Source organism: Mycobacterium kyogaense (assembly GCF_003254575.1).
GTDB classification, from domain to species: domain Bacteria; phylum Actinomycetota; class Actinomycetes; order Mycobacteriales; family Mycobacteriaceae; genus Mycobacterium; species Mycobacterium kyogaense.
Genome location: NZ_QJUA01000007.1, coordinates 1 through 113,574 on the forward strand (window position 1 = coordinate 1; position 113,574 = coordinate 113,574).

Sequence of the window (113,574 nt, forward strand, 5' to 3'; positions counted from 1 at the left end):
GCCCAGCCCAACCCGCTGGCCCGGTCGAAATCGACGGTCGCCTCCCAGTCGCGCGGCACCGCGAGCACGCCGCACCAGCCGTGCGCGATGCCGATGTCGGACACCTGCGGCAGCACCGTGCGCAACGCGGCGGTCAATGCGGTGATGGTGCGCGCCGGCACCCGGCCGTCCCGATCGGTGCGGGAGCCGAAGCGGTATGGGACGCTGCGCCCCCCGATCGCGATGCGGTCGTCGACGGTGCGTTGCGCGTAGAAGAAGCCGTGCGCGGTGTCACCGAGCGTTTCCCTGCCCTGCCAACCGATGGCGTCCCACACGTGCGCGGGAATCTGGTCGGTCGCGATCATCGAGCTGTTCATCGGCAACCAGCGGCGCTTCAGTCCGGGCAGACCCGCGGTGAAGCCCTCGGTGGCGCGCAACACGATCGGGGCGGTGACGGTGCCGCGCGGGGTGACCGCGCGCCCGGCCGCGATCTCGACCACCGGCGAGCGCTCGTAGATGTCGACGCCGAGCGCGGCGACGGTATCGGCCAATCCGCGCACCAGCTGCGCCGGCTGAATCCGGGCGCAGTGCGGGTTGTGGTAGGCCGCCACCACATCGCTGAGCCGAATCCGTTGCCGCGCTTCGTCTCTGGAGAGCTCTTCGATACCGTCGACCTGCCAGCGTCGCTCTGCGGCCGCGGCGGCCGCCAGCCGCGCTGCCTGCGCCCGGTTACGCGCGATCTCCAGCGTCCCACCCTTGACGATGCCCGCATCGATGCCCTCTTTCGCGGCGATGTCGATGACCTCGTCGACGGCCTCGTTGAGAGCTCGCTGCCAGGCGACCACACCGTCGCGGCCGTACTGCCGCGCCATCCGCTCACGATCGCCGGGCACGAGACCCGACAGCCAGCCGCCGTTGCGCCCGGATGCCCCGAATCCCGCGAACCGGGCCTCCAGCACCACGATGCGCAGGCTCGGATCGGCCTTCTTCAGGTAGTACGCCGTCCACAAGCCCGTGTAGCCGGCGCCGACGATGCAGACGTCGGCGTCGCGACTACCCGGCAGAAACGTCCGTGGAGTGGGCAGCCCGTCGTACCAGTGCGAGATGTAACCGTTGAGCACCGAGAGATTTTCGCAGGATCTACCGCTTCGCGGAGCGCAGGCTGACCCAGAACTTCGCGGCCTCCCGAATCGACTCCTCGACGGGTCGGGGCTGCCACCCCAGCTCACACCTGGCCTTGCTGCAGTCGACGGGGGCTTCGGCGCGCATCAGTCGCACGGAATCGAGCGAGAGGCGCTCATCGGTTCCGGTGAGCCGTGCCTTCAGGCTGCCCACCGCCGCCATCGCGTAGGTCAGCGGTAGCGGGATCGTCCGGCTCGGCGCCGGGACCCCGACCGCCTCGGCGGCGATCCGCACCACCTCGGCGTTGGAGATCATCTTCTCCGAGATCAGATAGCGCTCGCCGATCCGGCCCTTCTCGGCGGCCAGCAGCAGGGCGGCCGCGGCGTCGTCGATGCCCACGGCCTCCAACTCGATGCTGCCCAGCACGAACGGCAGCTTGCCGAACGCGGCGCCGGCGATGATCGCGCCGTGCGGGGTGCGCCCCCAGTCCGCCGCGCCGTAGGTGGTGGACACGCACATCGCCACCGCAGGCAGTCCGCGGGTGCGCGCGTACTCCAGCACGAGCCGCTCGGCCTGTACGCGCGATTGCACATACGGGGTCAGGGAGCGCTCGTCGGTGATCACGTCGTCCTCGGTCGCCGTGTGACCGCGCCGTCGGGCGACGGCTGCGTACGTGCTGGTGAAGACGAACTTCTTCAGACCGGCGGCGATCGCCGGTTCGACCGCGACATCGAGCACGTGACGGGTGCCCTCGACGTTGGTGCGGAACAGCGGGGCCGGATCGCGCAGCCAGCCGCGGGTGTCGACGACGCAGTAGTAGACGACGTCGCATCCGGCCATGGCCTCGCGCAACACCTCGCCGTCGAAGATGTCGCCGACGAAGCGGGTCACCTTGAGGTCGTCGATACCTCTCGTGTTGGCCCCCTCCCGCACCATCACACGCACGTCCTCGCCCGCCTCGACCAGCTGCCGGGTCACATGGCTGCCCAGGTAACCGTTGGCCCCGATCACCAACGCACTCATCGGGTCACCTTCGCCATCCACTCGGCGGCCTCGTCGGGCAGGGTGCCGAGTTCCTGGGCCTTGCGGCACCACTTCACGGTCGCCTTGACGAAGCGCAGCGGGTTGTAGATGTCTTCCTGTCGGCGCCACATGCCGTCACCGGCGTAGGTGACTATCGAGATGTTCGTCGCGCTGATGATCGTGCCGTCGCCGGGATCGCGCATCGGGTTGTCGAGCTCGCAGATCACCCGTCCGGTGTCCTCGTCGAACACCTTCCACAGCGCCGGAAACGACGTCATGTAGCTGCCGGGGAACGTCTCCATCGTGTTCCAGATCCAGGGCCGTACCTCCTCGCGGCCGCGCATCGTGCCTGCCGCGTGCTCGATGTAGAGCACGTCATCGGTGTACTGGGCGACCCAGGGATCCCAGTCGCGCGTGCTCGCCGCACGGTCGACCGTCTGCTCGAACACCGCGAACGCTTCGACCAACTCGTCGCGACTGAAAGTGCTACCCGTCACACCCAGAACTAGAACACGTTCTACCTGGTCTTGTCGACCGGTCGTATCGTCCTTGACGTGAAGACGTTGCTCGCGACGACCGCCGGGGTCATCGTCGCGCTCGCAACCGCTCCACCCGCCCTCGCGCAGGACTTCGCCGGGCTGATCGACATCGGCAACGGTCGCAGCCTCTACCTGAACTGCCAGGGCAGCGCCGTTGCGGGCTCGCCCACCGTCTTCGTCATTCCCGGCATGGGCAGCTACGCCCAGGCATGGAACGCGTCGATCGCGCCGAACGACCCGATTCGCTTTCAGCCCTACGACCTCGTCGACGAGGCCGTGATCGACTACCCCACCGACCTCGCGACGCAGCCGATCGTCGCGCGCACGACGCGCATCTGCTCCTACGACAGACCCGACACCCGGCCCGACGGCCCGGATCGGTCGACCCCTGTCGCGCAGCCGCACACCGTCGCACAGGACGTCGACGACGTCGTCGCACTCATCACCGCAGCACAGCTTCCGACCCCGATGGTGTTCGTCGCCCACTCCTACGGCGGCCTGGTGCTCGACCTGCTGGCACGGCAGCATCCCGAACTCGTCAGCGGGCTGCTGTTCTCCGAGCCGACGTTTGAATTCCTGATGAGCGTCGGTCGGCCCGACCAGAACGACGCGTTCGACGCCGACGGGCGCACCAAGCCGCCGGGAGAGGAAGCGATCCTGCCCTACGACGCGTTCGCGACGATCGCGGCGGCACCTCCGCTGCCACGCGTTCCCGCGATCGTGCTGAGCGCCGACAAGTTCGCGGCGCCGAAGAACCTCAAGCCGGACAACTACACCCAAGCCCAGGTCCATCAGGCGAACGACATGTTGGCGGCCGCGCTCGGCACTGCCAACGTCGTCGTGCCGGGTACCGGACACAACCAGATGCTGTACCAGCCGCAGGCCGTTGCTGACGAGATCGTGACGCTGGTCGACGAGGTCCGCAACGGGAACTAACCGAGGGATCCTCGATGTTGTAGAAGTGCCAACCCGAGGAGGTTCCGTGACACAGACCTACAACAGGAATCCCGACGCGATCGGCGCGCTGTCGCCCGAGCAGTACCACGTCACCCAGCAGAACGGCACCGAACGTCCCTTCACCGGCGAGTACTGGGACAACCACGAACCCGGTCTCTACGTCGACGTGGTGTCCGGTGAGCCGTTGTTCGCGTCGGTCGACAAGTTCGAGAGTGGCTCGGGATGGCCGAGCTTCACCCGGCCGGTCGACGCCGAGAACGTCATCCGCAAGCGCGACTTCTCCCATCTCATGATGCGCACCGAGGTCCGCTCCGCCCACGGTGACAGCCACCTCGGACACGTCTTCACCGACGGACCGCGCGAGGCGGGCGGCCTGCGGTACTGCATCAACTCCGCGGCGTTGCGCTTCGTCCACCTCGACGACCTCGAGGCTCAGGGCTATGGGCAGTACCGTGAACTGTTCACCGAATCCACCGTCACCGAATCCGACGAGGAGCGCGCATGAGTGACTACAAGCGGGCCGTGCTGGCCGGCGGCTGCTTCTGGGGCATGCAGGATCTGATTCGCCGCCAGCCGGGCGTGGTGTCCACCCGCGTCGGTTACACCGGCGGGCAGAACGACCACCCCACCTATCGCAACCACCCGGGGCACGCCGAGGCCGTCGAGATCGTCTACGACCCGGCCGAGACCGACTACCGGGCGCTGCTCGAGTTCTTCTTCCAGATCCACGATCCGACGACGAAGAACCGGCAGGGCAACGACGTCGGCTCCAGCTACCGCTCGGAGATCTTCTACGTCGACGACGAACAGCGCGAGGTCGCGCTCGACACGATCGCCGACGTCGACGCCTCCGGGCTGTGGCCGGGCAAGGTCGTCACCGAAGTCAGCCCCGCACCGGACTTCTGGGAGGCCGAGCCAGAGCATCAGGGCTACCTTCTGCACTACCCCAACGGCTACACGTGCCACTTCCCGCGGCCGGGCTGGAAGCTGCCGAAGCGCACCCAGGTGTAGCTAGCGGCCTTGGTCTAATTCGCCTGGCGGCGGTGGTCTAATTCGCCTGGCGGCGGTGCACCACGATGCGCCCGCCCAGTTTCGGGGTGTGCGCGACCCCGCGGAAGTGCTGCTTCTCCGCAGGCTCCGTCGTCGGTTCGATGGTGAAGTGGCGCAACACCGTTCGTAGCACGATATCCATTTCCACGTTGGCGAAGGTGGCCCCGACACAGCGTCGGGTGCCACCGCCGAACGGGATGTGGGCGAATGTGGACGGCCGCTGACCGACGAAGCGTTCCGGATCGAACCGCAGAGGCTCCGGGAAATCCTCGTCCCGGCGGTGCATCTGGGCGATCGCCACGAGGATCGAATAGCCGTGCGGAATCACCCAGTCCCCGAGCTCGAACGACGGCGCATAGACGTGCCGTCCGGCGAAGTCGATGATCGTGCGGGTGCGCTGCACTTCCAGGATCGCCGCCTGACGGTAGGTGTTGTCGTCGCTGTCGACTTCGGCGGCGAGCCTGTCCAGGACCTCGGGGTGACGGCTGAACCTCTCGAAGGCCCACCCGAGCGTTGCCGCCGTGGTCTCGTGTCCGGCGGCCAGCAGCGTGAGCAGTTCGTCACCGACATCCTCACGCGACATCGACGAACCGTCGTCGTAGGTACTGCGCAACAACAGCGACAGCACGTCATCGCGGGAGTCGAGGTCCGGATCGGCCGCCACGGCATCGATCAGCCGCCCGATGATCTCGTCGTACGTCTTGCGGTAGGCAGCCAGCCTGCCCCACGGCGTGAACCGGCCGTAGGTGTGGGAGGGCATCGGCAGCACCGCCAGCCGCGAGCCGAGCGTGACCCAGGGCGGAATGCTGCGTCGCAACTCGTCCAGGTGCGCGCCGTCGGCGCCGAAGACGGCCCGCAGGATGACGTTGAGGGTGATCCGCATCATCGGCTCGAGCGTCTCGAACGGCGAACCCTCCGGCCACGTCTGGATCTCGCGCAGGGTCTCCTCTTCGAAGATCCGTTCGTAGTTCTTGATGCTCTTGCCGTGCAGCGGCGGGGTCAGCAGCTTGCGCCGCAGACGGTGATCGGTGCCGTCGAGAGCGAACACCGAACCAGGACCGAGCACGCGGGACAGGTTGGGCGAGATGTTGCCCACGTCATCGGGATTGGCCATGAACACCTGCTTGGCGAGCACCGGATCGGCCACGATCACGGATTCACCGAACACCGGGAGGCTCAGCGTGAACACCTCACCGCACCGGCGGGTGGCCTGACGGATCGTCCATTTGCGGGCGAATGAGAATCCGAGTCCCTGCAGCGCGTGCGGGATACCGGGGCCCGGCGGTAGACGATCAGTCTTGGTACTGCTGTGTACCACAGTCATGTCCGGTACGGTACCGCTTGGTACCAGCGGACCGCAAGAGGTGGAGATGACCGAGAGCGCAGTCCCGACATCGGACCGGTTGCTCGACGGACTGACCGAGTCGATCGGGGAACGGGGCTACCGCGACACCACCGTCGCCGACATCGTCCGGCACGCACGCACCTCGAAACGCACCTTCTACGAGCATTTCGCGGGCAAAGAGCAGTGCCTGATCGAACTGCTGCGACGCAACAACGCCGACCTCATCGCCGGTATCCGCGACGCTGTTGCGCCAGATGATGATTGGCAGTCACAGATCAGGCAGGCCGTGGGCGCGTACGTGACCCATATCGGTGCGCGCCCCGCGATCACGCTGTGCTGGATCCGGGAAGCACCCGCGCTGGGCGCCGTCGCGCAGCCACTGCACCGGCAGGTGATGGACGATCTCACCGAGTTGTTGACGACGCTGACGGCCAGCCCCGGGTTCGACCGTGCAGGCATGCGTCCGCTGGCGCCCACCACTGCGCTGATCCTCCTGGGCGGATTGCGTGAACTGACCGCCTACGTCGTCGAGGATGGCCGCGACGTCGCCGAGATCACCGAGCCGGCAACAGCGGCGGCGGCCGCGCTCGTCGGCGGCTGACGCCTTCCCAGGAAAGTCACCACCCGTTCACCCGCTCAGAACCGCAGCGCCACAACGTGTTCCGGACTCCCATGTGCGCAACCCGTACCCTTCCGTCCGTCCTGACACCCCTTGATGAAGGCGACGGTATGCACTCGTCCATTGGCAAACCTCTCGTGGCGCTCGTCTCGGCCGCCTGCCTGGCGGCCCCGGCCATGACTACGCCCACGACCATGACCACCTCCGATTCCGTGCATGCCACGGCGACGATCCCCGTCGAACTGTCCGCAGCGGTGACCACGTTCGACCCGGTTCCGCCATCGCTGCGGACGTTGAACACCCCTGTCGCGCCAACCTCTGACGCCAAGCTGGTCGAGGCCGTCGACACCATGGCAGAGCTGTCGGGTGTCGACAGGGCCACGCTGCTGCTCCAACTGCTGACCGCGCCTTACCACAACGTCCTCGGCGTCTCGAAGGCCGTCGGCAGTGCCGTCAACGCGGTCCTCCAGGTGGCATCGCTGCCCTTCAGCGTCTTCACCTACGTACTGACCAATCGCACCAGCGAAATCCCCGATTACATCGCCAGCGTGCAGAAGAACCTCAACGGCGCCCTTCCTGGAATCTCCACCGCGATCAAGACCGAAATCCAGTACGACCTCGACCTGATCTCCCAGGTGTTCGGCCCACAGCCGAATGTCACGTCGTCGGCGACGTCTGTCAAGAGCGTTGCGGCGCAGGCAGATCCGGTGGACCAGGGCACCCTGCTGCTACAGCTGTTGACCATTCCGTACCACAACTTCCTCGGTGTCTCGAAGACCGTCGGTAGCGCCGCCAACGCCGTGGTGCAGCTGGCCTCTCTGCCCTTCTCGGTCTTCACCTACGTGCTGACCAACCGGACCACGGAGATCCCGGCGTACGTCGAGACTGTCCGCGCGAATCTGAAGGGTGCGCTCCCCGGTATCTCCACCGCCATCAAGAGCGAGTTGGCCTACAACAAGAGCGTCATCGACCAGATCTTTGGCGGCTCCACCGCGTCGCTCGCCCTGCAGAGTCGGCACGCCCCGAACCTGCTCGCCGGCGACGATTCGGCGGCAACCGTTCTCGACAGCCCGCACCCGTTCCTGTCACAGCTCAGCGCTGCGCACAGCGTCGCCGACCAGCCGGCCGAGTCCGACACCGCGGAGGCTCCCGAGACCGTCGGCGGCAAGCACCGTGCCCCCGAGGTCGAGTCGTCGGAGCCGACGGTTCACGAGGCAGCCTCGACGCCGGACACCACCTCGGACACGAAGTCAGACACCAAGACCGACTCGGAAGCCGGCTCCAAGGCTGAGTCCAAGTCCGACAACAAATCTGAGTCGACGTCTGACGTCAAGTCTGACGCCAAATCTGACGCCAAATCTGACACTGAGGCCGGCACCAAGCCTGACTCGAAGGCTGCTCCGTCGATCGGAGGAAAGCACCGCAAGCCCGAAGCCGACGCCGCCTGACCTCACACGCGATCGGCCCCCACCGTCTCCGGTGGGGGCCGATCTTCGTTGTGGGAGGTGCGTCGCGAAAGTGCTCACACTGCGGCTGCGAACGTCAATTCACTGCACTGGGAGCACTTTCGCAGGACGGTCAGGGCGGTGGAGGCGGTGCTGCCGGATCCGGCAGGAACTGCACGAGCCCCGGCGGGATGTTTGTGCCGGGAGGCGGAGCGGTGCCCGGAAGCGGCTCGCCGAGCTGCTGCTGCGGCAACTGGTTGAGCAGAGCCCCGTGCAGGCGCCCGTCTGCGGCCAGGTCGTAGAAGCGGCCCAGCCAGGTGCGCCCGTTGACGTCGGCGTTCTCATCCCCGGGTGCGACGTCGAACTGCTGACCCTGACCCGGCGCCGACGGCACCACGTTCTGCGGCAGACCGTAGGCGTTGTTGAAGGCACGCAGATTGGGCACGACACCCGGGCCTGCACCCGGCGCCGACGGCACCGCGTTCTGCCCCAGGGCCGTCGTACGGTCGATGCCGGGAATTGCTGGCGCACCCAGCATTCCGGGGACAGCGGGTTGTCCCGTCTGAGCGAGCATGTTCCAGCCCTCCGGACCGAGGGGCGCGCCGATCACCGGAATGGTGGGTCCCGGCGGCGCGGGCGCCGGTGCGGGCGGCAGTGGCTCCGGCGGCGCCGGCGGCTGGGCATGGGCCACAGCCGCGAAGACGACAGCGGCACCGGCGGCGAGGAACGCCGCCGGTGCCTGCCGGATCACACCTGTCATACGGACTTCGTGACGCCGTAGTACGCCACGATGTCGTCGGTGTCGGTCGTCGAGCTGGTCAGCGTCGCGTAGGAGCGCAGGAACGACTGTCCCGCGCAGCCATCCACCTTGATGTGGACGTCCTTGAGCGTCACGCGTGCCGGAGCAGCCTTGAACGACTTCTTGTCCACGGACACCTGGTTCACCGTGCCGGGCTTCAGGTGGATCTCGAGCGTGCCCGAGATCGGGAAGTTCACACCCGTCGGTACGAGGCCACCGGTCAGCGTCGAACCCGAGGTGCCGATACCCACCGAGCCGATCAGACGGACCTGCCCGAGCTCGATGCCGCAACCGATCTGGTAACCGGCCTCCAACACACCGCCGTTGAGCTTCGTCTTGCCGTTGCCCGTCACCGTGCCGACGAACGTTCCGCCGACGAGGTACTCGCGCGACGAGACGGCCGTCGTCAGCGGAGCGATGGGCAGCTGCGTCTCACCGGTGGCGGCGACGCTGACCTGCCACCCATCCGGAGACATGACTGTTCCGGGCGGGGCGGAGGCCACGATGCCGTTGTCCGGCGGCGGTCCGGCGTCCGGCGGCGGCGCACCGTCGATCGGCGGCGGCAGTGGGGCCGGCGGGGCCGGCTGGGCGAATGCGGTGGGTACCGCGAAGGCCGGGAGGGCGAGGCCGGCAACGGCCAGCGCGAGGAGCTTCTTCTTCATGAATACGATTGCCTCTCAGAGTCTTTCGGTCAGCAAAGTCTGTGATGACGAACGAGGGTCCGGGTGGTCCTACACCGCCTTCGTCACGCCGAGGTAGGTGACGACGTCGTCGGTGTTGTCAGTCGAGCTGGTCAGCGTCGCATAGGACCGGATGAAGGACTGACCCGCGCACTGATCGGTCTTGACCCGCACACCGGTCAGCGTGATACGGGTCGAGGTGCCCTTGAAAGACTTCTTGTCGAGTGCCACCGTCGTGACCGTGCCGGGCTTGAGGTAGACCTTGCCCTGCAGGCTGAGCGAGGCGCCGAACGCCGGGTTGCCGGTGAACGGGATGCCGATGCTGGGCGTGATGCTCGCGCCGGGGTTGATCTCCGTCTCGTCGGAGATGATGCCGCAGCCGATCTGCTCACCGGCCTCCATCGACCCGCCGGCCAGAGTGGTCTTGCCCTTGCCGGTGATCTTGCCCGTGAAGGTGCCGCTCACGAGGTACTCACGCGACGAGATGGCCGTGGTCAGCGGCGCTACCGGCAACTGAGTTTCGTTGCTTCCCGAGACTTCCAGATGCCAGCCGTCCGGCGTGTCCAGGATTCCGGCCGGGCCGGACGGGACCGCGCCGTCGGGCGGCGGCGGGACAGGCGCCGCATCCGCGACGGGCTGTACACCTGGATTGGGGGGTGCCGGCTCCGCCGCGACGATCGGTGCGGCCAGGACCGGCGCCGCCAGGCAGACAGCGGCGAGCGAGACATAGCGGTTGAACATGGGTCTGACGACGCCTCTCGTGGAATGTGGACGGGTTGTATCGCCTTTGACCCGCAGAGCGTCCATGGGTCGGGTGTCCGCCGGGTGAACACACGGTGTCCCGTTCAGGCCCGTTTCCTATCGAGTGCCGGCCTTTGCTGTGAGTCGACTGTGAGGTTCACTGTGAGGTGGCCGCGAACCCATGAATAGACCACTCTCGGCCATTCCCACGTCGCCATTCGTTCACTTTCGACGCATTGAGTACGCATTCGTGAGCTCGAAATGCGTTGCGATGAACGATTTTCGCGCACCACCATCACGCTTCAGAATCGATCGGAGAACGAACGTGCCAACTGGGTTCTGCGTCACGCGAGCGTTTCTTGCAGGATGTGTCACAATCAGCGTGAGTTTTTTGCTGGCGCCTACCTCAGCCGCGCAACCGGCTGACACCGTCGCCGATCCGGCGGTTCCTCCGGTTCAGGTTGCCACGCCGGGAAACGACAACGCTGATCCCGCGGCGGTCGCGGCATGTGGGCAGTTCGCCGAGGTGCTGGACTCGACGGCCACCTACTACGGCGATTTCGCAGACTCCCTCGAGGCCTTCGCCGCCGTCGACTACTCCGACCCCGCTGTCGAGAGCAGCAATGTGGTGGGCCGCACTGCGTTACGGCAGGGCGCCGGAGTTGCGATGAGCGCTGCCAACACGCCCGGCCTGGCGCCGGCTGTGGCCGAGCCGATGCGGCAGTGGTCGGTGGACGCCACCAAGCTGCTGATCAAGATGGGTCTGCGCGGCGGGCGGGACACGTTGAACAGCACCGCTGACGAGATGAACAATGACGCCATCGCCGCGCAGCAAGCATGCGCCGCCGCAGGCACTCACGCATGACCCTCGCCCGACCACGGCGCGTTGCAGCGTTGTGCGCCGGGTCCGTCTCGCTGGCGCTCGTCGCGGCAGGCTGCGGCAGGTCACCCGCACCGCAGCCCACCGCCCAGGACCTCGTTCCGGACTCCGCACTGAGCGCAATCCTGCTCAACAGCAACGACATCGATGCAATCATGAACGGCGCGCCGCTGATCGCCGACCCTGTGAACTCCGCGATGGACGACAACCGGAACATGTTGCCGAACCTGAATTGCCTGGGCATCTGGCATCCCGGCGAGACGGCAATCTACGGTAGCCCGGACACGCCGGGGTCCTGGAGTGCGGTGCGACGGCAGCTCCTGCGCGCTCCCGGAAACGACCAGTGGCGCTCGTCGGTCGTCCAGTCGGTGACCTCGTACCCGACACCCGAGAGCGCACGCGACTTCTTCGCCCAGTCGGCGGATCGATGGGCCAAGTGCACCAACCACACGGTCAACATCACGCTCAATGATCAACGTCTACCCCGTTGGCGCAGTGGTGATCTCGACACCGAGTCGGACCGCCTACGCATACCCGTCAGCCGCGCGACCGAGACGGCCACGTCGTCCTGCGAGCGCGTCCTCTCGGCGCGCGCCAACGTGGTCATCGACGTCCTGGCCTGTGCGCCGCAGTCCTCCGACGTGCGGCAGGCGAGCGTGATCGCCGATCGCATCGCGTCGCACGTTCCGACATCCGGCTAGTGCTGCCGCCGTCAGACAGCGCGAACGACGCCCAGGCCGACTACTACCTGGCGATGTTGACCGCCCGCTGGCAGGCTCTCGAGACCGAGATCGTGGAGCGGTGCAACGAACTGCGCAAGCTCACCCCCGCGGCGCGAAAAGCCGAGCGGGGCCGCAATATTCGTCGGACCATCAAGCGCAAACAGGCAGAAGCGGCGTCGGTGCGAGACATGTGCGCAGCACTGGTGGCGAGGACGCACGAACGCTAGCCCAGCAGCAGACGCGCCGCCGTCTCCAACCTGCGGGCGATTTCGTCGTACGAGGCGTATCCCATACCCGCTCGCACCAGTGCTCCGGAGTACAACAGCTCGAGGGTGTCCACCACGCCGGGATCGGCGTCAGCGCCGACCGCTTCGGCGAGCCGATCCCGGATGACACGGCCGATGCGAAGGCGCAGCACCTCGACATCCGGATCGCGCCCGAGCAGCGCAGTGGTGACCGCCCCCGCGAATTCCGGCTCGTCGGCGACCGGCTGCGAGATGTGCCCGAGCACCTCGATCACCCTCACCGCCGGGTCGTCGGATTGATACGCCACGCAGGGAGATTCGGCGAGGCGGCGCCAGAACACCTCGGCCACCAGATGCTCTTTGGACGAGAAGTAGGTATATGCAGTCGCGGCACCGACGCCCGCCTCGGCGGCCACCCGCCGCACGGTCAGGCCGGCGAAACCTTCCCGGCCCAGCACCTTCACCGCGGCCTGGCCGAGACGCTCCACGGTCTCGGCCTGCTTGGCCGTCAGACGCCGACGAGTCGACTCGCGGGCCGGATCGGACACATGTCCGGACGCTACTACAACGGGCAGATGCCAGCAACGGTAAGTTGGGGGTCATGACCATGCCGCCGGCTGCCACAACGCTGTTCGACCTCGCGGAACGGGTCACCGGCTTCATGCCCGTCGACGAGGGCCGAACGCTTTATGACACCGCTCTGCGCTATCTGGGTGACGGCGTCGCCGTCGAGATCGGCACGTACTGCGGCAAGTCCACCGTGATGCTCGGCGCTGCCGCACAGCAGACCGGAGGCCTTCTGTTCACGGTCGACCATCACCACGGCTCCGAGGAACACCAGGCCGGGTGGGAGTACCACGATTCGTCGCTGGTGGATCCCGTCACCGGATTGTTCGACACCTTGCCCACGCTGCGTCACACGCTCGACGCGGCGAATCTCGACGAGCACGTCGTCGCGGTGGTCGGCCGCTCCCCCGTCGTGGCGCGTGGGTGGCGAACACCATTGCGGCTGTTGTTCATCGACGGCGGACACACCGAGGAAGCGGCCCAGCGCGACTTCGACGGCTGGGCACGATGGGTGGAGGTCGGTGGCGCTCTGGTGATCCACGATGTGTTCCCGAATCCGGCCGACGGTGGCCAGGCGCCGTTCCACATCTATCGAAAAGCACTGGAGTGTGGCGATTTCCGCGAGGAGCTCGCAACGGGGTCGATGCGGGTGCTGGAAAGAGTCAGCGGCGAGGTCGGCACACTGGGCGCCCGTTAGCGCTCGCTGGCCGCGCACTCGCAGTCGTACTCGCCCTCCAGGCCGCGGGGCAGGTCGGTCCCGCGGAAGATGCCACAGCCGGGGGTCGTCGACGACAAGGCGTCGGCGGCCAGGATGACGGCGGCGCCCGTCCACGTCGTGCGCTCCACGGGCCAGCGCTTTCCGTCGGCGTACACCAGGCCGGTCCAGTAGGACCCGTCCTCTTCACGCAGGTGGTGCATCGCCGAGAACTGTTCGAACGCCCGGCTCCGGTCCCCTATCGCATCCAGAGCCAACACCAGCTCACACGTCTCGGCGCCGGTCACCCAGGGCTGGTCGTCGACACATCGGATGCCGAGACCGGGGACGACGAAGTCCTGCCAGCGCGCGCGGATGCGAGCGCTCGCCCGAGGTCCGCGCACCGCGCCTCCCAGCACGGGGTAATACCACTCCATCGACCAGCGGTCCTTGACGGTGAAACCCTCGGGATGCTCGGCGATGGCGTGACCCAGACGCCCCACCGCGACTTCCCACTCCGGCTGCGGCTCCCCGAGATAGTCGGCCAACGCCAGCGCACACCGGATGCTGTGGTGAATACTCGAACACCCCGTGAGCAGAGCCTCGTCTGCAACGCCGGAAGGTCCCGCGGCCCAGCAGATCTCACCGGTGCTCTTCTGGAGGCTCAAGACGAAGTCGATGGCCTTGGCCACCACCGGCCACATCTGTTCGGCGAATACCCGGTCACCGGTGACGAGCACGTGATGCCAGACGCCGGTGGCGATGTAGGCGCAGAAGTTGCTGTCGCTGTTGGCATCTTCGACGACGCCGTCGCGCAGCTGGATCGGCCACGTACCGTCGGCGCGCTGCGTCGTCCGCGACCATTCGAACGCCGCGCGCGCGCTGTCCAGTAACCCCGCCACGGTCAGCGCCATCGCGTTCTCGATGTGATCCCACGGATCGGTGTGCCCACCCACCGACCAGGGGATCGCACCCGAGGACTCCTGCGTCGCGGCAATGGATTCCGCGGTCTGCAGGCATTGCTCGGCAGTGAAAACGCCTGGTACGTGTGGGATGTCGGCCATCAGATGGGCTTGGTGAAATAGAGGGCGACGCTCTTGCCGATGACCGGATTGAGCACCGCCTCCGCGGTTCGGGTCAGCCACGGCCGACTCATCATGTCCCACACCAGCATCTTGTGATAGGCGCTCACCGCAGGATGATTGTCACGCTCTGTGCCCACAGCGCACTTGAGCCACCAGTAGGGCGAGTGCAGCGCGTGAGCGTGGTGCGTGTGCTTCAACGTCAGACCGTGGGCGAGCACCTTGTCCCGCAGTTCATCGGCCCGATAGATGCGGATGTGACCGCCCTCGTTGGCATGGTAGGAGTCCGACAGCGCCCAGCAGACCCGTTCGGGCAGCCATCGGGGAACCGTGATCGCCAGGGCCCCACCGGGTTTGAGCACGCGGACGAGTTCAGCGATGGCGCGGTCGTCCTCGGGGACGTGTTCGAGGATCTCCGAGGCGATCACGCAGTCGAAGGTGGCATCCGGGTACGGCAGATCGAGCGCATCACCCTTGACGGCCTCACCTCTGGCCGACGCCGGGGCCTCGCCCTGCTCCTTCATCGCCTGCAGGATCTCGTCGACGTCGTTGAGGTCGGCGGCGTTCTGGTCGAATCCGATGACGTCGGCGCCCCGGCGGAAGGCCTCGAACGTGTGTCGGCCGGCACCACAGCCGACGTCGATCACCTTGGTTCCCGCACCCACACCGAGGCGGTCGAAGTCAACGGTCAGCATGCAGCGACCCTCTCACGAGCTTGTTCGTATACCGCAACCGTCTGTGCGGCAACCGATTCCCAACTGAAGACCTCGAGGGCACGACGCCGGCCATTGGCGCCGAGCCGACGCAGTTCGAGCGGCGAATCGAGCAGCTCACCGAGCACGGACGTCAACTCGTCGACATCGGCCGGGGTCACCAGCCGTGCGCATTCGCCATCGGGGCCGACCACCTCGGGCAGTGCGCCCGCCCGGCTGGCGACGATCGGGGTGCCGCTGGCCATCGCCTCGACAGCCGGCAGCGAGAAGCCCTCGTACAGCGAGGGGATGCACGCCACCTCGGCCGAAGCGAGCAGGTCGGCGAGTTCGGTGTCGGACAGCCCGCTCGAGCTGTGCACGATGTCGGAGATACCGAGTTCGGCGATCAGCTTCTCGGTGGGCCCGTTGGGTTCGAGTTTCGCGACCAGCTGCAGCTCGAGATCCCGCTCCACGCGCAGCCTCGCGATCGCATGCAGAAGGTGGCTGACGCCCTTGAGGGGCACGTCGGCGCTGGCGATCGCGATGATCCGGTTACGCACTCGGTGTTCGGCCGGACCGAACAGCTCGGTGTCGACACCGAGGGGCACGACGTGCAACTGGCGTGGGTCGACCGCGAAGTCCTCGGCGATGTCCGTCGCCGACGTCGACGACACGGTCACGAGTTCGGGGATGCGGCGGGCGACGGCCTTCTGCATCTCGGCGAAGGCATACCAGCGCCGAACCAGCGGCTTACGCCACCACGGCGCGGCGGCCACCTCGACGACACGGTCGCGCGTGATGGGGTGGTGGACGGTCGCGACGACCGGCAGGCCCGCGGCGGCGATGTCCAGCAGTCCCGTCCCCAGACATTGGTTGTCGTGCACGACGTCGAAATCGTCGAGCCGGTCGGCGAGCAGCCGCGCCGCCCGCTTGCTGAACGTCTTCGGCTCAGGGAAGCCCGCCGTCCAGGTGGTCAGCAGTTCCTCGAGGTCGATGCTGGTCTTGATCTCACTCGGCCGTGGCACGCGGAAGGGATCCGGCTCGCGATACAGATCGAGGCTGGGCACCTTCGTGAGGCGCACCCGCGGATCCAGCCCCTCGGGATACGGCTGGCCGGAGAACAGCTCGACGTCGTGACCGAGCTCGACCAGTCCGCGGCTGAGGTGGCGCACATAGACGCCCTGCCCGCCACAATGTGTCTTGCTCCGGTAGGACAGCAAGGCGATACGCATCGTCAGCTCACCTATCCTGCGGGACGCATATGAACGAGAGTCCAGCGCGAGAAGCCGCTCCGAGCTGGTCGAATCATGTGGCGCAAGAAATCCGAACCCCTCCTGGACATGTGTCCAGACTATAGTTTGACGTGCTAGCTGATGCAACGCGTCTGCTAGCTCTGACTACCACAATCGGCGCCGCCCGTCCTGCGCGCCCTGTCGATCACGACGACGGGAAGCCGCCCGTGGCCACCGGACCCCACCGCTGCGGCGTGACCCGGATCAGGCACTTCCCCTGGTCCACCATCGCCTGCCGATACTCGTCCCAGTCGGGATGTTCGCCGGCCACCGCGCGGAAGTAGTCCACCAGGGCCTCGACCGCCTCAGGCAGTTCGATCACCTCAGCCGGTCCATCCACCTGCACGTAGGGGCCGTTGAACTCGTCGCTGAGGACGAGGACGCTGGCGCGGGGATCCCGCCGGATGTTCGCCGCTTTGGCCCGCTGCGGGTAACTGGCCACCACGATGCGCCCGCGCTCGTCGAGGCCGCCCGTCACCGGGGAGGTCTGCAGGGACCCGTCGGCGCGGAACGTGGTGAGCACCATCTGGTGGCGTGGGCGGATGAAGTCGTGCAGTTCGTCGGCGGCGACAGCCTCGGCGGTCGCATACTTTCGGGCCATCACCCGAGCGTATTCGACATGTCGGTGGCCTCGCCTAGCGTGTCGAACATGAGTTCGAATGATGTGTTCGCCGCCCTCGACGCCCTCGATACCGCCTACCGCGCTCTGGACGATCTGCCGTTGCACGAGCTCCGCCCCACCGATCTGCGCGCGCTGGTGGTGCGGTTGGAAGAGATGGAGAAACATGTCGTCGCCTTCCAACGCCGGCTCATCCGCCGGCTGGTGAGCGCGCCGCCTCCGGCCGAGTTCGCCGGCGCCTCGTGGGCGCAGGTGCTGGCCCGCCGCCTGCGCATCTCCGTCGGCGAGGCGCAGCGCCGCATCGTGGAGGCGGGCGGGCCGCCACAGGCGATGTCGGCGTGACGGGCGGATCGGTAGCCGGTGGATTTCGGCGCGGCCGTGGGTACCCGCCCAGCCGAGGCGCTGGGAAAAGGCGGTGGTGCGCATGTCCGGGTTGACCGAGAAGTCGAGGACCGAGCTGAGGTCTGAGCCGACGCACGAGGGGGTGCGGCCATGAGTTTCGACATCACCCCGACCGCGGCCCAACACGACTTGGCGCGCCGCACCCACGAATTCGCCGAAGAGGTGGTTCGGCCTGTCGCCGCCGAGTACGACCAGCGCCAGGAGTTCCCCTGGCCCGTTCTCGAAGAAGCCGCGCAAAGGGGTTTCTACAGCCCGCTGTTCTACCGGGATCTGATCGGCGACCCGACCGGCCTGTCCCTGCCGATGTTCATGGAGGAGCTGTTCTGGGGATGCGCCGGCATCGGTCTGGCCGTGGTGATGCCCGCGCTGGCCCTGTCGGCGATCGGACAGGCCGCCTCCCCCGAGCAGATGCTCCAGTGGGCGCCGGAATGCTTCGGCACACCCGGCGATCTCAAGCTCGCAGCGCTGGCCATCTCCGAACCCGAGGGTGGCAGCGATGTGCGCAATCTGCGGACCACGGCCCGGCGCGACGGGGACAGCCCGGATGCCGACTGGATCATCGACGGCCACAAGATGTGGATCGGCAACGGGGGCATCGCCAATGTGCACGTCGTCAACGCAGTAGTCGACCAGGAGTTGGGCCACAAGGGCCAGGCGCTGTTCATCGTCCCGGGTGGTACCCCGGGCCTGGAGATGGTCCGAAAGCTCGACAAGCTCGGCTGCCGGGCCTCTCACACCGCCGAACTGAAGCTCAACAGCGTGCGCGTACCGGCCGAGAACCTGCTGGGTGGTCAGGAGAAGCTGGAGCACAAGCTGGCGCGGGCGCGCGAAGCGGTCGAAGGCGCCAAGCATTCGGGCTCCGCCACGTTGGGCACCTTCGAGCAGACCCGGCCGATGGTCGCCGCGCAGGCGCTCGGAATCACAAGGGCCGCACTGGAATACGTGACCGAGTACGCCAATCGGCGAGAAGCGTTCGGCGCGCCCATCATCGACAACCAGGGCATCGCGTTCCCGCTGGCCGACCTGGCCACCGGGCTGGATGCCGCCCGGCTGCTGACGTGGCGAGCATCGTGGATGGCCGCCACCGGCGTGCCCTTCGAGCGCGGCGAAGGCTCCATGTCGAAGCTGGCAGCCAGTGAGCTGGCGGTGCGCACCACCGAGCGGGCGATCCAGACGATGGGCGGCTGGGGCTACATCAAGGACCACCCGGTGGAGAAGTGGTACCGAGACGCCAAGCTGTACACGATCTTCGAGGGCACCAGCGAGATCCAGCGCATCGTCATCTCGAACGCGCTCGGCGCAGGGGACGGCAGGCCGCCACTGCATGTCGACCTGGAGCCCAGCGGCGGCCCGCTGAATCGCATGTTCGGCCGGGGTACGCCGGCGCGCACGCAAGCCGGAAACACCGCGTTGGCGATGAAGGACCGGGTGCCGGGGCCGGTGATGAATGCTGCAATGAAGGTGCTGCGGCCCCCGAAGAAGTGACGCGACGCCAGGCGTAGGCGCCTGCGCTAGCGATTGCTAGCAACCGCTAGCGGAGGCTGCGGGCGGGTCGCCGGACACGGGGTATCACCTGGCGGCCTGCAGCTGTCGAGCCTTCACACGCTGAGCCGATGACGGGGACGCGACGGTGACCGCAGCTCACATAAGCCGCGATAGAGCCCTGTATCAGCCCCTAGTCGACTACTGTGCACGGTCTCCGCGACGCCCCGGACACAGAAACGTGTCGGTCCGCAAAAAAACCCGATACCCCTGGTTTCACCTGAGATGCTTCTGGCAACATTACCGCCCAGTAGGAACCTTATCGGCACGGTGAACAGGAATGACGATGACGCATTCTCGACCCGACATCGCGGTGCTCGCCCAGGGCAGCGAGGGTGGCGGCGCGGAACTCAGCCAGGTTTTCGGCCTGTCTGCAGTGGCACTCGCAGTCACCGCAGTGCTGCTGTGGATCGGATACCTGCACCGCCAACACAAGATCTCCTGGCTGAACGATTTCGCCGAATGGCTGGGCCGCAAGTTCCACCGGCCGGCGTGGGTGGCGCTTCCGATCGCCATCTTCGTCAGCGCGATCATCTGCGCGCTGTTCGGCTTCATCTGGGATGTCAGCCTGCACATCGGTAAAGGCCGCGACCCCGGTCCGCTGGCCAACCCGGCGCACTACTTCATCATCATCGGCCTGTTCTTCGTCTTCATCGCGGGATGCACCGCGATCGTCCTGCCGTTCGACAAGCCGGGCCCGGCCGCGGTGCGGATCACCGACAAGTGGTACGCGCCCGTCGGCGGAATCGTGATGGCCGGCTGCGGTATGTACGCGCTGATCGGCTTCCCGCTCGACGACGTGTGGCACCGCATCTTCGGTCAGGACGTCACGTTGTGGGGTCCCACGCACCTGATGATGATCGGCGGCGCCGGCTTCTCCACGATCGCCGCGGCCTACCTCGAAGTCGAAGGCAAGCGAGCCGTGGGCGCCGATGCCCCGCGCGACGGCATCGGCTTGAAATTCATCCAGTATCTGGCCTTCGCCGGCGTCCTGATCGGCCTGTCGGTGTACCAGATCGAGTTCGACTTCGGCGTGCCGCAGTTCCGGCAGGTCTTCCAGCCGATGCTGATCGCCGCTGCGGCGTCGGTCGCCCTTGTCGCCGCTCGCATCTTCCTGGGTCGCGGCGCGGCGATCATCGCCGCCGTCGTGGCCATCGGCCTGCGCGGGATCATCGCGTTCATGGTCGCGCCCCTGCTGGACGCGCCGGTCAACTGGTTCCCGCTCTACCTGGGGCCGGCCCTGGTCGTCGAGTTGGTGGCGCTGACCCCGCTGCTCAAGAAACCCGTGCTGTTCGGAATGGTCAGCGGCCTCGGTATCGCGACGGTCGGGCTGTGGCTGGAGTCGCTGTGGATCGACACGATCTACCCGTACCCCTGGCCGAGCAGCATCTGGCCCGAGGCGCTGGCGATGGCCGTCCCCGTCGCGATCTTGGCGGGCGGCTGCGGCGGAATGATCGGCATGGTCCTCACCGGTCGCAAGCTGCCCGGCCGGGCGATCTCCGTGGGGCTGGTCGTGCTGACAGTGCTTGCGATCGGCGGCGCGACGGCCAACGGCCTGCGCTACTCGGTGCCGCAGAACGAGACGGCGACCTTCGCGCTCACCGAGACCCAGGGCCCCGGACCCGGCCGGTTCGTCACCGCCGACGTCCGCTTCACCCCGCCGGATGCGATCAGCGACGACCCCAACTGGGTGTCGGTCCTCGCCTGGCAGGGCGGACTGTCCAACGAACGCGGGCAGTTCATCGACCACCTGGACAAGGTCGGCCCCGGCCACTACGTCTCGACCAAGCCCATGCCGGTCTCGGGACAGTGGAAGACGCTGCTGCGTGTCCACGACGGCACGACACTGACCGCGGTACCGATCTATCTGGCGGGTGATCCCGGCATCGGCGCCAAGGAGGTGCCGGCCGAGGCACAGTTCACCCGCCCGTTCGTCTCGGAGATCACCATCCTGCAGCGGGAGCGCAGCCCGGACATCCCGGCGTCGCTGTGGATCATCGGCTGCCTCATCGTGCTGGTCTGCACGCTGGCGATGATCGCGGGCATCAGCTGGGGCGGTGGCCGCATCAACAACAACGAGCCGACCGGCAGCGAGAACGAACTGCAGCCGTCTGCACAGGCATGACGTCTGCGACAGAGGTGGTGATCCTCGCGGATCACTCGATCTGGTTGGCGCTGCCCGCATTCGCTCCGGCGTTCGTGGTGGCGGGCGTGGTGTTCTACATCGCCAGGAAGAACCGCAGGAACTCCGACGAGACAGGGGAACCGTGACCAGACTTCTCGCGCTGACCGCCGCGGCGGCTCTGCTGATCGCCGGCTGCGGGGGCAACAAGAGCGAAGACGCCGGCACCGGGAGTTCCACTCCTGGCGCGGCCGCACCCACGCAGTTGACCGACGCCCAGACGGCGCCGGACCGATTGGTGCTGAAGGTGACCATCAAGGGCGGCACCGTCACTCCGACCAACGAGCAACTCCAGGCAAAGGTCAAGCAGCCGATCGTGATTCAAGTCGACAGTGATGCCGCCGACGAGTTGCACGTGCATTCCACCCCCGAGCATTCGTTCCCGATCGCCGTCGGTCCCGGCCAGTCGTTCCAGTTCTCCGTCGACATGCCCGGCCGCGTCGACGTGGAACTGCACGAGCTGAACAAGACCATCGCGACCATCGCCGTGCAGTGAACGCCACCGTGCTCGCCCACGGGTTGGGCGGCTCGACCGATCTGCCGATCCCGTTCACCTATGCGCTGATCGGTGCGGCCTGGGCGTTGACGTTCACCTTCGCCGTTGTCGCATTGGCATGGCGGAAGCCGAAATTCGATACGGCGCGGCAGGGCCGGGCGCTGCCCGCGGCGGTGACGCGGGTCGTCGACGCGACGGCGACCCGCTGGGTCCTCACGGCGCTGACGCTGGTGCTCACCGCGTGGGTGGCGATGGCAGCCCTCTTCGGACCACAGAACTCGGACAATGCGCTGCCCGGCGTCTTCTACGTGCTGCTGTGGGTCGGGCTCGTCGCGCTGTCACTGTTGTTCGGCCCCGTGTGGCGGGTGATCTCGCCGGTGCGGGCCGTACACCGTCTCATCGGCCGACCATCGCTGCGGCGCAACTATCCCGAGCGGTTGGGGTACTGGCCGGCTGCGGCGGGGCTGTTCGCGTTCGTCTGGCTCGAGCTGGCCAGCCCCGACCCCGGCTCGCTGCAGGCGATCCGCACCTGGCTTCTCATCTACCTGGCCATCACCCTCGTCGGCACACTGTGGTGCGGCACCCGGTGGTGTGCCCGCGCCGATCCGTTCGAGGTCTACAGCGTCGTCGCGTCCCGGCTGTCCCCGATGCGCCGCAACGCCGACGGCCGTATCGCGATCGGCAATCCGTTCGACCACCTGGGGACACTGCCGGTGCGTCCCGGGATCGTCGCCGTGCTGTCGGTGCTGCTCGGCTCGACCGCATTCGACAGCTTCTCGGCCACCCCGGCGTTCCGCAATTTCAGCGACCGGGTCACCGACTCCGCGGTGACGGCGAGCCTGCTGCGCACCGCGGGTCTCCTGCTGTTCGCCGGCGTGGTCGCGGTGTCCTTCACGCTGGCGGCCCGATGCACGGGGGGCGTGGACGCGCAGCTGCGGCGCGAGCTGCCCGGCAAGATGGCTCATTCGCTGATCCCGATCGTCATCGGCTACGTGTTCGCCCACTACCTCACCTACCTGGTCGAACGCGGACAGGAGGCGATCATCGGGCTGGCAGACCCTCTCGGACACGGCTGGAACGTGCTGGGCCTGGCCGACAACGAGGTCAGCTACGTGCTCTCCATGCATCCCGCAGTGGGCGCCACGTTGAAGGTCGGCTTCGTCGTGGCCGGCCACATCGCCGGAGTGATCGCCGCCCATGACCGCTCCTTGGCGTTGCTGCCCCGGGCGCACCAGGTGACCGGCCAGCTGGCGATGATGCTGGTGATGGTCGGGTACACCTTCATGGGTTTGTATTTGCTGTTCGGTGGCTGACCCGGTGCCGCGTCGACGGCACCGGCGCTAATCTTCTCGATGTGCCCGACGAGGAAATCCAGCACGTCGGCTGGTTCACGTTCCACTTCGACGACGAGCGCTGGGCATGGTCAGACGCGGTGCAGATGATGCACGGCTATGAGCCCGGCACGGTGACTCCGACCACTGAACTCGTGCTCTCCCACAAGCACCCCGACGATCGCCCGGCGGTCGCCGCCACGCTGCACGAGATGCGCCGCGCCCATCGCCCGTTCTCCACCCGGCACCGCATCATCGACACAGGCGGGGACGTCCACGACGTCGTCGTGGTGGGCGACCGGATGACCGACGAACAGGGGCACGTGATCGGGACGCACGGCTTCTACATCGACGTCACCCCCGCCAGGACGATGACCCAGGAGATGGTCACCGCCGCTTTGAGCGAGATCGCCGAGAACCGCGCGGTGATCGAACAGGTGAAGGGCATGCTGATGCTCATCTACCGGGTGGACGGCGACGCCGCGTTCGAACTGTTGCGCTGGCGCTCTCAAGAGTCGAACGTCAAACTGCGGGCGCTCGCCGAACAGCTGCTCGCCGACTACCGGCAGATCGACTATCAGGACACGCTGCCCACCCGCGAGACGTTCGACCACCTGCTCCTGACCGCCCACCAGCGGGTGGGAGGCATCGCGGATACCGTGAAGCCATGACAGCCCGGACAGCGAGGAAAGCGCTCATCATCGTCGACGTGCAGAACGACTTCTGCGAGGGCGGATCGCTGGCCGTCGAGGGCGGGGCCGCCGTCGCGCGTGCCACTACTGAGCTGCTGTCCGGTGAGCACGGCTACGACCACGTGGTGGCGACCAAGGACTTCCACATCGATCCGGGCGAGCACTTCTCCGACCATCCGGACTTCGTCACGTCCTGGCCGCGGCACTGCGTCGTCGGCACCGACGGCGCGGAATTCCATCCCGACCTCGACGTCACACCGGTGGAGGCGGTGTTCCACAAGGGCCGGTACTCGGCCGCGTACAGCGGCTTCGAGGGCGTCGACGACGACGGCACCTCGCTGGCCGACTGGCTGCGCCAACGCGACGTCGACACCGTCGACGTCGTCGGTATCGCCACCGACTACTGCGTCAAGGCGACCGCCGCCGACGCGGCCGCACACGGGCTCGCGACCCGTGTCCTGCTCGATCTGACCGCCGGCGTCGCGCCGGTGACGACCCAGGATGCCGTCAGCGCACTACGCGCGGCCGGCGTCACCGTCAATTGACGTCCTTGTGACATAACGGACGGTTGCAGTGCCCTCGTTGTGGGCATCCGCTACCGCTACCAGCCGATCGCACACCAGGAGAACTCCTTGACTCAGACCGCCGCCTCGCCGGACACCTCGTTTCCGCTCGAGGTGTGGCCCGGCAAGGCCTACCCCCTCGGCGCCACCTACGACGGCTACGGCACCAACTTCGCACTGTTCAGCGAGGCCGCCGAGAAGGTCGAGCTGTGCCTGTTCGACGCGAACGGCGAGCAGACCGCCTGCATCACCCTTCCCGAGGTCGACGGCTTCGTCTGGCACGGGTTCATCCCGAGCATCGAGCCGGGTCAGCGGTACGGCTACCGGGTGCACGGCCCCTACGATCCGGCCAACGGCATGCGCTGCAACCCGAACAAGCTGCTTCTGGACCCGTACGCGAAGGCCATCGACGGCACCTTCGAGTGGGACCAGTCGCTGTTCTCCTACAACTTCGGCGACCCGGACAGCCGCAACGACGACGACTCGGCCGCCAACATGCCCAAGTGCGTGGTCATCAACCCGTACTTCGACTGGGGGGTGGACCGCCCACCCAACCACGAGTACGCCGACTCGGTCATCTACGAGGCGCACGTCAAGGGCCTCACCATGACCCACCCGGATGTCCCCGAGCAGATCCGCGGCACCTACGCCGCGGTCGCGCACCCGGCGATCATCGAGCACCTGAAGTCGCTGAGCATCACGGCGATCGAGCTGATGCCGGTGCATCACTTCGCCAACGACTCGACGCTGGTGGACAAGGGGCTGTCGAACTACTGGGGCTACAACACCATCGGCTTCTTCGCGCCGGACTTCAAGTACAGCTCCAACCCGAACCCTGGCGGACAGGTCCAGGAGTTCAAGGCGATGGTGCGGGCGCTGCACGAGGCGAACATCGAGGTCATCCTCGACGTGGTCTACAACCACACCGCCGAGGGCAACCACATGGGTCCGACATTGTCGATGCGCGGCATCGACAACGCCGCGTATTACCACCTCGTCGACGACGACAAGCGGTTCTACATGGACTACACGGGCACCGGCAACAGCCTCAACGTCAGCCATCCGCACACGCTGCAGCTGCTGATGGACTCGCTGCGGTACTGGGTGACCGAGATGCACGTCGACGGGTTCCGCTTCGACCTGGCCTCGACGCTGGCCCGCGAGTTCTACGAGGTCGACCGGCTGGCCACGTTCTTCGAACTCGTGCAGCAGGATCCGACGGTCAGCCAGGTGAAGCTGATCGCCGAGCCGTGGGACGTGGGTCCCGGTGGCTACCAGGTGGGCAACTTCCCGCCGCAGTGGACGGAATGGAACGGCAAGTACCGCGACACCGTGCGGGACTTCTGGCGCGGTGAGGGCGCCAGCATCGACGAGTTCGCCTACCGGTTGACCGGCTCGTCGGACCTCTACGAGCACACCGCCCGCCGGCCTGTCGCGTCGATCAACTTCGTCATCGCCCATGACGGGTTCACATTGCGCGACCTCGTGTCGTACAACGAGAAGCACAACGAGGCCAATGGCGAGGACAACAACGACGGCGAGAGTCACAACCGGTCGTGGAACTGCGGCGTCGAGGGGCCGACCGACGATCCGGAGATCAACGCGCTGCGCGCCCAGCAGGAACGCAACTTCATGACCACGCTGCTGCTGTCGCAGGGTGTCCCGATGATGTGCCACGGTGACGAACTCGGACGTACCCAGGGCGGCAACAACAACGGTTACTGCCAGGACAACGAGATCACCTGGATCAATTGGGCAGAAGTCGACGAGGGCCTGCTGGACTTCACCCGGGCGGTGTCGGAGTTGCGGGCCAACCATCCCGTGTTCCGGCGGCGGCGGTTCTTCTCCGGTAAGCCCGTCGGTCGCCGCGGTGCCGAGGGCCTGCCCGACATCGCGTGGTTCGGCCCGGACGGCACGGAGATGAGCGGCGAGGACTGGGAGTCCGGTTTCGCGAAGTCGATGACGGTGTTCCTGAACGGCCAGGGCATCCCCGACATGGACGCCCGCGGTCAGCGGGTGGTCGACGACTCGTTCCTGCTGTGCTTCAACGCCCACTACGAGCCGATCGACTTCACGTTGCCGCCCAAGGAATTCGGGGCTGCGTGGGTGACGGAGATCAACACCGGCGAGCTCACCCCTGACGGTCAGCAGGACGAGCCACAGCCCGCCGGGGCGACGCTGACGGTGCCGGCGCGGGCGACGATCGTGCTGCGCGCCACGACCGAGTGACGGGATGTGTGAAACGCTGACACGAAAGACGTTGCGCGGCAGCACGCTTACCCGCCGGGTTCAGCGTGTTTACCGCTCCGATGTGTTAGCTTGAGAGCGCTGTTGCAGCCGTGGCCGCTCGTTGGCGGACGTCTTGACGTTTCGCCACCGGTCGGGCGGGCCGGAGTAGGAGCCGTAGAGCGGCGGTGACCTACCGGGTGGCCACGGTTGCCAGCTTTCTCTGTGCGTCAGCTGTGCAAGATGCGCTCGATCGACCGCATCGGGATCGGCAGCCACGACGGACGGAACCTCGCTTCATAGGCCGCTTCGTACACCGCCTTGTCCAGTTCGTAGGCGGCCAGGATCTGCTTCGCCGCAGCCGGATCCGCTCCGCCCCCGGCGGCATATCCGGCACAGAACGCGGCACTGTTGCCGTCCACCCACTCCCGCGCCTGTTCGGCCAGCTCGTCGCCGCCGTCGCTTCGCTCGACCACCAGCTGGTAGGCCGCGTATTCGAACGAGCGCAACACGCCGGCCACATCGCGCAGCGGCGAATCCGGCCGCCGCCGCTCGTCCAACGGTTGTCCCGGCTCACCTTCGAAGTCGATCAGCACCCAGCCGTCTTCGGTCTTGAGCACCTGCCCCAGATGCAGATCACCGTGGACACGCTGCACGATCATCGCCTCGTCGGCCAGCGCGCGGTAGCGGGCTTCGATCAGCGGCACGTGATCGGTCAGCGCGGGCGCCGCCTCGACTGCGGTGCGCAACCGCGCGAGGACCGTATCGACGGGGAACGGCTCAGTCGACGTGCCGAGCGCGTCGGCCAGGGCCGCGTGCACCGAGGCCACCGCCTCCCCGAGACGGCGGGATTGGGTGGTGAAGTCGGAGAAGTCCTCACGAGTACTGGCCGTCGCCATGTCCCAGCCTTCGCAGCTGTCGGCTGCGAACGCGGTCACCATGCCGAGCGCGGACGGCTCGGTGTCACCCGACGTGTCCCCCGCCACCCCGCCGGTCTCGAAGGAACCGAACAGCGTCGCCACATGGTGGTTCTGCGCGCGCGCCAGCACCCTGTTCAACTCGATGTCGGGGTTGACGCCTGCTGTCACGCGCCGGAACACCTTGAGGATGGCCTCGCTGCCGAAGATCACGCTCGTGTTGCTCTGCTCGGCACCCGAGACCCGGGGCGCCGCGCCGAGAGGCAGCGTGGCGCCGGGCTCTTTGACGAACGTCAGCGGGCCCACCGTGGCGGATTCGTCGATCAGCGACAGAAGTCGGGCCGCCGCGGCGGGATCGAACATCGCGTCGTAGGCGAAGCGACCCTGATCCGATCCGATCGCGGCGATGTCGCCGAAATCGGGTACCGGGGTGTCGCTCCAGCGGATCAGCACCTGGTAACGCTCGGTGGAGCCGTCGGCGTACCCGATGTCCAGCAGAACGTGGTCGAGGTCGGCGTCCAGCGCGGTGACGGCGATCGGTAAGGCGCGGGTCAATTGGCGAGTGCGCCCGGCGTACCAGCGCTGGCGCACTATCCAGTCAGCGAAGGGCAGTCTCATCACGGTGTCCCTGTACCCGTTACGGCGTCGCCGACCACGCTCAGGCGAGGAATCGCTCCGCACCGGCGGTGCGCACGTACCGCAAACTGTTGGCCTGCCGGTAGCCGACGATCCCGCCCCCGAAGGTCAGCAGGATGAGGCCGGCGAGACCGGGGAGTGCGACGGCCGCGAGCTGGGCGACGGTGGGGCTGACCATGGAGCGCGGCATCGCCTCGGCTCGCGGCCCCGCACCGGTGGACAGGGGCTGCGCGGTGATGCCCGGTGTCGGGGCGATCGAGCCCCGGATCGTCGGGGCGCTGGCTCCGGCGACTCCTGGCGCGGTCACGCCCGGCTCGGCGCCGACGGCGTCGGGTGCCCTGACCCCCCGGGGTGCGGCATCGGCGGCCGTGAGGGCGCGCGGAACGGTCACCACGAGTGGTGCTCGCAGACCGGCGGGATCGTGGCCGGCACCTCCTCCGCCGCCACCTCCGGCGCCGGCGGTACCGGTGGACGCGTCCACGACCGGCGCCTCCTCCTGGGTACGGAACGCCGGACCCGGCGGGGGTGCCGGCGGCACGATCGACAGGGCCGAGAGGAACTGCGTCAAGGTCGGCACGGGGATCTCGACCGTGGTGTAGAAGTTGCGGGGCAGCGGCAGTTGGCCCGACGGGATCTCGCCGGGGGCGGGCAGCCGCAGCATCGGGATGGTCAGCGACCGACCGGAGTCGACCTTGCCGGATTCCCGGGGTGCCAGCGGGGAGTCCGGCTCGGAGGGTTGGCGAGAGCCGCCGCTGCGCGACGGTTCTTCCGGGTCGGTGTCGACGGTGACCGACGAGTCGTCGGGAGTGTCGACCGAGGCAGATCCGCCGGACGTGCTTCCTGACGTGTCCGTCGACGTGTCCTTGGGTGCCTCGGAACCGCTGTCGGAGCCGCCGGAGTCCGTCTGCGAGGAACCGTCACTGTCCGAGGGTTGCGCGAGGGCGGGAGCTCCGAGGTTCACACCGCCCAGGAACAGCACCAGGGACAGCGCACCAGCAGCCGCGATGACACGCGATGCGGGCCGCCCCATGATGTCCCCTCATTCAACCGACGCAGTACCGAAAGACCGTCGTTGACTCCCGGGCAATTCTCGCATATCAGCACAACCCCGAGGCCGGATCGGAGTTTGCTGAGCGCAGCCGGAAATCTACGCGCGCGTCAGCGGGTTGCTGTGCCGGTTATGGTGCCGTAGTGACGTCCGGAAGCCGACCCCGCGACCACGGCGATCCCGGCGATGCGCCGACCATTCCGCCGCCGCTGCGCGAACCCGTCAACCCTGCCCGGCCCTCAGCCGCCGAAGAGGCGCGCACGATCGCGGCGTCGACGAACTCCGCGACGCTGGCGACGCTGACGGCCGACGGCGATCCGTGGGCGTCGTTCGTGACCTACGGGCTGCTCGGCGGAGCGCCGGTGCTGTGTGTGTCGAACCTCGCCGAGCACGGCCGCAACCTGGCGGCCGACCCGCGGGCGAGCCTGGCCATCGTCGCGCCGGCCACCGAGTCCGATCCGCTGGCCAACGCGCGCATCACGGTCGCGGGTCACGTGGAACGTCCGACAGGTGACGAGCACACGGCAGCGCGCGAGGCGCACCTGGCGGCGGTGGACGCGGCCAAGTACTACATCGACTACACCGACTTCACGCTGTGGGTGTTGCGGGTGGCCCGCGTGCGGTGGGTCGGCGGCTACGGCCGCATGGAGTCCACGAGCGGAGCAGACTACGGCGCCGCGCAACCGGACCCGGTCAGCCGCCACGCTGCGGGCGCCATCGCCCATCTGAACGCCGACCACGCCGACGCGCTGGCCGCGATGGCGCGCGAATTTGGTGGCTACCCGGACACCACGACCGCCTCGTGCACCGGCGTGGACCGCTACGGCCTGGATCTGCGGGTGCTGACCGAACGCGGAATGGCCTACACCAGAATCGGTTTCGCCTCGCCGCTGGATTCCGCCGACGAATTGCGTTCGGCCACCGTCGAGTTGACGCGTCGGGCCCGCGGGCAGTGATTCTCCGGCGGGCACTACGATCGCGCTATGTCCGAGCAGATGCAGCGTCCCGAGACCTGGCAGGCCGCGTTCGAGCTGATCCGCACGCGCGGACACGAGCGTCGCGAGGAGCCGTTCCGGTTGGCCAGCGGCCAGCTCAGCCATGACTACATCGACGGCAAGTTCGCCGTCGACACCGGGGAACGGCTGTCGGTGGTGAGCCGCGCGGTGGCCGATCTCGCCGCTGCCCACGGCATCGAGTTCGACGCCGTCGGCGGTCTGACAATGGGCGCCGATCCACTCGCGCACGGCGTGGCGATGGTGACGGGCAAGGCCTGGTTCTCGGTGCGCAAGGAGCAGAAGCAGCGCGGCCGTGAGCAGTGGATCGAGGGCACCCGGTTGCAGGCCGGGGACCGGGTGCTGCTGGTCGATGACGTGATCAGCACCGGCGGCTCGACCGAGCTGGCGCTCGAGCGCATCGAGCCCCTGGGCGTGGTCGTGACGGGCGTGATCCCGATGGTCGATCGCGGGGACATCGCCGCCGCACGGTTCGCCAAGCGCGGCATACCGTTTCAGGCGCTGGTGAGCTACCGCGACCTGGGCATCGACCCCGTCAAGGACGTGTGATTTCGGCGTGGTTGTCGTCGCTGACCGACGATAAGCACGCCGAAATCACGCAGGGGTGACCAGCACGGCGTCGCTGTCCACCGCGACGGCCACGCGCTCGCCGGGCTGCAGGTCGCGGGCCGCCGAGCTGGCCATCTGAGCCATCAGCACCGCACCGTCGGCCGCGCTCAGGTGCACCCGCGAGATCGCCCCCAGGAACGACACCGACGTCACGGTCGCGGTGCCCGACGGGTCGGCGGTCACGTTCACCGACTCGGGCCGCACCATCGCCACTCCCTGCCCGTCGACAGAGCCCTGGGCAGCGGGCAGCGACAGGCCGAGCAGCGACGCGCGGCCGCCGGACACCGTCGCGGGCACCTTGTTGTTGAGCCCGACGAAGTCGGCGACGAACGGCGTAGCCGGGTGGGCATAGAGCTCGGCGGGTTCGGCGAGCTGTTCGAGCCGGCCCTTGTTCATCACTCCGACCCGGTCCGCGACGGCCAGCGCCTCCTCCTGGTCGTGGGTGACGAACAGCGTCGTGGTGCCGACGTCGAGCTGCACGCGCCGGATCTCGTCACGAAGCTGGGTGCGCACCTTGGCGTCGAGCGCCGAGAGCGGCTCGTCGAGCAGCAGCACCCGGGGCTGGATCGCCAGCGCGCGGGCCAGCGCGACGCGCTGCTGCTGCCCACCTGACAACTCCTTGGCGTAGCGGCCGCCCAGCGCCCCCAGGCCCACCAGATCGAGCATGTCGGCCGCGCGGGACAGCCTCTCGCCCTTGGCTTTTCCGCGCATCTTCAGACCGAACGCGACGTTGTCGAGCACGGTCAGGTGGGGGAACAGGCTGTACGCCTGGAACACCATGCCCATGTCCCGCTTGTTGGCGGGCACCGTGCTGACGTCGACGCCGCCGACGGTCACGGTTCCCGACGTCGCCTCGTCGAGACCGGCGAGGATGCGCAGTGCGGTGGTCTTGCCGCAGCCCGACGGGCCGAGCAGCGCCACCATCTCGCCGGGTTCGATGTGCAGGGTCAGCCCGTCGAGCGCCCTGGTCTCACCGTAGAGACGGGTCAGCTCGGTGAGTTCGACGGCAACTCCGGTCACGTGGTCACTCCTGTCTGGTGGCGGCGGCCACGGGTGACCAGCGAGAGGATCAGCAGCAGCGCGAAGCCGAACAGCAGCGTGGCCAGTGATGCGGCCACCGAGGTCGGGCCGTTGCTCTTGCCGATGGTCACGATCTGCACCTGCAACGTCTCGTATCCCGACAGCGACGCGATGGTGAACTCGCCGAGCACCACGGCGATCGAGATGAAGGCCGCCGACAGGATGCCCGACCAGATGTTGGGCACCACGACCCGCAGGATCGTCGTCGCCCAGCCGGCCCCCAGCGACCGCGCCGCCTCGGAGAGGGTCTGCAGGTCGATGCTCGACAGTGCAGCGTCCAGCGCGCGGTAGGAGAACGGCAGCACCACCACGACGTAGACGAACGTCAGCGTCAGCGCCGACTCCCCGAGGAAGTACGTCACCCACAGGTACACGTTGCGCAGCCCGACGACGATCACCAGGGCCGGGATCGTCAGCGGCAACAGGCACAGGAATTCGATCAGCCCTTTGGCCCAGGGCGCGCGCAACCGGACCCAGATCATGGTGGGCACCAACAGGATCAGCATCGCCAGCACGGTCAGTACCGCCAGCGACAGGGAGACGATGATCGCGCGGTACAGCGCCTCGTCGGCGATCAGATTCGCCCACGCCTGCCCGGTGCGCCCGCCGGAGATCAGGTCGCGTGTCGAGAAGTCGGCCATCGCGTAGAGCGGGAAGCAGAAGAACAGACCGAACGCCACCCACAGCAGCCCGCGCACCGCCCGCGTCATGACAGCCACCGCGCGCTGCGCCGCACCAGCAGGTTGTAGGCGACCATCACCACGGCCACCACGACGATCATCTCCAGCGCCAGCGCGTAGGCGAAACCGGCCTGCCCCAGCACCACCTCGCTGACCAGAGACGCCCGGATCAGCAGCGGCAGGATGGGGCTGCCCTGACTGACCAGCGCGGCGGCCGTGGCATATGCGGCAAAGGCGTTGGCGAACAGCAGAAGCATCGAACCGAGGAACGCAGGGGTCAACAACGGCACCGCCACTTCCCGCCAGTAGTCCCACGTGGACGCCCCGAGACTGACCGCCGCCTCGCGCCACTGCTCACGCAAGCCTTCCAGCGCGGGCACGAACACGATCACCATCAGCGGGATCTGGAAGTACGTGTAGACCAGGATCAGCCCGCCCAGGCCGTACAGCCACCCCGAGCCGGCGAGATTCCAGCCGGTCGCCTGCTGCACCCACAGCGTCAGCACGCCGTTCAGGCCGACGGTGGCCAGGAAGGCGAAAGCCAATGCGACGCCGCCGAATTGGGCCAGCACGCTGCACAGCGACAGCACGGCCCGGCGCACCATCGACGTCGGCGGGCTGCTGACGATCAGCCACGCCATCACCGCACCGAGCAGCGCTCCGAGCAGCGCCGTGGCGGCGCTGAGCACCACGCTGTTCAGCAGCGCCGACAGCGCCGTCCCGGTGAACAGCGCCGCGATGCGGCTGAAGGAGAACACCCCGTCGAGGTACACCGAGCTCACCACGACGGTGACCGTCGGGATGATCAGGAAGACCAGGACGACGGCCAGGAACGGCAGCAGCGGCAGGCCGTCACGGACACGGCGCATGTCAGCCAACCGCGGCAGCCCAGTTCTCCGACAGGTATTTCGAGGCGGTCTCGGTCTGCTGCGGGGTCGGCACCGTGACCGGCCCGTCGACCACCGGGAGCGCCTTGGCGACCTCGGCGTCCAGCGTCTTGTTCGCGATCATGTTGTCGGCGCGCACCGGGCGAACGCCGCCCTGGGCGTAGAGGTTCTGCCCCTCGTCGCTGTAGAGGAACTCCTGCCACAGCCGTGCCGCGGCCGGGTGCGGCGCCTCCTTGTTGATCGCCTGGTAGTAGTACCCGGCGACCGCGGCGTTCGGCGGTACGAACACCGTCCAGGACGGAAGCTTCTTCGTCTCAGACGAATTCGTGTAGTTCCAGTCGATGACGACCGGCGTCTGCCCGGATTCGATGGTCGCCGGCGTCGGGTCCACCGGCAGGAAGTTGCCCGCCTGCTTGAGCTTGCGGAAGAACTCGACGCCCGGGGCGATGTCGTCGGCGGACCCGCCCTGCGAGAGCGCGACCATCAGCACGCCGGAGAACGCCGCACCGGCCTGGGTGGGATCTCCGTTGAGCGCGACCTTGCCCTGGTACTCGGGCTTGAGCAGATCGTTGACGTTCGTCACCGGGGGCACCTTGGCGGAGTCGAAGCCGATCGACATGTAGCCGCCGTAGTCGTTCACCCATGCCCCGTTGGGATCTTTGAAGGCGGCCGGGATGTCGTCGAAGGTCGCCACCTTGTACGGCGCGAACATCGCGGTGTTGGCCAGCGCGACGGACTGGCCCAGGTCGAACACGTCCGGCGCGCTGCTGCGGCCCTTCTGCTGGTTGGCGGCGTTGATCTCGTCCTGGCTCGACGCATCGGGTTGCGCGGAGTTCACCTTGATGCCGTACTTGTCGGAGAAGGCCTTGATGATCGCTCCGTAGTTGGCCCAATCCGGCGGCAGTGCAATCACATTGAGCTCGCCCTCGTCCTTGGCTGCCTTGACCAGACCGTCCATGTCGCCGAAGTCGGCCGCCGAGGTGGCCTCTGACGCCTTGCCGCCGGACTGCGTCTGGGAGCCGGAGTCGTTCTTCTCCGGTGGGGCGCACGCCGCGGCGCCGACGACCAGCAGGGCCGATGCGGCACAGATGAGGAACCGGGACAGGCGTCCAGTGGTGTTGGCAGAGGGCATGGTTGAGACCTTCCGGTGAGCAGGAGGCGGCGCAGTGGCGCGGCGATTACCTGGCCGTGTCATCGCGGTGAACCATAACCTGGCGGCGCTGCTCGCGCCTAGGGTTGAGCAGGTGAGCATGTCCGGACCGGTTACCGAGTTCGCCGGCGCTCCGGTGGCGGTGCTCGCGACCGTGCGTCCCGACGGTTCCCCCCATGTCGTGCCCGTGGTGTTCGCGATGGCCGCCGATCGCGATGATGTGGTGTTCACGGCCGTCGACGCGAAGCCCAAGTCGACCCGGCGGCTGCGCCGGCTGGACAACATCGCGCACCGGCCCGAGGTGAGCCTGCTGGTCGAGCACTACGACGACGACTGGTCGCGGCTGTGGTGGGTGCGGGCGGACGGCACGGCGACGATCCATCACGAGGGCGACGCGCTGGCGGAGGGCTATGCGCAGTTACGGGCCAAGTACCCGCAGTATGACCGCGTCGCGCTGGACGGCCCCGTGATCAGCATCGCGATCCACCGCTGGGCATCCTGGGGTGGGGGCTAGCCGGTAGAGGCTGCGGTGGTTGTCCGCCGTGGGGTTGGAGGTCAGCCGGGCAGACGCGGGGCGAGCCCGACGGAAGAGTCGAGGGCATCATCCACGCGTGCCGAGGAGCCCCGATGACCGATCAACGCCAGCTCACCGAACGATTCGAGCGCGAGGCAGTGCCGGTGCTGCGTCAGTTGCGCGGGCATGCGGTGCGGCTGACCCGCAACCCGCTGAACGCCGAGGATCTGCTGCAGGAGACGGCGGTCAAGGCGTTCGCGTCGTTCGGCGGGTTCACCGAGGGCACCAATCTGGCCGGCTGGCTCTATCGCATCATGGTCAACACCCACATCAGCGAACACCGCAAGGGGCAGCGGCGACCGGCCCTGGAGTTCACCGACCAGTTCTCCGAACGCCAGCTGCTGAACCATCATCAGCGCACCGGTGTCGCTCAGTCTCCCGAAGAACAGGTGCTGGCGCTCATCGGCGACCCGGCGATCGCGGCGGCGATGCGCTCCCTGCCCGAGCACTACCGCACCGCGGTGTACCACAGCGACATCGAAGGCCTCGCGGTCCGCGAGATCGCCGCCCGGCTCGAGGTGCCGATCGGCACCGTGATGTCCCGCATCCACCGCGGCCGGACCCGGCTGCGACTGGCGCTACGGGACCGGGCCGCCTCGATCGGCTATTCGGTGCCTGACGCGGCCTGACGCTCCGCCGGCTCGGTGTCGGCCGGCGCCGTCAGCCGCTCCTCGTAGGCGCCTTCGTCGCGGCCCAGCGCGATGGTGCCGGCAGCCATCGCCAGGGTCGAGATCGCCAGCGCCACCGCATCGAGGCGGCTCACGTCCAGGTGTTCACCGAGCACGACCGCGCCGAGGATGACCGCGATCACCGGCTCGAGGGTCAGCATCGTCGGCACGGACGTCTGCAGGGAGCCGGCATGAAACGCCGACTGCTGCAGCAGCACCGCGATCACGCCGAGCACGACCAGCAGATAGGGCACCGGCGTGGCGAAGACGGCGGCGGCGCCCTCGTGGGTGAGCACGTGCATGAACAACTTCGTCAGCACCGCGACCACTCCGAACAGCACGCCGACCGCGACCGCCAGCAGCACCGCACGGCGCCAATCGGTGCTGCGCAACGCGACGACGACGCACGCCAGCACAGCCACCGTGCACACGACCGCGACGATCGCCGACATCCCCAGCGAGGCCTCGTAGTCACCGGGGCTCGGTTTGGCCAGCACCACGAACACCGCCAGCGCGGCGGTGAGCAGCAGCGCCCAGGCCCATTCCCCGCGAGTGACCCTGCGATGGGCCAGCCGGGCCGACAGGGGCAGCGCGAACAGCAGCGCCGACACCAGGATGGGTTGCACCAGGAGCAGAGATCCATTGGCCAGCGCCAGCGCCTGGAACACGAACCCGGCCACCGCCGCGGCGGTTCCGGCCCACCACAGCGGCCTGCGGATCAGCGTCAGCACCATGACGGCGCTGACGCCGTGTTCGGCGGGCACGTCCAGGGTGGCCCGCTGCCGCACCACGATGCCGATGGCCAGGAACACCGCCGCCAACAACGACAGCAGCACGGTCACGCCATGGCCGATCACCCGACAAGGACAGCACACCTGCCGTGCCGCTGCCCACCCGGCACGACGGGCGCCGATGATCGATCTTGTTTCAGCAGCGCGGAACTGGGCACTCCCTGCGCCATGAATCTGCGGAGATTGCTCATGCTCGCCGGCGCGGTGGTGTTGCTCGTCGGAGTGATCGCACTGTTGGTGCCGGTATCGGTGCCGGGACCCCAGGGTGACATCGGGTGTGGCAACGCGATCGCGTCGGATCTGTCCCAGGCGCGCGACGTCGACGGCAACAATCTGGCCAACCTGCCGGTGCTGAACGAGATCATCCCGCACAAGGACTTCGTCGCCGAGTGCCAGTCCGCGCTGTCGTCGCGGCGCTCCTGGTCGATCCCCGTGGCCGTCGTCGGCGTTCTGGTGATCGCCGGTTCGTTCTTCGTCGGTGGTCGCACCGGCCGGGTGCGGGCCTGACCTTTTTGACCGCCGTCTCTAGCTGGCGCGCTCGTCCTTGACCACCCGCAGCCGGGGCCGCTCCTGCGGTTCCGGCTGCGCCGACGTCTCGGGTGCGATCTTGTCGGTGACCGTGGCCGCCACGGAGTCGATGCGGTTGACGGCACGGTCGCACAGCCCCCGCACCCGGTCTCCTGCGCCTTCCACCGCGGAGTCGACGTCGTCGGCCGCGCTGAGCAGGTAGGCCCGCATGTTCAGCCGCCACCGTTCCCCGGCGCGGCGTAGCCGGTGGCGGAGCCGATCGTCGACCTCGACGGTCACATACGGCAGCACTCGAAGCTTCATCTCCCGTGCCTCCCCTGTGTGGATGCCTGTGCCCAGGGTAGCGGGAATCAGCGCGCTGCTCTGGCCGCCGTGACGGCTCCCGCGGCATCCCGGCTCGCCTGCTTTCCGGCTGCATAGGCGTCTTCGGCTGCGCGCCGCGCCTCTTCGGCGGTGCGCAGCGCCTCTTCGGCGGTGGCGAGCCGGCGGCGTGCGTCCTCGACCCGTAACCGGGCCACGGACAGGTCGGACTGCAGCTCCGGAAGAGCCGCGTCGGCGTCGGCCTGCCGGGCGAGAGCGTCTCGCAGGGCCGGGGACGGACCTCGTCGGGCCCGCTTCTCGGCGGGTGGGGCCGGTGCGGCCGGCGCGCTGCCCGGGGAACGCTTCGCCGACACCGCGGTCGCGACCCCGAAGTCGCCGAAGCCGGACCACTGTTCGGCCTTGGTCAGCCGGCCCAGGCGGGCGAGCACCTCGGGATCGGCGACGGCCGCCTGCAGGGTCGAGACGACGTCGTCGCGCAGCGCGGCTGACGGATCGGTGATCCCCGCCGCAACGAACCCGGCGCGGCTCAGTTCCTCCACCAGTCGGCGCTGCTCGGTGGTCAGGGCGCGGATCGCGTCGCCGTCCATCGCCGCGTGCGCCTCCCGTAGCCGCGTACGCAGGTCCGCGAGTTGGGTTCGCGCGGTGCCTTTGAGCGCCAGCAGATTCACCACCCACGCCGCGACGGTCGGCCTGCGGCTGGCGCCGATCTGCTTCGCGGCGTCGCCGGCACCGGCTTTCTTGGCCGCCGCGGCCAGCTCCGTGCGCCGCGCGGTGAAGTCCTGCGGGCGCGCGGCGTACAACGCATCGAGTGCGTCGGACACCGCGTCGGTCGCCGGATCGCCCACCCCATCAGCCACACTGTCCACTATCACCGAGAACACTGGTCGTCATCCACTCCGCCCGGCCATCGTGGTCGGCGCACTCGGCGTGGTGTTCGGCGACATCGGCACCAGCCCGATCTACACGCTGGCCACCGTCTTCGACCCCCACGATCCGCACCCGGTGCCGGTGTCGCGCGACCACGTCTACGGCGTGGTGTCGCTGATCTTCTGGTCGGTGATGATGATCGTGACGTTCACCTACGTGACGCTGGTGATGCGCGCAGACAACCACGGCGAGGGCGGCATCATGGCCCTGATCACGCTGGTGAAGAAGTTCTCGAAACCCTCCACGCGGCGGGTGTCGACCGTTCTGGCGGCACTCGGCGTGTTCGGCGCGGCCCTGTTCTTCGGCGACAGCATGATCACCCCGGCCATCTCGGTGCTCTCGGCGGTCGAGGGCGTGAAGGTGATCGATCCCGGGTTCGCCGACTTCGTGGTGCCGGTGACCGCGGTGATCATCGTGATCCTGTTCTCCGTGCAGCGCCGTGGCACCGAGACGGTGGGCCGGTTCTTCGGTCCGGTGATGATCCTGTGGTTCGCCGTGATCGGCGCGTGCGGCATCCGCGGCATCGTGACCAATCCCGACATCCTCTGGGCGCTGTCACCGACCCACGCGCTGGAATTCCTGTCCGGCCGTTTCCACGTGGCGTTCTTCGCGCTCGCCGCGATCGTGCTGGCCGTCACCGGCGCCGAGGCGCTGTACGCCGACATGGGGCATTTCGGTCGCAAGGCCATCACCATCGGTTGGTTGGGTCTGGTGCTGCCCGCCTGCACGCTCAACTACTTCGGGCAGGGCGCGCTGGTGCTCTCCGACGAACGCAACGTCGCCGCACCGTTTTTCCTCCTCGTTCCGGAGTGGGGCCGCATCCCGATCGTGCTGCTGGCCACTGCGGCGACGGTGATCGCGTCGCAGGCGGTGATCACCGGCGCGTTCTCGGTGGCATCGCAGGCCGCCAAGCTCGGCTACCTGCCCAGGCTGCGAATCCACTACACGTCGGCCACCGCGATGGGGCAGGTCTACGTGCCCTGGATCAACGGCATGCTGATGGTCGCGGTGCTGATCCTGGTGTTCGCGTTCCGCAGTTCCTCGGCGCTGGCGTACGCGTTCGGGATGGCGGTCACGGGCACGATCACGATCACCACGCTGCTGTTTCTCTACATCGCCCGCACCCGCGCCGGGGCGCCGCTGTGGTTGGTGCTCGGCGGTGGGGCGGTGCTGTTGACCGTCGACCTGATGTTCTTCGCGGCCAACATGACCAAGCTGGTGCACGGGGCGTGGCTGCCGCTGCTGATCGCCGTCGTCGCGTTCGTGGTGATGACGACGTGGCAGCGGGGCCGGGTCCTGGTCACCGAGGAACGACGCGAGGTCGAGGGTCCGATGCAGGACTTCATCGACGGGCTGACCACGATGGATCCGCCGTTGGTGCGGCTGCCGGGCACGGCGGTGTTCTTGAACAGGGGCGATGACACGGCGCCGCTGTCCATGCGCACCAACGTCGAACACAACCACGTGCTGGCGGAGCACGTGGTGATCATGAGTCTGACCACCGAACCGGTGCCGCGCATCCCGGATTCCGAGCGCGTCAGCGTCGACCGACTCGGGCCGGGCGACGACGGCATCGTGCACGTGGTGGCCCGGTTCGGCTACATGGAGCACGTCAACGTGCCCAGGGTGCTGGGTCTGCTGGACCCCGCGCAGACCGAGGGCCCGCTCGACCTGGCGAACGCGACCTACTTCCTGTCGAAACTCGAACTGTGTGAAGGGGATCGGCCGTCGATGGCACGCTGGCGCAAGCGTTTGTTCATCGCGACGTCCTACATCACCTCCGACGCGGCGGCCTACTTCGGGCTGCCGCTGGACCGCACCGTAGTGATCGGCTCACGTCTCGAGGTCTGAGGACTGCAGGTGGCGGCGCATCGGTTCCCGCCCGGGCGGCTGGGTCGGCGTCGGCAGCAGCGGCTTGATCGGGTGCACCGGGACCGTGGTCGGCGCATCGGTGTTGATCTCCAGCGGTTCACCGGCATGACGGATGGTCAGTCGGTGGTGCGGTCCGTCGCGCAGGGTGTAGGTGACCGACGAGTGGTCGGCCTCGACGGTGACGCGGAAGTTGCGCCACCGGAGCCGGAAACACAGTCGCTTGATCCCCGACGGCAGATGCGGGTTGAGGCTCAGCATGCCTTCGTCATCGCGCAGCCCGCCGAAACCGCCGACGAGCGCGGTCCAGCTGCCCGCCAGTGACGCCAGGTGCAGGCCGTCACCGGTGTTGTGGTGCAGATTGCGCAGATCGATCAGCGCGGCCTCGTAGGCGTAGTCGTGCGCGAGCTCCAGGTGCCCCACCTCGGCGCACATCACGGCCTGCGTGCACGCCGACAACGACGAGTCGCGGGTGGTGCGCTTCTCGTAGTAGTCGACGTTGCGAGCCTTCTGCTCGGCGGTGAACGCGTGGCTCTGCCACTGCATGGCGAGCACGAGGTCAGCTTGTTTGACCACCTGCGCCGGATAGAGCCGCACGTACGGTTCGTGAAGCAGCAGAGGGTATTCGGTGTTCGCCGAGAAATCCCACTCCCGCAGCGTGGTGAAGCCGTCGCACTGCGGGTGCACACCCAGCTCGTCGTCGTACGGAATGTGCACGGCGTCGGCGGCATCGCGCCACGCAGCGGTCTCCTCGTTGTCCACCCCGAGTTCGCCTGCGGCGTCGGGGTTTCGGTGGCAGGCGTCCACGGCGATATGCAGGTTGTTGGCAGCCATCAGGTTGGTGAACACGTTGTCGCGCACCACCGCGGTGTACTCGTCGGGGCCGGTGACACCGTCGATGCGCCACAGCCCGTTGCGGTCGTGGTGGCCCAGAGACATCCACAGCCGTGCCGTCTCGACGAGAACCGCGAGCCCGCAGTCTTTTTCGAGCGAGTGATCACCGGTGACCACGCGGTAGCGGTCGAACGCCATCGCGATGTCGGCGTTCACGTGGAACGCGGCGGTGCCTGCGGGCCAGTACGCCGAACACTCCTCTCCGGCGATCGTGCGCCACGGGAAGCTCGCGCCTTCGAGGTCGAGTTCTCTGGCGCGGTCGCAGGCCAGGTCCAGCGTCGAGGATCGCCACCGCAGCGCGTCTGCGGCGGCATGCGGTGCGGTGTAGGTGAGCACGGGTAGCACGTAACCCTCGGTGTCCCAGAAGGCGTGGCCGTCGTACCCGGTACCGGTGAGCCCCTTCCCGGCGATCGCGCGGCGTTCGGCGCGGGCCGCGGCCTGAATCACGTGGAAGAGGCCGAACCGCACCGCCTGCTGGCAGTCGGCATCGCCGTCGACCTCGACGTCCGCGCTGTCCCAGAAGTCGTCGAGATACTCCCGCTGCGAGTCGAGCAGTCCGTCCCAGCCGGTGTAGCGGGCACCGGCGATCGCCGCGGCGACCTGATCGCGCAGGGCGGGCCGGGACCGGATGCTCGACCAGCCGTAGGCGAGATACTTGACCAGGCGCAGCTTTTCACCCGGCTGCAACGCACATACCACGGTGGTGCGGGCCCAGTCACCACCGGCGTCGCCGCTGATGTCGACGCGCCCCGGCGCGTCGACGACGTGATCCATCGCCGCAGCCATCATCAGCTTGCTGTTGCGCGTGCGGTGGATCAGCACCGCGCCGTTGTCACTGATCTCGTGCTGGATCGCCTTGAGCGGGTTCTTCAGGACCGACGCCACCCGCGGATCGTCGGATTGCTCCGGCTGGTCCTCGTTGGCCACCAGCTCGGACTGCAGGGTGACGCGCACGGGATCGTCGACCGCCTCGACGATGTACTCGATGGCGGCCAGACCGCGCTGCGCCAGCGATACCAGCCGTACCGAGGTGACCCGAACGTGCTTGCCCGCAGGCGATTTCCATTCGGCTTCGCGCGTCAGGGTACCTGCCCGCATGTCGAGCACCCGTTCGTGGGAGAGCAGGTCGCCGTAGCGAACGTCGAACGGCTCGTCCTCGACGAGCAGGCGGATCAGCTTGCCGTTGGTGACGTCGACGATCGACTGGCCGTCCTCGGGATAGCCGAAGCCTGCCTCGGCGTAGGGCAGAGGCCGCGTCTCGTAGAACCCGTTCAGGTAGGTGCCCGGCAGCCCGAACGGTTCCCCTTCGTCCAGGTTGCCGCGTAATCCGATGTGCCCGTTGGACAGTGCGAAGATCGACTCGGTCTGTGGCAGCAGGTCGAACACGAGCTGGGTTTCCCGGATCCGCCACGGTTCGACCGGGAAGGCCTCGTCGGAGATCATCATCGGTCGAGCAGCTCCCCCAGGTCGGTGACGACGATGCCGGCGCCGTGCTCACGCAGCGCGTCGGCCTGACCGACGCGGTCGACGCCGACGACGGCCCCGAAGTGACCGGCCTTACCGGCGGCCACTCCCGACTGCGCGTCTTCGAAGATCGCGGCCTCCGCTGGTTCGACGCCAAGCAGCTCGGCCGCTCGCAGGAAGCTGTCCGGTGCGGGTTTGCCGCGCAGATGCTCCTCCTGCAGTGTCACGCCGTCGACCCGTACTTCGACGTACTCGGCCAGCCCGGTGATCTCCAGGACCTGCTTGGTGTTGGCGCTCGACGACACGACGGCGCGACGCAGGCCGGCCTCGGCGACCGCCTGCAGGTAGCGGCGCGACCCGTCGAACACCTCGACGCCGTCCTTTTCCAACGTGTGCTGGAAGGCCGTGTTCTTCTCATCGCCGAGCTGATGCACGCATGCGTCGTCGACGTCGATGTGGCGGCTCTCGAGGAAGGACCGCACGCCGTCCTCGCGCGGTTTGCCGTCGACGTAGTCGTCGTAGTCGGCACCGATGTCGAACGGGGTGAAGTCGTCACCGTCGCGTGCGCGGAGGAACTCGTCGAACATCTTCTTCCACGCCCGCTTGTGCACGCTGGCGGTATCGGTGAGCACGCCGTCGAGGTCGAACAGGCACGCGCGGATGCCCTCCGGTAGTCCGAACACCCTCCCTTTCTACCCAGACGGACTAATTTCCACGCTGTGGCGGTTGGCGCCGGTATGCGCATCGGCGTGGTTTTTCCGCAAACCGAGCTCGGCGGCGACCCCGGCGCGGTGCGCGCCATGGGTCAGCGCGTCGAGGAGCTCGGCTTCACCCACCTTCTCGCCTACGACCACGTGCTCGGAGCCGACCCGGCCGTGCACCGCGACTGGGCGGGCCCGTACGACGTGGACACCACGTTCCACGAGCCGCTGGTCATGTTCGGCTATCTCGCGGCCGTGACGACGACGCTGGAGCTGGTCACCGGGGTGATCATCCTGCCGCAGCGCCAGACCGCGCTGGTGGCCAAGCAGGCCGCGGAGGTGGACCTGCTGACGGGCGGGCGGTTCCGGCTGGGGGTGGGGCTGGGCTGGAACGCGGTGGAGTACGAGGCGCTCGGCGAGAACTTCGGCGATCGGGGCAGGCGCTCCGAGGAGCAGATCGAGTTGCTGCGCCGGCTGTGGACCGAACGCTCGGTGACGTTCGAGGGACGTCACCACCGCGTGGTGGGTGCGGGCGTGGCTCCCCTGCCGGTGCAGCAGCCCATACCGCTCTGGATCGGCGCCGCGTCGCCGCGGGCGTACGCCCGCGTGGGCCGGCTCGCCGACGGCTGGTTCCCGATGTTCGGGCCGGGGCCGCGTCTGGACGAGGCGCGGGCCGTGGTCGACGAGGCAGCCCGAGCCGCCGGACGAGATCCGGCGAGCATCGGCATGGAAGGCCGCGTCAGCTGGCAGGGCGACTCCGACGCGGTCCTCGCCGCGATCGAGGTGTGGCGACAGATCGGGGCCACGCATCTGACGGTGAACACCATGGGCGCCGGCCTGACGACCGCCGACGAGCACCTCGACGCACTGGAGGCTGTCGCCGACGCGGCGGGCCTGTCCGCCTAGCGGCGGCGCCGGGGCACCGACAGGTACTTGTACTCCAGGAACTCGTCGATTCCGACCTTGCCACCCTCACGGCCCAGGCCGGACTGTTTGACTCCCCCGAAGGGTGCGGCGGGGTTGGACACCACCCCGGTGTTGACGCCGACCATGCCGACCTCCAGTCGTTCGCTCATGTCGAACGCGCGGTCGATGTCCTGGGTGAAGACGTATCCGACCAGACCCCAGTCGGTGTCGTTGGCACGGGAGATCACGTCGTCTTCGTCATCGAACGGGATGACCGGCGCTACCGGACCGAACACTTCTGTGGACATCAGCTCAGAGTCAGGTGACACATCGGCGAGCACGGTGGGTGGGTAGAAGTAACCCGGTCCGTCGGGAAGCCGGCCCCCGGTCAGGGCGGTGGCACCACGGGCGAGCGCGTCGTCGACCAGGTGCTGGACCTTGGCTCGGCCGGCGCCGTCGATGAGCGGTCCCACGTCGGTACCCTCGGCCAGGCCATTGCCCACCGTCAGTTCCGCCATCCGCGCTGCCAGGCGCTCACTGAATTCGCCTGCGAGAGAACGGTGCACGTACATGCGGTTCGCCGCCGTGCACGCCTCCCCCATGTTGCGCATCTTCGCCGCCATGGCACCGTCGACCGCGGTGTCGATGTCGGCGTCGGCGCACACGATGAACGGCGCATTGCCGCCCAACTCCATCGACGATCTCATCACCGTGTCGGCCGCCTGGCGCAGCAGCACCTTGCCCACGCCGGTGGAGCCGGTGAAGCTGATCTTGCGGGCCTTGCCGCTGGTCATCCACCGCTGCACCACCGTCGCCGCATCGGTGGTGGTGACGACGTTGAGCACCCCCTCGCGCAGGCCGCACTCCTGCAGGATCGCCGCCAGAGCCAACGAGGTCAGCGGTGTCTGCGGGGCGGGTTTGAGCACCATCGTGCAGCCGGCTGCCACGGCCGGCGCGATCTTGCGGGTTCCCATCGCCAACGGGAAGTTCCATGGCGTGATGAGGACACAGGGTCCGACGGGTTCCCGCGTGACGATGATGCGGTTCGCGCCGTCGCCGGTGGTGGTGTGATCACCGGAGATCCGCACCGCTTCTTCGGAGAACCACCGCAGGAACTCCGCGGCGTAGGCCACCTCGCCCCTGGCCTCGGCCAGCGGCTTACCCATCTCCGAGGTCATCACCTCAGCCAGCCAGTCCTGCCTGGACATCACGAGATCGTATGCGCGTCGCAGGATTTCGCTACGCTCGCGCGGTGCGGTGCGGGCCCACGAGCGCTGCGCAGCGACTGCGGCGTCCAGGGCCGCGTCAGCGTCCCCCGAACCGGCATCGGCCACGCGGGCCAACAGCTCTCCGGTGGCGGGGTTCTCCACCTCGAAGAGGTTTCCGTCGTTCGCGGCGCGCCATTGCCCGCCGATCAGCAGGCCGGTCGGGATGTCCGCGAGACCAGCGTGCAGCGTTGTTGACGTCATCGATCGTTCTCCAATGTGGGGTCGAGAATCTGTGCCAGGTGCAGGGAGGCGCGGGCGGTCGGAGCCAGCTGTCTGGCTTGCATGTGGCAGCTGAAGCCGTCGGTGAGCACCACCGCCTCCGTGTCGGCGCGCAGCGCCGGAGCCAGCGCCAGTTCGGCGACGGCCATGCTGACGTCGTAGTGCTGGCGCTCGAAACCGAAATTGCCGGCAACGCCGCAGCATCCCGTCGCCTCACGCACCTGGTCGATGCCGACCGCGGCGAGTGCGCGGCGCTGCGTGGCCGCGCCGAACACGGCGTATTCGTGGCAGTGGGTCTGCAGGGTGACAGCCTCGGGCAGAGCCACCCGCGGCGCCCAGCCGGTCTCGCTCTGGGCAGTGATCTGCTCGGCGAAACTGCGGACACGTCGCGCGACCCGACGGGCAGCGTCGCTTCCGACCAGTTCAGGAAGATCCTTGCGCAGCGCCGCCGCGCAGCTCGGCTCGGTGACGACGATCGGCCGATCGGTTCCGTCGTCGAGGGCGGCAGCGGTGCGCACCAGCCGTTTTCGGGCCTGGCGCAGTTGCCCGGTGGAGATCCAGGTGAGTCCACAGCACACGTCGGTGCGGACCTCTGCGCGGTGGCCGCCATCCTCGATCACCCGCCGCGCCGCGCCGGCGACCTCGGGCCGAAAGCCCTTGGTGAAGGAATCCACCAGCAGGATCACGTCCCCGGTGCCGCCACCCTGCGCACCGACTTCGGCGCGTAACGCGCGGCGAGAGGCGAAGGTGGGTAGCGGTCGCTGCGTCGTCAGTCCGCCGAGACGCAGGCCCACCGCTCGCAGCGGGCTGGCCAGGACACGGTTGACCACGGGCGCAGTGCGAGATGTCACGGCCAACCATCGCGGTAACCACCCCAGTGAGTAATGCGACATCGGACGCACACGTCGGCGGTAATGGTGGTCGAGGAACTCGGCCTTGTAGGTCGCCATGTCGACACCGGTCGGGCAGTCGGTGGAGCACGCTTTGCAGGACAGACACAGGTCCAGGACGTCACGAACGTCTTCAGATGCCCATCCCCGGTCCATCGTGCGAGCGCCGCGAACCATGTCCTGCAGAACGCGGGCGCGGCCTCGCGTGGAGTCCTTCTCGTCGCCGGTGGCCCGATAGCTCGGGCACATGACTCCGCCGCTGTGTGAGCGGCACCTGCCTACGCCGATGCAGCGCTGCACGGCTTCGGCGAATGGGCTGGTCCCCGGCGCGGCGGACTCGTGGAGGGTGAACGTGGTCTGCCACGGCAGTGGTGGGACATCGGCGAGCGCCAGCTGCTCGGTGACCGGTTCGGGCGCCACGATCATGCCGGGATTGAGGGTGTTGCCCGGATCGAACAGATCCTTGAACGTGGCGAACGCCTCCATGATCGTCGCTGAGTACATCTCGGGCAGCAGCTGCGACCGTGCGCGCCCGTCGCCGTGTTCGCCCGACAGCGTTCCGCCGTGTGCGACGACGAGCCGGGCCGCGGCGGTGAGGAACGCCGACATCACCTCTCGCCCTTCGGGTGTGCGTTGATCGAAGGTGATGCGGATGTGCATGCAACCGGCACCGAAGTGGCCGTACATCACACCGATCAGCTCATACCGCTGGAGCAGGTTTCGGAAGTCGGCGAGGTAATCGGCGAGGTTCTCCGGGGCTACGGCCGAATCTTCCCAGCCCGGCCACGACGTCACGGTGGACCCGTCGGCAAGGTGTAGTCGCGACGACAATCCGGCCCCGTCCTCCCGAACGCGCCACAGCTGTCGACGTTCGCCCGGGTCGCGGACTTCCCGGAACTGCCGGGCCCGTCCGTTGGCCTGCAGATCGGCAGTGAGCCTGCGGGCGTGCTCGGCGACGGCGCCGTCGTCGTCACCGTCGAGGTCGATGTAGAGCCACGCGCGGCCGGCGGGCAAGGCGGCGACGGAGTCTTCGCCGCGGCGCGCTCTCATCGTGGCGACGATGTGTTCGTCGATGCCTTCGACCGCCGCGGGCGAGTACTCCAGGATCGTGGTGACGTCGCGGGCGGCGTCGACGATGTCGTCATAGGCGACGACCAGGAGCAGCGCCGACGGCGGCACGTCGACCAGGGTGACGGTGGCGCCGACGACGACGGCGCAGGACCCCTCGGTGCCCACCAGTGCGCGTGCGACGTCGAAGCCGTTCTCCGGCAACAGGTGTGCGAGCTGAAAGCCCGAGACTTGCCGAGGAATACGACCGAGTTCCAGACGAAACGGGGCCATGTACCGTGCGGTCAAGGCTCTCAGGTCAGCGGACAGTGCGCTGGCTCGCTCCGTTGCGGCGATGTCCGCCGGATCGGTGGCACACAGTCCGCTGTGGGTGGCCGTCAGGCGGATGCCGTCGGCGAGCACCAGGTCCAACGACACCACGTGGTCGCCGGTGCGCCCGTACCTGACCGAGTGGTTGCCGCAGGCGTCATTGCCGATCGATCCTCCGACGGTGGCGCGGTTCCTGCTGGACGGATCCGGCGCGAAGGTCAACTGATCGGCGGTGCTGTGCTGTACGGCCTCGGCCAGATCCGCCAAGACGACACCCGGCTCAACGACGGCAGTCCGGCTGGCGGCGTCGATGGACACGATGCGGTCCATGTGCCGCGAGAAGTCCAGGACGACTCCGCTACCGATGGCATTGCCCGCCATCGATGTGCCGCCGCCCCGCGCGATGAGGGCAACGCCGAACTCCGCACAGAGCCGGGCGATGTGACTCACGTCCTCCGCGTTCCGAGGGAATGCGACGGCCACTGGCTCGACCCGGTAGTTCGAGGCGTCGTAGCTGTACTCGGCCAACCGCCGGCTGCTGGTGTCGACCTCGACGGTGCCGGCGGTCAGCCGTTGTACGAACGTGACGGCGTGGGTCAATGAAGCTCCTCGGCGAGCACCACCGCGAGATTCTCCAGCAGGCGATCGGCGTCGGCGATCGAAAACGGCAGCGGCGGGCGCACTTTGAGCACGCTGCCGCGTGGCCCCGACGCCGAGATCAGCACGCGGCGCCGGCGCATGTGGTTGACCACGCGCAACGCCGCATCTCCGTCGGGAGTGGCGGATTCTCGGTCGGTGACGATGTCCACTCCCACGAACAACCCCGCGCCGCGGACTTCGGCGACCTGCTCGTAACCTCCTGCCATTGACTCGATTTCGTCCTGGATGTAGCGGCCAACGCGGTCAGCGTTCGCCATCAACCCGTCACCGTTGATCACGTCCAGTACCGCCTGCGCCGCCGCGATGGACACCGAGTTGCCGCCGAAGGTGTTGAAGTAGCGGATGTTGCGCCCGAACTCGACGAGGAGCTCGGGGCGGAAGGCGGCCGCGGCGATCGGAATGCCGTTGCCCATGGGTTTACCGGTCGTCACGATGTCGGGGACGAGGTCGTGCCGCTGGAATCCCCACCAATTCCGTCCGGTACGTCCGAATCCCGGCTGGACCTCATCGGCGATGAACAGACCGCCGGCGTTGTGGACTTCCTCGATGACAGGCTGCAGGAAGCCCGCGGGGTCAGCGTAGATGCCGTCGGAGGAGAAGATCATGTCGGCAATGAAGGCTGCGACTCCGAATCCGTGACGCTCCAGATCGGCGACGGCCCCGCGGATCTCGCGGGCCATGTTCGCGACGACGGCGTCGTTGCCGCCGTGGCGCAGGCGATCCGGTGCGCTGATGGTGCGCACATGCGGCCCCAGTGGGACACCCACACCCAGCGACGGCGAGAAGGCCGACACGTCGGAGGTCAGTCCGTGGTAGGCGCCGGCGGTGACGATTATGCCCTGGTTCCCGGTGTGGTACCGGGCCACCCGCATCGCGAGGTCATTGGCTTCAGAACCGGTGCAGGTGAACATGACATGACCGATCTCGGCGGGCATGGTGGCCAGGAACTGCTCGCTGTACGTCAGGATCGACTGCTGGATGTAACGGGTGTTGGTGTTCAACGTCATCAGCTGCCGATGAATCGCGTCGACGACGTAGGGATGGCAGTGCCCGACGCTGGCCACGTTGTTGTACACGTCGAGGTAGTCATTGCCATCGGCGTCGAAGAGCAGCGTCCCTGCGCCGCGGACGATCTCGACGGGGTCTTCGTAGAACAACCGGTAGCCGGGTCCCAGGAGACGATCGCGGGCTTCGACCTGGCCGCGGGTGCGCGGGGGCAGCTCGTCGATGCGTGACGTGTCGAACCCGTTCACCATCGGCTCGGACGCTCCTGGCGTGAACGCCTTGGTCATCGTCGGTCCTCTCCTGTCTGAAATGATGCACCGGCAGCCGACAGCAGTGCCTGCACGGTGGGTGAGGCCACCGACAGTGCACACCGGAGCCTGGTCCAATCCTGCGCCGAATGGGACAACCCGTAATCCCGGCTGTGGGGGTGGATGGCCGCGCGCCAGCCGAAGATCAAGGCACGCAACAGGAGTCGAGCTGGCCCTGCGATTGCCAACAGCGCCACATCACGATCGGGCACCGGCCGGACCGCACGGTAGCCGCGCACGATCTCCACCGCGCTGTCCCACGGTCGCCGATCGTCGAGGCCGATCTGGTTGGCCACCGCAACGGCCAGTTCGAACAGCACGGGACTGCGGACGACATCACCGAAGTCGATGACGCCGGTGACGAAGTCGTCGGCGGCAGGGTCGACGACGACGTTGAACGGGCTGAAGTCGCCGTGGATCATCTGCGTGGGGAGGGTGCCGATTCGGGGTGCGACGAGAGCTTCGAACTGGTCGAAGATCCACGTCGCCATCGTGACGTCGTCGTGATCGTTCACCAGCTCCAGTAGGGGCCGCACATGGAGGAAGTTCTTCAGATCCCAGATCAGTGACCGAGATTCGCCGGGGTGACGGAAGCCGGCCAACCCTGAGTCGAGCCGCGCCAGCATGGCGCCGACCTTCTGGAACTGGGTGGTGGTCGGGACCATCGACGCGAGAAGGTCGCCGTCGAGGTAGCTCATGACCCGCATGAGGCGTGCATTGCCTCCGGGGTCGACCACGGTGGACTCGACCTGGCCGCGCACCCCGCGGATCAACCGCTGGACGGGGATCGCGGGCCGGCTCTTCTCCAGGTGCAGCATGACCGCGGACTGCAGGTTGACGATCTGGGCGGCCTCCGTTGCCGGTGCGATCTTGACCAGGAAGCGACCGACGTCCGTGGCGAGGCGGAACGTATCATCCTTCTCGGTCGGGATACGGCTCAACTCACCGGCCAGGTCGTACTGCCGCCGCAGTTCGGCGCGCACCTGCTGCTCGGGAAAGCGCTCTGCCGGCGACTCGTCGAGCGCGCTTTCTCGGGCAATGCGATGAAGTGCAGCGGAGCCCCTGAACACGCCACCATCCTGTGCACGGGAGCGCAGCGGGGTGGCGAGGGCCCTGTCGGGGAAAGCGTCCGTCATCGCCAATCCTGTTCTCGCGCCGAGGGGCCCGCAACCCCGGCCGCCCGATCGAATCTCACTGCGCCGCGATACCGCGACTGTCGCTGATAGCGATGAACTGTAGAACATTAGAGCACGAAGCGTCCAGTCAGCCCGCCGCGACCGCGCCGTCAGCGCTCCGAACCGGTGTTCAACAGTTGTACGCTGAGGCCATGTCCATCGCCGAGCGCATTCAGATCGTCGGACGCAGCAGTGCGCAGCAGATCGCCGACGGCTTGATGGACATGATCCTGGAGGGCGAACTCAAGCCCGGTGAGCGCATCAGGGAGGCCGTCGTCGCCGACGCCCTGGGCATCTCGCGCAACACCGTGCGCGAAGCGGTGCGCCTGTTACAGGGCACCGGTTTGGTGCGCTACACCTTCAACCGCGGCCTGGTCGTCTGGGATCCCTCCGACGAGGAGGTCCTCGACATCTACCGCGCCCGCCTGCATCTGGAGACCGCGGCCGCCGCATCCCTGGGACCCGATACGGATCTGGCGCCCCTGCTCACCGCGATGGAGGCGCTGAAAGACGCCATGGCGACTCACGATCCACGCGTCATCGTTGAGAAGGATCTCGACATCCACCGGGCCATCGTCGGCCTGATGAACAGCCCACGGCTCGACAAGTTCTACGCCGAACTCCTCGGCGATCTGCGCTATTTCCTCCTGATCCTGTCGCTGGACCATCACGAGTACGAGACCGGCTCCGGGCTCGAAGACGAACACCAGCGCATCGTCACCGCCTTCACCTCGCGCGATCCGAACCTGGCCCGCGACACGATCGCCGAGATCATCACCGAGAACCGTGACGAGGTCCGCAAGATCCTCGCTGCCCGCACGGCGGGCTAGCCGCATCCCCGCCGGCAGTCACCGCGGACGACGCTGCGCGAGCATCGATTCGACGGCCGTGTCGTCACCACGACTTTTCTGACCGCTCGTCTTGCGGACACCTATCGGCTGTGCTTAAGTTCTCCATGTCAACTGTTCAACACTTGAGCACGTCCGCTCGGCGGGCATCCCACTTCCAGTGACTTGGAGAAGAACTTTCATGGCGGACGGCCCACTCATGTACATCGCGGGAGAACACGTCCCCGCCGTCAGCGGCGCGACGGAAGCGGTCATCAACCCGGCGAACGGCGACCAGATCGCCACTGTGCCGCTGGGCGACGCCGCCGACGTCCATCGCGCGGTCAGCGCGGCGGAGAGCGCTTTCGACGGATGGGCGGCGACCACACCGGGCAAGCGAGCCGAACTCCTGCTGAAGCTGGCGGACCGCCTGGAGGCTCACGCCGAGGAGTTCGCTCAACTGGAGTCGCAGAACGTCGGCAAGCCGATTTCCGTTGCGCGCGAGGAGATCCCCTTCGGTGTGGACAACATGCGATTCTTCGCCGGCGCCGCCCGCGTGTTGGAGGGCCGCGCCGCGGGCGAGTACTCCCCCACCCACACGAGCATCATCCGGCGCGATCCGCTCGGCGTGGTCGGCAGCGTCGCGCCGTGGAACTTCCCCCTCGTCATGGCGATCTGGAAGATCTGCCCGGCGCTGATGACGGGAAACACGCTGGTACTCAAGCCCAGTGAGCAGACACCGCTGACCACGTTGCGCCTCGCCGAACTGGCCGCCGACCTGTTCCCGGCCGGGGTGTTCAACGTCGTCACCGGTCACGGCGACACCGTCGGGGCCGCGCTGACCGGTCACCCGCGGGTGCGGATGAGTTCACTGACCGGCGATACCGCCACGGGAAAAGTCGTCGCCCGCGCCGGGGCCGACAACCTCAAACGCCTCCATCTGGAATTGGGCGGCAAGGCGCCGGTGCTCGTCTTCGACGACTGTGACGCCGAACTCGCCATCACGAAGATCTGCGAAGGCGGATTCGGCAATTCCGGCCAGGACTGCATGGCCGCCTCTCGCGTGTACATCGCCGACGGCATCTACGACGAGTTCGTCACCGAACTCACCCGCGCCGTGAGCAAGGTGGCCATGGGTGAACCCTCCGACGAGTCCACCGAGATGGGCCCGGTCATCTCCGAACGCCAGCGCGACCGGGTGGCCGGCTTCGTCGACCGCGCCGTCGCCTCCGGCCCGGCCTCGCTGGCGGTCGGCGGCATCGGCTCAGGACCCGGATTCTGGTACACGCCTTCCCTTGTCGTCGACGCCGCTCAGGACTCCGAGATCGTCCAGAAGGAAGTCTTCGGCCCGGTCGTCACCACCACCCGCTTCAGCAGCGAAGAGCAGGCCTTCGCCTGGGCCAACGACGTCGAGTACGGCCTGGCCGCATCGGTCTTCACCCGAGACGTCGGCCGGGCGATGCGCGCCGCCCGCAGGCTGCAATTCGGCACGGTGTGGGTCAACGACCATCTTCCGATCGTCTCGGAGATGCCGCACGGCGGGTTCAAACAATCCGGGCACGGCAACGACATGTCGATCTACTCCGTCGAGGAGTACACCGAGATCAAGCACATCATGATCAATCTGGCGAGCTGACCACATCGTCTGCTGCACAACACCTTCGGAGGTCCTGCGATGACTGTTACCGGCCGCACGGTAGTGGCGGTGAATCTGTTCTCGATGTTGCCCGGTGTCGACCCGGCCGAGTTCGAGCGTTTCTCCACCGAGGTGGATCGCCCGACGTGTCTGGCCCGCGGTGACCTGGTTCAACGCTTCGAGGCGTTCCGCGTCAACGATGCACCCGACGGCGCTCCGGCCGACATCCTGGAGGTCATGGAGGTCACCGACTGGGCGGATTGGGAGCAGTTCCGCGACCACCACCCGAGCATGAAACCCGTCATCGCGGGCTTCGACGAACTCGTCGACCCCGCCACCGTCCGCACCTACTTCACTCACGCCATTCCGGGAGAACACCAATGACTTCGACCACCGTCCCCTCCTACGACGCCATCGTCATCGGCGCGGGCCACAACGGTCTGATCACCGCCGGATATCTCGCCCGTGCGGGTAAGAAGGTCCTGGTTCTGGAGGCCCGCGATGTCGTGGGTGGCGCGTGTACGAGTGAAGAACTCATCGCTGGTGCCACCTGGTCGTCGTGTGCGTTCATCGCGAGCCTGCTCCGCCCGGAGATCATCGCCGATCTGGAGCTGGAGCGCTACGGCTTGGAGATGTATCAGACCGCAGCCAGCGAGGTCAGCATCTTCCCGGACGGCAGCCATCTGTTCGTGTGGAAGGACTTGGACAAGACCCTCAAGGAGATCGAGAGGTTCTCCGCGCGAGATGCCGCCGCCTTCCTCGAATTCGGCTTGCGCGTGAAGAAATTCGCATCCATTCTCACGCCGTTCCTGCTCTCGCCGGCCCCCAGCCGCTCCCAGGTGCTGGCCGCCTTCGAGGCCGCCGGCGCCGAGGATCTCTTCAACGAGATGGTGCTGCTGTCGACGAAGGATCTGCTGGACCGGTACTTCGAGAACGAACACATCAAGGGCCTGTTCACCTTCTTCGGCATGATCTCCGTGTGGGGCGGTCCGTCCACCCCGGGCACCGGCTATGTCTATGGGCATCACTCGGTCGGAGAGTTCAAAGGAACCCTCGGCCAGTGGGGTTTCGTCAAGGGAGGCATGGGCGGCATCACCCAGGCGATGGCCCGCAGCGCCGAGGCGCACGGCGCCGAGATCCGGCTCTCGTCACCGGTCGAACAGGTCGTGGTCAGCCGAGGCCAAGCGACGGGCGTGAAACTGGCGGACGGACAGATTATTTCGGCGCGCACGGTGATCTCCAACGCCGATCCGCAACGCTCCATGCTGCACCTGCTACCGGCCGGCGCCGTCGACGCGAAACTCACCGCCAAACTGCAGGACTACGACGCCCGCGGCTCGATGGCACGCATCCACCTGCTGATCGACGAGCTACCCGACTACATCGGCTTCCCCGCCGGCGTGCAGGGGCCCCAGCACCAGGCGCAGGCGATCATGGGTGCCTCGATCGAGAACTTCGAGCGCGCGTGGGAGGCCGAGCGCCGCGGTGAGATCCCCGACGACTTCGTGATCGAGGCTGTCATCCAGTCCACGCACGACTCGACCCTGGCACCCGAGGGCAAGCACACGATGACCCTGGGCGTGCAACAACTTCCGTTCGAACTCGCAGGCACGGACTGGGACACCATCCGCGACGAGTGGGCGGATCGAGTTCTGGAAGTCCTCTTCAGGTACGCCCCCAACCTGCGGGGTCACATCCTGGAACGGGTGATCATCACACCGAAGGACCTCGAACGCGACTACGGGCTCACCGGCGGCAACATCTTCCACGGCTCGATGTTCTTCGACCAGTTGTTCAACAACCGGCCCACTCCCGAATTGGCCGACTACCGCACCACGGTCGACAACTACTACCTCTGCGGCTCCGGCACTCACCCCGGCGGCGGAGTGATGGGCGCCAACGGCCACAACGCCGCCCAGGTCGTCATCGCGGACCTCAACGGAACCCCCGCACCGACCGCGCAGCGCGTCGGCCCGGCACCCAAGGCCGGCGTCATCGACCGCGCCATGGAGACCGTGATGGACACCAAGACCGGCAAGAAGCTCGGCTACACCGTCGCGAGCAGCCCTGCGCTGCGCAAGGTCGTCAAGTTCGCCGCCCGCAGCAAGACCACCCGTTAACCGACCACTCCACCCCCCGAAGGACTGCCATGCTGCACCAGGACGATCCCCAGTCGTTGGCCACCCTGAAGGACTCGCCTGACGGCTCGGAAGGTCTGGCGCGCAACCAGATCGGCGTACTCGGCATCGTGTTCTTCGTCGTCGCCGCTGCCGCACCGCTGACTGTCGTCGTCGCGCTGTTCCCGGTGATCATCGGCTCCGGCAACGGTGTCGGAATCGCGGGCGCCTTCGTCGCCGTGGCGATAGTGCTGACCATCTTCGCGGTCGGCTATGTCGCCATGAGCAAACACATCACCAACGCGGGCGCGTTCTACGCCTTCATCACCCGAGGGCTCGGTAGACCGATGGGGCTCGGATCCGCCTCCCTGGCGATCTTCGCCTACAACGCCATCCAGCTCGGGGTCATCGGTGGCTTCGGCTACTACGCAGCCGAATTCACCTCTCGCCACACCGGTGTCGGCGTGCCGTGGTGGGTCTTCTCGGGGCTTGCGATGGGCGCGTCACTGTTCCTCGGCGTCCGGCAGATCCACGCCGGTGCTCGTGTGCTGGCCGTGCTGTTGACGCTGGAGACGGGCGTGATCCTCGTCCTCAACATCGGCATCCTCGTCAACTCACCGAATCCCGTCAGTGACTACTCGTTCGAACCCTTCGCTCCGTCAGCGGTGTTCGCCGGTGCGATCGGTGTCGCGCTGATGTTCGCCCACGCCTCCTTCATCGGTTTCGAGGGCACAGCCATCTACGGCGAAGAAGCCAAAGACCCCAAACGCACCGTCCCTCGCGCGACCTACACCTCGGTGATCTTCATGGGCGTGTTCTACGCCGTCACCGCGTTCCTCATCGTGAACTCCGTTGGCGTCGGGAACATCGTCGACCTGGCCGGAAGCGAAGGCGGCAACCTCGTGTTCGCCGTGAGCGACAGCGTTCTCGGCCGCGCGGGGACCGAAGCCTTCCAACTCCTCGTCATCACCAGCCTGTTCGCCGCGATCCTGACGTTCCACAACAACGTCGCCCGCTATCTGTACTCGCTGGGCCGCCAGGGCGTCATCTGGAAACGGCTGGGCACCACGCACCCGACCCGCAAGTCACCGGCACTGGCCTGCTACGTGCAGATCGCCATGGTCGCCGTGGTGGTCGCCGTCTTCGCGATACTGCGCCTCGACCCGTACACCACCTTGTTCACCTGGTGGACGGGCGTCGGCGCGGCCGGCATCATCCTGTTGCAGACCATCGCCAGCATCGCGATCTTCGTGTTCTTCCGCCGCTCGACCGTCGACAAGCGACCCTGGAACACCTTCATCGCGCCGCTTCTCGGCGTCGCCGGGCTGCTGCCGTTCCTCTGGTACGCGATCACGGGCATGGACGTCCTACTCGGCGGAGGAGGGTGGCTGCAGATCACCTTCACCGCCATGCTGTTCGCGTCACTGGCCATCGGCGTCATCGGCGCCTACGTCATCAAGGCGCGCTCCCCGCAGCGCTATGCCCAGCTGAACTCCACGCTCGGCGATCGGCTCTAGCCGGTCACAGCCCGAACATCGCCCGCAGGTCTGCCGTTCTCCACAGCACGATCGCGACGATCAGCACCAGCACCGCGGTGCAGGCCCCGGCCTGGACCGCGGTGCGCTGGGCCCGCGGCGCGTACGCGAAGGCCGCGGCCACCGCGGCGCCGGTGATCAGCCCACCGATGTGGCCCTGCCAGCTGATGTTCTGGCCGCTGATCAAGGGGAAGACGAACGTGAACGCCAGGTTGAGGACGATCACCGCGATGACTCCGCGCACGTCCATGTTCAGTTTCTTGCCGACGACGAACGTCGCGCCGAACAACCCGAACACCGCCCCCGAGGCACCCGCGGTCAACGCGTTGAGCGTAAGCAGGTAGGCCAGCGCCGCGCCGCCGAGCGCGCTGAGCAGGTACAGCGCCCCGAACCGCAGCCGGCCCAGCGCCATCTCCAGCGGCGGGCCGACGAAGTAGAGGGCCAGCATGTTGAACGCGATGTGGGCCACCCCGAAGTGCAGGAACGCCGAGGTCAGCAGCCGGTACCACTCGCCGTCGGCGACCGCGACGGGCCACAGCGCGAGCGCGCGTTCCGTGCCGGGCACCGCCATCTGCAGTACGAACATGGCGACGTTGAGACCGATCAGCGTGTAGGTGACCACCGGCGTCGCCGACCGGCGTGCGACCGCGCCGAACGGTGTCGTGGCCTGCCGCACCGAGCGCGCCCCGGCGCCGACGCACTCGGCGCACTGATGGCCGACCGCGGCGCTGTGCATGCACTCGCCACAGATGGGGCGGTTGCAGCGAGTGCAGCCGACGTAGGTCGGCCTGTCGGGATGCCGGTAGCAGTACGCGGGCGGCGGCGGGGGCGGGTAGCCGGGCTGGTTCACAGGGTGCCGAACAGTTCGATGTGGTTGCCGTCGGGGTCTGCGACGAACATGAAGCCCATGCCGGGCACCGGCGCGAACTCGGTCGGTCCCTCGACGATCTCGTACGGCGATGCCTCGAAGGCAGCCGCGACGGCACGGAGCCCGGTGACCCCGATCGTGAAGTACCGCAGGCCCGCCTGGGCGCGGCCGCCACCGGGCACGGCCGGTGCCGGCGGGGTGTCGTAGGTGACGAGCTTGAGCACGCTGTTGCCGAGCGAGTAGCGGCGTTGTGAGCCGCCCTCGAACGCGATCTCGCCCTGCGGCTCGAGTTCGAGGAACCCCTCGTAGAACGCGACCATCGCCTCGAGGTTCGTGGTGACGAGCCCCACCTCGATCCCGGGCATCAGCAGATCCAGCTTCACGGGAACCAAATTAGCCGTAGCGACATAACGATTCGGACACAACGCACATCACGATCACCTAAGAGGGTGCCCCGAATTCTGAGAAGCCTCAGCGATGACCCAACGTCAGAGGCGGTTTCGCCGCTGTTTTGAGGCCGATCTCACGCCGCGACCCTGTAACACCGGCGGGGTCTCCGCCGCGCGAACTGATGCTCGGTTTCAGCCCCTCAGAACGCGGTTACCGTGGAATGCGGGCGGGGAAAAGCACCACCAACGAGATCTGAGAAGGACCAGAATCACCATGAATTCCAGTGCTATCAGCGTGCGCAAGAATGTGGCCCGCATCGGGGCGGCGGCTGTCTTCGGCGGGCTTGCTGTCGCAGGTGTTGCCGCGCCTGTCGCATCGGCCCAGCCCGGCGACGGCTGCAGCGCCAGCCAGGTCGCGGGCACCGTGGGTTCGGCGACCACCGCGGCGCGCCAGTACCTCGACAGCCATCCCGGCGCCAACCAGGTCGTGACGGCCGCGATGCATCAGTCTCGCCCCGAGGCCGAGGCCAACCTGCGCGGCTACTTCACCGCCAACCCGGGTGAGTACTACGACCTGCGGGGCATCCTGGCGCCGATCGGCGACACCCAGCGCACCTGCAACGTCACCGTGCTGCCGGCCGATCTGCAGTCGGCCTACAACACCTTCATGGCGGGCTGACGCCGCCTCGACCGTCAGGCGCTGCGGCGGCGGGTTCACGCCCGCCGCCGCAGCACTTAGACTGGCTTGCTATGAGGCTGGTTTTCTCATGAGATTCCTGCGTACGACCGTCGCTGCGGTGCTGACCTGCTCCTGCGTCGCAGCACCGCTGGCCCACGCTCAGCCCGCGCCGCCCGCTCCCGCACCCGCACCGGCGGCTGACGGTCCCAAGACCACCATCGACGGCAATGGGTCGTACGCGGTGGGCAAGGACATCGCCCCCGGGGTGTACTCCTCCGCCGGCCCCGTCGACAACGGCGCGTGTTATTGGAAGCGTTCGGCCGGCGACAAGCTGGTCGACAACGCGCTGACCAAGAAGCCGGCGTTCGTCCAGATCGATGCGACCGACACTTCGTTCACCACCACCGACTGCCAAACCTGGCAGCTCACCAACGCCCCGATGCCGCCTCAGCCGGGGCCCGGCGACCTGCTGGGTGCCCTGACCCAGGCCATCGGCAGCGGCATGTTCAACGGGGGCCCGCGCTGAGCCCAGCTGCGGGCACCCTCGACGGCCGGATCGCCGTTCCCGCCGACCTCGACGCCGTGACGTCGGTCGGCGCCGAAGATCACACGGGCGTCGACGCCGCCTCCGTCGAGCGGATCTGGCAGGCGGCGCGGCACTGGTACGCGGCGGGCATGCAGCCGGCGATCCAGGTGTGCATCCGCCGCGACGGCCGCACCGTGCTCGACCGCGCGATAGGGCACGCCCGAGGCAACGGACCCGCTGACCCGCCTGACGCCGAGAAGGTCGTCGTCGGCACCGACACCCCGTTCTGCGTCTACTCCGCGGCCAAGGCGATCACCACGACCGTCGCGCACATGCTCGTCGAGCGCGGTGTGTTCTCTCTCGACGACCGCGTGTGCGACTACCTGCCGACCTACACCAGCCACGGCAAGGACCGCACCACCATCAGGCATGTGATGACGCACAGCGCGGGCGTGCCGTTCGCCACCGGGCCCCGCCCCGACCTGCGCCGCATGAACGACAGCGAGTACGCCCGGGAGATGCTGGGCCAGCTCAAGCCGATCCATCCTCCCGGTCTGGTGCACATCTACCACGGCCTCACCTGGGGTCCGTTGATGCGCGAGATCATCGGTGCGGCGGCGGGCCGCAACATCCGCGACATCCTGCACGACGAGATCCTGGCCCCGCTGGGCTTTCGGTGGACGAATTACGGTGTTGCGTCAGAAGATGTTCCGTTGGTGGCGCCCAGCCACGTCACCGGGAAGCCGCTGCCCCCGCCGATCGCGAAGGCGTTCAAGATCGCTGTCGGCGGCACCCCGCAGCGGATCATCCCGTTCTCCAACACACCGGAGTTCCTCACCAGCGTGATCCCGTCGTCGAGCACTGTGTCCAACGCCCACGAGCTGTCCCGGTTCGCCGAGATCCTCTGTCGCGGAGGCGAACTCGACGGTGTTCGAGTGATGTCACCGGCGACGCTGCAGGCGGCGACCAGAGAGGCGCGCCGCTTACGGCCGGATCTGGCGACGGGACTGCAGCCGATGCGGTGGGGTACCGGATACATGCTGGGCTCCAAGCGATTCGGGCCGTTCGGCCGCAACGCTCAGGGCGCCTTCGGCCACACCGGCCTGACCGACATCGCGGTGTGGGCCGATCCCCAGCGGGCACTGTCGGTCGCGGTAGTGAGCAGCGGTAAGCCGAGTGGGCACAAAGAGGCGAAGCGCTACCCGCAGCTGCTGGACCGGATCAACGCCGAGATGGCTCGGATCTGATTACCGGACTCTCCCCCGCAAGCGGGAGGTGCCCCCACAACGCGACTCGTACCTCGCCGCTTGATCGTCGTCCGGCGGGTCCAGAGGGGCTCACAGCAGCGCCTCCACCGTGATCGGCAGCTCGGTCACCCGCCGGCCCGTCGCGTTGAAGACTGCATTTGCGATCGCCGCAGGCACGCCGACGATGACCACCTCCCCCAGCCCTTTGACACCGATGGGGTCGGCGATCATGTCCTCCCCGGTGAGGAACGCGGCGTCGAGTTCGGGCACATCGGCATTGACGGGTACCAGGTAATCGGCCATGTCGGCGTTGACGATCCGGCCGTCGCGGTGGTCGAGGTGGGTGGCCTCCAGCAGCGCCATCCCGATACCGCCCACCATGCCGCCGATGGCCTGGCTGTGCGCCAGCATCGGGTTGATCACCCGTCCGGCGTCGTAGCACCCGTAGATCCGGCGCACCCGCACAGTCCCGAGCAGCTCGTCGACCGCGACCTCGGCGAAGACCGCGCCGTAGGCGTTCATCGAGAAGCGGGTGTTCGCGTCGTCCGGCGCCCAGTCATAGCGCGCCTCGAGCTGGGGCCAGTCCCGCCGTCGCAACAGATCCTGGTAGGACTCACCGCGGCCAGGGTCGGTCCGGGCTGACATCCGGCCATCCGTGACCGTGACGGCCTCAGGAGACAGTCCGTTCAGCGGCGAGCCGGGATCCACCACCGCGGTCCGTACCAGCCGGTCTCGCAGCATGACGCCGGCATGGTTCACTGCCGACCCGACGCTGGCCATCGTCATCGAGCCTGCGTGGATCGGAGCGGGCGGCATCCGCGAATCGCCGAGGTCGAAGCGGACCCGGTTCATCGGCAGGGCCAGCGCATCGGCGGCCATCTGGGTCATGGAGGTGTAGGTGCCCGGCCCCATGTCACTGGTGGCGGTGTCGAATTCGGCTGTGCCGTCCGCGTTCACCTTCGCGTGCACCGAGCACCGGTTGCGGTTGGTGTGGTAAATCGCTGCGGCCGTGCCCATTCCGATCAACTGGGTGCCATCGCGCACAGTCCGCGGCTGCTGACTGCGCCGCGACCACCCGAATGTCGCGGCACCCTGGCTGAAGCACTCGGTGAGCCGCCGAGTGGAGAACGGCCGCCCCTCCTCCTGATCGCGGTCGGGCTCGTTGCGCTGACGAAGCTCGATGGGGTCGATACCGAGCCGGTGCGCCAGATCATCCACACCGGACTCCAGCGCGAAGGCGCCGGTGGTGTCGCCCGGACCGCGCATGTAGGTCGGCGAATTCACGTCCAGCGGCACCACCCGGTACGTCGAGCGCATGTTCGGGGCGGCGTACTGCATCCGCGGCGCACCGACGATGCCGTCCTCGTAACCGATGTCGCGCGAGGTCTCGACCCGCCCCTCGTGGACGATCACCGAGATGCGTCCGGTGCGGTCGGCGCCGATCGCCAGCCGCTGCCGGCTCGTCGGCCGGTACCCGACGGTGGTGTAAAACTGCTTGCGCGTCAGCATCAGCTTGACCGGGCGGCGCACCTGCTTGGCCGCGAACGCCGCCAGCAGCTGGTGCGGCCAGACCCGGCCCGCCGAGCCGAAGGCACCGCCCACGAACGGCGAGATCAGCCGCACCTGCTCGGCCGGCAGCCCGAACGCCTCGGCGTAGGCCTCCTGGGATCGCGCGACCGCCTGGGTCTTGTCCCACACGGTCAGCCCGTCACCGTCCCAGCGGGCGATGGTGGCGGGGATCTCCATCGAGTTGTGGTTGTTGCGCTCGATCGCGTAGGTCAGGTCGGACACCACCGCAGCGGTCCGCAGTGCGGCGTCGGCATCACCGCGGCTGTAGTCCCTTGTGCGGGTGCTCGGTTGCGGAACCGCTTGCGGCGCATCGATGTCGGTCACCGAAGGTCCCGGCGAGTAGTCGACGGTGACCAGCGATGCGGCGTGGGCGGCGGCTTCCAGCGTGGCGGCGACGACGATCGCCACCGGCTGGCCGAACGAGGCCACCTGAGTGGGGTCGTACGGCAGCTTCACCCCGCCGAAGTCGGTCAGGACAGCCACCACGTCGGGTTGGCCCTTCGCCTCGGCGGCGTCGATGCGGCCGACGCCGCCCCGCGCCACGGTGGCGCCGACCAGTGCGGCGTACAGCACATCCGGAATCGGGTGGTCGGCCGCGTAGGCGGCCTTGCCGGTGACCTTGAGGCGTCCGTCGACCCGGGTGATGGGTTGTCCGGCGACGGGCCGCGCTCCACTCATGGCATATCAGCCACGGTCGCGAGCTGACGTTCGACGGTCCGCTTGGTCAGTTCGACCTTGAACCCGTTCTCCGACAGCGGCTTTGCCCCGTCGGCGGCCAGAGCGCCGGCCTCCGACCACAGCCGGGCGCTGGGACGCTGTCCCGCCAGCGCCGCTTCGACCGACGGCAGGCGCCACGGCACCGTGCCGACGCCGCCGACGGCGACGCGGGCACTGCGGATCACCCCGCCGGAGAGGTCCATCGCCACCGCAGCGGATGTCAGTGCGAACTCGTAGGACTCCCGATCGCGCACCTTCAGGTAACCCGACCGTGCGGCCGCTGCCGTGACCGGCACCTCGAGCGCGACGATGAGGGCACCGGGCGGCAGGTTGTGTTCCTGGTCCGGCCGGCTGCCCGGTTGGCGAAAGAAGTCGGCCAGCCGGATCGTCTGATCGCCGTCTCGGTTTCGAACGACCACAGCGGCGTCGAGAGCCACCAGGGCAACGGCCAGGTCGGACGGGTGGGTGGCGACGCACGCGTCGCTGGTGCCGAGGATGGCGTGGTGGCGGTTGCGGCCGCCGATGGCCGCGCACCCGGCGCCGGGGGTGCGCCGGTTGCATGCCGCGGTCACGTCGCGGAAGTACAGGCACCTCGGCCGCTGCATCAGATTGCCGCCGATCGACGCCATGTTGCGTAGTTGCGCCGACGCGCTGAGTTCCAAGGCCTGGGTGATGACGGGGAACCGCTGCCGCACATCGGCATGCGCGGCGAGCTCCGACATCCGCACGAGCGCACCGACACGCAGCCGTGACCCGTCCAGTGAGATGTCGCGGTAGGGCAGGGCGTTGATGTCGACGACGGCGTCCGGTCGCTCGACGGTCTCACGCATCAGGTCGATCAGCGTGGTGCCACCGGCGACGTAGCGGGCGCCGGTGGCACCCGCGTCGAGCGCCCCGGCTTCGTCGGCGGCCTTGGAGAAGGCGAACGGAAACACGGCGGCTATGCCTTGTCGGCCGCTTGTGTCACGGCGGCCACGATGTTGGTATAGGCGCCGCAACGACAGATGTTGCCGCTCATCCACTCTCGGATCTCGGCGGGTGAGCCGGTGTGACCTTCCCGGATGCAGGCCACCCCCGACACGATCTGTCCGGCGGTGCAGAATCCGCACTGGAAGGCGTCGCGGTCGATGAAGGCCTGCTGCAGGGGGTGGAGCCGGCCGTCTGTTTCCAGGCCCTCGATGGTGGTGATCTCGGCTCCCTCGTGCATCACCGCCAGCGTCAGGCAGGAGTTGACCCGCTGCCCGTCGATGAGGATGGTGCACGCGCCGCAGGCACCCTGATCGCAGCCCTTCTTCGTGCCCGGCAGGCCTGCGCGCTCGCGCAGCATGTCGAGCAGCGACGTGCGGTTGTCGACCGCGATCCGGCGTTCCTCACCGTTGATCGTCAGCGTGACGTCGGTGGTGCCGGCCGGACCCGCGGCCGGTTCCCCGTCACCCTCGTCGTCACTGCACCCGGCGAGTAGCGAGCCGCCGACGAAGACGCCCCCGACGACAGCGGTGGTCCCCACGAACGTCCTGCGGTTCATCCACGCCGGGTGATCGTGATCCGGGGTCGATCGCGTCTCTTCGTTCCCTGTGTCTTCGTCCACTGCTCACCACAGTAAGCGCGTTTCCCGACACGGCCGCTCGACGCATAGGGAACTCATAACTCCGACACATTCGTCGCCGCGGCGGGGATGCGGGGTCAGCGCGTCCTGATCCCCCGGTAGATTCCGCGCGCCACGATCCACGGCATCAGCACCCGCTCGAACGACCAGGCCGGGAAGCGGAACGCCCGCCCGTTGGGCGCGAACACTTCCAGCCCGTCGGGCTGGATACCGAGCACCGATCCCCACCGCCGCGTCGGCGGCGTGTACTCACCGAGCTCGCCGCCGTCGAAGAACGCCCGAATGTTGCGGGCCAGCAGGCCATCGGCGCGGTTGCGCGCGGAGCTGCGCAGCGGATCGGTCGCGGCGACGTCGCCGATCGCGAACACCTCCGGGTGCCCGGGCACCTGCAGCGTTTCGGTGACGCGCACGAAGCCCTGCTCGTCGAGGAGATCGGCGGGCAGCCAACCCGTGTTCGGAACGACCCGGCCGATCGCCCACAGCACGGCGTCGGCGGTCGCGGCCGGTTGACCGGTGCTCCAGTGCACCGGCTCTGTGGTCAGCTCGGCCGGGATGTCAGCCACGTCGGCACGGTGGCCGGGGTGCAGGGTCACTCCCGCATCAGTCAGCCTGCGCTGCACGGTCTTCCAGGTCCGCGGATGGTGTCCGACGAGCGCACGCTCGCCCGGGTAGTACAGGTCCACGCGCTTCCCGGGCCAGGTCGTCGCGATCTGCGCGGCGCTGCTGACCGCGGCCGCGCCACCACCGACCACCATCACCGACCGCGCCGCCGCCAGCTTCTCGTGCGGTGCGCGCAGATCCGCGTCGACCTCGTCGGCACCCTGCAGCACAGGTGTGCGCCAGAACCCGTTACGCACCCCGGTCGCGATCACGAGCGCGTCGTAGGGCACCTGCTGAGCCGTCCCGTCCGCGGCTTGCACACTGACACAGCGTGATTCGAGATCAACCCCGGTGAGCGTGCCGTGCACGGTGGTGACCCGGTCCAGCCCACGGAACCGGCCATAAGGGATCCAGTTGTGCCGCGCCCATTCGTCCGGCCGGGCCAGGCGCCAGCCCAGCTCCTGCCCGCTGACCAGGCCGGGCTTGCTGCAGATCCCGGTGACCTGTGCGTGGCGGGCCAGCTTGATCGCGGTGAGTACTCCGGTGTCTCCGAGGCCCGCGATCACCACCCGCGTCACGCGCGCACCTTTGCCGGCGGGCGAGGGACGAAGCGCGACACCCGCTCGATGACCGCCTGGTAGTCCGGCCGGCGCGCCAGACTGCGCTCCTCCATCATCGGGATGCTCGCACCCAGGAACATCGCGAGCATCGCCGCCGCGCCCGCGAACAGCCACCACGCCGTCGGCCAGGCCGCCACGCCGAATAGGGCCACCGCGAACCAGAACCCGAACTCCCCGAAGTAGTTCGGATGCCGCGACCACGCCCACAGCCCGCGGTCCATCACCTGGCCGGGCCGACGGTCGCGCACGAACCGGTGCATCTGCGTATCGGCGACCAATTCAATTGCCACCGCGGCCAACCCGAGCACGAAAGCGACCACGCTGAGCCAGGCCAGGCCGCGCCCCGGAGTCGTCACCGCCACGTAGACGGGCACCATCGCGAGGAACACCTGCAGCGTCGGGATCAGATGAATGGCCACCAGATCGACCAGGAACTCCCACCGGCCCGCCTTGTCGCGGAACATCGGGTAGCGCCAATCCTCGTGGTGCAGCCCGGGAAACGCGTAGACCCAGTTGCCGGTCAGCCGCACCGCCCACACCACGACCAGCACGGCCACCAGCCACGAGCGCAGCGGGTCGCCATCGCCCTGACTCCACCAGTAGAAGAGCAGCAGCGGGGGGATCACGCTCCAATAGGCGTCGTAGAAGCTGGAATTGCCGTACGCCCGGCTGAACGCGAACACCACCAGGGTGGCCAACACGTCGGCGATCAGCGCGTCCAGCCACAGTCGCCCGGTGGCGGGCCCCCACAGCAGCCACGCGGCGGCCACGGCGACGGCCACCACGTAGGCCAGTGTCACGATCGACAGCGAGCGCGCCTTGCTCATCTGGGTCACCGGCGTCACCTCAACCTGACCCGGAACGTCGTCGGCCAGTACTTACCGGTCAGCAGGAACTCATCACCGGCCACGTGCGCGATGCCGTTGAGCACCTGCGCGGTGGGCGGGATGCCGCGGGCACGCAGCCCGCTGGCGTCGACCACGAGATCCACTGCGCCGGTGCCCGGGTCGATCCGCACGATCTGATCGGTGGGCCACACGTTCGCCCACACCCGGTCGCCCACACACTCGAGCTCGTTGAGCCCGGTGACCGGCCGGCCGTGCTTGGTGACGTCGACCCCGCCCGTCTCGGTCAGATCGTCCGGGCTCTGAAAGGTCAGCCGGTTGGTGCCGTCGCTGCGGACCAACCGGTCACCGTCGCGGCAGAGTCCCCAGCCTTGCGGGCGCAGTGGAACCTCCCGGATCGGGGTCAGCGTCGCGCGGTCCCATTCGACGGCCACGCCGTCGGTGTAGGTGAGCTGCCAGATGCGGTCTCCGACCACCGTGACACCTTCGCCGAAGTAGCGGCCGGGCATGTCGACGGCCTTGCGGACCGCGCCGGTGTCGGGGTCGAGTTCGCGCAGCTGCGACGTGCCGACCTCACCGGTGCCTTCGTAGAGCACACCGCCGTCGATCTCGAAGCCCTCGGTGAACGCCATCGGATCGTGCGGCATCTCCCCGAGCACGACGGGCTCGATGACAGGCACCGCCGCGACCCCCGGTGCTGTGTCGGGCTCCGCGTGCGCGCCCGGCACCACAGTGGCGACGGCCAGCACCGCCAGCGCGACACCCGCCCACTTCTGCCGTCTGGTCATACCGCTGTTCTACCGTGCAACGATGGGCCGATGAAAGCGGTCTCCTGTCTGAACGGTTCCCTCGACGTGATCGAGGCGCCCGATCCCGTCCCCGCCGATGGCCAACTGGTGCTCGAGGTGCTGCGCTGCGGCATCTGCGGATCGGATCTGCACGCCAAGGACCACGCCGACGAGCTCCGCGAGGTGATGGTCGAGGGCGGCTACACCGACTTCATGCGCGGCGACACCCCGGTGGTGATGGGCCATGAGTTCAGCGGCGTGGTCGCCGAACGCGGCCGCAAGGTGGGCAAGGAGTTCGCGACCGGCACGACGGTGGTCTCGTTCCCGCTGCTGCGGGCCCACGGCGCGGTGCACCTGACCGGCCTCTCACCGTTGGCGCCGGGCGCCTACGCCGAACGCGTGCTGGCCGAAGCCGCGATGACGTTCGCGGTGCCCAACGGGCTGGACCCCGAGACGGCGGCGCTGACCGAGCCGATGGCGGTGGCCTACCACGCGGTGCGGCGCAGCGAGATCGCCACCAAGGACGTCGCGATCGTGCTGGGCTGCGGTCCCGTCGGGCTCGCGGTGATCTGTCACCTCAAGACCCTCGGGGTCCGCACGATCGTCGCCAGCGACTTCTCCCCCGGCCGGCGGGCCTTGGCGGCCCGCTGCGGCGCCGACGTCGTCGTCGACCCGGCCGTCGATTCGCCCTACGAGGCGGTGCCGGCCAAACAGCGCGGCATGACCGAACTCCCGGCGCTCTACGAGTTCGGCATGGGCTCGATGGAGAAGCTGCGCAAGGTCCCCGGCTGGTCGCACGTCTACCGGCTGGCCGACCGCCTCGGCGGGACGGCACCCAAGCGGCCGGTGATCTTCGAATGCGTCGGGGTGCCCGGCATGATCGACGGCGTCATCGGAGCCGCGCCGCTGGCCTCGCGGATCGTCGTGGTCGGCGTGTGCATGGGCGACGACAAGATCCGGCCTGCGATGGCGATCGGCAAGGAAGTCGACATCCGGTTCGCGTTCGGTTACACGCCGCTGGAATTCCGCGACACGCTGCACATGCTGGCCGACGGCAAGCTCGACGCGTCGGCGCTGGTGACCGGGACCGTGGGCCTCGACGGGGTCGCCGCCGCCTTCGACGCCCTCGGCGACCCCGAGACGCACGCCAAGATCCTCATCGACCCGGCGAGCACCGCCGTCACCCCCTAGAGGGGCAGCGCCGGATTCGCCGAGTCGAGGTGCTCGACGGTGGTGAACACCAGCTCGGTCTCGCCGACGTTCTCGATGTCGTGCAACAGGAATTCGCCTGCGGCGAAATGGAAGTGACGCGTCTCGCCCGCTCCGTAGGACACCTCGCGGGTGGTGCCGTCGGCGGTGTGCTGCCGGCTGCGGCCGGGGTTGACCGCCGTCCAGAAGTAGTCCAGGACGTGGCGATGGGCGTGCCACCGCTGCCCCGGCGCGAGGCGGATCTCCCAGACGCGGACGCGGTCGTTCTCGCTGAGCAACCGCGACCCGACATGCCCGTCGTGTGCGTGCTCGGCGAACTCGGCGCGCAGGTCGTCGCTCCAGCCCTCGAAGTCGGTGCCCACCAGTGTCCCCGCCAGTGGGGCGTCGGTGAGGAAGTCGCGGGTACTGGTCATGGTGTCTCCTTGAGTCAGTGGCCCGGGCCGTACAGGCCGAACCGGTTGTCGGGGTCGCCGGGCACCCAGGTGCAGTCCACCTGCGAGCGGGTGCCCATCTCCTTGACGCGCCGCAGCAGTCGCTGCCCCAGCTCGAGTTGGCCGGGCTCCCATTTGGCCAGCGCCTCGGCGATGTCGGCGCTGTCGGACAGTGCGTCATGCAGCGCCCATGCGTTCGCGGCCGCCTTGGCGGTGCCTGCCGCGGCGTGCGGCCGGGCTGCGCTGGCGGCGTCGCCGACGAGCGCCACCCTGCCCAGTGCCATCTGGGAGACGCCGACGTCGTAGACGGCCTGCAGGTAGGGCTGCTCCGTACGCAGCACCACCTCGGCGGCGGCAGGCGCAAGCAGTTCGGTTGCCGCCGAACGCATCTCGTCGACGAACCGGTCCTGCACCTGACCGGGATGCAGCGACACCCCGGCCACGAAGCCGCGCTTGTCGGTCATCAGCTCGTCGAGCTGATGACCCTCGGGCACGTTGCGGTACCAGACGTAGTTGAGCAACCGCTCCCCCACCGCCAGACCGCCCCCGGGCGCGGGGATCGGATAGACGTTGATGTGGGTGTGCGGCGCGACGCTGTAGCTGATCGAGTCGTGCAGCAGCTCGAACGTCTCGGGTGACACCTCTCGCTCGGGCACCGTGCCACGCCAGCCGACGTATCCGGAGTACTCCATCCGCGCGTCGGGTGCGATGCGGCGCCGGCTCGGTGAGCCGATGCCGTCGGCGAACACCACGAGCTCGGCGGTGTCGACCCGTCCCGAGGCGAACCGCACCGTCACCGCGTCGGCGTCCTGGTCGAAGCCGGCGGCGTACTCACCGAGGTGATAGTGGCCCGTGCCCGCCGCATCGGTGAAGTCGGTGAGCAGGGCACGGTAGAAGGTGCCCCATGAGGTGTAGCTCCACGGCGCGTTCTCGCGGTGCAACACCGTGTTGTCCGCGCCCAGGTACTGCACGAAATGCGTTCGGGTGCTGACGGTCTCCGGGTGCTGGCTGCTGCACTCGGTGAACCAGCGCAGCGTGTCGGGCTGCAGCACGATACCGCCGCCACGGCCGTCGAGATCGGTCGGTGTGCGCTCGTACACGTCGACGTCGAAGCCGAGGCGACGCAGCAGCAGCGCGGCTGTCAGCCCGCCGATCGATCCGCCGATCACCAGCGCCCGGTGACCACTCCAACTCACGTCACTCATCGTGTCCTCCTGTGTCGAGCCCGAGGAACGCTCGGGCGTTGGCCTCCAGTGCCGCGTCGTCGATGCCGGCCGCGCGCGGGAGTTCGAGAGGGGCGGAGGTGCCCATGTCGAACGGGAAGTCGCTGCCGCACATCAGGTGTGCAGGATCGGCGTGCGCGCGCAGCAACTGCAGGGTGGGCACGTCATGGGTGAGCGTGTCGAACCACAACTGGGAGAACATCTCCCGCGGTGGCCGGGTGCCGGCACCGCGCACGTCGGCGCGCTGCTGCCAGCCGTGCGCCCAGCGCCCCACCAGGGCGGGCGCGCACCCACCACCGTGGACGAGGCAGATCCGCAAGGTCGGGAACTCGTCGAGGACGCCGCCGAGGGTGAGTGCGGCTGCTGCCGTAGCGGATTCGACGGGGTTGCCGATCAGGTTCGCCAGGTAGTGCGACCCCCATTCCGGCCGGGGCAGCTGCATCGGGTGCACGAGGACGGCGAGTTCGAGATCAGCTGCGGCGCCGACGATCTCCCGCATCGGGTCCACATCGAACGATGCCGTGCCGAGCAGCGGTGGCATGGCGATCCCGTACATCCCGTCGGTGCCGGCGAGCCCCGACATCTGTTTGGCGGCAGCCTCGGGGTCGTGCAGTGACACCAGCCCGAGACCCACCAGCCTGCCATCGCTGTCGCGGCAGACCTGGGCCAGATCGTCGTTGTAGGTGCCGACGAACTCGTCGACGTTCCCTCCGGAGCCAGTGCTGCCGACCGGGAAGGCGAACGGCGGGGCCGACAGCACCCGGGCACCCAGGCCCGCGGCGTCGGTGTCCGCCAGCACCCGGGACACATCGCTCATCGCCTCGGTCTCGATGGACAACGGCAGCTCGCCCAGGTGCAGTTCGCCGTGGTGGTCGCGCAACGGGGGCAGCGGGGAGCCGGGAGCGAGCCCGAACAGGTGCTGCGGCAACCAGTGTGCGTGGACATCGATCGGTCCGGAGCGCAGGGTCATGCCGCCGAACCCATCGCCTCGAGCGCCTCGAAGCGCGCGAGTACCTCAGCTTGCAGCAGGGCCACCGCCGGATCGGAGGCGCGGCGCGGGCGCGGCAGGTCCACGTCGATGATCTCGTGCACCCGACCACCGGGGGCGAGCACGACGATGCGGTCCGAGAGCTGCACCGCCTCGGTGACGTCGTGGGTGACGAACATGACCGTGCGGCGCGACTCCAGCCAGATCCGTTCCAGATGCTCGCGCAGGGTGCGCGATGTCATCGCGTCGAGGTGGCTGAACGGCTCGTCCATCAACAGGATGTCGGGCTCGACGGCGAACGCGCGGGCGATGCCGATGCGCTGCTGCTGGCCGCCGGAGAGCTGCGCGGGGAACCGGTCGGCGCAGTGGCTCAGTCCGACCAGGTCGAGGTAGTGCCGCGCCCGGTCCTGCCACCCGTCGCGCTCGTGCTGGACGAAGCCGAGGTTGGCCATCACGGTCCGCCACGGCAGCAGCCGCGGATCCTGGAACACATAGCCGACCCGGGCGTCGCGCGAGCCGGCCCGCAGCGACACCGTGCCGGAGGTGTGCGGTTCGATGCCGGAGACGATGTTGAGCAGCGTGGTCTTACCGCTGCCCGACGGGCCGACCACCGAGACGAACGTCTCGCCCGAGATCGTCAGGTCGACCTCGTCGATGACCCGGGTGACCGCTCCGCGGCGGTCGGTGAATTCCTTGACCAGTTTCTCGATTTCGATTGCAGCCATGGACTTTCTCGCTTTCTAGACGGTGCGCCAGCGGGTGGTACGGCGCTCGATGGGACCCAGGATCAGCAGATCGGCGACCACCAGCAGGGCGATGAACACCAGCACCCAGGCGAGGAACCCGTCGAGTTGATTGGCGTCGTACCAGTAGCGGGCGCGCCAGCCGACGCCCGAGGTGGAACCGAACCATTCGGCCAGCAGCAACCCGTTCCAGGCGCTCATGATCGCGAAGCGCACGGCGGCCACGGTGGAACCGGCCACGGCCGGTGCGACGATCTGGCGCAGCACCTTCGCCCGTGACACCCCGAACGACCGTGCCATCAACACCAACTCCGCGGGGACGGCCCGCGTGGCCTTGGCGATGTTGACCACGACGAAGGGCAGCCCGGAAAGGAACACCGTCATCACCGGGGTGAGCCAGCCGAAACCGAACCACATCGTTGTCAGCAGCGCCCAGATCACCGCGGGAATGGCGAGTCCGGCGGCGGTCAGATCGGAGAAGGCCAGATCCGCCAACCGGGACATTCCCATCAGCACGCCCACCGCGGCACCGACCACCAGCGCGGCAGCCAGCCCGAGTACGAACCGATTCATGCTGATCGCCAGGTTGCCCCAGAGTTCGCCGGCGGCGGCTTCAGAACCCAGCCGGGTCACCGCGTCCGGCAGTGATGGCACGCGGTTGCCGAGGACGACGGCCAGCTGCCAGGCGGCCAGGATGCTCGCCACGGCGGCCAGAACCGCTGTGGCCGAGAGTGATCCGCTCGAGATCCGGCGGGTCATGGTGGTCATGCGATCTCCTTGCGCCAGGCGAAGAAGCGATTCTCCAGCGCGGCGAGACCGCGCTCGATCAGCACCATCGCGACGATGAAAAGGGTGGTCCACGCCAGCATGTCGTCGACGCGGAACTCCTGGTAGGCCTTGCGGATCATGAAGCCGACGCCGCTGCTCGCGCCGAACACCTCGGTCAGCGCCTCCACCTTCCACGCCATCGCGAAGCCGTATCGGACGCCGGCGAAGACGAATGTCGTCACGGCCGGGAGGTAGAGGTGGCGCACCACGTCGGTGCGACTGCGCCCGAACGCATGGCACATCGACAGCAGCCTGCCGTCCACCGAGCGCACCCCCTCGGCGACGTTGATGGCGATGAACGGCAGCGCCACCAGCGCGGAGACCACGATCGGCCCGCCCGCGCCGACACCGAAGATCAGCAGTCCGAACACCGCGTAGGTCAGTCCCGGCATGTTGCCGAGCACGAACAGCGGCAGTGAGAAGTACGACGTCATGAATCGGCTGCGGCCCATCAGGAATCCGATGACCAGGCCACCGGCCATCGCGATGACGAACCCGGCGGCGATCTTGGCGATGCTGACCGAGAAGTTGGACAGCGCCTCGCCTGAGACGACGATCGCGCCCACCTGCTCGGCGACCCCGGCGGGCCGGGGGACGATCGGGTCGTCGATCCATGCGGCAACGGCAGCCCAGATCGCGACCGCGAGGACCAGTGCGGTGCCCGAGGCCAGCCACCGCAGGTTCGCGGTCAGGCCGAGCCGCGGCCGGCGGGGGCGCCGATCGGCGGGCGCCGTTACGGACGGCGCATCCGGCGGGGCGACGGTCGAGGTCACGGCTGAACTCCTTCGGTCGGCAGGAACTTCGGATCGGTGACGTCATCGCCGATGACGCCGGTGGCGCGCATCAGGTCGAAGACCGAGCTCTCGTCGGCGGCCCACTTCGGGTCGAACCGGACCTCGTCGACCACCCAGTCGTGCTCGGCGACATACGCTTTCATGAAGGCGATGTCTTCGGGCGTGGCGACCGCGAAATGCTGGGGATAGCGTTCGATCATCTCGTCGCGGTGCGCCCGCCATTCGGCCAGGCCGCGGTCCCACAGGTCGAGGAAGGCCGACACCTCGCCCGGGTGGGCATCCACCCAGTCCTTACGGCCCACGAAGACGTTGCCCATCGGACCGTCGTGGCCCGGCGCGTTCAGTTCGGCGAACAGATCGGCCGATGACTTCCCGTCGTAGAGCGGACGCACCGAGCCCTCCCGCAGCTCGCGGGCCGACAGATCCGGGTAGCAGATGCAGGCGTCGATCTCACCGCGCGCCAACAGGTTCGACAGGTTCTGGATGTCGGCGACGATGATCTGGTAGTCCCCGTCGACCAGCTGTGCATCGTGCATCTGCTTGACCAGGGCGCTCCACACCAGCGTGCCCGACACCGTGGTGAACACACCGAGCCGCTTGCCCTCGAGATCGGCGAGCGTCTGCGCGGGGTCGTTCGCGCGCACCAGGATCCGGCTGCGTTCGGCGTTGTAGCGGCCGATGATGACGGTCTCGCGCCGGGTCTGCTCCTCGAGGCCCGGCACCTCGAACGACGCGGTGGAGATGATGTCGGCGTGACCGCCGGCGAACAACCCGAACTCGTCCCACGTCGCACTGGTCTCGATGCGGTAGCCGGTGTCGCGTTCCCACTGCGCCACCACGCCGGTCTCGTTCATGTAGTCCCAGATCGGGTCGGGGGCGAACGTGAAACGGATGACGCCGTCCTGCGCCGTACGTGAGGACGCCGGCCCACCCAGCCCGGCCGCGCAGCCGGTGGCGGCCAGCAGCACCGCGCTGACGACCAGGGCGAGCACCGCGCGCGCCCAGGTCCGAATCGAGAGTGTCACCGGTTACCTCCTTGGTCTGTGACCGCGGTCACGACTCTCACTGTGGAGGGTGGCGTCGACAGAGGCAATGTCTTGACAGACACACTTACGCTGATCGATGTGTCTGGTGATACACACGGCGGCGACGGCCAGCTGGAAATCTGGCTGGGGGCGCTCGCCGACATCGGAGAGGCCGTCGGTGGGGACACCCCCGTGGAGGCCGTGCTGGATCGGGTGGCCGAGACCGCATGCACCCTGCTCGGATACGACTTCTGCGCTGTCTTCCTGCCGACCACCGATCGCAGTGCGCTCACCATCGTCGGTTCACACGGGCTCTCGCCGGACTATGTCGCCCAGGTCAACGCCGACCGGCCGATCCTGCTCGACGTGCGCGACGAATACGAGGCACCGACCAGCATCGCCTTCCGCACCGGTGAGGTGGTCACGGTCGACGACATCGACCGCAAGCCGCACTTCACGTGGAGTGGGGTGGCGCACGAGCAGGGCTACCGGGCGCTGATCTCGGTTCCGCTACGCCGGTCCGGCACCGTCGTCGGGGCGCTCAACGGATACCGGGCCGGCCCCCACCGATTCGATCGCGCCGAGGTCGGACTGGTCAGCACGCTGGCGACCCAGGTCGCAGTCGCACTCGGGACCGCGCAACTGCGCGCCGCCGAACAGGCGACGATCTCCGAATTGCGGCGCGCCGCAGAAGTCCACACATCGCTGACCGAGACGGCCCTGCGCGGTGAAGGTGTCACCGGCGTCGCCGAAGCACTGGCCGAACTGCTCGGGCGGTCAGTGGCGATCGACGACGTCTACGCCGAGCAGCTGGCGGCCGCGGGCCCGGCCTCCACCGCGGAGTCCATCAGCGATGAGCGCCTACGCGAAGAGCCCAGGGCCTCCGTCACCGACGTGATCCTCGACGGCGCGCCGGTGGCGCACATTCGCGTCGCCGCGACGGACGATCCCCTGTCCGCCGTCGACGTCCGCGCGGTCGAACAGGCCGCGGTCGTCACCGCACTCGAGCTGTTGCGTGCCCGCACAGCGGCCGAAGTCGAACAGCGCCTGCGCGGTTCGCTGGTGGCCGACGTCCTCGGCTCCGACCCCGGCTCGCTTCCCGCCATCGTCGATCGGGCCCGCCGGCTGGGCTGGGATCTCGCCGGCACGCAGACGCTGATCGCCCTGCGCTGCAACGACACCGAGGCACTGCTGGCCGCCGCCGACCGCTTCTTCCGGCACGCGACGCAGCGCCCCCTGTCGGCCGTGCACCGCGGTGACGTGATCCTGCTCTGGCCCAGCGGAGCCGCCGTGGAGACGACCCGTCGCCTGGTCGACACCGTCGCCATGACGGGGGTGATCGCCGCTGTGTCGAGAACAGTCGACGCCGCGGGATTGCCCGCTGCATTCCGGGCCGTCCGTGGCGCCCTGGACCTGGCCGCCGGCGCGGGGGCCCCGGCCGTGATCGACCTGACCCAGCTGACGGTCGACCAGCTGCTGCTCGAGCTGGGCGACACGGCGCGCCTGACGGAGTTCGCGACATCCGTGCTGGGCCGCGCCATGGACTACGACCGCACCCGCTCGACGGCGCTGCTCGACACCGCCCGCGTCGTCATCGACGCCGGACTGGACCGGCGCGCCGCCGCCGCGCGGCTTCACCTGCACCACAACACCGTTGCTCAGCGGATGCGCCGCCTGGAGGAACTGACGGGGTTGGCGATGTCGCGGCCTGCCGATCTGCTGCAGCTGACGTCGGCGCTGACGGTCGCCCGGATCGCCGCGCTGGGGTGAGCAGTGTCAGGCCGTGATCGCGTCGAGCGCACGGTGGATCCGCTGCTCGCTGACCGGGCGGGGGGTGCCGAGTTGCTGAGCCCACAGGCTGACGCGTAGTTCTTCGATCATCCAGGCGATGTCGCGCACGTCGGCAGCGGCCGCCCGGGCCGGCGACAGCGCCGCGACCACGTCGTCGTAGGCGTCCTGCACCGCGGCCACGCGGTCCATCCGCTCGCGGTCGGCGACCGGCGCCTGCGGCAGCCGCTCGAGTCGCCGGCTGATCGCGGTCAGATAGCGGGTGAGGTCGGCCAGCCGCGGCGCACCAGCGGCTGCCACGAAGCCGGCGGGCACCAGCCGCGTGAGTTGGGCGCGGATGTCGGCGATCGCGTCGGCCTGGGCCGCCGACGGGGTGTCCGGTAGCGCGAGCGACACATCGTGCAGCGCGGTGACCACCTTCTGCGCACGCCGCACCACGTCCAGGGTCGTGGGCACCAGATCCCGGGTCACGCGGCTGCGCGCCTGTTCGAATTCCGCTCTGGTCCATATTGGTTCGGGCACCAGCAGCTGCAACGCCGCGTCGGCGCAATCCTCGATCAGCGCTGAGAGCGAACCGTCCGGATTGGTGCCCAGGGTCAGCCGGGTCCGCATGTCGAGCGCCTTCTCCACCTGCTTGGCCACCGACGGCCCCGTGAGCCGGAGCAGTCGCCGGGTACCTGCCGGCGCGGCGATCGCCTGCTCGGCCGCGCTGGCGAACACGCGCACCGCCACCGACGTTCCCTCGTCGACGAGCGCGGGGTACCCACGCACGGTGTTGCCGGACCGCCCCGGCCGTTCCACGACGCGCGGCAGCTCGTCGATGTCGGGCCACGCGCGCAGCCCCGCTCGTTCCAGGTCCCCGGCCGCAGCCGCCACCGCGTCACGGGCCGGCGCGGCCAGCGTGCGCTGCAGCTCCGTGAGGTCCTTACTCCGGGCCACGACCTTGCCGTCGGCGGCCTCCACCGCGAACGTCACCCGCAGGTGGGCGGGGATCTTGTCCAGGTCGAACGCATCGATCGGGACGAGAATGCCGGTACGGCGCCGCAATTCGCGTTGCACCGCGTCGAGCAGCGAGCCGTCCTCCGGTGTGATCGACGACAACAGCGCGCGGGCGGTGTCAGGGGCGGGCACGAAGTTACGGCGCAGATCCTTGGGCAGCGACTTGATCAGCGCGGTCAGCAGTTCCTCGCGCAGGGCGGGGACCTGCCAGGCGAACTCGTCACCGCCCAACCGGGCCAGGACGTCGACCGGAACGTGGACGGTGACGCCGTCGTCGGTGGCGCCCGGGTCGTATCGGTAGGACAGCGGCAGCGCCACGTCGTCGGCCCGCCAGGAGTCGGGTTGGTCCGCGCCGGACTCGTTGCGCAGCAGATCATCTCGCGTCATCGTCAGCAGGTCCGGCGTGCGGTGGCGCTGCTTGCGCCACCACCCGTCGAAGTGCCGAGCCGAGACAACCTCCGCGGGAATCTTGGCGTCGTAGAACGCGAAGATCTCCTCGTGGCCGACCAGCAGGTCGCGGCGGCGGGCGCGCTCCTCGAGATCGGCGAGCTCTGCACGTAACCGGGCGTTGTCGGCGAAGAAGTGGTGTTTGGTGCGCCACTCCTGGTCGACCAGGGCGTGCCGGATGAACAGCTCGCGGGCCACCGGCGGGTCGATCTGCGCGTAGTTCACCCGGCGCCGCGCCACCAGCGGCAGCCCGTACAGCGTCACCTTCTCGAACGCCATCACGGCTCCGCGCTCGGCATCCCAGTGCGGCTCACTGTATGTGCGCACCACCAGATGTCCCGCCACCCGCTCCACGGCCTCCGGATCGACACGGGCCGCGATACGCCCGAAGAGCCGGCTCGTCTCCACCAGGTCGGCCACCACGACCCAGCGCGGTGGCCGACGGGTCAGCACCGATCCGGGTGCCAGGACGAACTTCGCGTTGCGCGCGCCCAGATAGTCTCGGCCGTCGCCCTCACGCATCCCGATGTGCGACAGCAGACCCGCGGTGAGCGCCGCGTGTATCCGCGCTGCATCGGCCGGCTCGTCGGATTCGGTGATGCCGAGATCGCGACAGATGCCGCGCAGCTGCCCGACCAGGTCCTGCCATTCCCGGATCCGTAGGTAGTGCAGGAACTCCTCGCGGCACATCCGTCGAAAAGAGCTGCCGGATCGCTCCTTTCGTTGCTCGCCGAGGTAGCGCCACAGGTTCAGGAACGACACGAAGTCCGAGTGTTCGTCGGCGAAGCGCGCATGCTTCTGCCGCGCCGCCTCCTCCCGGTCGGTGGGCCGCTCCCGCGGATCCGGGATCGACAGCGCCGCGGCGAGCACCAGCATCTCTCGCACACATCCCTCGGCGTCGGCCTGCAGGATCATCCGGCCCAGCCGCGGATCCACCGGGATCTGCGCCAGTCGTCGGCCCAGCGGAGTGAGCTCACCGTCGGTGAAGGCGCCCAGTTCGGTCAGCAGCGCGATGCCGTCGCGGATACTGCGCGCATCGGGCGGGTCCAGGAATCCGAAGCCCTCGATGTCGCCGAACCCGAGCGCGGCCATCTGCAGGATCACCGCAGCCAGATTGGTGCGCAGGATCTCGGGATCGGTGTAGCGGGGCCGGGATTCGAAGTCCTGCTCCGAGTACAGGCGAATGCACACGCCCGGCGCGGTACGCCCGGATCGGCCGGCGCGCTGCGCGGCCGAGGCCTGCGAGATCGGCTCGATCGGCAGCCGCTGCACCTTGGTGCGCCGGCTGTACCGGGAGATCCGTGCCGTTCCGGGGTCGACGACGTAGCGGATGCCCGGCACCGTCAGCGACGTCTCGGCGACGTTGGTGGCCAGCACGACCCGTCGGCGGGCACGGCTCGGGCTGAACACCTTCTGCTGCTCGGCGGTGGGCAGGCGAGCGTAGAGGGGCAGGATCTCGGCCCGGTCGCCGAGATCAGCGCGCAAAGCCTCTGCGGTGTCGCGGATTTCGCGCTCACCGGACAGGAACACCAGCACGTCGCCGGGCGGCTCGCTCGCGAGTTCGGCGACGGCGTCGACGATGGCGTCGGTCGGGTCGCGCAGCTCGGTGCGCACCACTTCGTGGTCGGGGTCATCCGGGTCGTCACCCTCGGCGACCACCGGCACTTCCAAGGGGCGGTAACGGATTTCGACGGGATAGGTGCGGCCACTGACCTCCAGGATCGGCGCCGGCGTGCCGTCGGTGGCGAAGTGCCGCGCGAACCGCTCCGGCTCGATCGTCGCCGATGTGACGATCACCTTGAGGTCGGGTCGCCGCGGCAGGAGCTGGCGCAGGTATCCGAGCAGGAAGTCGATGTTGAGGCTGCGTTCGTGCGCCTCGTCGATGATCAGGGTGTCGTAGCGGAGCAGGCGGCGGTCACGCTGGATGTCGGCCAGCAGGATGCCGTCGGTCATCAGCTTCACCAGCGTGCGATCACTGGCCTGGTCGGTGAACCGGACCGTGTAGCCGACGGCCTCGCCCAGCGGGGTGCCGAGTTCGTCGGCGATGCGCTGGGCGACAGTGCGCGCGGCCAGCCGGCGCGGCTGCGTGTGCCCGATGGTGCCGCGGATGCCACGGCCCAGCTCCAGGCAGATCTTCGGCAGCTGCGTGGTCTTTCCCGAGCCCGTCTCGCCGGCCACGATGACGACCTGGTTCGCGGCGATCGCGGCGGCGATGTCGTCGCGCCGCTCGCTGACCGGCAGATCCGGGTAGCTGATCGTCGGCACGGCAGCTTCCCGGGTGGCGATCAGCGCCTCGGCCGCCGCGATCTGCTGGGTCAGCCGCTCCAGGTGCGCGGGATCGGGTGACCGCAACTGGCGCAGCTTGCGGCCGATCCGCGACGCGTCCCGCAGGGTCAGGCCGTCCAACCGGGCGCGCAGCGCGCGCACGTCGGCGGTGGTGCTCGAATCGGACATCTCAGGCAGCGGTCACCGTCGTCAGGCAGAACGGATGGCCGAGCAGCGCGGCGTAGAAGTCCGCCAGCTCAGCCGGATCCGGGCAGTCGATCGACGTCGAGCCCAGCGTGCCGACCGCGGGGTGCGCGGGGGTCTGCGCGGAAGTCATGGTCTCCACTCTGGCACGCGACGGACGGCGCGAGCGTACGGCTGCGTACGAACAACACTGCCGCGGCGAGCACCACCTCGACCGCCGCGACGACGGTGGCCGGGTGCAGCGCGTGTCCCACCGGGCCGTGTGCGGCGTCGTGCTGTCCGGCGGAGTGGTGTCCGGCGGGCAGCCCAAGATGCATCGCGATCATCGCCAGGTTCATCAACGCGACCAACAGCCAGGCCCGCACGCTGTCGCGCGTCATCAGTTCCCAGCCGCAGTAGAGGCACCCCGCGACCATCGCGCCCGTCAGCGCCACCAGCCAGGGACTGCCCATGCCGAGCGCAGCACCCCCGTGCAGCACCGCCGAGGCCACGGCCAGCGCCGCAGCCGCACACGCCGGCAGCTGCACTCTCATCGATGAAGTAGACCGCAGCAGCGGGGAATTCTCAGCGCGAGCGCGCGGGGTGTTCGCTGGTCTGCTTAGCTACACGCGTGCGCTGGGGTGCGGGGAGGCTCGCTGCTGCGATGACGGTGGTGTTCTTCACGACGGTGTTGTTCTTCACGACGGCGAGTGTCACCGTTGCCGATGCCGAACCCGTGGCGATGCGCCCGCAGTTCTACGACAAAGTGACGCGCGACGGCTGGCACCTGAACATCCGGATCGACAACGAGGTGGTCAACTCGGTGCCGAACCTGGCCAACGCCAACGACTCTCGCGAGGGTTTCGTCACCGCGTCGGCGACCGCCACGGCCGTCGGCGGATCGAGCCCGATCACCGACAGCATCTTCATCCTGGGCTACCAGCTGGGCTGCCAGTCCGATGTGTCCGCCGGCCTGCAGTACGGCGGCACCGCCGGCGTCGCACCGCAGGGCGCGGTCGGTGTCGGCGGCGGCTCCGGTGTCTCCGTCGGCGGCACGGGTGGCGTCGCCGGATTCGTGCAGACGGTTCTGCAACCCGGCGTGATCGTCGACCTCCCGCTGTCGAACATGACGCTCAGCCCCGACGGCCGGGCGATGATCGACATCGACAACATCCACATCAAGGCCGATGCGTGCGGCGGCGACGTGACCGTACGGTCGTATGCGTACCTGCGCGTCTCGACCGACGTCGCGCACACACAGTTCGCGGTCTACGGCGACCCGATCAAGATCTAGGTGACGATGATGCGCCGGACGTCGGTCTCGCTGCTGGCGGCGATGACGCTCGCCACCGCGATGGCAGCTGCTCCCATCGCAGCCGCCCAGCCGGACCTGCCCGACCCACCGCCGTGGGTGCCGCTGGCACCCGACGTCGAACCGGGCAGCTTCGACTACCCGTACAACGTCATCGCGGTCGAGACGCCGCCGCTGACGGACTCACGCGGGGTACGGATCGCGGCCACAGTCGACACGCCGTCACAGGCCGAGGGACTGCCGGGAAGCAGCCGAGGCAACGCACCCCAGGACGAGGGACCGCTGGTGACCTCGAACAGCCGCTACGGCATCTCCGCCGGTCTGGAACCGCCGGGCACCCCGACCCCGGGGGTCTCGGCCGGCGCCGGTGTGGCGGCCATGCCGACCGCGGAGAGCCCGTCGGGAACGCCGCCGTCAACCGTTGCGCCGCCCGAGTCTGCGCTACCGGACGACCTGCCCGTGTACCCGCTGCCCGCGATCGAGGAGCCCGGGAATCCGCACGAGCCGATCTACGGCCGGCCGCTGCCTTAGGCCGTGTCGGGCGCCCAGTGGGCGAGCATCTCGGCGAACGTCTCGAACGCCGGGGTGTTGATGCCGTAGGTGGCCTCGAAGTGCACGCTGAGCGGGAAGCCCAGCTCGCCCACTCCGTCGATGACGCGCTTGTAGAGGTCGACCATCAGCTTGCGCCGCTGCACCGGCTCCGAACCGGCCAGCTGCTTGACGAACTCCTGCTCGGCGGCAACGGCGGCATTGCCGGGATCCTGGATCAGCCAGTTGATCAAGCCGACCTTGGTCTCCACCGCCGGCACGAACCCGAAAGACAGCAGGATCTCGGGACGGTGTTCGTTGGTCTTGGCGAACTCGGTGAGGAAGTCGACGATCGTGTCGGAGTACAGCAGCTGCGTCATGCCGTAGGTGGCGCCGCGGTCGCACTTGAACGTGAACCGGCCCTGCTCACCCTCGCGGGTCGGGATGAGGATGACGCCGCGGTTGTCGACGACCTCGTCGAAGATCGTCAACGCATCCGTGGGCGCCACCCCGGAGCCCTCGCCGTCGCTCAGCGTGCGCGGCACACCCACGAACGCGATCCCGTCGAACCCGCTGTCGCTGAGCTCGGCCAACCGGCCGCGCAGGGTGGGCTCGTCCATGAACGCGGTGACCTGAGTGCACAACCCGCGCACATCAGGCAGTTCGGGGTTGATCATCGACCAGAACTCGAGGACGTCGAGCTTGGGCTTCATCTCCAGAGGACGGTCGTCGTCCTCCTCGATCATGCCCGGGATCATCACGTGCCGGACGCGCCCGCCGATGCCCGCCTCGGCCGAACAGCGCAGCACCTTCTCGGCGTCGGAGAGAGCCTGCTCGCGTCCCCGGTCGACGTTCGGCGGCACCAGCTCCAAAGCGATGGTGTTCAGGCTCACAACGTTGCTCCACATCTGAGTTCTCACAGCCCGGCTGCCCGGCCGACGATGCTCGTCAGCCCACGATTCCCCCGTCACCGGCGAGCAATCACCATACCGAGCGGGGCCGTGCCGGGCGCGTCGCGCACCCACCCCGCGACCACCGTCACGCACTCTTCGGCTTTCATGGAGAGCGATCCCCTATGAGAATTCTGATTCGCCGTTGCGTCACCGTCACGCTGTTCGCGCTGCTCGCCATCCTGGTCGCAGCGTGCAGTGGTCTGCAGTCACCGCCCGCCTCTCCGTCATCGAGCGCGGATTCCACCTCCCCGAAAGTCACGTCCCCGTTCGACCCGACGACGACTCCGTCGGCGCCCGCCGGCCCCATGCTGGCCTACCGCGCCGCCGATGAGATCGGCGTCGTCGACGGCACCACCAAGATCGCCACGGTGGCCGGGCCGTTTGCGCCCAGCAACGACCTCATCACCACCGAGGACGGCCGGTTCGTGTTCTCCCGCACCGTCGACAACCACGTCGGGGTCCTCGATGTGGCGAACCGGCGGGGTGGCATCCGCCAGATCCCGGTGGGCCCCACGCTGGGCACTGCGGGCGGCAGCACGATCGTCTGGTGGGAGCAGCCGAACCGGCTCATGAGCCTCGACCTCGCGGCACCGGATGCGACGCCGCGGCCGATGCAGACCGTCGACCTCCCGGCGGCGCCGGGCGCGGGCGACCCGCGGCTGATCGTGGCCCGCGGCGGAACCGCCGTGCTGGCCCGCGTCGAAGCGCCGCCATCCCCGTTCGGCGGCCCGGACACGCTCTACGCGGTACGCGGGCCCGGCGCACCGACGTCGCTCGGACAGGTCGACGCCAACAGCCCGGTCACCGTCGCCCGCCTCTCCCCCGACGGCGGCTCGCTGGCCTACGCGCTCTACCGGGCCACCAACGACGCGTGCGGGACCGCGGCCGTCGTGCAGTCCGACGCGGACGGCAACCAGCAGACGTTCGACGTCGCCGCCACCGATCCGGCGGCCGGCTTCCGCATCACCAAGCTGTGGTGGCCGCAGCAGGGCCCGCCGAAGCTGAGCCTCACGACGTGGCGCTGCGGTCAACCGCAAGCCGCACCCCCGGTCGTGTGGCAACTGACCGGCGACCACATCGCCCAGGTCGCCCCACCGACATCGGCGTTGCAGACCACCGAGTTGGCCCCGGCGCAGCGGGCGCTGATCCTGCCGCACAGCGACGGATACGACGACCCCGCCGGCGCGCTGGTGGTCGAGGAGAGCTCCCGCCGGATTCCCGTCAAGGACAACGTCGACGCCATCGCTCTCATCCAGCCGTCTCCGTAGTCTGGGAAGGATGACCATCGCGCTGCGGGACACGTTCGTCCGTGACCTCCCCGAACTCGCGGTGCGATGGCAGGCCGAGGACGCGCCGAACCCGACACTGCTGGTGCTCAACGAGCCGCTCGCCGCTGAACTGGGTCTGGACGCGGCGTGGCTGCGCAGTGCCGAAGGGGTGCGTCTGCTCGCAGGCACCGCGGTTCCGGCCGACGCGACCCCGGTGGCACAGGCCTACGCGGGTCACCAGTTCGGCGGATTCGTCCCGCGTCTGGGTGACGGCCGGGCGCTACTCCTCGGCGAACTCGTCGACGCCGCCGGAAAGACGCGCGACCTCCATCTGAAGGGGTCGGGACGCACCCCGTTCGCACGCGGGGGCGATGGCCTGGCCGCGGTCGGACCGATGATGCGCGAGTTCGTCATCAGTGAGGCGATGCACGGGCTCGGCATTCCGACCACGCGGTCGCTGTCGGTGGTGGCGACCGGCCGGCCGGTGTACCGCGAGACCGAGCTGCCCGGCGCCGTCTTGGCCCGCGTGGCGGCGAGTCACCTGCGTGTCGGCAGCTTCGAGTACGCGTCGCTGGTCGCCCGCCAGACCAAGGACATCGGTGTGCTGCGCCGGCTCGCCGACTACGCGATCGGGCGCCATCACCCGGCCTGCGCGGATGCGGCGCAGCCCTACCGGGCGCTGCTCGAGGCGGTCATCGACGTGCAGGCGGACCTGGTGGCGCGCTGGATGCTGGTCGGCTTCATCCACGGCGTGATGAACACCGACAACATGACGATCTCGGGCGAGACGATCGACTACGGCCCGTGCGCGTTCATGGAGGCGTTCGATCCGCAGACGGTGTTCAGCTCCATCGACCACGGCGGCCGCTACGCCTACGGCAATCAGCCGGGCATCGCCCTGTGGAACCTCGCGCGCTTCGCGGAGGCCCTGCTGCCGCTGCTCGACGACGATGTCGACACCGCGGTGAGCCAGGCCGAGCAGTCGCTGGGCCTGTTCCGAGACCGGTACCAGAGCCGGTGGGATGCGGGCATGCGCGCCAAGCTCGGGCTCTCCGACGCCCCGGCTGAGGCGGCCGATGCACTGAGCCAGGAGCTGCTCGTCCAGATGCAGAACAGCGGCGTCGACCACACGTCGTTCTACCGACGGCTGGCCGAGGCGGCCCGCGGGGACGCCGAACCGGTGCGCGGCGAGTTCATCGACCTCGCTGCCTTCGACGCGTGGCTCGCCCGCTGGCGCGAACTCGGCCCCGATCCGGCGGCCATGGACGCGGTCAACCCGGTCTACATCCCGCGCAACCATCTGGTGGAAGAGGCGCTGGCCGCCGCCACCGACGGCGACCTGGGTCCGGCGGAATCATTGCTCGATGCGGTGCGCGCGCCGTACGCGCAGAGACCGGGTCTCGAGCGCTACGCGGAGCCGGGCAGGCAGGAGTTCTCCGCCACGTTCCGAACATTCTGTGGGACCTGATCACACCGCGTACCGTGGCGGCGTGAGCGCGACTAGTAAGAGGCTCGGTCTGCAGGACCTGCTGTTCATCTACGGGGAAACACCCAGTTCGAAGATGCATGTGGCCGGCCTGCTGCCGTTCACGCCGCCGCCGAACGCGACGGTCGAGTACCTCCGGGAGATGATCGCCGAGGCCCGCCGCCAGGAGGTGATGCGGCCGTGGAACCTCAAGCTCGCCCACCCGCGGCTGCAGTACAGCCCGCTGCACAGCTGGGTCGAGGATAAGGAATTCGACTTCGACTACCACGTGCGCCGATCGGCGTTGGCCAGCCCCGGTGACGAACGCGAGCTCGGCGTCCTGGTCTCCCGGCTGCACAGCAACCACCTCGACCTGACCCGGCCGCCGTGGGAGCTGCACGTGATCGAGGGCCTCGAAGGCGGCCGCTTCGCGCTGTACATGAAGATCCACCACGCGCTGGTCGACGGGTACAGCGCGATGCGCATGCTCGCCCGCAGCATGTCCACCGACCCCGAGTCGCGCGACACCCGGATGTTCTTCAACGTGCCGCTGCCCGAACGCACGCGGCCGCTGGCCAGCACCGAAACCGTGAACCCGATCGCCGCGACGTTGCGGGCACTGGGCGGGATCTCCTCGACGGTGACCGGCGGTGTGAGTTCGGCGGTGGACCTGGCGACGGCGGTGGTCAACACCCAGATCCGCCGTGACGGTGACTACGCCCAGATCCCGGGGTCGGCCTCGGCGCCGCACAGCATCCTCAACGCACGGATCAGCCGCAATCGGCGCTTCGCGACGCAGCAGTACGACTTCGACCGCCTCAAGAAGCTGAGTTCACAGCACGGCGCGACGATCAACGATGTGTCTCTGGCCATCCTCGGCGGCGGCCTGCGCAAGTTCCTGTCCGAGATCGACGAGCTGCCCGACCGCTCGCTGATCGCATTCCTCCCCGTCAACGTCCGCCCCAAGGGTGACGAGGGCGGCGGCAACGCCGTCGGCGCGATCCTCGCCCCGATGGGCACCCACATCGCCGATCCGATCGAGCGGCTGAACGTCATCACCGCCGCGACGGGGGCGGCCAAGGCGCAGCTGCAGAACATGTCGCCGGCAGCGATCATCGCCTACAGTGCGGCGCTGCTCGCACCGGCGGGCACCCAGATCGCCGGCGCGCTGACCGGTGTCCAGGCGCCGTGGCCCTACACGTTCAACCTGTGCGTCTCCAACGTACCGGGCCCGCGGGAACCGTTGTGGTTCAACGGTTCTCGACTGGAAGCCACCTACCCGGTGTCCATCCCGATCCACGGCATGGCGTTGAACATCACGCTGCAGAGCTACGCCGACACCCTGAACATCGGGTTCGTCGGCTGCCGCGACCGGCTCCCGCACCTGCAGCGCCTGGCCGTCTACAGCGGCGAGGCGCTGGCCGAGCTCGAGAAGGCCTCCGAGGACTAGCTGTACTGCCCAGGCAGCTAGCCGGCGCACGCGATAGGCCAGGCGGGCAACGAGCGCGAATACGGCCATCGGCGAAAGTGAAATCCCGGCTCCGGCAGGGGCTTGCGTTCAGCGGGCGCTCTTCTAATCCGGTTCGCGCCGAACACGATCCGGGCTCGCCGCCCATTTGGCGACGCGCCGCTCTCAGGCGGCTTCGTTGTCGGGTGGTGCGGGTCCGCCGGGTTCTGACGGGTCGGCCGAATCCCGAGTCGGCTCCTCCTCGTCGGGTGGACGCAGGAGGCGTTCGGGGGTGTGGTGGGTGTTGATCCGGGTTTGGCCGGTGTCGAGGTTCGGTGGTGGGGCCCATTCGACTTCGTGGCGGGGGCTCATCGACGTGCTCCAACCCCCGTCTTTGACGCTGCGGTTGTCGGGTGGGCAGGCCAGACCGAGGTCGTCGATGTTCGTGTGTCCACCGTCGGCCCAGTCCTGGGTGACGTGGTGGACCTGGCAGCCGTAGGCGCCGACGGGGCAACCGGGTTTGGTGCAGCCGCCCTCGCGGGCGATCAACATGACCCTTTGCGCGGCCGAGGCCACCCTGCGGGTGCGGAACAGGTCGAGGGCGGAGCCGGTGGCGCGGTCGAACACCGCCAGATAATGGCTGGCGTGGGAACCCATGCGGATCACGTCGTTGATCGGCAACCGGGTACCGCCACCCGTCGTCCCGATGCCGGCTCGGGATTCGAGGTCTTGGAGGGTGGTGCGCACGATGACGGTGACCGGTAACCCGTTGAGCTGACCCAACTCCCCACTCATCAACGCGATCCGCCCGACCGCGACCAGCGCATCGTGCTGGCGTTGGGCGAGGCTGCGGTGATCGTTGTCGATCTGCGCCTGGGTCGGCGTCCCGGATGTACACGGCTCGGGGTCATCCGGGTTGCACATGCCCGGGGCGGCGTATTTGGCGAAGATCGCCTCCCACACCGCCGCCGCTTCCGGAGTCAGATCGGCCCGCCATTGCGTCATCCCGTCGCGACGTTGCGGGCTCTTGGTCAACCCCCGCTTGCGGACGCGTTCGGCGTCGTCGGGTTCGGGCCCGTCCTGATCGAGCAGGAACAGCTCCAACTCCGCGGCGTCGCGGGTGGCCTTCGGGCCCGCACCGGCGGCGATGCGCACCACCTCAGCCTCGAACTGCTCCCGCGTCGCGGCGTCGACAAAGCTCGGCAGTTTATCGACCTCCTTGCGAATGACGTCGACATGCTCCGGGGTGATCCGCCCCTCGGCCTGCGCTTCGGCGGTCGCGGGCAGCACCGGCGGCAGCGGCGCACCGGTCATCGACTGCCGCGGCGCCAGCAGCGCCGCCTCGCTCAACCGCCGATTGGCCTCCGACCCGCTGATCCGGTAGCGGATCGCCAGCACGTCTTTCCAGTTCTTCGCGCCCATCTGCACCGCAGACGTCTCGACTTGCAGCCGGGCCAACGCCCGATGCTGGGCCGCGGGCAGCCGGCACCCCGCGGTTTCGAGCTCGTCGAGCAGCTCCACCACCTCGGCAGCAGTGGATCGGTCCAGGCTGCAGGCCAGCACAGCATCGACCGCGGCGCGTAACCCCGCGACCGCCTGCTGCACCTCCACCATACTTCGAACGTACATTCGACCACCGACAATTTCGGCGACAGCGACTACGGTTTACCTGTGGCCAATCCGACCTTGCATGAATCCACGTTGCCCAACGGCCTGACCGCCGACGAGGCCCGTGCCGAAGCCGCCCGCGCCTACGAGCTCGACCGCGCCCACGTGTTCCATTCGTGGTCGGCTCAGGCCGAGATCGCCCCCATGACGATCACCGCGTCGGAGGGCTGCCACGTCTGGGACGGCCAGGGCAACCGGCTGCTCGACTTCTCCTCGATGCTGGTCAACACCAACATCGGCCACCAGCACCCCAAGGTCGTCGCCGCGATCGCCGAACAGGCCGCCAAGCTGTGCACCGTCGCACCCCAGCACGCCAACGCCGCACGCTCCGAAGCCGCGCGGTTGGTCGCCGAGCGCACCCCGGGTGAGCTGAACAAGATCTTCTTCACCAACGGCGGCGCCGACGCCGTCGAGCACGCGGTCCGCATGGCCCGTCTGCACACCGGTCGCTACAAGGTGCTCTCGCGCTACCGCTCGTACCACGGCGGCACCGAGACCGCGATCAACCTGACCGGCGACCCGCGCCGCTGGCCCAACGACCACGGCAACGCTGGGATCGTGCACTTCTTCGGGCCCTTCCTGTACCGCTCGCAGTTCCACGCCACCACCGAGGAGGAGGAGTCCGAGCGCGCGCTCGCGCATCTGCGCGACATCATCCGGATGGAAGGCCCGTCCACGATCGCCGCGATCATCCTGGAGTCGATCCCCGGCACCGCGGGCATCATGGTGCCGCCGCCCGGCTACCTCGCCGGCGTGCGGGCCCTGTGCGACGAGTACGGCATCGTCTACATCGCCGACGAGGTGATGTCGGGCTTCGGCCGTAGCGGAAAGTGGTTCGCCATCGACCATTTCGACGTCGTGCCCGATCTGCTGACGTTCGCCAAGGGCGTCAACTCCGGCTACGTGCCGCTCGGCGGGGTGGCGATCAGCCCGCACATCGCCGAGACGTTCGCCCACCGCGCCTACCCCGGTGGGCTCACCTACTCCGGGCATCCGCTCGCGACGGCCGCCGCGGTCGCGACCATCACCGCGATGGCCGACGAAGGCATCGTCGAGAACGCGGCCCGCATCGGCACCGAGGTGCTCGGACCGGCGCTGCGCGACGTCGCAGCGCGGCACCCCAGCGTCGGTGAGGTGCGTGGCGCGGGCGTGTTCTGGGCCGTCGAGCTCGTCGCCGACCAAACCACCCGCGAACCCTTGGCCCCGTACGGAAGTTCCAGCGCTGCAATGAATTCGGTGATCGCCGAATGCAAGAAGCTCGGGCTGCTGCCGTTCGCCAACTACAACCGCATCCACGTCGTCCCGCCGTGCATCATCAGCGACGACCTGGCACGCGAAGGCGTGGCACTGCTGGACAAGGCTCTCGACGTCGCCGACGCTTCTCTCGGATGACGCCGCGCTGGGCTAATCCCCCAGCTCGCCGCTGATTCCGCGTTCCAGTGCATGGCGGGCACGCTCGGGTAACACCAGCAGCCCGTCCAGTTCCCGCTGCGCCAACCGGTAGGCCCGCTCGCGCTCCTGCGGCGTGGCGGCAGCATCGGCAGCGACCCGGAGCAGCCGTTGCGCGCGCAGCAGTCGGTCCTGCTCGTCGGCGGTGAACGCGGCACGTTTGCGGCGCCGCGCTTCGGCTTCGGCGATGTCGAATGCCGTCGCGTATTCGCCGACCGCCTCGATGTAGGCCCTCAGCGAATCGCGGTCTTCGAGCAGATCGCCGATGTCGGCGGGCCGCAGGAAATCGGCGCGCAGCTTCGCCCGGTGGAAACGTTCGGTGAGGGGATCGCTCAGGTCGGTCATCAACGGAAAGTCCAGCAGCGTGGCCGCATCGAGTTCGTACTCCAGCCACCGGGTGTCGGTGCGATCGTGCTGTTCGACGGTTCGCAGGACCGTGCGCCGCTGAGCCGCCGTGGCGGGTCGCGCCGCGGCCGGCGCGGGCAATTCCGCGTCGCGCTGACGTCGCGTGGCGACGATGCCGCGGTACGTCGCGTAGCCCACACCGACCAGCGGCACGAGCACCACCAGCAGCTCGAGCAACCGGAAGATCAGACCCATCCCGCCAGAATGCCACCAACTCGTGGTTTCGATTCTGCAGCGATCGGGCAACTAGTTAGACATGCGACACAAGACACTGAATCTAGGTTCCTTGATCTTCGCGGGCGCGGCGGCGACTGCAATCGCAACTGCGCCCCTGACTTTCGCCCAGCCGGCACCGCCGCCGTGCTTCAACCCGGACGGCACCCCGTGCGCGTCGATCGGCACGGCAGGCCCGGGCGGCGCGAGCGGCGCGATCCCGGGTGGGCCGGGCGGCGAGGCCGGGCCGGGCGGCGCCAGCGGCGCGATCCCGGGCGGGCCCGGCGGCGAGGCCGGACCCGGTGGGGTCAGCGGGGCGACCAACCCCGGCGGCGTGGCCGGTGCGGCCGGTCCTGACGGCGCCAGCGGCGCGATCCCCGGCGGTCCCTCGGGTGTCGCCGGACCCGGTGGCGCCAGCGGCTCGACCAACCCCGGCGGAGTCGGCGGCTCTGCCGGACCCGGCGGAGTCTCGGGTTGCATCCCCGGAGTGGGCTGCGCCTCGATCCCCGTCGGCTGACACTGGACCAACAACTGACCACCGAACAAGGCCGGACCCGTAACGCGGGTCCGGCTTTTCGGTGCCTGTCCAGCGGCTAGCGTGGCCGGCATGCGCCTGGTGATCAAGAACGTGCGGATTTTCGACGGACTGTCCGACCAGACCAGCGACGGGCACGTACTCATCGAGGGCCGCACGATCACCGCGGTCGAACGGTCACCCATCGCCGAGACCGACGGCACGACCGTGATCGACGGTGCGGGGCGCACCCTGATGCCCGGCATGATCGACGCGCACGCCCACCTCGTCGGGATGGCCAACTCGCTACTGGACCTCGCGATGGGCTCGCAGACCCTGCTGGCCGCCAAGACATTGGTCGGCGCCCGGGACACTCTGCTGCGCGGCTTCACCACAGTGCGCGACATGGCCGGCGACACCGCGGGCATCAAGACGGTGACCGATGCCCGACCGGAACTGGGCCCGCGCATCTACCCCAGCCAGGCCGCGGTCTCGCAGACCGGCGGTCACGGCGACTTCAGTTTCGTCTACGAACGTCCGACCGCACTGGGCGGCAACGAGTCCCGCGGGGAACAGATCGGTTTCATGCGCGTCGCCGACGGGCCCGAACGCGTCCTGGCCGCGGTGCGCGAACAACTGAAGCTCGGCGCCAGCCAGATCAAACTGATGGTCGGGGGCGGCGCGGCGTCGCTCTACGACCCGCTCTACACCGTCCAGTTCACCCCGGCCGAACTGCGCGCCGCCGTGCAGGCCGCCGAGGACTACGGCACCTACGTCGCCACGCACGTCTACAACGTCCCCGGCATCCGACGGGCCGTCGAGGCCGGGGTGAAGTCCATCGAGCACGGCCACCTCGCCGATGAACCGACCATCGCGATGCTCGCCGAGCGCGAGGTGTGGCTGTCCACGCAGCCGTTCGCCGAACACGACCACACGTTCGCGAACCCGGCCAGCGCAGAGAAGAACCGCGAGATCTGCGCGGGCACCGACCGGCTCTTCGGCTGGGCCGCCACACACGGTGTGCGGCTGGCCTGGGGTACGGACCTCCTGTTCGAGCCCGAGCACGCCGATCTGCAGAGCGCGATGGTGGTGCGACTCGGCGAGTACATCAGCGCCGTTGACGCGCTCAAACTGGTCACGTCGGGCAACGCCGCACTTCTGCGGCTGGCCGGCGATCGCGATCCCTACCGGTCGGCCCGCGTCGGTGAGATCACCGCCGGCGCATGGGCCGACGTGCTGTTGGTCGACGGCGATCCGACTGTTGACCTGTCCGTGCTCGGCGATCCCGCAACCAATCTGCCCGTGATCATCAAGGACGGCGCGATCGTGAAGGGACAGCCGGCATGACGGACCTGACCGGGCGCGCCGTCATCGTGACCGGCGCCGCTCGCGGTGTCGGCAAGGGCATCGCGACGGCGCTCACCGCGCGCGGCGCCTCCGTGCTGCTCGTCGACCGCGACGCGGAGCTGCTGAGCACGACGGCGGCGGAACTGAGCGGCGGACAGGTCGCCTCGGTGACCATGGACCTCCGCGAGGATGACGCCGCCGAGCGCATCGTGGCGGCGGCCGTCGACGCTTTCGGCTCGGTGCACGGCCTGGTCAACAACGCGATCGCGACCAACGAGCCCAAGGCTTTCCACGAGATCACCCGGGAGGACTACGACCTCGTGTTCGACGTGGGACCACGTGCCACGTTCGCCCTGATGCAGGCGGTGTACCCGGTGTTCGTCGGCAACGGCGGAGGCAGCATCGTCAACCTCGGCTCGGGGTCGGGCACCCAGGGTCTCTCCCGGTTCGGCGCCTATGGGGCGGCGAAGGAAGCCATCCGCGGCATGTCGAAAGTCGCGGCGCTGGAGTGGGGCCGGCACCGCATCCGGGTGAACGTGGTGTGTCCCTATGCCGAAACCGAGAGCATCAGGGCGTGGCGGGACATGGACCCGCAGACCTACGAGCGCACTGTGCGCGCCGTGCCGCTGGGCCGCCTCGGCGACGTGGCGACCGACATCGGCCCCGTGGTGTGCTTCCTGCTCGGTGACGACGCGGCGTTCGTCACCGGTCAGACGCTCATGGCCGACGGTGGATCGGCTGGTTTCCGCTGACCCTGGTCACGCAGTACGCCGCGAGAACCCGTGCCAGCGGCGCGACTTCGGCGAGGTCGGCATGCCCGTCGTGTGAGTAGATCTCCATGAGGTAGCTCGTCTCGCCGGCGGGGATGCCGACTCCGAGCACTGCCTGGTAGCCCAGCTCGCGAAGGAGCGCGACCTCGTCGGGATCGGCGGACTCCATGCCGACGGCGGCCAGGAAGGTCGTGCCGTCGGCGATCGCGCGCGCCGTGGCCGGGTATTCCTCGAGGGAGTAGTTCGGCGGGCCGAAGTCGACGAGAACGATCAGTCCCGCCTCACGCTTGCGCACACTGGAGACGTTGTTCACCATCCGCAGCGCCGACCCGCCGCCAACGGTTTCCGAGATCGCCCAGGCCGCGGCATCCACAGCCTGAGCGAGCGCGACGGCCAGCGCCTCCAAGGCCTGGGCCAGCGTCAGCGCGGGCTGCTCGTCGAGCGTGCGCACCAGATCGGATGCCAACCGGTCGACAGCGCGCCGCGGGCCGGAGCGGCGGTCCCACCCGTCGAGGTCGCGTGCATCCAGCGGCGCACCGGTGCTGTAGCGCGCCGGCCCCTGCCGCTTGGCGTGTAGCAGCGCGGCGTCGGCGGCCGCCAGCAACTCGCCGGCGCTGCGGACGCCGGGCCCCGCCACCGCCGCGCCCCAACACAGACTGACCTCGCGATCGACGACATCGTGCAGCGCGCGGGTGGCATCGGTGGCGAACACCTGGGCCGAGGCCAGGGTCGCGTCGGGCAGCACGATGCAGAACTCGTCGCCGCCCAGGCGCGCGGCGATGGCGCCATCGACGGTCTCGGCCAGCCCACCCAGAACGGCGGCGACGTCGCGCAGCAGCTGATCGCCCGCCGGGTGGCCGTCGCGGTCGTTGATGCGCTTGAAGCCGTCCAGATCGCACAGGATCGCGACGGGAGTCGACCTCTCCCAATCCAATTCGGCGAATCGCTGGTCGACCGCGCGGCGGTTGGCGATGCCGGTGAGCGGATCCTGCAGCGCGTATCCCCACACCGTGTTCAACGTCTCGGACCGGTTGATCGCCACGGTGATGTAGGCGGCGATGGCCGAGAGCAGCTGCGCGTCCCCGAGGTCGAACCGTCGGCCGCCGTCGCCCGAAGCCCAGATCTCACCCCACATGGCGTCGCCGCTCATGATCGGCACGGCGATCTCGCTCTCCTTGCCGATCTTCTGCAACCACTCGGTGCAGTACGGAGGGCAGTCGGGCTCGTCGAGAGCGTTGATGTACGGGCGGCCGTGCAGCAGCAACTCCGAGATGTGCGGATCGGCGGACACCGGGTAGAACTCGTCGGTGGGCCATCGGCTCTCGTCGGGGCCGATGTCGCCGACGTTGATCATCGTGCGCAGCTGTGCGAGGTCGGCCTCCCAGCGGCTGATCGACAGCGATGACGCATGCAGTGCCGCGAGCGCCTGCTCGGCGATCACCTCGAGGGCATCGTCGAACGCGTCGGCCCGTGCGACCGCCTCGGCGATGCGCAGCAGCGACTGGAGCACGCGCAGGTCAGCAGGGGCGCCGGAGAGCGGCAATTCTGCCGCCGTGCCACCGTCCATGTGCCGCGCACCCGTCTATCCCCACCATTCGCGCTGATAGCGCGGAGGCTGATGCTACCGGCGGAACCTGTGCACCGTCATTTCCTGCGCGCACAGGTAACCTGCCCAGCTGTGCAGCCGATACCCGTCATCGCCCTGACCGGTTATCTGGGCGCTGGGAAGACGACGTTGCTCAACCATGTGTTGCGTGCCCCGGACGCACGAATCGGCGTGGTGATCAACGACTTCGGTGAGCTCAATGTCGACGCAGGACTGGTCACCGGCCAGGTCGACGAGCCCGCGTCGATCGCCGGCGGATGCATCTGCTGCCTGCCCGACGAGGGCGGTCTCGACGTGGCGCTGGCCCGGCTGGCTGATCCCCGTCTGCGGCTGGACGCGATCATCGTGGAGGCCAGCGGCCTGGCCGAGCCGGTGGCGATCGCCCGCATCATCCGATTCAGCGGCGTCGACGGTATCCGGTCGGGCGGCGTGGTCGACGTGCTGGATGCGGTGACGCACTTCGACACCGTCGATCGGGACGCCGCCCCGCCGGCGCGGTACGGCGCCGCCACTCTGGTGGTGGTCAACAAGCTCGACCAGGTCGCCGACGCGGAGGCGACGCTGCAGCGCGTGACCGGGCGGGTGCGCGAGAACAACCCCCATGCCCAGGTCGTGGGCGCCACGGCCGGGCGGATCGACCCCGCGCTGCTGTTCGACGTGGCCGCCGACGAACAGGTGGGGCAGCTGACGTTCCAGGAATTGCTGAAAGCCGGCGAGCACCAGGAGGAACCTCCGCACGCGCACACTCACGCGGATTCCGTGACCGTGCTGAGCGAGGGCTGTGTGGACCCCGGCGCGGTGCTGGACCTGCTCGAGGAACCACCGGCCGGGGTGTATCGGATGAAGGGCACGATCGCCGTCCGGTTCCGCGGCGCGGTGCGCCGCTACGTGGTGAACGTCGTCGGCGCGTCGGTCCACGTCGCACCCGCCAAGGCGGACGCCGACGCGAACAACCTCGTCGCGATCGGCATGCACCTGGACACCGACGTCGTGCGCGCCGCGGTGTCATCCGCGCTGGCACCCAGTACCGGAACCGCGGCGGCGCCGGACATCCGGCGGCTGCAACGCTACCGCCGGCTCAGCATCTGACACCTAGGCTGGGTTGGTGCCAGAACGTCCGTCACCCGAACTGAACGTGCTCGGCGAGCCACTCGACCCCTGCGGCACCGAACCGCTGACCGGGTTCTATCGCGACGGCTGCTGCAGCACCGGCGATCAGGACCTCGGTCTGCACACCATCTGCGCCGTCGTGACGGCGGAGTTCCTCGCCCATCAGCGGTCGATCGGCAATGACCTCAGCACACCGATGCCCGCCTACCGGTTTCCCGGCCTCGTGCCGGGCGACCGCTGGTGCGTGACGGCGCGCAATTGGCTGCGGGCACACCAGGACGGGCAGGCCTGCCCCGTCGTGCTGGCGTCGACGCACGAACGCACCCTCGACATCGTTCCGCTGGAGGTGCTGGCGTCCTACGCCGTCGACGTCCCCGACGACCCGGCAGGGCTCTAGACGCGAACTCGGGTTAGCGTCGGTCATGGCTTCGGTGTTGACGGTGAACACGGCGACTGCACCCATCGATCTGGGCGAACTGCGTACCGGAATCGACAAGCGGCCCAGTGCCGACCCCTTGGCGGTCAGCGCACCGGGGCCGGCGAAAGCGGGGCCGGGCAGCGGCGTCGCCGGGGATTCCATCATCAACCGGCGCTACCACGGCGGAGACGATCAGGCGGTGTACGCCTACGCCCGTGAGGATCTGGACCGTTGGGAGCGTGACCTGGGCCGCGAATTGACCAACGGGGTGTTCGGCGAGAACCTGACCACGGCCGACGTCGACGTGACCGGCGCCCTGGTCGGTGAGCGGTGGGCGGTCGGCTCGGACGGGCTTCTGCTCGAGGTGACCAGCCCCCGGACTCCGTGCCGCACGTTCGCCAGCTGGATGGGCATCCGCGGATGGATGAAGACGTTCACCACCGCCGCATTGCCCGGTGCCTACTTCCGCGTCATCGCTCCCGGAACCGTCCGCGCCGGGGACGGGGTCGAGGTGGTCTCGCGGCCCGACCACGACGTCACGGTCGGCGTCGTGTTCCGCGCCCTGATGAGCGAGCCGGACCTGCTCCCGCGTCTCGCCGTCGCGGATGCACTGCCCGCCAAGATCAAGCGGCAGGTGGCCAAACGCACCGGTGTGAGCTGAGTCCCATTCGGCGCTTCGTTTCGGCGATGCGGTTTTGCCCGCCGCGGCAGCCGGGAACGCACATCACGCGCCGACTCTGTCGATGACGACACCTCCCTCGGCGCGAACCCCCATCCCGAGGAGCTGTATTTCCTGTGGACGAAGTGACTTTCGCGCCCGCGACCCATCTGGCCACTGCCGCAGCGTGGGTGGCCGGCGCTGCCGGGCTGGCCTATGCGCTCGGGCTGTCGTTGTCCTGGCTGCTCCAGCGGCTGGGTCGGCGCAGCCGTGTGCTGCATGACGTCGCCGACCTGACGCGGCGGCCCCTGCGGGCGACCCTGGTGGTCATCGCGGCGTCAGCTGCGGTGCGGCGTGTGTCCGACGGGCAGGCCGGCTGGCGCGGCTGGCTGGACCACACGCTGGTGATCGCGCTGATCGGTACGGTCACCTGGTTGGTGGCGAGTCTGCTGGTGGTGGCCGAACGGCAGGTGATCGACCGGTTCGCCGGCGGCGACACCGGGCTGACCGATGCAGACCGGCACCGCCGCAAGATCCGTACCCAGGTCACCACGCTGCGCCGGCTCGCCGTGGCGGTGCTCGGCGCGGCCGCGGCGTTGATGACGTTTCCGTCGTTCAGCGACATCGGCAAGACGGTGTTCGCCTCTGCCGGCGTGCTGACCGTGGTCGCCGGCCTGGCGGCCCAGACCTCGCTGGGTTCGGTGTTCGCGGGCATCCAGATCGCCTTCTCCGACGCGATTCGCGTCGGAGACGTGGTGGTGCTCGAAGAGGAATGGGGCCGCATCGAGGAGATCACGCTGACGTACGTCGTCGTGCACCTGTGGGACGAGCGCCGGCTGGTCCTGCCGTGCACGTACTTCACCACGACGCCGTTCCAGAACTGGACCCGCAACGCCACCCAGCTGCTGGGCACCGCGGAACTCGACGTCGATTTCACCGTGCCGTTCGACGCGATGCGCGCCGAACTGGACCGGCTGCTGCGGGCCAACGAGAAGTGGGACGGACGTGTGGGTGTCCTGCAGGTCACCGACGCCGTCGAGGGTGTCGTGCGGGTACGGATGCTGGTCAGTGCGTCCAACGCGGCGCAGCTGTTCGACCTGCGGTGCGATGTGCGCGAAGGCATGGTGGCGTGGCTCCAGCGCACCAACCCGGGGGCTCTGCCGTGCCGGCGCATCGAGCACCAGACCTCCACCGACCGCGCCGACACCTACGACGGCGGCTATCCCGGCGCACCGCAAGCAGATTCGGGCCTCTTCAGCGGCAGCGCGGACGCCGACCGGCGTGGCCGCGCGTTCGAGAAGACCGGCTAGACCGAAAGGCCCGACGTGATGGGCGTGACGGTGGTGCTGTTGTCCGCATTCGAGCCTGTGGTCAGGTACGGCGTGCCATCCGCGCCGATCACAACGCCCACGGCGTATGTGCCCGCAGCGTAGGGGATGTCGAGCACTTTGGTGACGCCCGACGCCGTGAGGGCGTACACCGCGCCGCCGCTCGGACCGTAGTCGACGACATAGTCCGTGCCGTCGGGGGCGAACACCAGGGGCTTCGTGCCGCCGACCAGGATCGGGTTGGTGACCGTCAGGGTCGCGCCCGTCGCGCCGGACGCGTCGAAGCCGGTGATCCTGACCCCGCTGAAGTTCGCGGAATTCGCCTTGGTCAGGAGGTAGCCCGTCCCGTCGGGCGCGAACTGGACGTCGACGAAGTTCGGGGTGCCCCCGTTGGGCACCGTCGGGGTCAGCGAGTCGTTCGCCAGTGACAGGACCTGGGTGGCCAACGTGTCCGGGGGCAGAGTGCCGGCGGGGTACCTCACCACCGCATAGGGCGTGCCGTCGGGACCGAAGAACACCGGGCCGTCGACGGTGGCGCCCTGCGGGAGGTCGACGGTCCGCGTTACCGTCCCGTCGGCGGCCAGGACAGCGACATGGTCTGAGCCGCCCGCGGAATACCTGACGTAACCGAACTCGTCGGCATGCGGACCCTCGCCGATCGCCTGGACGAACCCGGGGTCGGCGGGCATCGTGCCGGGCAGGACCACGGTCGTGCGGTTCCCCGCGGCGTCGAAGACTGCGACCGCGGTGGTGCCCGCGGTGGGGTCGACGAGCGGGGCGTACACGGCGCCCGCCGGGGTCACCTGGAAGCCGGTCAACGCCGAGATGCGGCCGTCGATGGCGGCCAGGGTGTCGATGTCGGTTCGGGTGAGCTTGGAGATGTAGGTGGTGCCGTCGACACCGTTGTCCTTGGCTCCGGGATAGGTGTGCGTCTCGAGGTAGACGCCGTCGTCGGTCGTCACGGTGACCCCGGCCAGACCCGGCAGGGTGCGCACGGTGTTCGAGGTGCCGTAGACGGTGTAGAGCCGGGTGCTCTGGCTGCCGAACCATGAGACGGAAGCAGGCAGATACAGCGTGCCGTCCGGGCCGAGCACCGGCTCGCCGAGGGCGGAGGCGGAGTAGGGCAGAAGGATCGTCTTCGACTTCCCTGCGGTGTCGAACGCGTACAGCGTGGAGCCGCCGAACCTGCTCGACAACAGGTAGGCGGTGCCGTCGTCGGCCAGCGTCAACGAGGTGCGGGGCGGCAATGACCGCACGGTGTCGTCAGGCGAGATGCGGACGAAGCGGTACTCATAGCTCCCGTAGGGGATGAAGGGCACGGTGATGGTGGTCCTGGTGTAGACCGATCCGTCCGCGCCGACGGTCAAACCACCCGCTCCGCCGGTGAGACGGGCGACGGTGGTGACCTCGCCCTGGTTGTCGATCGCGGAGATCGTCGACCGGTTCCTCAGCCCGCCGTTGACCGTGGACACGAGCAGCGTGCCGTCCGGCCGCGCCGCAATCGAGTCGACGCGCGAGCCCACCGCCCCTCCGGGCAGATACCCCGTGGTGGTGACGACGTTCCCGTCGCTGTCGAGAATGCTGACGCGGGTGCCCGTCGCGTCGGAGGTGACCTGATAGAGGGTTCCGTCTGCGCCGACGACGACGGGGCCCTTCGGTTGACCCGGGATGGGCACCGATGCGGCGGCCACGGTCTGGGAGGTGCTGGTCTGCGGGCCGGTGGTCCCGAGGTCACGGCCCTCGGCGACCTGCCGTCGAACCTGGCCGAGCATCGTCCACAGCACGGGCGCGGCGGCCGGCGCGTCCGGTGTGTCGGGACGCTGCGCAGGGGCATGCGGGGCGAACAGCGACCGCAACACCGTCGCCACCGGCGCGGGGCCGGTCACATCCGCCACGGCGGGTGGATCAGCCGATTCCGGCAAACTCCGGAACGGGGAGCGACGGGGAGAGTGCAGTGGTGTCGCATCGTCGCGGTCAGAGGTGGCTTCGGGCGTGTCATCGACCCCTGGGGCCGTGGGCGAGGAGGCCTTCGGGCGATGCACGCGCAAGCTTCCGGCGGCCTGCTCCGCGGTGTCACCGGATGCTTTACCGGGGCGTTCGGCGGTCGTGGTTCCGGTATCGGAATCAGATTTTGACGCTGCCGCAACCCGTTTGGGGGCGCGCTTGTGCGGAGACCGGCTGGAGGCCTGGGATGTGCCAACCGCAGTGGCCGACGCACCGGCCGAACCACCCGTGTCGGGTGCCGCCCCTGCGACTGCCGGCCACGCCGCGATGGCGGACCCGATACCCAGCGCAACCGCCAGCGCGCCCACCCGCCCGATGTTTTTCTCTGCCGCCATTGGCCGACTCCCCCTGTTGTCGTCCGGCAAACATAGCGCGGCTAGCAGTTCCGCGGGAAGGGTTTTCGGCCCCCCGGCTCACCGGATCGTGTAGCCACCGTCGATCAGCAGGTCGGCCCCGGTGATCATCGCTGCCGCGTCGCTGGCGAGAAAGACTGCAGCAGCCGCGATTTCGTCGGGATAGGCGAAGCGGCCGGTGGGAATCTGCTTCTTCAGCTCGTCACCGCGGGGGCCGTCCCACGCCTTGCGCCCCAGCTCGGTGAGCACCACGGTCGGCGAGATCGTGTTCACCCGCACCCCCCGCGGCCCCCACTCCGAGGCCAGCACCTTCGACACGCCGACGACGCCGAACTTCGACGCGCAGTAGGCGACGTGCTGATCGAGCGCCACCGTCGCAGCCTGGGAGGCCATGTTGACGATCGCCCCGCTGCCGGCCGCGATCATGTGCTGCCCGACCGCCTGGCTGACGAGGAAGGTCCCGGTGAGGTTGACCGCGATCGTCTTGGTCCATGCGTCGAGGGACAGTTCCTCGGCGGGCGCGAGCATCACGATGCCCGCACTGTTGACCAGGATGTCGATGCGACCGAACGCGGCGACCACGCCGTCGACCGCCGCGGTGACCGACGCCGGATCGGCGACATCGGCGCCGAATCCCCTGTTGTCGGAACCCAATTCAGCCGCGCGCTGCTGGGCCGCCGTTGCGTCCAGGTCGACGACGGCGACGCGGGCGCCCTTGGTGGCGAACGCTGCGGCGATGGCCGCACCGATGCCCGACGCGCCGCCGGTCACCATCGCGGTCTTACCGGTGAGCGGGAAATTCAGGTCGACTACCGGCTCGGTCATGGTGAAGTCCTTTCGCTGTCAGGAACGAGGTCCGAGTCAAGGACCGCGGCCGCGATCTCGGTGTCGGTCACCAATGCGGAGATCAGCCCGGAGCGCAGCACGGCCCGGGTGGCGACGATCTTCTCGGCGCCGGCGCAGATCGCGATGACGGTGGGGATGGCGCGCAGCTCCTGTTCGGTGATGCCCATGCGGCGCTCGTCGAGACCGGCGATGCGTCGGCCGTTCTCGTCGAGCAGCAGGCCACAGGTCTCGGCTCGCACCCCCGCGTCGTACAGTGCGGCGGCCTCGTCCTCGTCCACCGACGTGTACACCTGTGAGGCCTCGGCGGTCCAGCCGCCGACGGACACGAGTGCGCAGGTGACCCGGGAGTGATTGGCGAACGCATCCTTGATCGGCGGGGTGCTGGCCAGACTCCGGGCCGTGCGGGCGTCGGCGACGACATAGGGCGCGTAGAGCGGCCACGATTCGCCGCCGGTCACCTCGGTGATGCGCCGGGTCAGGTCGGCGCCGTTGGAGGTTAGTCCGCCGGCCAGACCGGTGAGCTGGACGACGTCGCAGCGCGGCAGATCGTGGAGGTAGGGCGCGATGCGGGTCATCGTGCGGCCACAGTCGATGCCGATCACGTCGCCTTTGCGCAGAACCGAGTGCAGCAGGTCGGCCATCGCCTTGGCCACGGCTTCGACCCGGTCGGCGGTGTTCTTCGACTGACCGACGACGGCGTAGGCGTGCTGGAGCGAGTAGCGCTTCTGCAGCGCGGTGGACAGCTCGACATCGATGGCGCCCGGGTCGTGGATCGTGATCTCGACCATTCCGGATTCGAGTGCTTCTTCCAGCATGCGGGCGACTTTGAAGCGAGACAGGCCGAATTCCTCGGCGATCTCGACGCGGGTGCGGCCCTCCAGGTAGTAGCGGCGGGCGATGACGGCGCGCTGGAACAGCTCGTCCGGTCCCATCTCACCTCCGCTCGATCGCACCGACAGTCCTGCTCATATGAGCACACCTGCTTGACATGTGAGCATAGCCCAGAGAATGATCCACATCACAAGGATCAAATGAGCGGTTCCCGTAACAGATGAGCGCGAGGGAGTGCGATGTGACCGTGGTGAGTTCTGACGTCGTGAAGACCCCCGCCACCATGAGGGCCAGTGTTATGACCGGCGTCGGCGCCCTGCAGATCGAGGATCGACCGGTGCCGACCCCGGGGGATCATCAGGTCCTCGTCGAGGTCGCCGCGGTCGGGGTGTGCGGCTCGGACGTGCACTACTACCGGCACGGCCGCATCGGCGATTTCGTCGTCGAAGAGCCGATGATCCTCGGTCACGAGCTCTCCGGGCGTATCGCCGCGGTCGGCGCCGGCGTCGACCCGACCCGGGTCGGCCAGCGCGTCGCCGTCGAACCGCAGCATCCGTGCCGGCGGTGCACGCAGTGCCGGGCAGGCCGCTACAACCTGTGCGCCCACATCGAGTTCTATGCCACCCCGCCGATCGACGGCGCCTTCTGCCGCTACGTGCTGACCGACGACGACATGGCCCACCCGGTGCCGGATTCGATGTCCGACGATGCCGCCGCGCTGCTCGAGCCCCTGTCGGTCGCCATCGCCACCATGCGCAAGGCGCACGTGGCCCCCGGCACGTCGATCCTGATCGCCGGTGCCGGACCGATCGGCGTCATCTGCGCACAGACTGCCCGCGCTTTCGGGGCCGCCCGCATCGTCGTCACCGACCTCGTGGCCTCCCGCCGAGAGAAGGCCCTGCAGTTCGGCGCAACCGAGGTGCTCGATCCCACCGCCGTCGACGTCGCCGCCATCGATCCCGTGGACGCATTCGTCGACGCCACGGGCGTGCCCGCGGCGGTAGCCAGCGGGATCAAGGCGGTCGGACCGGCCGGGCACGTCGTGTTGGTCGGCATGGGCGCCGACGAATACCCGCTGCCTGTCGCCCACATCGCCAACAACGAGATCAACCTCACCGGGATCTTCCGCTACACCGACACCTGGCCCGCAGCCATCCACCTGGTGTCCAGCGGCGCCGTCGACCTCGACGCGATGGTGACAGGCCGTTACGACCTCGAGCACGTCGGCGAGGCGCTCGACAGCGATTCCGATCCGGCCAGCCTGAAATCGATCGTGGAGCCCCGATGACCTCACCGACAGCAGCGCTGTTGCGCTGCAACGACATTCGCAAGAGCTTCGGCGGCGTGCCGGTCCTCGAGGGCATCACGCTGGATCTGCAGCCGGGCACGGTCACCGCGCTCGCGGGCGAGAACGGCGCGGGCAAGTCCACGCTGATGAAGATCATCAGCGGTCAGTACAGCGCCGATCACGGCACCGTCACCGTCGGCGACGCGACACTGACACCGGGCAACACCAAGGACGCGGTGCGCCACGGCGTGGCGATCGTGCCTCAGGAACTCGCATCGATCGAGAACATGTCGGTCTACGAAAACCTCTTCGTGGGGCGCGAACTCACCGTCGGACCGTTCCTGAACCGGCGCGCGATGATCGACCAGGCCCGCGATGCGCTGGGCGTGTTCGGTGTCGAGATCGACCCGTCGGCACGGATGGGGAGCCTGCCTGTCGGGCTGCGCCAGATCGTCGAGATCGTCAAGGCCGCCCGCACCGGCGCACAGGTGGTGATGCTCGACGAGCCCACCTCCGCGATCTCCGAACGTGAGGTCGAAGGTCTCTACAAGGTGGTGCGCCGGCTGCGCGAGCACGGCGTCGCGATGGTGTACACGACCCACAAGATGGCCGAGATCCGCGCGATCGCCGACCGCGTCGTGGTGCTGCGCGACGGTGGGCTGATCCTCGACAAGCAGATCGCCGACGTCAGCGACGACGACATCGTCACCGCGATGATCGGCCGCGAACTGGACGCTCTTTTTCCCGACCGCCCGACACCGGGCACCGACCCCGTCCTGGAGGTGCGCGACCTGCAGGTCGACGGCGCCTCGGGCCCGGTGTCGTTCACAGTGCACGCCGGCGAGATCGTGGGTTTGGCCGGTCTCGTCGGCGCAGGCCGCACCGAGCTGCTGGAGGCGATCTTCGGCGCCCGGTCCAGCAGCGCCGGTCAGATCACCGTGCGCGGCAAGACCGTCAAGCGCAACCAGCCCGCCGCGGCGATCACCGCGGGCATGGCGATGGTGCCCGAGGATCGCAAGCTCTCCGGAGTCGTGCTCTCGATGAGCGTGCTGGACAACGGGACTCTGCCCCGGCTGTCGTCGTTCTCGCTGGCCGGTTGGCTGCGGGGCCGCGCGCGCAACAAGGCGGTGTCCGACGTGATGTCGTCGGTACGCCTCAAGACCCGCGGACTCAGCCAGGAGGTCGGCACGCTCTCCGGCGGTAATCAGCAGAAGGTGGTGCTGGCGCGCTGGCTCACCGGCGACGTGAACGTACTGCTGCTCGACGAGCCGACCCGCGGTGTCGACGTCGGCGCCCGCAGCGAGATCTACCGCATCGTCACCGAGTTCGCGGCCAACGGGATGGCGGTGCTGATGGCCTCGTCGGACATGCCTGAGATCGTCGGGCTGTCCCATCGCGCGTTCGTGATGCGCGAGGGCACGTTCGTCGGCGAACTCGACCGCGACGCACTCGACCACCCCGAGGTCCAGGAATCCGTGTTCCGCCTGGCCACCGCACTCGACAGCAAATCAACGACCACCCCGAAGCAGGAGGCTTCATGAGTACCGACGTCGACAGCAGCGCGCAGCCTCCCGGCCCGTCGGCTGCGCCGACCGTCACCTCGCCGATCACCGGCGAGCCGGTGAAATTGTTCTCTCGCCAATGGATTTCGGGCATGCTCCTGCGGTACTCCATGGTGATCGTGGTGCTGCTGGTCATCGCCTACTTCAGCTACCGGAGCGCGCGCTTCTCCACCCCTGACAACCTGATCACGATCCTGGTCGCCGCGGCACCGTTCGCGCTGATCGCGCTCGGTCAGACGCTGGTGATCCTGACCGGCGGTATCGACCTCTCGGTGGGCAGCGTGATCGCGGTGTCGGCGATGTCGGCCGCTGCGACCGCCAAGGCCAATCCGGGTCAGGTGTGGATGACCGTGCTGGTGGCCGTCCTGGTCGGCCTGGCCGTCGGGTGCGTCAACGGATTCCTGGTCTCGCGCATCAACGTTCCCCCGTTCATCGCCACGCTCGGCACCCTGACAGCAGGCTCCGGTCTGGCATATGTCATCGGCGGTGGCGCGCCGATCAACGGGCTGCCCGCCGAGTTCGGCTCCATCGCCAACACCAAGATCCTCGGTCTGCAGATTCCGGTGCTGCTGATGATCATCGGCATCATCGCGCTGGCGATCATCATGAAGCGCACCACCTACGGCATGCGGGTCTACGCGGTGGGCGGCAACCGCAACGCGGCCGAGATCGCCGGCATCAACGCCAAGAACGTGTTGTTCAGCGTCTACGCGATCTCCGGTCTGCTGGCCGGACTCTCGGGCGTCATGCTCGCCTCGCGCGTCATCTCCGGTCCGCCGAACCTGGGACAAGGCTACGAACTCGACGCCATCGCGGCCGTCGTGATCGGCGGCGCCAGCCTGATGGGTGGACGCGGCAGCATCTGGGGCACCGCACTGGGCCTGTTCATGATCATGACGCTGAACAACGGTCTCGACATCCTCGTGGTGCCGGCCTATTGGCAGGACGTCATCAAGGGTGTGCTGATCGTCGCCGCGGTCGCGGTCGACGTCTGGTCCTCCAGGAGGCGTACCTGAGGCGAACCGAATCATCCATCTCTGCACCACGTTTCACTGTCGAAATCGAAAGAAGAGAGAACCCATGAGATTGATCACCAAGTTCGCGGCGATGGCCTCGGCCGGTGTCGTCGGTGCCGCGCTGACCGCGTGCGGCGCCGGAGACACCACGTCCAACGCGGACACCAAGCGCATCGGTGTCACGGTGTACGACATGAGCTCGTTCATCACCGCGGGCAAAGAGGGCATGGAGGCCTACGCCAAGAACAACAACATCGAATTGGTCTGGAACTCGGCCAATCTCGACGTCTCCACGCAGGCCAGCCAGATCGACTCGATGGTGAATCAGGGTGTCGACGCGATCATCGTCGTGCCCATCCAGGCGGATTCGCTGGGCCCGCAGGTCGCCAGCGCCAAGGCCAAGGGCATCCCGCTGGTGGCCGTCAACGCCGCGCTGAACAACCCCGATGTCGCCGGCAGCGTACAGCCCGACGACGTCAAAGCCGGTGAGCAGGAAATGCAGATGATGGCCGACCACCTCGGTGGTAAGGGCAACATCGTGATCCTGCAGGGCCCGCTGGGTCAGTCCGGTGAGCTGGACCGCACCAAGGGCATCAACAACGTGCTGGCCAAGTACCCGGACATCAAGGTGCTGGCCAAGGACACGGCCAACTGGAAGCGCGACGAGGCCGTCAACAAGATGAAGAACTGGATCTCCGGCTTCGGCCCGCAGATCAACGCCGTCGTCTCCGAGAACGACGACATGGGTCTCGGTGCGCTGCAGGCGCTCAAGGAGTCCGGCCGCAGCGACGTCCCGATCGTCGGCATCGACGGCATCGAGGACGGCCTCAACGCGGTGAAGAGTGGCGAGTTCATCGGCACCTCACTGCAGAACGGCACCGTGGAGCTCTCCGCGGGGCTCGCGGTGGCCAACTCGCTGGCCAAGAAGGAAGAGGTCAACACCAAGCCCGTGTACGTGATGCCCGCCATCACCAAGGACAACGTCGACGTCGCGATCGAGCACGTGGTGACCGACCGGCAGAAGTTCCTCGACGGACTCTCGGAGCTGACCGCACAGAACCTCAAGAGCGGTGACATCGCCTACGAGGGAATTCCGGGGCAGAAGCAGCCCTGACGCACCACACGAAGTGGGGCCGGTCGCACTGCGGCCGGCCCCTCTTTCGTCAGTCCTTCCCGGACGCCTGTTGCCCGTAGCCGGACAGCAGCCTGCCGACCTCGGCGATCTCGGCGTCGTCGAGGACCCGCACCGGCGCGCCGGTGGCCATGGCCCGCAACTGCACGTCGCACACGTACTCGAGATAGGGCACCAGGTTCAGCACCTTGGGCAGTGCCGCACCGGCCAGCACGGCGCCGTGATTGCCCATCAGTGCCGCGTTGCGGCCCCGCAGTGCAGCACTGACGTTGTCGGCCAGCTGCTGGGTGCCGAACGTGGCGTAGGGAGCGACCCGGACAGGGCCGCCGAACAGCGCCGAATAGTAGTGCGACGCAGGGACTTCGTCGACGACGGTGGACAGCGCGGTCGACGCCGGGGCATGGGTGTGCACGACGGCGGTGTGCTCCGAGGATCGGTACACCGCCAGGTGCAGTGCCAGCTCGCTGGACGGGGCCAGCACCGCGTCGACGGCGTTGCCGTCCAGGTCGTGGATGCCGACATCACGCGCCGACATCGCCTCGTAGTCCACCCCACTCGGCGAGATCACGAGGACGTCGTCGACCCGGATCGACACATTGCCTGCCGTGCCGACGACCAGGCCCGAGCGGCTCAGGTACCGGCAGGCGTCGACGACCTGCTGCCGCTGCTCCTCGAATTGAATGGTTCGCGGTCTCATGGTTCGAGAATGTATTTCGATCCGCGGCCGGCGGCCATGTCCTCCAGGCTGGGCACCAGCTCGGAGAGCGGCCGGCGCTCGGTCACCAGCATCGAGCCGTCCACTTTGCGGCTGGACAGCAACTCGACGGCGGTGCGCACGTAGTTGGGGGTGTGGTGGAACACGCCCTTGAGGGTGTACTCCTCGTAGTGCATCGCGCTGGAGTCGACGGAAAACGCTGCGCCGGCGGGTGTTCCGCCGAACAGCACGGCCGTCGCGCCGGGGCGCAGCGTTCGGACGGTCTGCTCCCACACCTGCGGCAGTCCGACCGCCTCGATGCCGACGTCGGCGCCGCGGCCGTGCGGGGTGTGCCGTTTGATCAGCGCGACACGGTCTTCGAAGTCGGAGACCTCGGACAGGTCGATCGTGTCGACCGCGCCGGCGCGGACGGCCTGCTGCAACCGCCACGGTGACTGGTCGACGGAGATCACGTTGGCGCCCCGCAGGGTGGCGAGCCGGACGAACATCAGCCCGATCGGCCCGGCCCCGTGCACGACGACGGTGTCACCGAGCTCGATGCCCGTCTCGGCCATGCCGTGCACGACCGTGGCCAGCGGCTCGAGTGGTGCGGCGTCGGCGAAGTCGAGGTCGTCGGGCAGCGTGTAGGTGTTGCGGGCCACGATCGCGGCGGGGATCACCACTTCCTCGGCGAAGGCGCCGTTGAGGAATTCGAGATTCTCGCAGAGGCTTTCGCGATGGCGGATGCACGCCCAGCAGTAGCCGCACGGCACGGTGTTGGCCGCGGTGACCCGATCGCCGGCGGCGAAGGTCTCGACACCGTCGCCGACGGCGGTGACCACGCCGGCGAACTCGTGGCCGAATCGCGACGGCAGCGTGGGGAACAGCTTGGGGTGGCCGCGTCGGTAGGACTTGAGGTCGGTGCCGCACGTCGCGGCGGCGCGCACCTCGACGAGGATCTCGCCCGGTCCAGGCTCGGTGGAGCCGATGTCCTCCAGCTTCAGTTCGCCGGGACCGTAGAACATGGCGGCTCTCACGGTGAGATCTCCTTCGACAGTGGTGTTTCGTGCAGGGTGTGGAGCAGGTCGCGGGTCTGCGCGTAGACGCGCTCGTAGAGCGCGCGCAGCCGCCGGTAGGCAGCGGCCGAATCGGGCCGCGGAGTCACCACGGCGTCGGTGGTGCTGACCGCCGCCGCTGCGGCGGGCAAAGTGTCGTAGGCGCCGACTGCGGTCAGCGCGATCGCGGCCGCGCCGAGCGCGCTCACTTCGGCGGTGGCGCACACCTCCAGCGGCCGGTCGAACACGTCGGCGAGGATCTGCGTCCACAGCGCGCTGCGGGCTCCGCCGCCGGTCGCCCGCATCACCTCGACCGGCTCACCGCGCGCGGCTTCGAGTCCGTCGAGCTGCAGGCGCAACTCGAGCGCGATGCCCTCGAGTAGGGACCGGTAGAAGTGGGCGCGGGTGTGACATCCCTGCCAGCCCAACGTCACTCCGGAAGCCTGCCCGTCCCAGTGCGGGGTCTGCGCTCCGTTCCAGTACGGCAGCGTCATCAGCCGTTCGCTGCCGATGGGCAGGGCCGCGGCGGCGCACTCCAGCGCCGGGTCGGGTGCGCCGGCCAGACCGGGATCGCCGAATTCGCGCCGGAACCAGGTCGACAGGTAGGTCCCCGACGAGCTGAACGTCTCGACGGTGGACTGGCCCGGCATGGCCGAGATCATCGATCGGTACGCGCGTGCCGGAACATAGGACTTCGTCTCGCTGCCGATCACCACGGCCGTGCCGAGCACCAGGTAGGCCGCGCCCGGATCCGTCACGCCCAAGCCGATTCCGCCGGCCTGGCCGTCGCCGGTGCCGGCGATGACCGCGACGTCGTGACTGACGCCCCACACCTCGGCGACCTGTGGCCGCAGCGTTGCGATCGTGGTTCCACTCGGGACGAGTTCGGGCAGCTGGTCACGGCGCAGCCCGGCGAGCTCGAGTAGCTCGTCACTGTAATCGCCGGTGCTCTGGTCGATCACGGCCAGCGGATCGACCGAGGCAGTGCTCGACACCCACCTGCCGGTCATCGTGTGTACCAGGTAGGAGTGGACATCGGCGACGCGACTACTGCGCGCCATCGTCTCGGGTTCGTGGTCGCGCAGCCAGAGCAGCTTGTAGAGACCGGGGGTGATGTCGGCGGGCTTGCCCGACAGCAGCTCCACGCGCTCGGTGCCATAGGTCCGAACCTCGGCCTCGGCGCGACCGTCCAGCCACAGGATCGCCGGCCGGATCGGCGTTTCGTCACCGTCGAGGCAGACGAAGCTCTCCCGTTGATGCGTCACGCAGACCGCCGCGACAGTGCTGCGATCCGCAAATATCTTGCAGCGCAGCGCGGATGGCAGCGTCGGTGGCCGTCCACCACTGGGTGGCGTCCTGCTCGAACCAGTGCGGGACCGGGCTCCGGGTGTCCAGTGCCTGGCTGCCGGAACCCACCACGCGACCTTCGGCGTCGACCACGATCGCCTTGGCGGCGGTTGTCGAGCAGTCGACCGCGATGACCAGAGGTGCTGCCACGGTGCTCACGATTCGGCCACCAGGATGTTCGCCCCGGCGTCGTCGAGACGGCGGTGCTCGTCAGGGTCTATTCCGGAATCGACGACGACGACGTCGAAGTCCGCCACATCGCAGATGCGGTGTATCGCGCGCCGGGAGACCTTGCTGTGGTCGATCAGCAACACCCGCAACTCGGCACTGTCCATGAAGGCTCGCTTGAGTTGTGCTGCGGCACTCGAGGGATGGAAGCACCTGCCGCGCGAAAGTGCCGGCACCGACATGAACAGCACGTCGTAGTGCACGTCGCGGAGTGCCCGGATGGCCTGCGGGCCCAGGAACGAGGAGAACTCCGGGACGAAGTCGCCACCGATGGCGTTCAGGCGCACTCGCGCGTCGGTCGAGAGGTCGTTGATGGCGGGCAGAAAGTTGGTGATCACCGTGAGCGGCAGGTGCGAGGAGAGCAGCGGCACCACGTGCAGGGCGGTGGTGCTGTCGTCGAGGGCCACCGCGGTCATGTCGATGCGGTCGCTTGCCCAGGCCACCCCGGCTCTGGCGACAGCTTGCTTCTCGGCGAGGTTGAGGACACGACGCAGTTCGATGTTGCGTTCGAACGCCTCGGTGGGCGGTGCCTCGGCACCGGAACGCACCTTTCGCAGCAGACCCACCTGGTGGAGGTGGTCGAGATCGCGATGGATGGTCATGGTGCTGACGCCGAATTCATGGGCCAGTTCGTCGATGCGGGCCGTGCCCTTGGCGCGGACGAACTGCGCGATCTCGGTGCGGCGAGCGGTGTTGGCGCTGACACGCATGGGCGGGGTGGACGTCACCGCTCCTCCTTGCGCACCGCAACTTCGCACCGAACATCACAAAACTAACAACAGAGATGTGAGGATGGCAAGAAAGCGGGAGAAGTCAGTTCGGCAGCTGGTAATCCATCGGCCGGCCGTCGCCCGCCGCGGCGCCACCATCGGCGATCGCCGTCGCCACCGGCGCCCCGTCGCGCACCACACCGACCACGACGACGTGCTGTGCGGGCCGGAACGCCGTGGAGCCCGGCCCGTGGATCTGTGCGGTCTCGGAGGTGATCGAGAACGTGGTGGTGTGTCCGGCGGCATCGGCAGTGGTCAGAGACGTCGGCGACACCTCGGTCACCCAACCGGCCCGCTGGATGTCCTGGACAGCCGGGACGGCAGCCGGCGGCGGTGTCGTCACCGTCATCGCCCGGGGACCGTCGGGTCCCGCGACGGCGAGCAACCATCCCCCCATACCTGCGGCCACGATCATCGACGCCAAGCCCCACCGCGGTCCGGCGTGTGCCGGTGCGGTCGAGAGGCGGTGCCTGCCGGGCAGGTGTGTGGTGGCCATCGTGGCTGTGGCTACCCGGCCCGTTGTCGGCAGAAACACCGACGTCAGCTCACCGCCAGGCGAACACCGGCTGCTCGAGCTCGTCGACCGGGTCAGCACGCCCCTCGAGCCCCAACCAACGCAACTGCAACAGCACCGCCCCTGTCGGCGCGTGGATCAGATCGTTGCCCAACGGGATCTGCACGACGGGCCGCGGGCTCTCCGGGATCGTGATGAACCGCGGCGAGTCCTCGCGGAGCAGTTGGTGCAGTCCGACCCGGTACACCGCCACCACCTCGTCGGGTGACGGCCGCAGATCCAGCCGGCCGCCACCCCACACCACGACCGGGGTGATGACGTACCCGGACCGGGTCGGATAGTCGTCGAGCAGGCCGAGCACCGCGGTCTCGGGCAGCGCCACGCCGACCTCCTCGTCGAGCTCGCGCAACGCCGCATCGACGGCGCTCTCCCCCGGGTCCAGCCGGCCACCGGGCAGCGCCCACTGTGCGGCGTGGGTGGACAGCCGAGACGTTCTGCGACACAACAGGAACGACGCACCGCCAGACACATCGACCATTCGCCCGTCCAGGTTCTCGGGCATCGGTCGGCCGGCGATCCAATCGTCCACCGGGGCCGGATCGACCCGGTCCTCTCCGACGACGGAGTCGACCAGCACCACCGCCACGGCAGCCCGCCGCTTGGCGGGATCGGAGACGGTGCGCCGCTCGTGCGCGGACAGGTTGTCCCTGACACGCTCGCGGAGCGTCTCGTCGTAGACCAGGGTCACCGCTCGAGACTAGCGCCGGCGACGGTTGGGGCCGGAGATGGCGGGTATGTCGGCCGGCCATGACGAGTGTCTTGACCCGGCAGAAGCGCGACCACACCGAACTCGATCGATTGCCGCACGAGATCGACGCCGCCTCGGACTCCG

Annotated in this window: 111 protein-coding genes (1 of these 111 only partly in view); 53 read left to right on the top strand and 58 right to left on the bottom strand. The window is 68.4% G+C overall.

All coding sequences use genetic code 11. The annotated features are described in order from the left end of the window. From DMB80_RS07235 to DMB80_RS07245, 3 genes are all read right to left on the bottom strand, one after another. On the bottom strand, nt 1-1,100 hold a 1,100-nt coding region (locus DMB80_RS07235), incomplete at its 3' end, for an NAD(P)/FAD-dependent oxidoreductase (protein WP_162938441.1). A gap of 19 nt (nt 1,101-1,119) precedes the next feature. Continuing rightward, entirely contained in the window at nt 1,120-2,124 is a 1,005-nt protein-coding gene (locus DMB80_RS07240) for an NAD-dependent epimerase/dehydratase family protein (RefSeq protein WP_111509238.1), read from the bottom strand. Continuing rightward, nucleotides 2,121-2,621: a nuclear transport factor 2 family protein gene (locus DMB80_RS07245; protein WP_111509239.1), complete on the bottom strand. Its 501-nt coding sequence runs from the start codon at nt 2,619-2,621 to the stop codon at nt 2,121-2,123. Before DMB80_RS07245 ends, DMB80_RS07240 begins: the two co-directional genes overlap by 4 nt. A gap of 57 nt (nt 2,622-2,678) precedes the next feature. On the opposite strand from DMB80_RS07245, the gene DMB80_RS07250 reads away from it, so the two are divergent. The 3 genes from DMB80_RS07250 to msrA are packed head-to-tail and all read left to right on the top strand — an operon-like array spanning nt 2,679 to nt 4,631. Beyond that, entirely contained in the window at nt 2,679-3,599 is a 921-nt protein-coding gene (locus tag DMB80_RS07250) for an alpha/beta fold hydrolase (RefSeq protein WP_240431048.1), read from the top strand. 46 nt (nt 3,600-3,645) lie between these two features. Then, nucleotides 3,646-4,125, top strand: a complete 480-nt coding sequence (msrB, locus tag DMB80_RS07255; RefSeq protein ID WP_073684253.1) for a peptide-methionine (R)-S-oxide reductase MsrB — start codon at nt 3,646-3,648, stop codon at nt 4,123-4,125. Further along, complete coding sequence (gene msrA, locus DMB80_RS07260; RefSeq protein ID WP_111509240.1) at nt 4,122-4,631, top strand: peptide-methionine (S)-S-oxide reductase MsrA; 510 nt, start codon at nt 4,122-4,124, stop codon at nt 4,629-4,631. The genes msrB and msrA overlap by 4 nt, the downstream gene beginning before the upstream one ends. Nucleotides 4,632-4,668: 37 nt before the next feature. On the opposite strand, the gene DMB80_RS07265 is transcribed toward msrA, so the two are convergent. After that, complete coding sequence (locus DMB80_RS07265) at nt 4,669-5,994, bottom strand: cytochrome P450 (protein ID WP_111509241.1); 1,326 nt, start codon at nt 5,992-5,994, stop codon at nt 4,669-4,671. A gap of 46 nt (nt 5,995-6,040) precedes the next feature. Between DMB80_RS07265 and DMB80_RS07270 the strand changes: the two genes are divergently transcribed. Both DMB80_RS07270 and DMB80_RS07275 read left to right on the top strand, forming a co-directional pair. Beyond that, entirely contained in the window at nt 6,041-6,616 is a 576-nt protein-coding gene (locus tag DMB80_RS07270) for a TetR/AcrR family transcriptional regulator (protein WP_111509361.1), read from the top strand. Nucleotides 6,617-6,828: 212 nt separating this feature from the next. Further along, complete coding sequence (locus tag DMB80_RS07275) at nt 6,829-8,082, top strand: hypothetical protein (protein WP_162938442.1); 1,254 nt, start codon at nt 6,829-6,831, stop codon at nt 8,080-8,082. 130 nt (nt 8,083-8,212) lie between these two features. Here DMB80_RS07275 and DMB80_RS07280 read toward each other — a convergent pair whose 3' ends face one another. From DMB80_RS07280 to DMB80_RS07290, 3 genes are all read right to left on the bottom strand, one after another. Further along, nucleotides 8,213-8,839, bottom strand: coding sequence for a hypothetical protein (locus DMB80_RS07280; RefSeq protein WP_048423058.1), 627 nt, complete (start codon nt 8,837-8,839; stop codon nt 8,213-8,215). After that, nucleotides 8,836-9,540, bottom strand: coding sequence for an MspA family porin (locus tag DMB80_RS07285; RefSeq protein ID WP_111509243.1), 705 nt, complete (start codon nt 9,538-9,540; stop codon nt 8,836-8,838). Before DMB80_RS07285 ends, DMB80_RS07280 begins: the two co-directional genes overlap by 4 nt. 69 nt (nt 9,541-9,609) lie before the next feature. Then, nucleotides 9,610-10,299: an MspA family porin gene (locus DMB80_RS07290; RefSeq protein ID WP_111509244.1), complete on the bottom strand. Its 690-nt coding sequence runs from the start codon at nt 10,297-10,299 to the stop codon at nt 9,610-9,612. 382 nt (nt 10,300-10,681) lie between these two features. Between DMB80_RS07290 and DMB80_RS07295 the strand changes: the two genes are divergently transcribed. Genes DMB80_RS07295 through DMB80_RS07305 form a run of 3 tightly spaced genes read left to right on the top strand, consistent with a single transcriptional unit; the run spans nt 10,682 to nt 12,128 of the window. After that, the gene (locus DMB80_RS07295; RefSeq protein WP_338043860.1) at nt 10,682-11,164 is read left to right on the top strand and encodes a hypothetical protein; all 483 of its coding nucleotides are present in this window, start codon (nt 10,682-10,684) and stop codon (nt 11,162-11,164) included. Next, on the top strand, nt 11,161-11,880 hold the full coding sequence (locus DMB80_RS07300; RefSeq protein WP_111509246.1) for a sensor domain-containing protein: 720 nt from the start codon (nt 11,161-11,163) through the stop codon (nt 11,878-11,880). The genes DMB80_RS07295 and DMB80_RS07300 overlap by 4 nt, the downstream gene beginning before the upstream one ends. Further along, the gene (locus tag DMB80_RS07305; RefSeq protein WP_111509247.1) at nt 11,880-12,128 is read left to right on the top strand and encodes a hypothetical protein; all 249 of its coding nucleotides are present in this window, start codon (nt 11,880-11,882) and stop codon (nt 12,126-12,128) included. The genes DMB80_RS07300 and DMB80_RS07305 overlap by 1 nt, the downstream gene beginning before the upstream one ends. Here DMB80_RS07305 and DMB80_RS07310 read toward each other — a convergent pair. Next, nucleotides 12,125-12,694, bottom strand: a complete 570-nt coding sequence (locus DMB80_RS07310; protein ID WP_073684257.1) for a TetR family transcriptional regulator — start codon at nt 12,692-12,694, stop codon at nt 12,125-12,127. The two genes, DMB80_RS07305 and DMB80_RS07310, sit on opposite strands and share 4 nt — an antisense overlap. A gap of 53 nt (nt 12,695-12,747) precedes the next feature. Between DMB80_RS07310 and DMB80_RS07315 the strand changes: the two genes are divergently transcribed. Further along, complete coding sequence (locus DMB80_RS07315; RefSeq protein WP_111509248.1) at nt 12,748-13,410, top strand: class I SAM-dependent methyltransferase; 663 nt, start codon at nt 12,748-12,750, stop codon at nt 13,408-13,410. Here DMB80_RS07315 and DMB80_RS07320 read toward each other — a convergent pair. From DMB80_RS07320 to DMB80_RS07335, 4 genes are all read right to left on the bottom strand, one after another. Further along, on the bottom strand, nt 13,407-14,471 hold the full coding sequence (locus DMB80_RS07320) for an MMP endo-(1,4)-3-O-methyl-alpha-D-mannosidase (RefSeq protein WP_046365466.1): 1,065 nt from the start codon (nt 14,469-14,471) through the stop codon (nt 13,407-13,409). The genes DMB80_RS07315 and DMB80_RS07320 overlap by 4 nt on opposite strands. After that, nucleotides 14,471-15,184: a class I SAM-dependent methyltransferase gene (locus DMB80_RS07325; protein WP_111509249.1), complete on the bottom strand. Its 714-nt coding sequence runs from the start codon at nt 15,182-15,184 to the stop codon at nt 14,471-14,473. The genes DMB80_RS07320 and DMB80_RS07325 overlap by 1 nt, the downstream gene beginning before the upstream one ends. Further along, the gene (locus DMB80_RS07330; protein WP_111509250.1) at nt 15,178-16,413 is read right to left on the bottom strand and encodes an MMP alpha-(1->4)-mannosyltransferase; all 1,236 of its coding nucleotides are present in this window, start codon (nt 16,411-16,413) and stop codon (nt 15,178-15,180) included. The genes DMB80_RS07325 and DMB80_RS07330 overlap by 7 nt, the downstream gene beginning before the upstream one ends. A 205-nt stretch (nt 16,414-16,618) precedes the next feature. Then, complete coding sequence (locus DMB80_RS07335; protein ID WP_111509251.1) at nt 16,619-17,074, bottom strand: PPOX class F420-dependent oxidoreductase; 456 nt, start codon at nt 17,072-17,074, stop codon at nt 16,619-16,621. A gap of 48 nt (nt 17,075-17,122) precedes the next feature. Between DMB80_RS07335 and DMB80_RS07340 the strand changes: the two genes are divergently transcribed. The 9 genes from DMB80_RS07340 (at nt 17,123) to glgX (ending at nt 26,529) form a co-directional block, all read left to right on the top strand. Further along, nucleotides 17,123-17,434: a DUF222 domain-containing protein gene (locus DMB80_RS07340; protein WP_111509362.1), complete on the top strand. Its 312-nt coding sequence runs from the start codon at nt 17,123-17,125 to the stop codon at nt 17,432-17,434. A 150-nt stretch (nt 17,435-17,584) separates the two neighbouring features. Then, nucleotides 17,585-18,979, top strand: coding sequence for an acyl-CoA dehydrogenase family protein (locus tag DMB80_RS07345; protein WP_111509252.1), 1,395 nt, complete (start codon nt 17,585-17,587; stop codon nt 18,977-18,979). Between the two features lie 343 nt (nt 18,980-19,322). Then, nucleotides 19,323-21,161, top strand: a complete 1,839-nt coding sequence (locus DMB80_RS07350; RefSeq protein WP_111509363.1) for a hypothetical protein — start codon at nt 19,323-19,325, stop codon at nt 21,159-21,161. Next, nucleotides 21,158-21,307 (top strand): hypothetical protein, encoded by a 150-nt coding sequence (locus DMB80_RS28020; RefSeq protein ID WP_162938443.1) that lies wholly within the window; start codon nt 21,158-21,160, stop codon nt 21,305-21,307. The genes DMB80_RS07350 and DMB80_RS28020 overlap by 4 nt, the downstream gene beginning before the upstream one ends. After that, a complete protein-coding gene (locus DMB80_RS07355; RefSeq protein ID WP_111509253.1) occupies nt 21,304-21,714 on the top strand; it encodes a hypothetical protein in 411 nt (136 codons plus the stop codon). The genes DMB80_RS28020 and DMB80_RS07355 overlap by 4 nt, the downstream gene beginning before the upstream one ends. Continuing rightward, a complete protein-coding gene (locus DMB80_RS07360) occupies nt 21,711-23,027 on the top strand; it encodes a hypothetical protein (RefSeq protein ID WP_111509254.1) in 1,317 nt (438 codons plus the stop codon). The genes DMB80_RS07355 and DMB80_RS07360 overlap by 4 nt, the downstream gene beginning before the upstream one ends. A gap of 41 nt (nt 23,028-23,068) precedes the next feature. Further along, a complete protein-coding gene (locus tag DMB80_RS07365; protein ID WP_240431049.1) occupies nt 23,069-23,716 on the top strand; it encodes a PAS and ANTAR domain-containing protein in 648 nt (215 codons plus the stop codon). Further along, a complete protein-coding gene (locus tag DMB80_RS07370; RefSeq protein ID WP_111509255.1) occupies nt 23,713-24,282 on the top strand; it encodes an isochorismatase family protein in 570 nt (189 codons plus the stop codon). The genes DMB80_RS07365 and DMB80_RS07370 overlap by 4 nt, the downstream gene beginning before the upstream one ends. Nucleotides 24,283-24,369: 87 nt before the next feature. Beyond that, on the top strand, nt 24,370-26,529 hold the full coding sequence (glgX, locus tag DMB80_RS07375; protein ID WP_111509364.1) for a glycogen debranching protein GlgX: 2,160 nt from the start codon (nt 24,370-24,372) through the stop codon (nt 26,527-26,529). Between the two features lie 227 nt (nt 26,530-26,756). Here glgX and DMB80_RS07380 read toward each other — a convergent pair whose 3' ends face one another. After that, on the bottom strand, nt 26,757-28,061 hold the full coding sequence (locus DMB80_RS07380; protein WP_111509256.1) for a maltokinase N-terminal cap-like domain-containing protein: 1,305 nt from the start codon (nt 28,059-28,061) through the stop codon (nt 26,757-26,759). Between the two features lie 40 nt (nt 28,062-28,101). After that, nucleotides 28,102-29,109 carry a hypothetical protein gene (locus DMB80_RS28025; RefSeq protein WP_162938444.1) on the bottom strand — a complete coding sequence of 336 codons (1,008 nt, stop codon included), beginning with the start codon at nt 29,107-29,109 and terminating at the stop codon, nt 28,102-28,104. 161 nt (nt 29,110-29,270) lie between these two features. Here DMB80_RS28025 and DMB80_RS07390 point away from each other — a divergent pair, with 161 nt between their 5' ends. Together DMB80_RS07390 and pyrE are read left to right on the top strand one after the other, a co-directional pair. Continuing rightward, nucleotides 29,271-30,083: a HugZ family pyridoxamine 5'-phosphate oxidase gene (locus DMB80_RS07390; protein ID WP_111509257.1), complete on the top strand. Its 813-nt coding sequence runs from the start codon at nt 29,271-29,273 to the stop codon at nt 30,081-30,083. A gap of 27 nt (nt 30,084-30,110) precedes the next feature. After that, nucleotides 30,111-30,689 carry an orotate phosphoribosyltransferase gene (pyrE, locus tag DMB80_RS07395; protein ID WP_046366419.1) on the top strand — a complete coding sequence of 193 codons (579 nt, stop codon included), beginning with the start codon at nt 30,111-30,113 and terminating at the stop codon, nt 30,687-30,689. Between the two features lie 45 nt (nt 30,690-30,734). Here pyrE and DMB80_RS07400 read toward each other — a convergent pair whose 3' ends face one another. From DMB80_RS07400 to DMB80_RS07415, 4 genes are read right to left on the bottom strand one after another with little or no spacing between them, the layout of a single operon-like run. Beyond that, complete coding sequence (locus DMB80_RS07400; protein WP_111509258.1) at nt 30,735-31,769, bottom strand: ABC transporter ATP-binding protein; 1,035 nt, start codon at nt 31,767-31,769, stop codon at nt 30,735-30,737. Then, nucleotides 31,766-32,539 (bottom strand): ABC transporter permease, encoded by a 774-nt coding sequence (locus tag DMB80_RS07405; RefSeq protein WP_111509259.1) that lies wholly within the window; start codon nt 32,537-32,539, stop codon nt 31,766-31,768. The genes DMB80_RS07400 and DMB80_RS07405 overlap by 4 nt, the downstream gene beginning before the upstream one ends. Continuing rightward, nucleotides 32,536-33,378 (bottom strand): ABC transporter permease, encoded by an 843-nt coding sequence (locus tag DMB80_RS07410; protein WP_111509260.1) that lies wholly within the window; start codon nt 33,376-33,378, stop codon nt 32,536-32,538. The genes DMB80_RS07405 and DMB80_RS07410 overlap by 4 nt, the downstream gene beginning before the upstream one ends. 1 nt (nt 33,379) lies before the next feature. Further along, nucleotides 33,380-34,528 carry an ABC transporter substrate-binding protein gene (locus DMB80_RS07415; RefSeq protein ID WP_111509261.1) on the bottom strand — a complete coding sequence of 383 codons (1,149 nt, stop codon included), beginning with the start codon at nt 34,526-34,528 and terminating at the stop codon, nt 33,380-33,382. A gap of 118 nt (nt 34,529-34,646) precedes the next feature. On the opposite strand from DMB80_RS07415, the gene DMB80_RS07420 reads away from it, so the two are divergent. Next, nucleotides 34,647-35,060, top strand: a complete 414-nt coding sequence (locus DMB80_RS07420; protein ID WP_111509365.1) for a TIGR03668 family PPOX class F420-dependent oxidoreductase — start codon at nt 34,647-34,649, stop codon at nt 35,058-35,060. 113 nt (nt 35,061-35,173) lie between these two features. Further along, nucleotides 35,174-35,749, top strand: a complete 576-nt coding sequence (locus DMB80_RS07425; protein ID WP_111509262.1) for a sigma-70 family RNA polymerase sigma factor — start codon at nt 35,174-35,176, stop codon at nt 35,747-35,749. Here DMB80_RS07425 and DMB80_RS07430 read toward each other — a convergent pair. Beyond that, nucleotides 35,725-36,645, bottom strand: coding sequence for a DMT family transporter (locus DMB80_RS07430; RefSeq protein WP_205538571.1), 921 nt, complete (start codon nt 36,643-36,645; stop codon nt 35,725-35,727). The two genes, DMB80_RS07425 and DMB80_RS07430, sit on opposite strands and share 25 nt — an antisense overlap. Nucleotides 36,646-36,747: 102 nt before the next feature. Between DMB80_RS07430 and DMB80_RS07435 the strand changes: the two genes are divergently transcribed. Then, on the top strand, nt 36,748-37,086 hold the full coding sequence (locus tag DMB80_RS07435; protein WP_046366413.1) for a hypothetical protein: 339 nt from the start codon (nt 36,748-36,750) through the stop codon (nt 37,084-37,086). A gap of 18 nt (nt 37,087-37,104) precedes the next feature. Here the strand turns inward: DMB80_RS07435 and DMB80_RS07440 are convergent, their stop codons facing one another. After that, on the bottom strand, nt 37,105-37,410 hold the full coding sequence (locus DMB80_RS07440; RefSeq protein ID WP_046366412.1) for a hypothetical protein: 306 nt from the start codon (nt 37,408-37,410) through the stop codon (nt 37,105-37,107). A 47-nt stretch (nt 37,411-37,457) separates the two neighbouring features. Next, entirely contained in the window at nt 37,458-38,285 is an 828-nt protein-coding gene (locus tag DMB80_RS07445) for a hypothetical protein (protein WP_240431050.1), read from the bottom strand. Between the two features lie 52 nt (nt 38,286-38,337). On the opposite strand from DMB80_RS07445, the gene DMB80_RS07450 reads away from it, so the two are divergent. Further along, nucleotides 38,338-40,206 carry a potassium transporter Kup gene (locus DMB80_RS07450; RefSeq protein ID WP_240431051.1) on the top strand — a complete coding sequence of 623 codons (1,869 nt, stop codon included), beginning with the start codon at nt 38,338-38,340 and terminating at the stop codon, nt 40,204-40,206. On the opposite strand, the gene DMB80_RS07455 is transcribed toward DMB80_RS07450, so the two are convergent. After that, nucleotides 40,189-42,561, bottom strand: a complete 2,373-nt coding sequence (locus tag DMB80_RS07455) for a glycoside hydrolase family 65 protein (RefSeq protein ID WP_162938454.1) — start codon at nt 42,559-42,561, stop codon at nt 40,189-40,191. The two genes, DMB80_RS07450 and DMB80_RS07455, sit on opposite strands and share 18 nt — an antisense overlap. Next, entirely contained in the window at nt 42,561-43,265 is a 705-nt protein-coding gene (locus DMB80_RS07460; RefSeq protein ID WP_111509264.1) for a beta-phosphoglucomutase family hydrolase, read from the bottom strand. Before DMB80_RS07460 ends, DMB80_RS07455 begins: the two co-directional genes overlap by 1 nt. 54 nt (nt 43,266-43,319) lie before the next feature. Between DMB80_RS07460 and DMB80_RS07465 the strand changes: the two genes are divergently transcribed. Then, a complete protein-coding gene (locus DMB80_RS07465; protein WP_111509265.1) occupies nt 43,320-44,189 on the top strand; it encodes an LLM class F420-dependent oxidoreductase in 870 nt (289 codons plus the stop codon). Here DMB80_RS07465 and DMB80_RS07470 read toward each other — a convergent pair. Genes DMB80_RS07470 through DMB80_RS07485 form a run of 4 tightly spaced genes read right to left on the bottom strand, consistent with a single transcriptional unit; the run spans nt 44,186 to nt 51,052 of the window. After that, nucleotides 44,186-45,658: an NAD-dependent succinate-semialdehyde dehydrogenase gene (locus DMB80_RS07470; protein ID WP_111509266.1), complete on the bottom strand. Its 1,473-nt coding sequence runs from the start codon at nt 45,656-45,658 to the stop codon at nt 44,186-44,188. The genes DMB80_RS07465 and DMB80_RS07470 overlap by 4 nt on opposite strands. Then, nucleotides 45,655-48,543 (bottom strand): FAD-binding and (Fe-S)-binding domain-containing protein, encoded by a 2,889-nt coding sequence (locus DMB80_RS07475; protein ID WP_111509267.1) that lies wholly within the window; start codon nt 48,541-48,543, stop codon nt 45,655-45,657. Before DMB80_RS07475 ends, DMB80_RS07470 begins: the two co-directional genes overlap by 4 nt. Further along, nucleotides 48,540-49,859, bottom strand: a complete 1,320-nt coding sequence (locus DMB80_RS07480; RefSeq protein ID WP_111509369.1) for an aspartate aminotransferase family protein — start codon at nt 49,857-49,859, stop codon at nt 48,540-48,542. Before DMB80_RS07480 ends, DMB80_RS07475 begins: the two co-directional genes overlap by 4 nt. 32 nt (nt 49,860-49,891) lie before the next feature. Beyond that, a complete protein-coding gene (locus DMB80_RS07485) occupies nt 49,892-51,052 on the bottom strand; it encodes a phosphotransferase (RefSeq protein WP_162938446.1) in 1,161 nt (386 codons plus the stop codon). Nucleotides 51,053-51,243: 191 nt separating this feature from the next. On the opposite strand from DMB80_RS07485, the gene DMB80_RS07490 reads away from it, so the two are divergent. The 5 genes from DMB80_RS07490 to DMB80_RS07510 all read left to right on the top strand — a co-directional run bounded on the left by DMB80_RS07490 (nt 51,244) and on the right by DMB80_RS07510 (nt 57,188). Then, complete coding sequence (locus DMB80_RS07490) at nt 51,244-51,921, top strand: GntR family transcriptional regulator (RefSeq protein WP_162938447.1); 678 nt, start codon at nt 51,244-51,246, stop codon at nt 51,919-51,921. Between the two features lie 199 nt (nt 51,922-52,120). Further along, nucleotides 52,121-53,554, top strand: coding sequence for a gamma-aminobutyraldehyde dehydrogenase (locus DMB80_RS07495; protein WP_240431053.1), 1,434 nt, complete (start codon nt 52,121-52,123; stop codon nt 53,552-53,554). Nucleotides 53,555-53,593: 39 nt separating this feature from the next. Next, nucleotides 53,594-53,938: a hypothetical protein gene (locus DMB80_RS07500; RefSeq protein WP_162938448.1), complete on the top strand. Its 345-nt coding sequence runs from the start codon at nt 53,594-53,596 to the stop codon at nt 53,936-53,938. After that, nucleotides 53,935-55,674, top strand: a complete 1,740-nt coding sequence (locus tag DMB80_RS07505) for a phytoene desaturase family protein (RefSeq protein ID WP_111509271.1) — start codon at nt 53,935-53,937, stop codon at nt 55,672-55,674. The genes DMB80_RS07500 and DMB80_RS07505 overlap by 4 nt, the downstream gene beginning before the upstream one ends. A 29-nt stretch (nt 55,675-55,703) precedes the next feature. Next, a complete protein-coding gene (locus tag DMB80_RS07510) occupies nt 55,704-57,188 on the top strand; it encodes an APC family permease (RefSeq protein WP_111509272.1) in 1,485 nt (494 codons plus the stop codon). A 4-nt stretch (nt 57,189-57,192) separates the two neighbouring features. On the opposite strand, the gene DMB80_RS07515 is transcribed toward DMB80_RS07510, so the two are convergent. Together DMB80_RS07515 and DMB80_RS07520 are read right to left on the bottom strand one after the other, a co-directional pair. Continuing rightward, nucleotides 57,193-58,056, bottom strand: a complete 864-nt coding sequence (locus DMB80_RS07515) for a rhomboid family intramembrane serine protease (protein ID WP_420812142.1) — start codon at nt 58,054-58,056, stop codon at nt 57,193-57,195. Continuing rightward, nucleotides 58,053-58,439, bottom strand: coding sequence for a VOC family protein (locus tag DMB80_RS07520; RefSeq protein WP_111509372.1), 387 nt, complete (start codon nt 58,437-58,439; stop codon nt 58,053-58,055). Before DMB80_RS07520 ends, DMB80_RS07515 begins: the two co-directional genes overlap by 4 nt. A 298-nt stretch (nt 58,440-58,737) precedes the next feature. Between DMB80_RS07520 and DMB80_RS07525 the strand changes: the two genes are divergently transcribed. The 3 genes from DMB80_RS07525 (at nt 58,738) to lipE (ending at nt 60,915) form a co-directional block, all read left to right on the top strand. Continuing rightward, the gene (locus tag DMB80_RS07525) at nt 58,738-59,142 is read left to right on the top strand and encodes a heme-binding protein (protein WP_111509273.1); all 405 of its coding nucleotides are present in this window, start codon (nt 58,738-58,740) and stop codon (nt 59,140-59,142) included. A gap of 88 nt (nt 59,143-59,230) precedes the next feature. Then, nucleotides 59,231-59,668 (top strand): hypothetical protein, encoded by a 438-nt coding sequence (locus DMB80_RS07530; protein ID WP_111509374.1) that lies wholly within the window; start codon nt 59,231-59,233, stop codon nt 59,666-59,668. Then, on the top strand, nt 59,665-60,915 hold the full coding sequence (lipE, locus tag DMB80_RS07535) for a lipase LipE (protein WP_111509373.1): 1,251 nt from the start codon (nt 59,665-59,667) through the stop codon (nt 60,913-60,915). Before DMB80_RS07530 ends, lipE begins: the two co-directional genes overlap by 4 nt. A 90-nt stretch (nt 60,916-61,005) precedes the next feature. On the opposite strand, the gene DMB80_RS07540 is transcribed toward lipE, so the two are convergent. From DMB80_RS07540 to DMB80_RS07565, 6 genes are all read right to left on the bottom strand, one after another. Then, nucleotides 61,006-63,162 (bottom strand): xanthine dehydrogenase family protein molybdopterin-binding subunit, encoded by a 2,157-nt coding sequence (locus tag DMB80_RS07540; RefSeq protein WP_111509274.1) that lies wholly within the window; start codon nt 63,160-63,162, stop codon nt 61,006-61,008. After that, nucleotides 63,159-64,136 carry an FAD binding domain-containing protein gene (locus tag DMB80_RS07545; protein ID WP_111509275.1) on the bottom strand — a complete coding sequence of 326 codons (978 nt, stop codon included), beginning with the start codon at nt 64,134-64,136 and terminating at the stop codon, nt 63,159-63,161. Before DMB80_RS07545 ends, DMB80_RS07540 begins: the two co-directional genes overlap by 4 nt. A 5-nt stretch (nt 64,137-64,141) precedes the next feature. Then, nucleotides 64,142-64,726: a (2Fe-2S)-binding protein gene (locus DMB80_RS07550; RefSeq protein WP_111509375.1), complete on the bottom strand. Its 585-nt coding sequence runs from the start codon at nt 64,724-64,726 to the stop codon at nt 64,142-64,144. A 158-nt stretch (nt 64,727-64,884) separates the two neighbouring features. Beyond that, nucleotides 64,885-65,985: an FAD-dependent oxidoreductase gene (locus tag DMB80_RS07555; RefSeq protein WP_111509276.1), complete on the bottom strand. Its 1,101-nt coding sequence runs from the start codon at nt 65,983-65,985 to the stop codon at nt 64,885-64,887. Beyond that, the gene (locus DMB80_RS07560; RefSeq protein ID WP_205538578.1) at nt 65,982-66,854 is read right to left on the bottom strand and encodes a DUF1295 domain-containing protein; all 873 of its coding nucleotides are present in this window, start codon (nt 66,852-66,854) and stop codon (nt 65,982-65,984) included. Before DMB80_RS07560 ends, DMB80_RS07555 begins: the two co-directional genes overlap by 4 nt. A gap of 14 nt (nt 66,855-66,868) precedes the next feature. Continuing rightward, the gene (locus DMB80_RS07565) at nt 66,869-67,660 is read right to left on the bottom strand and encodes a glutaminyl-peptide cyclotransferase (protein WP_111509277.1); all 792 of its coding nucleotides are present in this window, start codon (nt 67,658-67,660) and stop codon (nt 66,869-66,871) included. Nucleotides 67,661-67,690: 30 nt separating this feature from the next. Between DMB80_RS07565 and DMB80_RS07570 the strand changes: the two genes are divergently transcribed. Beyond that, nucleotides 67,691-68,851 (top strand): zinc-binding dehydrogenase, encoded by a 1,161-nt coding sequence (locus DMB80_RS07570; RefSeq protein WP_111509278.1) that lies wholly within the window; start codon nt 67,691-67,693, stop codon nt 68,849-68,851. Here the strand turns inward: DMB80_RS07570 and DMB80_RS07575 are convergent. The 7 genes from DMB80_RS07575 to DMB80_RS07605 are packed head-to-tail and all read right to left on the bottom strand — an operon-like array spanning nt 68,848 to nt 74,901. Further along, nucleotides 68,848-69,282, bottom strand: coding sequence for a cupin domain-containing protein (locus DMB80_RS07575; RefSeq protein WP_111509279.1), 435 nt, complete (start codon nt 69,280-69,282; stop codon nt 68,848-68,850). The genes DMB80_RS07570 and DMB80_RS07575 overlap by 4 nt on opposite strands. Nucleotides 69,283-69,296: 14 nt before the next feature. Then, nucleotides 69,297-70,505: an FAD binding domain-containing protein gene (locus tag DMB80_RS07580; RefSeq protein ID WP_111509280.1), complete on the bottom strand. Its 1,209-nt coding sequence runs from the start codon at nt 70,503-70,505 to the stop codon at nt 69,297-69,299. Further along, on the bottom strand, nt 70,498-71,493 hold the full coding sequence (locus tag DMB80_RS07585; RefSeq protein WP_111509281.1) for an amidohydrolase family protein: 996 nt from the start codon (nt 71,491-71,493) through the stop codon (nt 70,498-70,500). Before DMB80_RS07585 ends, DMB80_RS07580 begins: the two co-directional genes overlap by 8 nt. Further along, on the bottom strand, nt 71,490-72,236 hold the full coding sequence (locus DMB80_RS07590) for an ABC transporter ATP-binding protein (RefSeq protein WP_111509282.1): 747 nt from the start codon (nt 72,234-72,236) through the stop codon (nt 71,490-71,492). The genes DMB80_RS07585 and DMB80_RS07590 overlap by 4 nt, the downstream gene beginning before the upstream one ends. Nucleotides 72,237-72,251: 15 nt before the next feature. Next, nucleotides 72,252-73,022: an ABC transporter permease gene (locus DMB80_RS07595; RefSeq protein WP_111509283.1), complete on the bottom strand. Its 771-nt coding sequence runs from the start codon at nt 73,020-73,022 to the stop codon at nt 72,252-72,254. Continuing rightward, on the bottom strand, nt 73,019-73,855 hold the full coding sequence (locus tag DMB80_RS07600; RefSeq protein WP_240431054.1) for an ABC transporter permease: 837 nt from the start codon (nt 73,853-73,855) through the stop codon (nt 73,019-73,021). The genes DMB80_RS07595 and DMB80_RS07600 overlap by 4 nt, the downstream gene beginning before the upstream one ends. Continuing rightward, complete coding sequence (locus DMB80_RS07605; RefSeq protein ID WP_111509284.1) at nt 73,852-74,901, bottom strand: ABC transporter substrate-binding protein; 1,050 nt, start codon at nt 74,899-74,901, stop codon at nt 73,852-73,854. The genes DMB80_RS07600 and DMB80_RS07605 overlap by 4 nt, the downstream gene beginning before the upstream one ends. A 99-nt stretch (nt 74,902-75,000) precedes the next feature. Between DMB80_RS07605 and DMB80_RS07610 the strand changes: the two genes are divergently transcribed. Next, complete coding sequence (locus tag DMB80_RS07610) at nt 75,001-76,671, top strand: helix-turn-helix domain-containing protein (RefSeq protein WP_162938449.1); 1,671 nt, start codon at nt 75,001-75,003, stop codon at nt 76,669-76,671. Nucleotides 76,672-76,677: 6 nt separating this feature from the next. Here the strand turns inward: DMB80_RS07610 and hrpA are convergent, their stop codons facing one another. Together hrpA and DMB80_RS07625 are read right to left on the bottom strand one after the other, a co-directional pair. Next, nucleotides 76,678-80,589: an ATP-dependent RNA helicase HrpA gene (gene hrpA / locus DMB80_RS07615; protein ID WP_111509286.1), complete on the bottom strand. Its 3,912-nt coding sequence runs from the start codon at nt 80,587-80,589 to the stop codon at nt 76,678-76,680. Nucleotides 80,590-80,657: 68 nt separating this feature from the next. Continuing rightward, nucleotides 80,658-81,137 (bottom strand): hypothetical protein, encoded by a 480-nt coding sequence (locus tag DMB80_RS07625; protein WP_240431055.1) that lies wholly within the window; start codon nt 81,135-81,137, stop codon nt 80,658-80,660. Nucleotides 81,138-81,247: 110 nt separating this feature from the next. On the opposite strand from DMB80_RS07625, the gene DMB80_RS07630 reads away from it, so the two are divergent. Further along, on the top strand, nt 81,248-81,877 hold the full coding sequence (locus tag DMB80_RS07630) for an MspA family porin (RefSeq protein ID WP_111509287.1): 630 nt from the start codon (nt 81,248-81,250) through the stop codon (nt 81,875-81,877). Further along, complete coding sequence (locus DMB80_RS07635; RefSeq protein ID WP_111509288.1) at nt 81,878-82,426, top strand: hypothetical protein; 549 nt, start codon at nt 81,878-81,880, stop codon at nt 82,424-82,426. Here the strand turns inward: DMB80_RS07635 and DMB80_RS07640 are convergent. Continuing rightward, a complete protein-coding gene (locus tag DMB80_RS07640) occupies nt 82,423-83,316 on the bottom strand; it encodes a mycobacterial-type methylenetetrahydrofolate reductase (protein WP_111509378.1) in 894 nt (297 codons plus the stop codon). The two genes, DMB80_RS07635 and DMB80_RS07640, sit on opposite strands and share 4 nt — an antisense overlap. Nucleotides 83,317-83,498: 182 nt before the next feature. Here DMB80_RS07640 and DMB80_RS07645 point away from each other — a divergent pair, with 182 nt between their 5' ends. From DMB80_RS07645 to DMB80_RS07655, 3 genes are read left to right on the top strand one after another with little or no spacing between them, the layout of a single operon-like run. Beyond that, nucleotides 83,499-84,644: a hypothetical protein gene (locus DMB80_RS07645; protein WP_111509289.1), complete on the top strand. Its 1,146-nt coding sequence runs from the start codon at nt 83,499-83,501 to the stop codon at nt 84,642-84,644. Between the two features lie 10 nt (nt 84,645-84,654). Continuing rightward, complete coding sequence (locus tag DMB80_RS07650; protein ID WP_111509290.1) at nt 84,655-86,112, top strand: protein adenylyltransferase SelO; 1,458 nt, start codon at nt 84,655-84,657, stop codon at nt 86,110-86,112. A 22-nt stretch (nt 86,113-86,134) separates the two neighbouring features. Continuing rightward, entirely contained in the window at nt 86,135-87,559 is a 1,425-nt protein-coding gene (locus DMB80_RS07655; RefSeq protein ID WP_111509379.1) for a WS/DGAT/MGAT family O-acyltransferase, read from the top strand. A gap of 183 nt (nt 87,560-87,742) precedes the next feature. On the opposite strand, the gene DMB80_RS07660 is transcribed toward DMB80_RS07655, so the two are convergent. Beyond that, entirely contained in the window at nt 87,743-89,185 is a 1,443-nt protein-coding gene (locus tag DMB80_RS07660) for an HNH endonuclease signature motif containing protein (RefSeq protein ID WP_111509291.1), read from the bottom strand. Nucleotides 89,186-89,227: 42 nt separating this feature from the next. Between DMB80_RS07660 and DMB80_RS07665 the strand changes: the two genes are divergently transcribed. Continuing rightward, nucleotides 89,228-90,616: an aspartate aminotransferase family protein gene (locus tag DMB80_RS07665; RefSeq protein WP_111509292.1), complete on the top strand. Its 1,389-nt coding sequence runs from the start codon at nt 89,228-89,230 to the stop codon at nt 90,614-90,616. A gap of 12 nt (nt 90,617-90,628) precedes the next feature. Here DMB80_RS07665 and DMB80_RS07670 read toward each other — a convergent pair whose 3' ends face one another. Beyond that, nucleotides 90,629-91,273 carry a hypothetical protein gene (locus DMB80_RS07670; protein WP_046365979.1) on the bottom strand — a complete coding sequence of 215 codons (645 nt, stop codon included), beginning with the start codon at nt 91,271-91,273 and terminating at the stop codon, nt 90,629-90,631. Between the two features lie 61 nt (nt 91,274-91,334). On the opposite strand from DMB80_RS07670, the gene DMB80_RS07675 reads away from it, so the two are divergent. The 3 genes from DMB80_RS07675 to DMB80_RS07685 all read left to right on the top strand — a co-directional run bounded on the left by DMB80_RS07675 (nt 91,335) and on the right by DMB80_RS07685 (nt 93,904). Next, nucleotides 91,335-91,808: a hypothetical protein gene (locus DMB80_RS07675; RefSeq protein ID WP_205538573.1), complete on the top strand. Its 474-nt coding sequence runs from the start codon at nt 91,335-91,337 to the stop codon at nt 91,806-91,808. Between the two features lie 90 nt (nt 91,809-91,898). Further along, nucleotides 91,899-93,152, top strand: a complete 1,254-nt coding sequence (locus tag DMB80_RS07680) for a metal-dependent hydrolase family protein (protein WP_111509381.1) — start codon at nt 91,899-91,901, stop codon at nt 93,150-93,152. After that, complete coding sequence (locus tag DMB80_RS07685) at nt 93,149-93,904, top strand: SDR family NAD(P)-dependent oxidoreductase (protein WP_111509293.1); 756 nt, start codon at nt 93,149-93,151, stop codon at nt 93,902-93,904. The genes DMB80_RS07680 and DMB80_RS07685 overlap by 4 nt, the downstream gene beginning before the upstream one ends. Here DMB80_RS07685 and DMB80_RS07690 read toward each other — a convergent pair. Beyond that, nucleotides 93,870-95,489: a GGDEF domain-containing protein gene (locus DMB80_RS07690; RefSeq protein WP_111509294.1), complete on the bottom strand. Its 1,620-nt coding sequence runs from the start codon at nt 95,487-95,489 to the stop codon at nt 93,870-93,872. The genes DMB80_RS07685 and DMB80_RS07690 overlap by 35 nt on opposite strands. Before the next feature lie 111 nt (nt 95,490-95,600). On the opposite strand from DMB80_RS07690, the gene DMB80_RS07695 reads away from it, so the two are divergent. From DMB80_RS07695 to DMB80_RS07710, 4 genes are all read left to right on the top strand, one after another. After that, the gene (locus DMB80_RS07695) at nt 95,601-96,617 is read left to right on the top strand and encodes a CobW family GTP-binding protein (RefSeq protein WP_111509295.1); all 1,017 of its coding nucleotides are present in this window, start codon (nt 95,601-95,603) and stop codon (nt 96,615-96,617) included. 16 nt (nt 96,618-96,633) lie between these two features. Continuing rightward, on the top strand, nt 96,634-97,035 hold the full coding sequence (locus DMB80_RS07700; RefSeq protein WP_111509296.1) for a DUF2237 family protein: 402 nt from the start codon (nt 96,634-96,636) through the stop codon (nt 97,033-97,035). Nucleotides 97,036-97,060: 25 nt separating this feature from the next. Further along, entirely contained in the window at nt 97,061-97,717 is a 657-nt protein-coding gene (locus tag DMB80_RS07705; RefSeq protein ID WP_111509297.1) for an MOSC domain-containing protein, read from the top strand. A 134-nt stretch (nt 97,718-97,851) separates the two neighbouring features. After that, nucleotides 97,852-99,024, top strand: a complete 1,173-nt coding sequence (locus tag DMB80_RS07710; protein WP_111509298.1) for a mechanosensitive ion channel family protein — start codon at nt 97,852-97,854, stop codon at nt 99,022-99,024. On the opposite strand, the gene DMB80_RS07715 is transcribed toward DMB80_RS07710, so the two are convergent. The 3 genes from DMB80_RS07715 to DMB80_RS07725 form a co-directional block, all read right to left on the bottom strand. Beyond that, the gene (locus tag DMB80_RS07715; RefSeq protein WP_111509299.1) at nt 99,021-100,937 is read right to left on the bottom strand and encodes an NHL repeat-containing protein; all 1,917 of its coding nucleotides are present in this window, start codon (nt 100,935-100,937) and stop codon (nt 99,021-99,023) included. The two genes, DMB80_RS07710 and DMB80_RS07715, sit on opposite strands and share 4 nt — an antisense overlap. A 522-nt stretch (nt 100,938-101,459) precedes the next feature. Continuing rightward, entirely contained in the window at nt 101,460-102,224 is a 765-nt protein-coding gene (locus DMB80_RS07720) for an SDR family oxidoreductase (protein ID WP_111509300.1), read from the bottom strand. Further along, on the bottom strand, nt 102,221-103,177 hold the full coding sequence (locus DMB80_RS07725) for a sugar-binding transcriptional regulator (RefSeq protein WP_111509301.1): 957 nt from the start codon (nt 103,175-103,177) through the stop codon (nt 102,221-102,223). Before DMB80_RS07725 ends, DMB80_RS07720 begins: the two co-directional genes overlap by 4 nt. Before the next feature lie 197 nt (nt 103,178-103,374). Here DMB80_RS07725 and DMB80_RS07730 point away from each other — a divergent pair, with 197 nt between their 5' ends. The 4 genes from DMB80_RS07730 to DMB80_RS07745 all read left to right on the top strand — a co-directional run bounded on the left by DMB80_RS07730 (nt 103,375) and on the right by DMB80_RS07745 (nt 108,056). Further along, nucleotides 103,375-104,364, top strand: coding sequence for an NAD(P)-dependent alcohol dehydrogenase (locus DMB80_RS07730; RefSeq protein ID WP_240431065.1), 990 nt, complete (start codon nt 103,375-103,377; stop codon nt 104,362-104,364). Continuing rightward, nucleotides 104,361-105,905, top strand: a complete 1,545-nt coding sequence (locus DMB80_RS07735) for a sugar ABC transporter ATP-binding protein (protein WP_111509303.1) — start codon at nt 104,361-104,363, stop codon at nt 105,903-105,905. The genes DMB80_RS07730 and DMB80_RS07735 overlap by 4 nt, the downstream gene beginning before the upstream one ends. Next, entirely contained in the window at nt 105,902-106,942 is a 1,041-nt protein-coding gene (locus DMB80_RS07740) for an ABC transporter permease (protein WP_111509304.1), read from the top strand. The genes DMB80_RS07735 and DMB80_RS07740 overlap by 4 nt, the downstream gene beginning before the upstream one ends. A gap of 64 nt (nt 106,943-107,006) precedes the next feature. Further along, the gene (locus DMB80_RS07745; RefSeq protein WP_111509305.1) at nt 107,007-108,056 is read left to right on the top strand and encodes a substrate-binding domain-containing protein; all 1,050 of its coding nucleotides are present in this window, start codon (nt 107,007-107,009) and stop codon (nt 108,054-108,056) included. A gap of 49 nt (nt 108,057-108,105) precedes the next feature. Here DMB80_RS07745 and DMB80_RS07750 read toward each other — a convergent pair whose 3' ends face one another. From DMB80_RS07750 to DMB80_RS07780, 7 genes are all read right to left on the bottom strand, one after another. Then, nucleotides 108,106-108,771 (bottom strand): class II aldolase/adducin family protein, encoded by a 666-nt coding sequence (locus DMB80_RS07750; RefSeq protein ID WP_240431057.1) that lies wholly within the window; start codon nt 108,769-108,771, stop codon nt 108,106-108,108. Next, the gene (locus DMB80_RS07755) at nt 108,768-109,805 is read right to left on the bottom strand and encodes a zinc-dependent alcohol dehydrogenase (RefSeq protein ID WP_111509306.1); all 1,038 of its coding nucleotides are present in this window, start codon (nt 109,803-109,805) and stop codon (nt 108,768-108,770) included. Before DMB80_RS07755 ends, DMB80_RS07750 begins: the two co-directional genes overlap by 4 nt. Further along, complete coding sequence (locus DMB80_RS07760; protein WP_111509307.1) at nt 109,802-111,088, bottom strand: xylulokinase; 1,287 nt, start codon at nt 111,086-111,088, stop codon at nt 109,802-109,804. The genes DMB80_RS07755 and DMB80_RS07760 overlap by 4 nt, the downstream gene beginning before the upstream one ends. After that, the gene (locus DMB80_RS28795) at nt 111,048-111,320 is read right to left on the bottom strand and encodes an FGGY family carbohydrate kinase (RefSeq protein ID WP_162938450.1); all 273 of its coding nucleotides are present in this window, start codon (nt 111,318-111,320) and stop codon (nt 111,048-111,050) included. Before DMB80_RS28795 ends, DMB80_RS07760 begins: the two co-directional genes overlap by 41 nt. A gap of 5 nt (nt 111,321-111,325) precedes the next feature. Further along, a complete protein-coding gene (locus DMB80_RS07770) occupies nt 111,326-112,126 on the bottom strand; it encodes a DeoR/GlpR family DNA-binding transcription regulator (protein ID WP_162938451.1) in 801 nt (266 codons plus the stop codon). Between the two features lie 85 nt (nt 112,127-112,211). Beyond that, complete coding sequence (locus DMB80_RS07775) at nt 112,212-112,664, bottom strand: hypothetical protein (protein WP_111509310.1); 453 nt, start codon at nt 112,662-112,664, stop codon at nt 112,212-112,214. Nucleotides 112,665-112,713: 49 nt separating this feature from the next. After that, a complete protein-coding gene (locus DMB80_RS07780) occupies nt 112,714-113,430 on the bottom strand; it encodes an NUDIX hydrolase (RefSeq protein WP_111509311.1) in 717 nt (238 codons plus the stop codon). A gap of 59 nt (nt 113,431-113,489) precedes the next feature. Here DMB80_RS07780 and DMB80_RS07785 point away from each other — a divergent pair, with 59 nt between their 5' ends. Continuing rightward, on the top strand, nt 113,490-113,574 hold the start of the coding sequence (locus DMB80_RS07785; RefSeq protein ID WP_111509312.1) for a hypothetical protein. It continues 122 nt past the right edge of the window; only the first 85 of its 207 coding nucleotides appear in the window; it begins with the start codon at nt 113,490-113,492; the stop codon falls past the right edge of the window.

Coding starts and splice junctions, on each gene's coding strand:
- DMB80_RS07240 (WP_111509238.1), bottom strand. CDS start 2,124: ATGAGTGCGTTGGTGATCGGGGCCAACGGTTACCTGGGCAGCCATGTG.
- msrA (WP_111509240.1), top strand. CDS start 4,122: ATGAGTGACTACAAGCGGGCCGTGCTGGCCGGCGGCTGCTTCTGGGGC.
- DMB80_RS07265 (WP_111509241.1), bottom strand. CDS start 5,994: ATGACTGTGGTACACAGCAGTACCAAGACTGATCGTCTACCGCCGGGC.
- DMB80_RS07270 (WP_111509361.1), top strand. CDS start 6,041: ATGACCGAGAGCGCAGTCCCGACATCGGACCGGTTGCTCGACGGACTG.
- DMB80_RS07275 (WP_162938442.1), top strand. CDS start 6,829: ATGACCACCTCCGATTCCGTGCATGCCACGGCGACGATCCCCGTCGAA.
- DMB80_RS07280 (WP_048423058.1), bottom strand. CDS start 8,839: ATGACAGGTGTGATCCGGCAGGCACCGGCGGCGTTCCTCGCCGCCGGT.
- DMB80_RS07285 (WP_111509243.1), bottom strand. CDS start 9,540: ATGAAGAAGAAGCTCCTCGCGCTGGCCGTTGCCGGCCTCGCCCTCCCG.
- DMB80_RS07290 (WP_111509244.1), bottom strand. CDS start 10,299: ATGTTCAACCGCTATGTCTCGCTCGCCGCTGTCTGCCTGGCGGCGCCG.
- DMB80_RS07300 (WP_111509246.1), top strand. CDS start 11,161: ATGACCCTCGCCCGACCACGGCGCGTTGCAGCGTTGTGCGCCGGGTCC.
- DMB80_RS07315 (WP_111509248.1), top strand. CDS start 12,748: ATGACCATGCCGCCGGCTGCCACAACGCTGTTCGACCTCGCGGAACGG.
- DMB80_RS07320 (WP_046365466.1), bottom strand. CDS start 14,471: ATGGCCGACATCCCACACGTACCAGGCGTTTTCACTGCCGAGCAATGC.
- DMB80_RS07325 (WP_111509249.1), bottom strand. CDS start 15,184: ATGCTGACCGTTGACTTCGACCGCCTCGGTGTGGGTGCGGGAACCAAG.
- DMB80_RS07330 (WP_111509250.1), bottom strand. CDS start 16,413: ATGCGTATCGCCTTGCTGTCCTACCGGAGCAAGACACATTGTGGCGGG.
- DMB80_RS07335 (WP_111509251.1), bottom strand. CDS start 17,074: ATGGCCCGAAAGTATGCGACCGCCGAGGCTGTCGCCGCCGACGAACTG.
- DMB80_RS07340 (WP_111509362.1), top strand. CDS start 17,123: ATGAGTTCGAATGATGTGTTCGCCGCCCTCGACGCCCTCGATACCGCC.
- DMB80_RS07345 (WP_111509252.1), top strand. CDS start 17,585: ATGAGTTTCGACATCACCCCGACCGCGGCCCAACACGACTTGGCGCGC.
- DMB80_RS07350 (WP_111509363.1), top strand. CDS start 19,323: ATGACGCATTCTCGACCCGACATCGCGGTGCTCGCCCAGGGCAGCGAG.
- DMB80_RS28020 (WP_162938443.1), top strand. CDS start 21,158: ATGACGTCTGCGACAGAGGTGGTGATCCTCGCGGATCACTCGATCTGG.
- DMB80_RS07370 (WP_111509255.1), top strand. CDS start 23,713: ATGACAGCCCGGACAGCGAGGAAAGCGCTCATCATCGTCGACGTGCAG.
- DMB80_RS07380 (WP_111509256.1), bottom strand. CDS start 28,061: ATGAGACTGCCCTTCGCTGACTGGATAGTGCGCCAGCGCTGGTACGCC.
- DMB80_RS28025 (WP_162938444.1), bottom strand. CDS start 29,109: ATGGGGCGGCCCGCATCGCGTGTCATCGCGGCTGCTGGTGCGCTGTCC.
- pyrE (WP_046366419.1), top strand. CDS start 30,111: ATGTCCGAGCAGATGCAGCGTCCCGAGACCTGGCAGGCCGCGTTCGAG.
- DMB80_RS07405 (WP_111509259.1), bottom strand. CDS start 32,539: ATGACGCGGGCGGTGCGCGGGCTGCTGTGGGTGGCGTTCGGTCTGTTC.
- DMB80_RS07410 (WP_111509260.1), bottom strand. CDS start 33,378: ATGCGCCGTGTCCGTGACGGCCTGCCGCTGCTGCCGTTCCTGGCCGTC.
- DMB80_RS07415 (WP_111509261.1), bottom strand. CDS start 34,528: ATGCCCTCTGCCAACACCACTGGACGCCTGTCCCGGTTCCTCATCTGT.
- DMB80_RS07420 (WP_111509365.1), top strand. CDS start 34,647: ATGTCCGGACCGGTTACCGAGTTCGCCGGCGCTCCGGTGGCGGTGCTC.
- DMB80_RS07425 (WP_111509262.1), top strand. CDS start 35,174: ATGACCGATCAACGCCAGCTCACCGAACGATTCGAGCGCGAGGCAGTG.
- DMB80_RS07435 (WP_046366413.1), top strand. CDS start 36,748: ATGAATCTGCGGAGATTGCTCATGCTCGCCGGCGCGGTGGTGTTGCTC.
- DMB80_RS07440 (WP_046366412.1), bottom strand. CDS start 37,410: ATGAAGCTTCGAGTGCTGCCGTATGTGACCGTCGAGGTCGACGATCGG.
- DMB80_RS07455 (WP_162938454.1), bottom strand. CDS start 42,561: ATGATCTCCGACGAGGCCTTCCCGGTCGAACCGTGGCGGATCCGGGAA.
- DMB80_RS07465 (WP_111509265.1), top strand. CDS start 43,320: ATGCGCATCGGCGTGGTTTTTCCGCAAACCGAGCTCGGCGGCGACCCC.
- DMB80_RS07470 (WP_111509266.1), bottom strand. CDS start 45,658: ATGACGTCAACAACGCTGCACGCTGGTCTCGCGGACATCCCGACCGGC.
- DMB80_RS07480 (WP_111509369.1), bottom strand. CDS start 49,859: ATGGTGAACGGGTTCGACACGTCACGCATCGACGAGCTGCCCCCGCGC.
- DMB80_RS07485 (WP_162938446.1), bottom strand. CDS start 51,052: ATGACGGACGCTTTCCCCGACAGGGCCCTCGCCACCCCGCTGCGCTCC.
- DMB80_RS07490 (WP_162938447.1), top strand. CDS start 51,244: ATGTCCATCGCCGAGCGCATTCAGATCGTCGGACGCAGCAGTGCGCAG.
- DMB80_RS07495 (WP_240431053.1), top strand. CDS start 52,121: ATGGCGGACGGCCCACTCATGTACATCGCGGGAGAACACGTCCCCGCC.
- DMB80_RS07500 (WP_162938448.1), top strand. CDS start 53,594: ATGACTGTTACCGGCCGCACGGTAGTGGCGGTGAATCTGTTCTCGATG.
- DMB80_RS07505 (WP_111509271.1), top strand. CDS start 53,935: ATGACTTCGACCACCGTCCCCTCCTACGACGCCATCGTCATCGGCGCG.
- DMB80_RS07510 (WP_111509272.1), top strand. CDS start 55,704: ATGCTGCACCAGGACGATCCCCAGTCGTTGGCCACCCTGAAGGACTCG.
- DMB80_RS07520 (WP_111509372.1), bottom strand. CDS start 58,439: ATGCCCGGGATCGAGGTGGGGCTCGTCACCACGAACCTCGAGGCGATG.
- DMB80_RS07525 (WP_111509273.1), top strand. CDS start 58,738: ATGAATTCCAGTGCTATCAGCGTGCGCAAGAATGTGGCCCGCATCGGG.
- DMB80_RS07530 (WP_111509374.1), top strand. CDS start 59,231: ATGAGATTCCTGCGTACGACCGTCGCTGCGGTGCTGACCTGCTCCTGC.
- DMB80_RS07540 (WP_111509274.1), bottom strand. CDS start 63,162: ATGAGTGGAGCGCGGCCCGTCGCCGGACAACCCATCACCCGGGTCGAC.
- DMB80_RS07550 (WP_111509375.1), bottom strand. CDS start 64,726: ATGAACCGCAGGACGTTCGTGGGGACCACCGCTGTCGTCGGGGGCGTC.
- DMB80_RS07560 (WP_205538578.1), bottom strand. CDS start 66,854: ATGAGCAAGGCGCGCTCGCTGTCGATCGTGACACTGGCCTACGTGGTG.
- DMB80_RS07565 (WP_111509277.1), bottom strand. CDS start 67,660: ATGACCAGACGGCAGAAGTGGGCGGGTGTCGCGCTGGCGGTGCTGGCC.
- DMB80_RS07570 (WP_111509278.1), top strand. CDS start 67,691: ATGAAAGCGGTCTCCTGTCTGAACGGTTCCCTCGACGTGATCGAGGCG.
- DMB80_RS07575 (WP_111509279.1), bottom strand. CDS start 69,282: ATGACCAGTACCCGCGACTTCCTCACCGACGCCCCACTGGCGGGGACA.
- DMB80_RS07580 (WP_111509280.1), bottom strand. CDS start 70,505: ATGAGTGACGTGAGTTGGAGTGGTCACCGGGCGCTGGTGATCGGCGGA.
- DMB80_RS07585 (WP_111509281.1), bottom strand. CDS start 71,493: ATGACCCTGCGCTCCGGACCGATCGATGTCCACGCACACTGGTTGCCG.
- DMB80_RS07590 (WP_111509282.1), bottom strand. CDS start 72,236: ATGGCTGCAATCGAAATCGAGAAACTGGTCAAGGAATTCACCGACCGC.
- DMB80_RS07595 (WP_111509283.1), bottom strand. CDS start 73,022: ATGACCACCATGACCCGCCGGATCTCGAGCGGATCACTCTCGGCCACA.
- hrpA (WP_111509286.1), bottom strand. CDS start 80,589: ATGTCCGATTCGAGCACCACCGCCGACGTGCGCGCGCTGCGCGCCCGG.
- DMB80_RS07625 (WP_240431055.1), bottom strand. CDS start 81,137: ATGAGAGTGCAGCTGCCGGCGTGTGCGGCTGCGGCGCTGGCCGTGGCC.
- DMB80_RS07630 (WP_111509287.1), top strand. CDS start 81,248: ATGACGGTGGTGTTCTTCACGACGGTGTTGTTCTTCACGACGGCGAGT.
- DMB80_RS07645 (WP_111509289.1), top strand. CDS start 83,499: ATGAGAATTCTGATTCGCCGTTGCGTCACCGTCACGCTGTTCGCGCTG.
- DMB80_RS07650 (WP_111509290.1), top strand. CDS start 84,655: ATGACCATCGCGCTGCGGGACACGTTCGTCCGTGACCTCCCCGAACTC.
- DMB80_RS07660 (WP_111509291.1), bottom strand. CDS start 89,185: ATGTACGTTCGAAGTATGGTGGAGGTGCAGCAGGCGGTCGCGGGGTTA.
- DMB80_RS07670 (WP_046365979.1), bottom strand. CDS start 91,273: ATGGGTCTGATCTTCCGGTTGCTCGAGCTGCTGGTGGTGCTCGTGCCG.
- DMB80_RS07675 (WP_205538573.1), top strand. CDS start 91,335: ATGCGACACAAGACACTGAATCTAGGTTCCTTGATCTTCGCGGGCGCG.
- DMB80_RS07680 (WP_111509381.1), top strand. CDS start 91,899: ATGCGCCTGGTGATCAAGAACGTGCGGATTTTCGACGGACTGTCCGAC.
- DMB80_RS07685 (WP_111509293.1), top strand. CDS start 93,149: ATGACGGACCTGACCGGGCGCGCCGTCATCGTGACCGGCGCCGCTCGC.
- DMB80_RS07690 (WP_111509294.1), bottom strand. CDS start 95,489: ATGGACGGTGGCACGGCGGCAGAATTGCCGCTCTCCGGCGCCCCTGCT.
- DMB80_RS07705 (WP_111509297.1), top strand. CDS start 97,061: ATGGCTTCGGTGTTGACGGTGAACACGGCGACTGCACCCATCGATCTG.
- DMB80_RS07720 (WP_111509300.1), bottom strand. CDS start 102,224: ATGACCGAGCCGGTAGTCGACCTGAATTTCCCGCTCACCGGTAAGACC.
- DMB80_RS07725 (WP_111509301.1), bottom strand. CDS start 103,177: ATGGGACCGGACGAGCTGTTCCAGCGCGCCGTCATCGCCCGCCGCTAC.
- DMB80_RS07730 (WP_240431065.1), top strand. CDS start 103,375: ATGACCGGCGTCGGCGCCCTGCAGATCGAGGATCGACCGGTGCCGACC.
- DMB80_RS07735 (WP_111509303.1), top strand. CDS start 104,361: ATGACCTCACCGACAGCAGCGCTGTTGCGCTGCAACGACATTCGCAAG.
- DMB80_RS07740 (WP_111509304.1), top strand. CDS start 105,902: ATGAGTACCGACGTCGACAGCAGCGCGCAGCCTCCCGGCCCGTCGGCT.
- DMB80_RS07745 (WP_111509305.1), top strand. CDS start 107,007: ATGAGATTGATCACCAAGTTCGCGGCGATGGCCTCGGCCGGTGTCGTC.
- DMB80_RS07750 (WP_240431057.1), bottom strand. CDS start 108,771: ATGAGACCGCGAACCATTCAATTCGAGGAGCAGCGGCAGCAGGTCGTC.
- DMB80_RS07775 (WP_111509310.1), bottom strand. CDS start 112,664: ATGGCCACCACACACCTGCCCGGCAGGCACCGCCTCTCGACCGCACCG.